At 70.9% G+C, this 115,343-nt stretch carries 102 protein-coding genes and 2 riboswitches (2 of these 104 only partly in view); of the genes, 67 read left to right on the forward strand and 35 right to left on the reverse strand.

Going from position 1 to position 115,343, the window contains the following annotated elements; translation table 11 throughout:
• From pspAA to OG522_RS26900, 4 genes are all read left to right on the forward strand, one after another.
• Window positions 1-78, forward strand: partial view of a PspA-associated protein PspAA gene (gene pspAA, locus OG522_RS26885; protein ID WP_329465572.1) — the 3' end only. 201 nt of this gene lie to the left of the window's left edge; only the last 78 of its 279 coding nucleotides appear in the window; its start codon lies off the left edge, out of view; the stop codon is at window positions 76-78.
• 104 nt (window positions 79-182) lie between these two features.
• Window positions 183-1,400, forward strand: a complete 1,218-nt coding sequence (locus tag OG522_RS26890) for a sensor histidine kinase (protein WP_329465573.1) — start codon at window positions 183-185, stop codon at window positions 1,398-1,400.
• On the forward strand, window positions 1,397-2,086 hold the full coding sequence (locus OG522_RS26895) for a response regulator transcription factor (protein ID WP_329465574.1): 690 nt from the start codon (window positions 1,397-1,399) through the stop codon (window positions 2,084-2,086). Before OG522_RS26890 ends, OG522_RS26895 begins: the two co-directional genes overlap by 4 nt.
• 204 nt (window positions 2,087-2,290) lie before the next feature.
• Window positions 2,291-5,407, forward strand: a complete 3,117-nt coding sequence (locus OG522_RS26900; RefSeq protein WP_329465575.1) for an efflux RND transporter permease subunit — start codon at window positions 2,291-2,293, stop codon at window positions 5,405-5,407.
• Between the two features lie 99 nt (window positions 5,408-5,506).
• Here the strand turns inward: OG522_RS26900 and nadA are convergent, their stop codons facing one another.
• Window positions 5,507-6,724: a quinolinate synthase NadA gene (gene nadA, locus OG522_RS26905; RefSeq protein WP_329465576.1), complete on the reverse strand. Its 1,218-nt coding sequence runs from the start codon at window positions 6,722-6,724 to the stop codon at window positions 5,507-5,509.
• A gap of 344 nt (window positions 6,725-7,068) precedes the next feature.
• Between nadA and OG522_RS26910 the strand changes: the two genes are divergently transcribed.
• Window positions 7,069-7,425, forward strand: a complete 357-nt coding sequence (locus tag OG522_RS26910; protein ID WP_030933606.1) for a HesB/IscA family protein — start codon at window positions 7,069-7,071, stop codon at window positions 7,423-7,425.
• A 138-nt stretch (window positions 7,426-7,563) separates the two neighbouring features.
• Here the strand turns inward: OG522_RS26910 and OG522_RS26915 are convergent, their stop codons facing one another.
• Window positions 7,564-9,003 carry a hypothetical protein gene (locus OG522_RS26915; RefSeq protein ID WP_329465577.1) on the reverse strand — a complete coding sequence of 480 codons (1,440 nt, stop codon included), beginning with the start codon at window positions 9,001-9,003 and terminating at the stop codon, window positions 7,564-7,566.
• 114 nt (window positions 9,004-9,117) lie between these two features.
• Window positions 9,118-9,324, reverse strand: a complete 207-nt coding sequence (locus OG522_RS26920) for a hypothetical protein (RefSeq protein ID WP_329465578.1) — start codon at window positions 9,322-9,324, stop codon at window positions 9,118-9,120.
• A 131-nt stretch (window positions 9,325-9,455) separates the two neighbouring features.
• On the opposite strand from OG522_RS26920, the gene OG522_RS26925 reads away from it, so the two are divergent.
• Window positions 9,456-10,430, forward strand: a complete 975-nt coding sequence (locus OG522_RS26925) for a carbohydrate kinase family protein (RefSeq protein WP_329465579.1) — start codon at window positions 9,456-9,458, stop codon at window positions 10,428-10,430.
• Between the two features lie 3 nt (window positions 10,431-10,433).
• On the opposite strand, the gene OG522_RS26930 is transcribed toward OG522_RS26925, so the two are convergent.
• Window positions 10,434-11,813, reverse strand: a complete 1,380-nt coding sequence (locus OG522_RS26930) for a cysteine desulfurase/sulfurtransferase TusA family protein (protein WP_329465580.1) — start codon at window positions 11,811-11,813, stop codon at window positions 10,434-10,436.
• A gap of 273 nt (window positions 11,814-12,086) precedes the next feature.
• On the opposite strand from OG522_RS26930, the gene ctaC reads away from it, so the two are divergent.
• The 4 genes from ctaC (at window position 12,087) to OG522_RS26950 (ending at window position 16,556) form a co-directional block, all read left to right on the forward strand.
• Entirely contained in the window at window positions 12,087-13,052 is a 966-nt protein-coding gene (gene ctaC, locus OG522_RS26935) for an aa3-type cytochrome oxidase subunit II (protein WP_329465581.1), read from the forward strand.
• Window positions 13,049-14,791, forward strand: a complete 1,743-nt coding sequence (gene ctaD, locus OG522_RS26940) for an aa3-type cytochrome oxidase subunit I (RefSeq protein ID WP_329465582.1) — start codon at window positions 13,049-13,051, stop codon at window positions 14,789-14,791. Before ctaC ends, ctaD begins: the two co-directional genes overlap by 4 nt.
• On the forward strand, window positions 14,788-15,186 hold the full coding sequence (locus OG522_RS26945; RefSeq protein WP_329465583.1) for a cytochrome c oxidase subunit 4: 399 nt from the start codon (window positions 14,788-14,790) through the stop codon (window positions 15,184-15,186). Before ctaD ends, OG522_RS26945 begins: the two co-directional genes overlap by 4 nt.
• Window positions 15,187-15,302: 116 nt before the next feature.
• Window positions 15,303-16,556 carry a L,D-transpeptidase gene (locus tag OG522_RS26950; RefSeq protein ID WP_329465584.1) on the forward strand — a complete coding sequence of 418 codons (1,254 nt, stop codon included), beginning with the start codon at window positions 15,303-15,305 and terminating at the stop codon, window positions 16,554-16,556.
• A gap of 2 nt (window positions 16,557-16,558) precedes the next feature.
• Here the strand turns inward: OG522_RS26950 and OG522_RS26955 are convergent, their stop codons facing one another.
• Window positions 16,559-16,960 (reverse strand): hypothetical protein, encoded by a 402-nt coding sequence (locus OG522_RS26955; RefSeq protein ID WP_329465585.1) that lies wholly within the window; start codon window positions 16,958-16,960, stop codon window positions 16,559-16,561.
• Between the two features lie 187 nt (window positions 16,961-17,147).
• On the opposite strand from OG522_RS26955, the gene ctaE reads away from it, so the two are divergent.
• From ctaE to OG522_RS26985, 6 genes are all read left to right on the forward strand, one after another.
• Window positions 17,148-17,768, forward strand: a complete 621-nt coding sequence (gene ctaE / locus OG522_RS26960; RefSeq protein ID WP_329465586.1) for an aa3-type cytochrome oxidase subunit III — start codon at window positions 17,148-17,150, stop codon at window positions 17,766-17,768.
• A gap of 65 nt (window positions 17,769-17,833) precedes the next feature.
• Window positions 17,834-18,643: a cytochrome bc1 complex diheme cytochrome c subunit gene (gene qcrC, locus OG522_RS26965; protein WP_329465587.1), complete on the forward strand. Its 810-nt coding sequence runs from the start codon at window positions 17,834-17,836 to the stop codon at window positions 18,641-18,643.
• Entirely contained in the window at window positions 18,640-19,689 is a 1,050-nt protein-coding gene (qcrA, locus tag OG522_RS26970; RefSeq protein ID WP_329465588.1) for a cytochrome bc1 complex Rieske iron-sulfur subunit, read from the forward strand. Before qcrC ends, qcrA begins: the two co-directional genes overlap by 4 nt.
• Window positions 19,686-21,311 carry a cytochrome bc1 complex cytochrome b subunit gene (gene qcrB, locus OG522_RS26975; RefSeq protein ID WP_329465589.1) on the forward strand — a complete coding sequence of 542 codons (1,626 nt, stop codon included), beginning with the start codon at window positions 19,686-19,688 and terminating at the stop codon, window positions 21,309-21,311. Before qcrA ends, qcrB begins: the two co-directional genes overlap by 4 nt.
• A 170-nt stretch (window positions 21,312-21,481) precedes the next feature.
• Window positions 21,482-22,546, forward strand: coding sequence for an anthranilate phosphoribosyltransferase (gene trpD / locus OG522_RS26980; RefSeq protein ID WP_329465590.1), 1,065 nt, complete (start codon window positions 21,482-21,484; stop codon window positions 22,544-22,546).
• An 85-nt stretch (window positions 22,547-22,631) separates the two neighbouring features.
• A riboswitch (SAM riboswitch) is annotated at window positions 22,632-22,749 on the forward strand.
• A gap of 248 nt (window positions 22,750-22,997) precedes the next feature.
• Entirely contained in the window at window positions 22,998-24,434 is a 1,437-nt protein-coding gene (locus tag OG522_RS26985; RefSeq protein WP_329465591.1) for an aminotransferase class V-fold PLP-dependent enzyme, read from the forward strand.
• Window positions 24,435-24,707: 273 nt separating this feature from the next.
• Here OG522_RS26985 and OG522_RS26990 read toward each other — a convergent pair whose 3' ends face one another.
• Complete coding sequence (locus OG522_RS26990; RefSeq protein ID WP_329465592.1) at window positions 24,708-24,989, reverse strand: Lrp/AsnC family transcriptional regulator; 282 nt, start codon at window positions 24,987-24,989, stop codon at window positions 24,708-24,710.
• Entirely contained in the window at window positions 24,986-25,735 is a 750-nt protein-coding gene (locus OG522_RS26995) for a rhomboid family intramembrane serine protease (protein ID WP_329465593.1), read from the reverse strand. Before OG522_RS26995 ends, OG522_RS26990 begins: the two co-directional genes overlap by 4 nt.
• A gap of 153 nt (window positions 25,736-25,888) precedes the next feature.
• Between OG522_RS26995 and OG522_RS27000 the strand changes: the two genes are divergently transcribed.
• The 5 genes from OG522_RS27000 (at window position 25,889) to OG522_RS27020 (ending at window position 31,387) form a co-directional block, all read left to right on the forward strand.
• Window positions 25,889-26,143 carry a hypothetical protein gene (locus tag OG522_RS27000; protein ID WP_329465594.1) on the forward strand — a complete coding sequence of 85 codons (255 nt, stop codon included), beginning with the start codon at window positions 25,889-25,891 and terminating at the stop codon, window positions 26,141-26,143.
• Window positions 26,144-26,188: 45 nt separating this feature from the next.
• Window positions 26,189-27,550 (forward strand): NYN domain-containing protein, encoded by a 1,362-nt coding sequence (locus tag OG522_RS27005; RefSeq protein WP_385522167.1) that lies wholly within the window; start codon window positions 26,189-26,191, stop codon window positions 27,548-27,550.
• A 294-nt stretch (window positions 27,551-27,844) separates the two neighbouring features.
• On the forward strand, window positions 27,845-28,870 hold the full coding sequence (locus OG522_RS27010) for a C40 family peptidase (RefSeq protein ID WP_329465595.1): 1,026 nt from the start codon (window positions 27,845-27,847) through the stop codon (window positions 28,868-28,870).
• A 239-nt stretch (window positions 28,871-29,109) separates the two neighbouring features.
• The gene (locus OG522_RS27015) at window positions 29,110-30,138 is read left to right on the forward strand and encodes a C40 family peptidase (RefSeq protein ID WP_329465596.1); all 1,029 of its coding nucleotides are present in this window, start codon (window positions 29,110-29,112) and stop codon (window positions 30,136-30,138) included.
• Between the two features lie 16 nt (window positions 30,139-30,154).
• Window positions 30,155-31,387 carry a hypothetical protein gene (locus OG522_RS27020; protein WP_329465597.1) on the forward strand — a complete coding sequence of 411 codons (1,233 nt, stop codon included), beginning with the start codon at window positions 30,155-30,157 and terminating at the stop codon, window positions 31,385-31,387.
• A 174-nt stretch (window positions 31,388-31,561) separates the two neighbouring features.
• Here the strand turns inward: OG522_RS27020 and OG522_RS27025 are convergent, their stop codons facing one another.
• Entirely contained in the window at window positions 31,562-32,788 is a 1,227-nt protein-coding gene (locus OG522_RS27025) for a glycosyltransferase family 87 protein (RefSeq protein WP_329465598.1), read from the reverse strand.
• 205 nt (window positions 32,789-32,993) lie between these two features.
• Between OG522_RS27025 and OG522_RS27030 the strand changes: the two genes are divergently transcribed.
• Window positions 32,994-34,136, forward strand: a complete 1,143-nt coding sequence (locus OG522_RS27030) for a glycosyltransferase family 4 protein (protein WP_329465599.1) — start codon at window positions 32,994-32,996, stop codon at window positions 34,134-34,136.
• A 437-nt stretch (window positions 34,137-34,573) separates the two neighbouring features.
• Here OG522_RS27030 and OG522_RS27035 read toward each other — a convergent pair whose 3' ends face one another.
• Window positions 34,574-36,370: an AMP-dependent synthetase/ligase gene (locus OG522_RS27035; RefSeq protein ID WP_329465600.1), complete on the reverse strand. Its 1,797-nt coding sequence runs from the start codon at window positions 36,368-36,370 to the stop codon at window positions 34,574-34,576.
• A gap of 275 nt (window positions 36,371-36,645) precedes the next feature.
• Here OG522_RS27035 and OG522_RS27040 point away from each other — a divergent pair, with 275 nt between their 5' ends.
• The 6 genes from OG522_RS27040 (at window position 36,646) to OG522_RS27065 (ending at window position 41,502) form a co-directional block, all read left to right on the forward strand.
• Window positions 36,646-37,407, forward strand: coding sequence for a metallophosphoesterase family protein (locus OG522_RS27040; RefSeq protein ID WP_329465601.1), 762 nt, complete (start codon window positions 36,646-36,648; stop codon window positions 37,405-37,407).
• 122 nt (window positions 37,408-37,529) lie between these two features.
• Window positions 37,530-37,982, forward strand: coding sequence for an SRPBCC family protein (locus OG522_RS27045; protein ID WP_329465602.1), 453 nt, complete (start codon window positions 37,530-37,532; stop codon window positions 37,980-37,982).
• Window positions 37,982-39,106 (forward strand): ArsA family ATPase, encoded by a 1,125-nt coding sequence (locus OG522_RS27050; RefSeq protein WP_329465603.1) that lies wholly within the window; start codon window positions 37,982-37,984, stop codon window positions 39,104-39,106. The genes OG522_RS27045 and OG522_RS27050 overlap by 1 nt, the downstream gene beginning before the upstream one ends.
• Window positions 39,107-39,176: 70 nt before the next feature.
• Entirely contained in the window at window positions 39,177-39,608 is a 432-nt protein-coding gene (locus tag OG522_RS27055; protein ID WP_329465604.1) for a DUF5304 domain-containing protein, read from the forward strand.
• Window positions 39,609-39,728: 120 nt separating this feature from the next.
• The gene (locus OG522_RS27060) at window positions 39,729-40,682 is read left to right on the forward strand and encodes an ROK family glucokinase (RefSeq protein WP_329465605.1); all 954 of its coding nucleotides are present in this window, start codon (window positions 39,729-39,731) and stop codon (window positions 40,680-40,682) included.
• A gap of 70 nt (window positions 40,683-40,752) precedes the next feature.
• On the forward strand, window positions 40,753-41,502 hold the full coding sequence (locus tag OG522_RS27065; RefSeq protein WP_329465606.1) for an endonuclease/exonuclease/phosphatase family protein: 750 nt from the start codon (window positions 40,753-40,755) through the stop codon (window positions 41,500-41,502).
• Window positions 41,503-41,580: 78 nt separating this feature from the next.
• Here OG522_RS27065 and OG522_RS27070 read toward each other — a convergent pair whose 3' ends face one another.
• Both OG522_RS27070 and OG522_RS27075 read right to left on the reverse strand, forming a co-directional pair.
• A complete protein-coding gene (locus OG522_RS27070; RefSeq protein WP_329465607.1) occupies window positions 41,581-42,159 on the reverse strand; it encodes a hypothetical protein in 579 nt (192 codons plus the stop codon).
• Window positions 42,152-42,931, reverse strand: coding sequence for an alpha/beta hydrolase (locus OG522_RS27075; RefSeq protein ID WP_329465608.1), 780 nt, complete (start codon window positions 42,929-42,931; stop codon window positions 42,152-42,154). Before OG522_RS27075 ends, OG522_RS27070 begins: the two co-directional genes overlap by 8 nt.
• Window positions 42,932-43,087: 156 nt before the next feature.
• Between OG522_RS27075 and OG522_RS27080 the strand changes: the two genes are divergently transcribed.
• The 4 genes from OG522_RS27080 to OG522_RS27095 all read left to right on the forward strand — a co-directional run bounded on the left by OG522_RS27080 (window position 43,088) and on the right by OG522_RS27095 (window position 46,978).
• A complete protein-coding gene (locus OG522_RS27080; protein ID WP_329465609.1) occupies window positions 43,088-43,867 on the forward strand; it encodes a lysophospholipid acyltransferase family protein in 780 nt (259 codons plus the stop codon).
• Window positions 43,868-43,895: 28 nt separating this feature from the next.
• Window positions 43,896-45,110 carry a MacS family sensor histidine kinase gene (macS, locus tag OG522_RS27085; protein WP_329465610.1) on the forward strand — a complete coding sequence of 405 codons (1,215 nt, stop codon included), beginning with the start codon at window positions 43,896-43,898 and terminating at the stop codon, window positions 45,108-45,110.
• Complete coding sequence (locus OG522_RS27090; protein ID WP_329465611.1) at window positions 45,107-45,805, forward strand: response regulator transcription factor; 699 nt, start codon at window positions 45,107-45,109, stop codon at window positions 45,803-45,805. Before macS ends, OG522_RS27090 begins: the two co-directional genes overlap by 4 nt.
• Window positions 45,806-45,949: 144 nt before the next feature.
• Window positions 45,950-46,978: a 6-phosphofructokinase gene (locus OG522_RS27095; RefSeq protein WP_329465612.1), complete on the forward strand. Its 1,029-nt coding sequence runs from the start codon at window positions 45,950-45,952 to the stop codon at window positions 46,976-46,978.
• A 158-nt stretch (window positions 46,979-47,136) separates the two neighbouring features.
• Here the strand turns inward: OG522_RS27095 and OG522_RS27100 are convergent, their stop codons facing one another.
• The 3 genes from OG522_RS27100 to OG522_RS27105 all read right to left on the reverse strand — a co-directional run bounded on the left by OG522_RS27100 (window position 47,137) and on the right by OG522_RS27105 (window position 51,983).
• Complete coding sequence (locus tag OG522_RS27100; RefSeq protein WP_329465613.1) at window positions 47,137-48,984, reverse strand: anthranilate synthase family protein; 1,848 nt, start codon at window positions 48,982-48,984, stop codon at window positions 47,137-47,139.
• Window positions 48,985-49,082: 98 nt separating this feature from the next.
• Entirely contained in the window at window positions 49,083-49,139 is a 57-nt protein-coding gene (locus tag OG522_RS41265; protein ID WP_078516689.1) for a trp operon leader peptide, read from the reverse strand.
• 54 nt (window positions 49,140-49,193) lie between these two features.
• Window positions 49,194-51,983, reverse strand: coding sequence for an N-acetylmuramoyl-L-alanine amidase (locus OG522_RS27105; protein WP_329465614.1), 2,790 nt, complete (start codon window positions 51,981-51,983; stop codon window positions 49,194-49,196).
• Between the two features lie 175 nt (window positions 51,984-52,158).
• On the opposite strand from OG522_RS27105, the gene OG522_RS27110 reads away from it, so the two are divergent.
• Window positions 52,159-53,499, forward strand: coding sequence for a class II 3-deoxy-7-phosphoheptulonate synthase (locus OG522_RS27110; RefSeq protein WP_382808934.1), 1,341 nt, complete (start codon window positions 52,159-52,161; stop codon window positions 53,497-53,499).
• A 163-nt stretch (window positions 53,500-53,662) separates the two neighbouring features.
• Window positions 53,663-53,920, forward strand: a complete 258-nt coding sequence (locus OG522_RS27115) for a (2Fe-2S)-binding protein (RefSeq protein ID WP_329465616.1) — start codon at window positions 53,663-53,665, stop codon at window positions 53,918-53,920.
• A gap of 14 nt (window positions 53,921-53,934) precedes the next feature.
• On the opposite strand, the gene bfr is transcribed toward OG522_RS27115, so the two are convergent.
• On the reverse strand, window positions 53,935-54,414 hold the full coding sequence (gene bfr, locus OG522_RS27120) for a bacterioferritin (protein ID WP_120724184.1): 480 nt from the start codon (window positions 54,412-54,414) through the stop codon (window positions 53,935-53,937).
• A 153-nt stretch (window positions 54,415-54,567) separates the two neighbouring features.
• Between bfr and OG522_RS27125 the strand changes: the two genes are divergently transcribed.
• Window positions 54,568-55,200, forward strand: a complete 633-nt coding sequence (locus OG522_RS27125) for a sulfite oxidase-like oxidoreductase (RefSeq protein WP_329465617.1) — start codon at window positions 54,568-54,570, stop codon at window positions 55,198-55,200.
• A gap of 26 nt (window positions 55,201-55,226) precedes the next feature.
• Here the strand turns inward: OG522_RS27125 and OG522_RS27130 are convergent, their stop codons facing one another.
• From OG522_RS27130 to thiO, 5 genes are all read right to left on the reverse strand, one after another.
• Entirely contained in the window at window positions 55,227-56,078 is an 852-nt protein-coding gene (locus tag OG522_RS27130) for a deoxyribonuclease IV (RefSeq protein WP_329465618.1), read from the reverse strand.
• Window positions 56,079-56,089: 11 nt separating this feature from the next.
• Window positions 56,090-58,066 carry a Stk1 family PASTA domain-containing Ser/Thr kinase gene (gene pknB, locus OG522_RS27135; RefSeq protein WP_329465619.1) on the reverse strand — a complete coding sequence of 659 codons (1,977 nt, stop codon included), beginning with the start codon at window positions 58,064-58,066 and terminating at the stop codon, window positions 56,090-56,092.
• An 88-nt stretch (window positions 58,067-58,154) separates the two neighbouring features.
• Window positions 58,155-58,949, reverse strand: coding sequence for a thiazole synthase (locus OG522_RS27140; RefSeq protein ID WP_329465620.1), 795 nt, complete (start codon window positions 58,947-58,949; stop codon window positions 58,155-58,157).
• A 3-nt stretch (window positions 58,950-58,952) separates the two neighbouring features.
• Window positions 58,953-59,153 (reverse strand): sulfur carrier protein ThiS, encoded by a 201-nt coding sequence (gene thiS, locus OG522_RS27145; protein WP_329465621.1) that lies wholly within the window; start codon window positions 59,151-59,153, stop codon window positions 58,953-58,955.
• The gene (gene thiO / locus OG522_RS27150) at window positions 59,150-60,331 is read right to left on the reverse strand and encodes a glycine oxidase ThiO (protein WP_329465622.1); all 1,182 of its coding nucleotides are present in this window, start codon (window positions 60,329-60,331) and stop codon (window positions 59,150-59,152) included. The genes thiS and thiO overlap by 4 nt, the downstream gene beginning before the upstream one ends.
• A riboswitch (TPP riboswitch) is annotated at window positions 60,329-60,441 on the reverse strand. Its footprint overlaps the gene before it by 3 nt.
• 176 nt (window positions 60,442-60,617) lie before the next feature.
• Here thiO and OG522_RS27155 point away from each other — a divergent pair.
• The 5 genes from OG522_RS27155 (at window position 60,618) to OG522_RS27175 (ending at window position 65,041) form a co-directional block, all read left to right on the forward strand.
• Window positions 60,618-61,784 (forward strand): NAD(P)/FAD-dependent oxidoreductase, encoded by a 1,167-nt coding sequence (locus tag OG522_RS27155; protein ID WP_329467754.1) that lies wholly within the window; start codon window positions 60,618-60,620, stop codon window positions 61,782-61,784.
• Window positions 61,785-61,910: 126 nt separating this feature from the next.
• Window positions 61,911-62,276 carry an Rv2175c family DNA-binding protein gene (locus OG522_RS27160; protein ID WP_329465623.1) on the forward strand — a complete coding sequence of 122 codons (366 nt, stop codon included), beginning with the start codon at window positions 61,911-61,913 and terminating at the stop codon, window positions 62,274-62,276.
• 108 nt (window positions 62,277-62,384) lie between these two features.
• A complete protein-coding gene (gene thiE / locus OG522_RS27165) occupies window positions 62,385-63,035 on the forward strand; it encodes a thiamine phosphate synthase (RefSeq protein ID WP_329465624.1) in 651 nt (216 codons plus the stop codon).
• A 137-nt stretch (window positions 63,036-63,172) separates the two neighbouring features.
• Entirely contained in the window at window positions 63,173-64,090 is a 918-nt protein-coding gene (metF, locus tag OG522_RS27170) for a methylenetetrahydrofolate reductase [NAD(P)H] (protein WP_329465625.1), read from the forward strand.
• Window positions 64,091-64,150: 60 nt separating this feature from the next.
• Complete coding sequence (locus OG522_RS27175) at window positions 64,151-65,041, forward strand: hypothetical protein (RefSeq protein WP_329465626.1); 891 nt, start codon at window positions 64,151-64,153, stop codon at window positions 65,039-65,041.
• 45 nt (window positions 65,042-65,086) lie between these two features.
• On the opposite strand, the gene OG522_RS27180 is transcribed toward OG522_RS27175, so the two are convergent.
• From OG522_RS27180 to OG522_RS27200, 5 genes are all read right to left on the reverse strand, one after another.
• On the reverse strand, window positions 65,087-66,595 hold the full coding sequence (locus OG522_RS27180) for a phytoene desaturase family protein (protein WP_329465627.1): 1,509 nt from the start codon (window positions 66,593-66,595) through the stop codon (window positions 65,087-65,089).
• 31 nt (window positions 66,596-66,626) lie between these two features.
• On the reverse strand, window positions 66,627-67,274 hold the full coding sequence (locus tag OG522_RS27185) for a DUF4126 domain-containing protein (protein ID WP_329465628.1): 648 nt from the start codon (window positions 67,272-67,274) through the stop codon (window positions 66,627-66,629).
• A gap of 369 nt (window positions 67,275-67,643) precedes the next feature.
• Window positions 67,644-68,252 carry a TetR/AcrR family transcriptional regulator gene (locus tag OG522_RS27190; RefSeq protein WP_329465629.1) on the reverse strand — a complete coding sequence of 203 codons (609 nt, stop codon included), beginning with the start codon at window positions 68,250-68,252 and terminating at the stop codon, window positions 67,644-67,646.
• 11 nt (window positions 68,253-68,263) lie between these two features.
• Window positions 68,264-70,348: a YhgE/Pip domain-containing protein gene (locus OG522_RS27195; RefSeq protein ID WP_329465630.1), complete on the reverse strand. Its 2,085-nt coding sequence runs from the start codon at window positions 70,346-70,348 to the stop codon at window positions 68,264-68,266.
• The gene (locus tag OG522_RS27200; RefSeq protein WP_329465631.1) at window positions 70,320-71,099 is read right to left on the reverse strand and encodes an ATP-binding cassette domain-containing protein; all 780 of its coding nucleotides are present in this window, start codon (window positions 71,097-71,099) and stop codon (window positions 70,320-70,322) included. The genes OG522_RS27195 and OG522_RS27200 overlap by 29 nt, the downstream gene beginning before the upstream one ends.
• A gap of 202 nt (window positions 71,100-71,301) precedes the next feature.
• Between OG522_RS27200 and OG522_RS27205 the strand changes: the two genes are divergently transcribed.
• The 3 genes from OG522_RS27205 (at window position 71,302) to OG522_RS27215 (ending at window position 73,414) form a co-directional block, all read left to right on the forward strand.
• Window positions 71,302-71,853 carry an SAV_6107 family HEPN domain-containing protein gene (locus OG522_RS27205; RefSeq protein ID WP_329465632.1) on the forward strand — a complete coding sequence of 184 codons (552 nt, stop codon included), beginning with the start codon at window positions 71,302-71,304 and terminating at the stop codon, window positions 71,851-71,853.
• 136 nt (window positions 71,854-71,989) lie between these two features.
• Window positions 71,990-72,748: a class I SAM-dependent methyltransferase gene (locus tag OG522_RS27210; RefSeq protein ID WP_329465633.1), complete on the forward strand. Its 759-nt coding sequence runs from the start codon at window positions 71,990-71,992 to the stop codon at window positions 72,746-72,748.
• Window positions 72,749-73,024: 276 nt separating this feature from the next.
• Window positions 73,025-73,414, forward strand: coding sequence for a DUF3040 domain-containing protein (locus tag OG522_RS27215; protein WP_329465634.1), 390 nt, complete (start codon window positions 73,025-73,027; stop codon window positions 73,412-73,414).
• Between the two features lie 210 nt (window positions 73,415-73,624).
• Here OG522_RS27215 and OG522_RS27220 read toward each other — a convergent pair whose 3' ends face one another.
• The 4 genes from OG522_RS27220 to OG522_RS27235 all read right to left on the reverse strand — a co-directional run bounded on the left by OG522_RS27220 (window position 73,625) and on the right by OG522_RS27235 (window position 79,193).
• The gene (locus OG522_RS27220) at window positions 73,625-76,066 is read right to left on the reverse strand and encodes a transglutaminase TgpA family protein (RefSeq protein ID WP_329465635.1); all 2,442 of its coding nucleotides are present in this window, start codon (window positions 76,064-76,066) and stop codon (window positions 73,625-73,627) included.
• A complete protein-coding gene (locus OG522_RS27225) occupies window positions 76,063-77,415 on the reverse strand; it encodes a DUF58 domain-containing protein (RefSeq protein WP_329465636.1) in 1,353 nt (450 codons plus the stop codon). The genes OG522_RS27220 and OG522_RS27225 overlap by 4 nt, the downstream gene beginning before the upstream one ends.
• Window positions 77,415-78,425, reverse strand: coding sequence for an AAA family ATPase (locus tag OG522_RS27230; RefSeq protein WP_329465638.1), 1,011 nt, complete (start codon window positions 78,423-78,425; stop codon window positions 77,415-77,417). The genes OG522_RS27225 and OG522_RS27230 overlap by 1 nt, the downstream gene beginning before the upstream one ends.
• A gap of 201 nt (window positions 78,426-78,626) precedes the next feature.
• On the reverse strand, window positions 78,627-79,193 hold the full coding sequence (locus tag OG522_RS27235; protein WP_329465639.1) for a beta-class carbonic anhydrase: 567 nt from the start codon (window positions 79,191-79,193) through the stop codon (window positions 78,627-78,629).
• 425 nt (window positions 79,194-79,618) lie between these two features.
• On the opposite strand from OG522_RS27235, the gene rsmH reads away from it, so the two are divergent.
• The 16 genes from rsmH to OG522_RS27315 all read left to right on the forward strand — a co-directional run bounded on the left by rsmH (window position 79,619) and on the right by OG522_RS27315 (window position 97,267).
• Complete coding sequence (gene rsmH, locus OG522_RS27240) at window positions 79,619-80,569, forward strand: 16S rRNA (cytosine(1402)-N(4))-methyltransferase RsmH (RefSeq protein WP_329465640.1); 951 nt, start codon at window positions 79,619-79,621, stop codon at window positions 80,567-80,569.
• Entirely contained in the window at window positions 80,566-81,081 is a 516-nt protein-coding gene (locus tag OG522_RS27245) for a hypothetical protein (RefSeq protein WP_329465641.1), read from the forward strand. Before rsmH ends, OG522_RS27245 begins: the two co-directional genes overlap by 4 nt.
• Window positions 81,082-81,085: 4 nt before the next feature.
• Complete coding sequence (locus tag OG522_RS27250) at window positions 81,086-83,005, forward strand: peptidoglycan D,D-transpeptidase FtsI family protein (RefSeq protein WP_329465642.1); 1,920 nt, start codon at window positions 81,086-81,088, stop codon at window positions 83,003-83,005.
• 14 nt (window positions 83,006-83,019) lie between these two features.
• The gene (locus OG522_RS27255; protein ID WP_382808991.1) at window positions 83,020-84,696 is read left to right on the forward strand and encodes a UDP-N-acetylmuramoyl-L-alanyl-D-glutamate--2,6-diaminopimelate ligase; all 1,677 of its coding nucleotides are present in this window, start codon (window positions 83,020-83,022) and stop codon (window positions 84,694-84,696) included.
• Window positions 84,693-86,099: a UDP-N-acetylmuramoyl-tripeptide--D-alanyl-D-alanine ligase gene (locus tag OG522_RS27260; protein ID WP_329465643.1), complete on the forward strand. Its 1,407-nt coding sequence runs from the start codon at window positions 84,693-84,695 to the stop codon at window positions 86,097-86,099. Before OG522_RS27255 ends, OG522_RS27260 begins: the two co-directional genes overlap by 4 nt.
• Window positions 86,096-87,166, forward strand: coding sequence for a phospho-N-acetylmuramoyl-pentapeptide-transferase (gene mraY / locus OG522_RS27265; RefSeq protein WP_100574590.1), 1,071 nt, complete (start codon window positions 86,096-86,098; stop codon window positions 87,164-87,166). The genes OG522_RS27260 and mraY overlap by 4 nt, the downstream gene beginning before the upstream one ends.
• Window positions 87,148-88,587: a UDP-N-acetylmuramoyl-L-alanine--D-glutamate ligase gene (gene murD, locus OG522_RS27270; RefSeq protein ID WP_329465644.1), complete on the forward strand. Its 1,440-nt coding sequence runs from the start codon at window positions 87,148-87,150 to the stop codon at window positions 88,585-88,587. Before mraY ends, murD begins: the two co-directional genes overlap by 19 nt.
• A 58-nt stretch (window positions 88,588-88,645) precedes the next feature.
• The gene (gene ftsW, locus OG522_RS27275; protein WP_329465645.1) at window positions 88,646-90,022 is read left to right on the forward strand and encodes a putative lipid II flippase FtsW; all 1,377 of its coding nucleotides are present in this window, start codon (window positions 88,646-88,648) and stop codon (window positions 90,020-90,022) included.
• A 6-nt stretch (window positions 90,023-90,028) separates the two neighbouring features.
• Entirely contained in the window at window positions 90,029-91,114 is a 1,086-nt protein-coding gene (gene murG / locus OG522_RS27280; RefSeq protein WP_329465646.1) for an undecaprenyldiphospho-muramoylpentapeptide beta-N-acetylglucosaminyltransferase, read from the forward strand.
• Window positions 91,115-91,137: 23 nt separating this feature from the next.
• A complete protein-coding gene (locus OG522_RS27285; protein ID WP_329465647.1) occupies window positions 91,138-91,944 on the forward strand; it encodes a cell division protein FtsQ/DivIB in 807 nt (268 codons plus the stop codon).
• A 277-nt stretch (window positions 91,945-92,221) separates the two neighbouring features.
• Entirely contained in the window at window positions 92,222-93,424 is a 1,203-nt protein-coding gene (gene ftsZ, locus OG522_RS27290; protein WP_329465648.1) for a cell division protein FtsZ, read from the forward strand.
• 57 nt (window positions 93,425-93,481) lie between these two features.
• Window positions 93,482-94,210 (forward strand): peptidoglycan editing factor PgeF, encoded by a 729-nt coding sequence (pgeF, locus tag OG522_RS27295; protein WP_329465649.1) that lies wholly within the window; start codon window positions 93,482-93,484, stop codon window positions 94,208-94,210.
• Between the two features lie 3 nt (window positions 94,211-94,213).
• Entirely contained in the window at window positions 94,214-94,933 is a 720-nt protein-coding gene (locus OG522_RS27300; protein ID WP_329465650.1) for a YggS family pyridoxal phosphate-dependent enzyme, read from the forward strand.
• 140 nt (window positions 94,934-95,073) lie between these two features.
• A complete protein-coding gene (locus OG522_RS27305) occupies window positions 95,074-95,691 on the forward strand; it encodes a cell division protein SepF (RefSeq protein WP_329465651.1) in 618 nt (205 codons plus the stop codon).
• Between the two features lie 72 nt (window positions 95,692-95,763).
• Entirely contained in the window at window positions 95,764-96,048 is a 285-nt protein-coding gene (locus OG522_RS27310) for a YggT family protein (protein WP_329465652.1), read from the forward strand.
• Window positions 96,049-96,097: 49 nt separating this feature from the next.
• Complete coding sequence (locus OG522_RS27315) at window positions 96,098-97,267, forward strand: DivIVA domain-containing protein (protein ID WP_329465653.1); 1,170 nt, start codon at window positions 96,098-96,100, stop codon at window positions 97,265-97,267.
• Window positions 97,268-97,571: 304 nt separating this feature from the next.
• Here OG522_RS27315 and ileS read toward each other — a convergent pair whose 3' ends face one another.
• Window positions 97,572-100,712 carry an isoleucine--tRNA ligase gene (gene ileS, locus OG522_RS27320; RefSeq protein WP_329465654.1) on the reverse strand — a complete coding sequence of 1,047 codons (3,141 nt, stop codon included), beginning with the start codon at window positions 100,710-100,712 and terminating at the stop codon, window positions 97,572-97,574.
• Between the two features lie 566 nt (window positions 100,713-101,278).
• Here ileS and OG522_RS27325 point away from each other — a divergent pair.
• From OG522_RS27325 to OG522_RS27345, 5 genes are all read left to right on the forward strand, one after another.
• The gene (locus OG522_RS27325; RefSeq protein ID WP_329465655.1) at window positions 101,279-102,271 is read left to right on the forward strand and encodes a TraR/DksA family transcriptional regulator; all 993 of its coding nucleotides are present in this window, start codon (window positions 101,279-101,281) and stop codon (window positions 102,269-102,271) included.
• Window positions 102,272-102,332: 61 nt separating this feature from the next.
• Entirely contained in the window at window positions 102,333-102,899 is a 567-nt protein-coding gene (gene lspA / locus OG522_RS27330; protein ID WP_329465656.1) for a signal peptidase II, read from the forward strand.
• A gap of 70 nt (window positions 102,900-102,969) precedes the next feature.
• Window positions 102,970-103,911, forward strand: a complete 942-nt coding sequence (locus tag OG522_RS27335; protein WP_329465657.1) for an RluA family pseudouridine synthase — start codon at window positions 102,970-102,972, stop codon at window positions 103,909-103,911.
• On the forward strand, window positions 103,908-104,366 hold the full coding sequence (locus OG522_RS27340) for a GNAT family N-acetyltransferase (protein WP_329465658.1): 459 nt from the start codon (window positions 103,908-103,910) through the stop codon (window positions 104,364-104,366). Before OG522_RS27335 ends, OG522_RS27340 begins: the two co-directional genes overlap by 4 nt.
• 116 nt (window positions 104,367-104,482) lie before the next feature.
• Complete coding sequence (locus OG522_RS27345; RefSeq protein ID WP_329465659.1) at window positions 104,483-106,069, forward strand: Na+/H+ antiporter; 1,587 nt, start codon at window positions 104,483-104,485, stop codon at window positions 106,067-106,069.
• Window positions 106,070-106,199: 130 nt separating this feature from the next.
• Here OG522_RS27345 and OG522_RS27350 read toward each other — a convergent pair whose 3' ends face one another.
• On the reverse strand, window positions 106,200-107,291 hold the full coding sequence (locus OG522_RS27350; protein WP_329465660.1) for a mechanosensitive ion channel family protein: 1,092 nt from the start codon (window positions 107,289-107,291) through the stop codon (window positions 106,200-106,202).
• Between the two features lie 30 nt (window positions 107,292-107,321).
• Between OG522_RS27350 and OG522_RS27355 the strand changes: the two genes are divergently transcribed.
• Window positions 107,322-107,906, forward strand: a complete 585-nt coding sequence (locus tag OG522_RS27355) for a dienelactone hydrolase family protein (protein WP_329465661.1) — start codon at window positions 107,322-107,324, stop codon at window positions 107,904-107,906.
• 67 nt (window positions 107,907-107,973) lie between these two features.
• Here the strand turns inward: OG522_RS27355 and OG522_RS27360 are convergent, their stop codons facing one another.
• The 3 genes from OG522_RS27360 to OG522_RS27370 all read right to left on the reverse strand — a co-directional run bounded on the left by OG522_RS27360 (window position 107,974) and on the right by OG522_RS27370 (window position 110,916).
• The gene (locus tag OG522_RS27360; RefSeq protein WP_329465662.1) at window positions 107,974-108,786 is read right to left on the reverse strand and encodes a thioredoxin domain-containing protein; all 813 of its coding nucleotides are present in this window, start codon (window positions 108,784-108,786) and stop codon (window positions 107,974-107,976) included.
• A gap of 60 nt (window positions 108,787-108,846) precedes the next feature.
• Window positions 108,847-109,521, reverse strand: a complete 675-nt coding sequence (locus tag OG522_RS27365; protein WP_329467756.1) for a hypothetical protein — start codon at window positions 109,519-109,521, stop codon at window positions 108,847-108,849.
• A 66-nt stretch (window positions 109,522-109,587) separates the two neighbouring features.
• Window positions 109,588-110,916, reverse strand: coding sequence for a DUF2252 domain-containing protein (locus OG522_RS27370; protein ID WP_329465663.1), 1,329 nt, complete (start codon window positions 110,914-110,916; stop codon window positions 109,588-109,590).
• Between the two features lie 170 nt (window positions 110,917-111,086).
• Here OG522_RS27370 and dnaE point away from each other — a divergent pair, with 170 nt between their 5' ends.
• Entirely contained in the window at window positions 111,087-114,635 is a 3,549-nt protein-coding gene (gene dnaE, locus OG522_RS27375; protein ID WP_329465664.1) for a DNA polymerase III subunit alpha, read from the forward strand.
• Between the two features lie 114 nt (window positions 114,636-114,749).
• Here dnaE and OG522_RS27380 read toward each other — a convergent pair whose 3' ends face one another.
• Window positions 114,750-114,929 carry a hypothetical protein gene (locus tag OG522_RS27380; protein ID WP_329465665.1) on the reverse strand — a complete coding sequence of 60 codons (180 nt, stop codon included), beginning with the start codon at window positions 114,927-114,929 and terminating at the stop codon, window positions 114,750-114,752.
• Window positions 114,930-115,185: 256 nt separating this feature from the next.
• Here OG522_RS27380 and OG522_RS27385 point away from each other — a divergent pair, with 256 nt between their 5' ends.
• Window positions 115,186-115,343, forward strand: partial view of an NYN domain-containing protein gene (locus tag OG522_RS27385; RefSeq protein ID WP_329465666.1) — the 5' portion only. 1,099 nt of this gene lie beyond the right edge of the window; the window shows 158 of its 1,257 coding nt (coding positions 1-158); its start codon is at window positions 115,186-115,188; the stop codon falls past the right edge of the window.

Below are 115,343 nucleotides of genomic sequence, written 5' to 3' on the forward strand. Positions count from 1 at the left end.
CTGATCCTGCCCGCCGCGGACGCCACCCTGGACGAGGTCAAGGACATGCTTGGCGACGACGGCTTGATCCCGGGCTGATCCGGGCCTGAGACGGGCCCGTTCCGGGGTGATCCGGGGCCCAGCCGGGCCCGTTCGCGGGCTGGGCGGGCCGCGGGCTTCGGCGCGTTCTACGGTAGGTGACCGTGACCCTCGTCGACCGTGCCCGTCCCTGGCTCAAGGCGCACCCCCTGGCCCTCGATGCCGCACTCGCCTTCGGCGTACTGCTCTGCATGGTCGTCAGCTCCTTCGCCGACCCGCACGGGCCGAACGGGCCCACCTTCGGCACCCGTACGCCGGGGCTCCGCTCACTCGTCCTGATGACACTGGCCGCGGCCGCCCTCGTCCTGCGGCGGCGCCGGCCCATGCCGGTGCTCGCCTGCACCGGGGCGCTCGCCACGGTCGAGCTGTGCCTGGGCGCGCCGCCCGCGCCCGTCGCGATGAGCGCCGTCGTCGCGCTCTACACGGTCGCCGCCCACACCGACCGCCCCACCACCTACCGGGTCGGCGTGCTCACCATCGTCGTCCTCACCGGTACGGCGATGCTCTTCGGCGCCCCGCCCTGGTACTCCCAGGAGCACCTGGGGGTCTTCGCCTGGACCGGCCTCGCCGCGGCCGTCGGCGACGCGGTGCGCAGCCGGCGCGCCTTCATCGACGCCATCCGCGAGCGCGCCGAGCGCGCCGAACACGGCCGCGAGGAGGAGGCCCGCCGCCGGGTCGCCGAGGAACGGCTGCGGATCGCCCGCGACCTCCACGACGTCGTGGCCCACCACATCGCCCTCGTCAACGTGCAGGCCGGCGTCGCCGCCCACGTCATGGACAAGCGGCCCGACCAGGCCAAGGAGGCCCTCGCCCACGTCCGCGAGGCGAGCCGCTCCGCATTGGGTGAACTCCGCGCCACCGTCGGCCTGTTGCGCCAGTCCGGCGACCCTGCAGCGCCCACCGAACCGGCCCCGGGCCTTGCGGTCCTCGACGACCTGCTCCGCGGCTTCCGGCGCGCGGGGCTGCCCGTCGAGCTGGCCCGTACCGACCACTCCCCGCTGCCCGCGTCCGTCGACCTCGCCGCGTACCGGGTGATCCAGGAGGCCCTCACCAATGTGCGCAAGCACGCGGGGCCCGGAGCCAGGGCCGAGGTGAGCGTCGTGCGGGTCGGCCCCAACGCCGAGATCACCGTCATCGACAACGGCGCCGGCGGCGCCGAGAGCGACGGCGGCGGCCACGGTCTGCTCGGCATGCGCGAGCGCGTCACCGCGCTCGGCGGCAGGTGCACCGCGGGGCCCCGCTACGGCGGCGGCTTCCGCGTGCAGGCGATACTTCCGGTCGAGGCCGCGGGGAGCGAGGCCCAGGGGGAAGGCAGTTCATGACGATCAAGGTGGTACTCGCCGACGACCAGGCACTGCTGCGTTCGGCGTTCCGCGTCCTGGTGGACTCCGAACCCGACATGAAGGTCGTGGGGGAGGCGGCCGACGGCGCGGAGGTCGTGGACGTGGTCCACGCGACGATGCCGGACGTCGTCCTGATGGACATCCGGATGCCCGGGACCGACGGCCTTGCCGCGACCCGGGCCATCACCGCCGACCCCGCGCTCGCCGCCGTCCACGTGGTCATGCTGACGACCTTCGAGGTTGACGAGTACGTCGTGCAGTCGCTGCGCGCCGGCGCCTCGGGCTTCCTCGGCAAGGGCGCCGAGCCCGAGGAGCTGCTCGGCGCGATCCGGATCGCGGCGGCCGGCGAGGCGCTCCTTTCGCCGGCCGCGACCAAGGGCCTCATCACCACTTTCCTTGCGCAGGGCGGCAGTTGGGACGGCAGCGGCCAGGACCCGCGGCGACACGGCGAACGGCTTGCCGCGCTCACGGTCCGCGAGCGGGAGGTACTCGTCCAGGTCGCGGGCGGCCACTCCAACGACGAGATCGCCGAACGCCTCGCCGTCAGCCCGCTCACCGTCAAGACCCACGTCAACCGCGCGATGGCCAAACTGGGCGCCCGCGACCGTGCCCAGTTGGTGGTCATCGCCTACGAATCGGGACTGGTCCGCCCACGGGTGGACTGAGGGGTGGAGCGCGGCGTACTGCGGCTGCGGTATGCGCGGCATAAGGAAAGGCACCTGGGAGCGACGAACCGGGGCCGTCCTATGGCCGAGGGTGGTAAGCGGGGGCCGGGACTTCCCGGGTGATGTGCCGCCGGGCACGGTCCGGCCCGTCTGCCCTCCTGCTGGGTATCGCCGCTCGCACGCCACAGAAGAGAGACCCCACCCATGTCCTGGCTGTCCAGATTCAGCCTCGCGCAACGGGCCCTGATAGGCCTGACGTCGATCGTCGCGATCGTCTTCGGGGCGATCGCCATTCCGCAGCTGAAGCAGCAATTGCTGCCCACCATCGAACTGCCGATGGTGTCGGTGCTCGCCCCCTACCAGGGCGCGTCCCCCGACGTGGTCGAGAAGCAGGTCGTCGAGCCGCTCGAAAAGAACATCAAGGCCGTCAGCGGAGTCAAGGGCATCACGTCCACGGCGTCCGAGGGCAACGCCGTGATCATGGCGACCTTCGAGTACGGCACCGGTACCAAGCAGCTCGTCGCCGACATCCAGCAGGCCGTCAACCGGTCCCGCAACCAGCTGCCGTCGGAGGTCGACCCGCAGGTCGTGGCCGGCTCCACCGACGACATGCCGGCCGTCGTGCTGGCGGTGACCTCCGACAAGGACCAGCAGGCGCTCGCCGACCAGCTCGACCGCACGGTCGTCCCGGTCCTCGAAGACATCCAGGGCGTCGGCCGGGTCAGCGTCAACGGCGTCCAGGACCTCCAGGTCAACGTCACGCCCGACGCCAAGAAGCTCGCCGCGGCCGGCCTCGACACCATGGCGCTCGCCGACGCCCTGAAGGCGGGCGGCGCGACCGTCCCCGGCGGCTCGTTCGCCGAGGACGGCAAGAGCCGTACGGTCCAGGTGGGCAGCCCGTACACCTCCGTGAAGCAGATCCAGGACCTGCGGATCAAGCCGCACCAGGGTGGTGCGGTTCGCCTCGGCGACATCGCCACCGTCCAGCAGGAGCCCTCCAAGCGGGTCTCCATCACGCGGACCAACGGCAGGCCCAGCCTCGCGGTGATGGCCACCATGGACCACGACGGCAGCGCCGTCGCCATCTCCCAGGCCGTCAAGGACAAGCTGCCCGGCCTGAAGAAGGACCTTGGCTCGGGGGCGGAGCTCACCGTCGTCTCGGACCAGGGCCCGCAGGTCTCCAAGGCCATCTCCGGCCTGACCACCGAGGGCGCGCTCGGCCTGCTCTTCGCGGTGATCGTGATCCTGCTCTTCCTGGCCTCGGTCCGCTCCACCCTGGTCACCGCGGTCTCCATCCCGCTGTCCGTGGTCCTCGCGCTGGTCGTGCTGTGGATCGGGGACTACTCGCTCAACATGCTCACCCTGGGCGCGCTGACGATCGCGATCGGCCGGGTCGTCGACGACTCGATCGTGGTCCTGGAGAACATCAAGCGGCACCTCGGCTACGGCGAGGAGCGCCACTCGGCGATCCTCGCCGCGGTCAAGGAGGTCGCCGGGGCGGTCACGTCCTCCACCCTGACCACGGTCGCGGTGTTCCTGCCGATCGGTCTGGTCGGCGGCATGGTCGGTGAGCTCTTCGGGTCCTTCAGTGTGACGGTCACCGCGGCCCTGCTCGCCTCGCTGCTCGTCTCGTTGACCGTGGTCCCGGTCCTGTCGTACTGGTTCCTGCGCGCGCCGAAGGCGATCGCGGGCATCGACCCGGGCGAGGCGCGCCGCACGGCGGAGGAGAAGGAGACCAGGTCCCGCCTTCAGCGGACGTACGTCCCGGTGCTCCGCTTCGCGACCCGCCGCCGCCTCACCAGCGTGCTGCTGGCGGCCGTCGTCCTGATCGGTACGTTCGCGATGGCCGGCCTGCTGAAGACCAACTTCTTCGACCAGGGCAAGCAGGACACCCTCTCGATCAAGCAGGAGCTGGCCCCCGGTACCAGCCTGGACGCGGCGGACGCGGCGTCCAAGAAGGTCGAGCAGATCCTCGCCGCCGACCCGGCGGTCAAGAGCTACCAGGTCACCGTCGGTTCCTCCGGCTTCATGGCGGCCTTCGGCGGCGGCACCGGCGCCAACCAGGCCTCGTACACCGTGACGCTCAAGAACGCGGACGACTACGACAAGGCGCACGACCGTCTCGAAGCGGCCCTCAAGGGCCAGCCGGGCGACCCGGCCATCTCGACCGGCGGCGGCTTCGGCAGCCAGGACCTGAGCGTCGTCGTCAAGGCGGCCGACGCGGACGTCCTGAAGAACGCCTCGGAGCAGGTCCGCCAAGCGGTCGCGAGCCTCAAGGACGTCAGCGACGTCCAGAGCGACCTGGCGCAGAGCGTGCCCCGGGTCTCGGTGCAGCCCAACGACAAGGCGACCGACGCGGGCTTCAACCAGGCCACGCTCGGCGCGGCCGTCGCCCAGCAGGTGCGCGGCACGCAGGTCGCCAAGGCGGTCATGGGCGACTCCGAGCGGGACGTCTACATCACCTCGGCCAACCCGGCCACCACCGTCGACCAGCTCAAGAACCTTGTCCTCGGCCCGGTCAAGCTCGGTGACATCGCCGACGTGAAGCTGGTTCCGGGGCCGGTCTCGATGACCCGGATCGACGGCGCCCGCTCCGCGACCATCACCGCCAAGCCGGTCGGCGACAACACCGGCAAGGTCAGCGCCGACCTCCAGGCCAAGATCAAGGATCTGAAGCTGCCGGCCGGCGCCACCGCCTCCATCGGCGGGGTCTCCTCCGACCAGTCGGACGCGTTCAAGAACCTGGGCCTGGCGATGCTGGCGGCGATCGCGATCGTCTTCATGCTCCTGGTCGCGACGTTCAAGTCGCTGATCCAGCCGCTGATCCTGCTGGTCTCCATCCCGTTCGCGGCGACCGGCGCGATCGGTCTGCTGATAGCCACCGGCACCCCGATGGGCGTCCCGGCGATGATCGGGATGCTGATGCTGATCGGCATCGTGGTGACCAACGCGATCGTCCTGATCGACCTGATCAACCAGTACCGCGGGCAGGGCCTCGGGGTGGTCGAGGCGGTCGTCGAGGGCGGCCGCCACCGCCTGCGCCCGATCCTGATGACGGCGCTCGCGACCATCTTCGCGCTGCTCCCGATGGCGCTCGGCATCACCGGCGAGGGCGGCTTCATCGCCCAGCCGCTCGCGGTCGTGGTGATCGGCGGTCTGGTGACGTCGACGCTGCTCACCCTGCTCCTGGTCCCGACCCTCTACGCGATGGTCGAGCTCCGCAAGGAGCGCAAGGCCACGAAGAAGGCCGCCAAGCGCGCCAGGAAGTCCGGGGGTTCGGCCCCCGCCGACTCCGACCACCTGGAGCCGGCCAACGCCTGACCGGCGCCCGTACGACGAAGGCCGCCCCCACCGGTGGGGGCGGCCTTCCGTCGTTCTGTGGGCCAGAGCCAGGGCCAGGGCCAAAGCCAGGGCCAGAGGCTACGGCAGCGCCAGCATCCGCTCCAGGGCCAGCTTCGCGAAGCTCTCGGTCTCCTTGTCGACCTGGATCTGGTTGATCAGCTTGCCCTCGGCGAGCGACTCCAGCGTCCACACCAGGTGGGGGAGGTCGATGCGGTTCATGGTCGAGCAGAAGCAGACCGTCTTGTCGAGGAAGACGATCTCCTTGTCCTCGGCGGCGAAGCGGTTGGCCAGGCGCCGCACCAGGTTCAGCTCGGTGCCGATCGCCCACTTCGAGCCGCGCGGCGCGGCCTCCAGCGCCTTGATGATGTACTCGGTGGAGCCAACGTAGTCCGCGGCGGCCACCACCTCGTGCTTGCACTCGGGGTGCACCAGGACGTTCACGCCCGGGATCCGCTCGCGCACGTCGTTCACCGAGTCCAGCGAGAAGCGGCCGTGCACCGAGCAGTGCCCGCGCCACAGGATCATCTTGGCGCCCCGCAGCTCCTCGACGGTGAGCCCGCCGTTCGGCTTGTGCGGGTTGTAGAGCACGCAGTCCTCCAGCGACATGCCGAGGTCGCGCACCGCGGTGTTGCGGCCCAGGTGCTGGTCCGGCAGGAACAGCACCTTCGCCGAATCGGGCTCTCCCTGCTCGAAGGCCCAGTTCAGGGCGCGCTCGGCGTTGGAGGAGGTGCAGATCGTGCCGCCGTGCTTGCCGGTGAACGCCTTGATGTCGGCCGAGGAGTTCATGTAGGAGACGGGCACGACCTGATCGGCTATGCCGGCCTCGGTCAGTACGTCCCAGCACTCGGCGACCTGCTCGGCGGTGGCCATGTCGGCCATCGAGCAGCCCGCCGCGAGGTCGGGAAGGACGACCTTCTGGTCGTCACCGGTCAGGATGTCCGCCGACTCGGCCATGAAGTGCACACCGCAGAACACGATGTACTCGGCCTCGGGCTTGGCGGCCGCGTCCTTGGCCAGCTTGAACGAATCGCCGGTCACGTCGGCGAACTCGATGACCTCGTCGCGCTGGTAGTGGTGGCCGAGGATGAAGACCTTGTCCCCGAGCTTCGCCTTCGCGGCGCGGGCGCGCTCCACGAGGTCCGGGTCGGAGGGGGAGGGAAGGTCGCCGGGACACTCCACCCCGCGCTCGCTCTTGGGGTCGGCCTCGCGGCCGAGCAGCAGCAGGGCGAGCGGCGTCGGCTGGACATCCAGTTCGACGCGGTCCTGACGGGGCTGGGCGGTGGTCACGTCACGCACCCTTTCTTTTCTGCAGCGAGCCGGGGACAGGTCTTTTCGTCTAAATGACGCTATCTATCATAACCGCTTCACGTCACTTTGACGATGGCCATAGTGTCGATGTGACGCATCCGCTCCGTGTTCGCTCCGGCCCCGCCTCCCGGCCGCTTCTCCGCCCACTCCCGGCGTGAGCCGGCCAACAGGTTGTCCACAGCCCTTTCCCTGCCTGCCTCCCGGTGTGCGAGCATGAAAGGGAAGAGCACGAAGACGGAACGGAAAGACAAGCGCCGCCCCGGAATGAATCCGGGGCCCCTGCGGTTGCAACCGTCGGCAAGCAGTCTCCGTACAACCCGGGAGAGAAGCAGATGTCCGTATCGGACGAGACCACCACCGTGAGCGACGGCATCCTCCTGTCCGACGCCGCCGCCGCCAAGGTCAAGGGCCTCCTTGAGCAGGAAGGCCGGGACGACCTGGCGCTGCGTGTCGCCGTTCAGCCCGGCGGCTGCTCCGGCCTGCGCTACCAGCTGTTCTTCGACGAGCGTTCGCTCGACGGCGATGTCGTCAAGGACTTCGACGGCGTCAAGGTCGTCACCGACCGCATGAGCGCTCCCTACCTGGGCGGTGCGTCGATCGACTTCGTGGACACCATCGAGAAGCAGGGCTTCACGATCGACAACCCGAACGCGACGGGCTCCTGCGCCTGCGGCGACTCCTTCAGCTAGACCTCGCGCGGCCGGCCGCCATGCGGCCCGGCGGCAGACGCAAGGCGGGCGCTCCCGGTCAAGGGGGCGCCCGCCTTCGTCATGCCCGGCGCCGCTTCGCGGGCAGCGCCCGCCTTCGCCGGACCGAGGTGTTCCGCGCTACTTCTTGGGCAGTTCCTTGCCGGTGTCCGCGTCCACCACCTGGCGTGCCCCGAGCGGCTGGTTCAGCTCGACCGTGACCGTCTGCTGCTTGGCAAGGGCGACGCACATCTTCTTCGGGTCGCGGACCTTGCCGGTCACCGTGACCCGCACCCCGCCGCCGCTCTCGTCGGCGCTCGCCCGGTACGCACTGCACACCCCGCCCCAGAACGTCACGGTCAGGGTGTGTCCGTCCGGGGTGACCGCGTACGACTCCAGGGCCGGGGCGTGACCGCCCAAGGTCGAGCCCGACGGCGACGGCACGGGAGCCCCGGGCGGCGCCGGGGGCTTGACCAGGTACTGCGGGGCCACCGCCGGGGCGGTGATCGTGAACACCTGCCCACCGTCCGCCGGCTTCACCTGGAACAGCCACGACGGCACGAGTGTCTGGGTGCCGTCCACGAACTGGGCGGCGAGACCGAAGGTGGCCCCCTCGATGGTCACCGTCGAGGGCGTGGGCCGCTTGCACGGCTGCCCGGCGCCCTGGTCCGCGGTCAGCGGCACCGGACCGGTGCAGTCCTTGCTCCCCGGCTGCTCACCCGGGTGGCTGTTCAGCTGCTTCAGTGTCTCGTCCGCACTGATCACCGGGTACGTGGCGCCCTTCTCCGGCGCCTTCAACTGCCCGCTGCCGCCGATCACTTGACTGTCCGGGCCGACCCGGATCCCGGTCGTCCAGCCGTAGGTGGGAAGGCCGTCGATGACCGGATCGGCGTTCACCACCCGGGCCGAGACCAGGACTTGCCCGGCATCCAGCTTGGCGTCGTCCTGGCCCAGTGCCTTGAGGACCGGAGCCGCCGCCGCCTTCGCCTCCTGCTCGCTCACCGGGGCGGGGGTGCCGGGATCCGCTCCCGTGCTGTGCATCGGACACATCTTGCCCTTGGGGCAGTTGTCCGAGCCGCCGCTGCCGTAGCGTGCGAACGTCCAGGCGCCCGGCGCATTCTGATTGACCGTCAGAGAGGGCCCCGAGCTGTCCTTGGTCACTCCGGCCTTCCAGGTGGTGCCTTCGAGCCGCACCGCGCCGTCGATCCCGAGCGCCCGCGCCAGCCGGGTCACCTCCGCCTCGCCGACCGTGCCGCGCGGCCGGTAGACGGCTGCCTTGCCGGGGCCCGAGGGCAGCGGGCCCGAGGCCTTGTAGACCACGCCGTTCGGGTCGGGCTCTCCCGGCGCGATCCCCCTCGGCCCGCCGGTGCCCCCGCCGCCGGGCGCACTGTCCAGGGCGAGCGGCGGCGGCGCGCCGTCCGCTCCGGGCGACGTGCTGCCACCGCCGGAGGACGCCGTCGATGCCCAGTACGCCCCGCCGCCGCCCGCGGCCAGTACGGCCACGGCGACCCCGGCGAGGATCAAGGGAGACCGCCGCGAACGCCGCTGTCGGGGTTCGTCCTGCGTGTGCTCGCTGCTCACCAGATCGCTCCTGTCCAGTCGTATCCCGCATCCCCTTTACGAGGGACGCCACTTGGACGGAGTGGGGGAGCGCACGGTTCCCTCCGTGCGCCGCACCCGTGAGATCAGGCCGTTTCAGTCCCCGTATTCGGACATGTCCGCGATCAGGCGTACCGACGAGGACGGAACCGTCACACCGTGGATCAGAGACGGCCTCACGGGCGCCGGAGCGGCCTTCGTCGGAACGACCCAGTGCGGAGCCATCCGCGCGCAGTCGCCGCGCAGCTCCTCCAGACCCGGATCGGCCGTCCCGACAGCTCCACTGTTCATCGTGGTTTCCATGCTTCGCACCGTACGCACCGGAAGCATGCGCAGAAAGACCTACTATTGGGTAGTTTCTTCCCGTCGGCCGCGCATTCCCGACCCGGTAGCGTGAACTGTCAACGCCGTCCCTTCCCAGGAGCGCCCCCGCCGTGCGTATCGCAGTCACCGGCTCCATCGCCACCGACCACCTCATGACCTTCCCCGGCCGATTCACCGACCAGCTGGTCGCCGATCAGCTGCACACGGTCTCCCTCTCCTTCCTGGTCGACAACCTCGACGTGCGCCGTGGCGGTGTCGGTCCCAACATCTGCTTCGGCATGGGCCAGCTCGGCGGCAACCCGATCCTGGTCGGCGCGGCAGGTTCCGACTTCGACGAGTACCGCGCCTGGCTCGACCGCCACGGCGTCGACACCGGGTCGGTGCGGATCTCCGAGGTCCTGCACACCGCCCGCTTCGTGTGCACCACCGACGCCGACCACAACCAGATCGGCTCCTTCTACACGGGCGCGATGAGCGAGGCCCGCCAGATCGAACTGAAAGCGGTCGCCGACCGCGTGGGCGGCCTCGACCTCGTGCTGATCAGCGCGGACGACCCCGAGGCGATGCTCCGCCACACCGAGGAGTGCAAGGCGCGGAGCATCCCCTTCGCGGCCGACTTCTCGCAGCAGATCGTCCGCATGTCCGGCGACGACATCCGCACCCTGCTCGAAGGCGCGACGTACCTCTTCTCCAACGAGTACGAGAAGGGGCTCATCGAGAACAAGACCGGGTGGAGCGACGAGGAGATCCTCGCCAAGGTCGGCCACCGGGTCACCACCCTCGGCTCGCGCGGGGTGCGCATCGAGAAGGCCGGCGCCGAGCCGATCGTCGTGGGCGTCCCCGAGGAGGAGGCCAAGGTCGACCCGACGGGCGTGGGCGACGGGTTCCGCGCCGGGTTCCTCACGGGTCTGTCCTGGGGCGTCGGACACGAGCGCGCCGCCCAGCTCGGCTGCATGGTGGCCACCCTGGTCATCGAGACGCTGGGCACCCAGGAGTACACGCTGCGCCGCGCCCACTTCATGGACCGGTTCACCAAGGCGTACGGCGAGGAGGCCGCCGCCGAGGTGCGGGCCCACCTCCAGTAGTACTCAGCTCGTACGGCGCACCCGGTAGGCGGTTCCACCCGCCACCGGGTGCTCCCCGGCGTACTCCTGCCCCCGCATCTCGCACCACGCCGGGATGTCGAGCCGGGCCGCCTCGTCGTCGGCGAGGACCGTCACGACGCCGCCCACCGGTACGTTCCCGATCGCCTTCGCGAGCTCGATCACCGGGATCGGGCAGAGCTTGCCGAGCGAGTCCACCACGAACTCCTGCGCGTCGGCGGCCCCGGCGGACGCGACCGGTGCGCCCAGTCTGGTCCGCACGGACGCGACCACCTCCGGCAGCACCCCCAGAAAACGGTCGACCTCCTGCTCCGGCGTGCCGGTGGGAAGCGACACCCGGACGTTTCCCTCGCTCAGCACCCCCATCGCGCGCAGCACATGGCTGGGCGTCAGGGTGCTGCTGGTGCAGGACGAACCGGATGAAACGGAGAATTCAGCCCGGTCGAGCTCGTGCAGCAGGGTCTCTCCGTCGACATAGAGACAGGAGAAGGTGACCAGATGCGGCAGCCGCCGCAGCGGATCGCCGACCACCTCCACATCCGGCACCAGCTCCGCGACCCGGGCGCGGATCCGGTCCACCAGCCCCCGCAGCCGCTCCGCCTCGGCCGCGGCCCCGGCCCGTACGGCGCGCAGCGAAGCGGCCGCCGCCACGATCGCCGGAATGTTCTCGAAGCCGGCCGCGCGCCCCGACTCCCGCTCGTCCGCGGGCCCTTGAGGGGAGAACCGGACGCCTTTGCGCACCGCGAGAAGCCCGACTCCGGCCGGTCCGCCCCATTTGTGCGCGCTCGCCACGAGCATCGACCAGGTGCCCTCGACCCGCCCCCAGGCCAGCGACTGCGCCGCGTCCACGAGCAGCGGCACCCCGGCCGCCCGGCACGCCTCGGCCACTTCGGCCACCGGCTGGAGCGTGCCCACCTCGTGGTTGGCGGACTGGAGGCAGGCGAGCGCGGTGTCGGGGCGCAGGGCCGCGGCATACGTCTCGGGGGAGACCCGGCCGGTACGGTCCACCGGCACCTCGGTCACCGAACCACCGGCCGCCTCATGGGCGGCCGCGGCATGCAGGACCGAGGAGTGCTCGACCGCCGACACCGCCAGATGCCGCCCGACACGCCGACGCCCGGACAAGGATCCGTAAATTCCGGTGTGCACCGCGCTGGTCCCCGAACTGGTGAAGCTGAGCTCGTCCGGACGGCAGCCGACGGCGTCCGCGGCGGCCTCCCGCGCCGCGTCGAGCAGCAGCCTGGCCCGCCGTCCCTCCCGGTAGAGCCGGGCCGGATCGGCCCAGCCCTCGTCCAGGGAGGCTTGCAGGGCCTGGCGGGCGACGGGGTGCAGGGGTGCGGAGGAGGCCGCGTCGAAGTAGGGCACCGGGCCACGCTAACCCCGGCCGGCCGGGCACGGCCCGAGGGCCGGGGCGAGGGGTCGTCAGATGGCGCCCGGAGGCCGGGATTCCACCGGCACCCCACCCCTTCGGGGACTCGGACGGCGCGTTGGGCACCCTCCCCGCGCGACCCCAAATAGCGTCCAGTAGGGTTTGGTCCGCATAAACATCCAAACCCCTGCCCGCGTGCCAGGGCGGCGACCGACCAGCGAGACGGCCGTAGCCGACCAGCGCGGGCGAGACTCTCGGGAAGGCGCTACGTGAGTCCCAACGGCTCCGACCGCTCGTCGCGGCGCCCGATGCGGCGGAAGCTGCCGCAGGTGCTGACTGCGGGCCTGGTCCTGGCGACAGCATCCGGTTGCTCGTACAACTGGAAAGACTTCCCTCGACTTGGTATGCCCACTCCGGTGACGGAAGAGGGTCCCAGGATTCTGTCCCTCTGGCAGGGCTCGTGGGCGGCAGCGCTCGCCACGGGCGTGCTGGTCTGGGGCCTGATCCTGTGGAGCGTCATCTTCCACCGGCGCAGCCGCACCAAGGTCGAGGTACCCCCGCAGACCCGGTACAACATGCCCATCGAGGCGCTGTACACCGTGGTACCGCTCATCATCGTTTCGGTGCTCTTCTACTTCACCGCACGCGACGAGTCGAAGCTCCTTGAGCTCACCCCGAAGCCCCCCCACACCATCAACGTGGTCGGCTATCAGTGGAGCTGGGGCTTCAACTACATCGAGGACGTGCCCGGTGTTAAGGGTGACGCCAAGACGGACAAGAACCTGGCCGGGATCGCGGATCGCTTCAAGACGGCTTTCCCGGCGAACGCGGGCGGTGTCTACGACGTCGGTATCCCCGGCATGCGTAACCCGCAGACCAACAACCCGGGCCCGACCCTGTGGCTGCCGATCGGCGAGAAGGTCCGCTTCGTGCTGACCTCGCGCGACGTCATCCACGACTTCTGGGTGGTGCCGTTCCTCATGAAGATGGACGTCATCCCGGGGCACACCAACTCCTTCGAGGTCACGCCGAACCAGGAAGGCACCTTCCTGGGCAAGTGCGCCGAGCTCTGCGGCGTCGACCACTCGCGCATGCTCTTCAACGTGAAGGTCGTCTCCCCCGAGCGCTACCAGCAGCACCTCAAGGAGCTGGCGGCGAAGGGCCAGACCGGCTACGTGCCGGCGGGCATCGCTCAGACCGACCCCGCCAAGAACGCGGAGACGAACAAACTGTGAGCATCCTCAACGAATCTCAGGGTGCCGCGGCAGCAGACGACTCGTACGAGAACGAGCTGCCGGTCCGGCGCAAGCAGCCGGGAAACGTCGTCATCAAGTGGTTGACCACCACTGATCACAAGACGATCGGCACGATGTACCTGGTCACGTCGTTCGCGTTCTTCTGCATCGGCGGCATCATGGCGCTCTTCATGCGCGCCGAACTCGCCCGTCCCGGCACGCAGATCATGTCGAACGAGCAGTTCAACCAGGCGTTCACGATGCACGGCACGATCATGCTGCTGATGTTCGCGACGCCGCTGTTCGCCGGATTCGCGAACTGGATCATGCCGCTGCAGATCGGCGCGCCCGACGTGGCGTTCCCGCGGCTGAACATGTTCGCCTACTGGCTCTACCTGTTCGGCTCGACCATCGCGGTCGGTGGCTTCCTCACCCCGCAGGGCGCGGCGGACTTCGGCTGGTTCGCCTACAGCCCGCTGTCGGACGCGGTCCGCTCGCCGGGTATCGGCGCCGATATGTGGATCATGGGTCTGGCCTTCTCCGGCTTCGGCACGATCCTCGGCTCGGTCAACTTCATCACCACGATCATCTGCATGCGCGCCCCTGGCATGACGATGTTCCGGATGCCGATCTTCGTGTGGAACGTCCTGCTGACCGGTGTGCTGGTCCTGCTGGCCTTCCCGGTCCTGGCGGCCGCGCTGTTCGCCCTGGAGGCGGACCGCAAGTTCGGTGCGCATGTCTTTGACTCCAGTAACGGCGGCGCGCTCCTGTGGCAACACCTCTTCTGGTTCTTCGGCCATCCAGAGGTGTACATCATCGCGTTGCCATTCTTCGGAATCATTTCCGAAGTGATCCCAGTGTTCTCGAGAAAGCCGATGTTCGGCTACTCGGGCCTGATCGGCGCGACCATCGCGATCGCGGGTCTGTCCGTGACCGTGTGGGCGCACCACATGTACGTCACCGGTGGCGTGCTCCTGCCGTTCTTCTCCTTCATGACGTTCCTCATCGCCGTGCCAACGGGTGTGAAGTTCTTCAACTGGATCGGCACGATGTGGAAGGGCTCACTGTCCTTCGAGACGCCCATGCTGTGGGCCGTCGGCTTCCTGATCACCTTCACCTTCGGTGGTCTGACCGGCGTCATCCTGGCCTCGCCGCCGATGGACTTCCACGTCTCCGACTCGTACTTCGTCGTCGCGCACTTCCACTACGTCATCTTCGGCACCGTGGTCTTCGCGATGTTCTCCGGATTCCACTTCTGGTGGCCGAAGTTCACCGGAAAGATGCTGGACGAGCGACTCGGCAAGATCACCTTCTGGACGCTGTTCGTGGGCTTCCACGGCACGTTCCTGGTGCAGCACTGGCTGGGTGTCGAGGGCATGCCGCGTCGTTACGCCGACTACCTGGCGGCGGACGGCTTCACCGCCCTGAACACCATCTCGACGATCTCCTCGTTCCTGCTCGGTCTGTCGATCCTGCCGTTCTTCTACAACGTCTGGAAGACCGCCAAGTACGGCAAGAAGATCGAGGTCGACGACCCGTGGGGCTACGGCCGTTCGCTGGAGTGGGCGACCTCCTGCCCGCCGCCGCGGCACAACTTCCTCACGATGCCGCGCATTCGCTCCGAATCGCCGGCCTTCGACCTGCACCACCCGGAGATCGCGGCTCTCGACCAGCTCGAGAACCACGGCGACGTCCACGGTGACAAGATGCTCGCCGGTGGCAAGGAGGCCGGGAAGTGAAGATCCAGGGCAAGATGTTCCTGTGGCTGTCCGCCTTCATCCTGATCATGGCCGTCGTGTACGGCGTGTGGTCGAAGGAAGCGGCCGGAACCACCGCGCTCGTCATGGCCTTCGGCCTGAGCGTCATGATCGGCTTCTACCTGGCCTTCACGGCCCGGCGGGTCGACGTGGGTGCCCAGGACGACAAGGAGGCCGACGTCGCGGACGACGCCGGTGAGGTCGGCTTCTTCTCGCCGCACTCCTGGCAGCCGCTCTCGCTCGCCATCGGCGGCGCCCTGGCCTTCCTCGCGATCGCGATGGGCTGGTGGCTGCTGTACTTCTCGGCACCGCTGATCCTGATCGGTCTCTACGGCTGGGTGTTCGAGTACTACCGCGGCGAGAACCAGAACCAGTAGGTTTCGCCCGCCGCACCGCGCCAAGAGGGGCCCGCCATCTCACGTACGAGATGGCGGGCCCCTCTTTTGCAGTCACCCCGCGCGCCGGAACTGACGAATCTTCATACCGTGTGGTCATGAGCCACGCACCGCGTATCCGCACCGTACTGAGCTGCACCCTGCTGGTCCTGTCCCTCGGTGTGGGGGCGACGGGGTGCGGCGGGCCAACCACCAACCCGCTCTCCGCCAAGCCTTACGACGCGGCCGGGCAGGTTGCCTACAACGGCCCCGCGGGCAGTCAGAAGGCGGATCCGGGCAAGCCGTTGGAGGTCACTGCCACGGGCAAGGACAGCCGCCTGACCGACGTCACGGCCGTCGACGGCAACGGACGCTTCCTGGCGGGCGAACTGGCCGCCGACGGCAGCCGCTGGCACTCCACCGCCCCGCTGGTCGCCGGCGCGCACTACACGGTCAAGGTCTCCACGGAAAACGAGGACGGCTCTCCTGGGCTGCGCACCCTGACGTTCGACACAGCGGCGGTCAAGGACGCCGTGGAGGTCGAATTCGGCCCGGACGCGGGCCAGTACGGCGTCGGTCAGCCCATCACCGCGGAACTCAGCAAGCCGGTCAAGGACAAGAAGGCCCGCGCGATCGTCGAACACGCCCTGATCGTCGAGTCCACGCCCAAGGTGGAGGGCCAGTGGTACTGGGTGGGCGACAAGGTCCTGCACTACCGCCCCAAGGAGTACTGGCCCACCCACGCCACCATCAACGTCCACTCCAACCTGGAGGGCGTGAAGATCGCCGACAAGCTGTACGGCGGCCCCGGCAAGCCCCTGAAGATCACCACCGGCGACCGCGTCGAAGCCATCACGGATGCGGCCGGTCACTACATGACGGTCAAGCGCAACGGAGAAGTGATCAACACCATTCCGGTCACCACCGGAAAGCCCGGATACTCCACCCGCAACGGCGTCAAGGTCGTCCTGGGCAAGCAGTACTTCGTACGTATGCGCGGGGAGACCGTGGGCATCTCGTCGAGCAGCTCGGACGGCTATGACCTGCCCGTCTACTACGCGACGCGGGTCACCTGGAGCGGCGAGTACGTGCACGCCGCGCCCTGGTCGGTCGGCTCGCAGGGCTCGGCGAACGTCAGCCACGGCTGTACGGGCATGAGCACGGGCAACGCGGCGTGGTTCTTCGAGAACATCAACGAGGGCGACATCGTCAAGGTCGTCAACAGCATCGGCGAGGACATGACGCCCTTCGACAACGGCTTCGGCGACTGGAACCTGTCGTGGGACGAGTGGCGCGAGGGCAGCGTCCTGCAGGACGACATCAAGGCCGGGCAGAAGCGAGTGAACTCCGCCCGGCTGCGGCCCGGAGTGTGAGCTCAGGCACCCACGGCAAGCCGCTTGCGCAGCAGGGAGGTCAGCGTCTCGGCGAATTCGACGGGTTCGACCGGAAGTGTCACCGCGGCGTCCGCGCGGCTCCAGGTGGCCAGCCAGGCGTCCTGCGGGCGGCCCATGAGGAGCAGCACCGGAGGACACTGGAAGATCTCGTCCTTGAGCTGCCGGCACACCCCCATGCCGCCCGCCGGCACCGCCTCGCCGTCCAGGACGCAGACGTCGATGCCGCCGCGGTCCAGCTCCTTGAGGACCGCCGGCAGCGTCGCGCACTCCAGGAACTCGACCGGCGGCACGTCCGAGGCGGGCCTGCGCCCGGCCGCGAGCCGCACCTGGGCCCGGGTGTTCGCGTCGTCGCTGTAGACCAGAACGGTGGCGCTCGACTGCATGGATCCTCCGAAGGTCCGGCGGGTCGGCCGGCGTTGGGTCATGAACCGATGCGCGGATGCTACTCCGTCCGACTGCCCGTCAACACCGGTTCGGACAGCCCTTCGATGGGCCGTTCGGGCCCTGCATACGCGGCTGACACACCGAACGGCACCCCCCGGAGTGAGGGCGGGATAAGCGACCGACATAATGTCGGTCGTGGCGACAGCAACGACAGTAGAAACCGGGCACGCGCACCCGTCGGTCAATCGGCCGAACCTCACCAGCGTCGGAACCATCATCTGGTTGAGTTCCGAGCTGATGTTCTTCGCGGCCCTCTTCGCGATGTACTTCACTCTGCGATCGGTAACGGGTGCCGCGCATTGGTCAGAGATGGCCTCGTCCCTGAACCTTCCGTTCTCGGCGACCAACACCACGATCCTGGTGCTCTCCTCCCTCACCTGCCAGCTCGGCGTCTTCGCCGCAGAGCGGGGCGATGTGAAGAAGCTCCGCACCTGGTTCATCATCACGTTCGTGATGGGCGCGATCTTCATCGGCGGCCAGGTCTTCGAGTACACCGAGCTGGTCAAGAAGGACGGCCTCTCGCTGTCCTCCGATCCGTACGGCTCGGTGTTCTATCTGACGACCGGCTTCCACGGCATGCATGTGACGGGCGGTCTGATCGCCTTCCTGCTGGTTCTCGGCAGGACGTACGCGGCCAAGAGGTTCACCCATGAGCAGGCGACAGCCGCCATCGTCGTGTCCTATTACTGGCACTTCGTCGATGTCGTCTGGATCGGCCTCTTCGCCACGATCTACCTGATCCAGTAACCCGGGCCCGTAGGTCCGCACCACATCCAGCATCGACGCAGAAGATCCTGACACCGGGGTAATCCGTGAAAAAGCTCTCCGCACGACGACGCCATCCGCTGGCGGCGGTCGTCGTCCTACTCCTCGCGCTGGCGGCCACCGGGGGGCTGTACGCCGCGTTCGCGCCCGCGGGCAAGGCACAGGCTGACGAAACCGCCCAGTCCCTCGCCATCGACGAGGGCAAGAAGCTCTACTCCGTCGGCTGCGCCAGCTGCCACGGAACCGGCGGCCAGGGCACCTCTGACGGCCCGTCCCTCGTCGGCGTCGGCTCGGCCGCCGTGGACTTCCAGGTCGGCACCGGCCGCATGCCGGCGCAGCAGCCCGGCGCGCAGGTGCCGAAGAAGAAGGTCATCTACTCGCAGAGCGAGATCGACCAGCTCTCGGCGTACGTCGCCTCGCTCGGCGCCGGCCCCATCGCGCCGACCAAGGAGCAGTACAACCCGAACGGAGCGGACATCGCCAAGGGTGGCGAGCTGTTCCGCACCAACTGCTCCCAGTGCCACAACGTCACGGGTGAGGGCGGTGCCCTGACCAACGGCAAGTTCGCCCCCAGCCTGGCGGACGTGGACCCCAAGCACATCTACGAGGCCATGCAGACCGGCCCGCAGAACATGCCGTCCTTCCCGGACACGACGATGCCGCAGAAGCAGAAGCAGGACATCATCGCCTACCTGCACGCGGTCAACAGCGACGAGACCCCGAGCCCGGGTGGGCTCAAGCTGGGCGGGCTCGGCCCGGTCAGTGAGGGTCTGTTCGGCTGGATCTTCGGTCTGGGTGCCCTCATCGCAGTAGCCATCTGGGTCGCGGCCCACACCGCTAAGGCCAAGAAGTCATGAGTAGCCAAGAGAATTCCGAGAACCTGCCCGAAGCGCAGGCATCCGCGCACGGCGCGGTAGAGACGGCGCAGGACCCGTTCGCCGACCCGGGACTGCCGGCCCACAAGCCGCGCATCCAGGACATCGACGAGCGGGCGGCCAAGCGTTCCGAGCGCGCGGTCGCGTTCATGTTCCTCCTGTCGATGCTCGCGACGGTCGCCTTCATCGCCTCGTACGTGACGTTCCCGTCCGACAAGATCATCTACGTCTTCCCGATCGGGCACGTCAGCGCGCTGAACTTCTCCCTGGGTCTGACCCTGGGCGTCGCGCTGTTCTGCATCGGCGCGGGCGCGGTCCACTGGGCCCGCACCCTGATGTCGGACGTCGAGATGCCGGCCGAGCGTCACGAGATCGCGGCCCCGCCGGAGGTCAAGGCGCAGGTCCTGGCCGACTTCCGACAGGGCGCGGCCGAGTCCGGTTTCGGACGGCGCAAGCTGATCCGCAACACCATGTTCGGTGCGCTGGCCATGGTTCCGCTCTCCGGTGTGATGCTGCTGCGCGACCTGGGCACGCTGCCCGAGGACAAGCTGCGGCACACCATGTGGACCAAGGGCAAGGCCCTGATCAACATGAACACCAACGAGCCGCTGCGTCCTGAGGACCTGACGATCGGTTCGCTCACCTTCGCCAAGCCCGAGGGCCTGGAGGAGAGCGCGCACGACTTCCAGACGCAGATCGCCAAGGCCGCCCTGATGCTCGTCCGGATCAAGCCGGAGGACATCAAGGACAAGCGCGAGCTCGAATGGTCGCACCAGGGCATCGTCGCGTACTCGAAGATCTGCACCCACGTCGGTTGCCCGATCTCCCTATACGAGCAGCAGACGCACCACGTGCTCTGCCCGTGCCACCAGTCCACCTTCGACCTCTCCGACGGCGCCCGCGTCATCTTCGGCCCGGCCGGTCACGCCCTTCCGCAGCTGCGGATCGGTGTGAATGACGAGGGTTACCTCGAAGCGCTCGGCGACTTCGAAGAGCCCGTCGGTCCTGCCTTCTGGGAGCGCGGATGAGCACCACGACAGACGCACGGCGCGAAGCGCCCGCCGGTGAGCGGATCGCGGACTGGGCGGACGGCCGGCTCGGGATCTACTCCCTGGCCAAGGCCAACATGCGCAAGATCTTCCCGGACCACTGGTCCTTCATGCTCGGCGAGATCTGCATGTACAGCTTCATCATCATCATCCTCACGGGTGTGTATCTGACGCTGTTCTTCCACCCGAGCATGAACGAGGTCGTCTACGACGGCTCGTACGTACCGCTCCAGGGCATGAGCATGTCCGAGGCGTTCAACTCGACCATGCACATCAGCTTCGATGTGCGCGGTGGTCTGCTGATCCGGCAGATCCACCACTGGGCGGCGCTGATCTTCCTCGCCGGCATGTTCGTGCACATGATGCGCGTGTTCTTCACGGGTGCTTTCCGCAAGCCGCGTGAGGTCAACTGGCTGTTCGGCTTCCTGCTGTTCGTCCTGGGCATGTTCACCGGCTTCACCGGTTACTCGCTCCCGGACGACCTGCTCTCCGGCACCGGTGTCCGGTTCATGGAGGGCGCGATCCTCTCCATGCCGGTCGTCGGCACGTACATCTCGTTCTTCCTGTTCGGTGGCGAGTTCCCCGGCGGGGACTTCGTGGCCCGGTTCTACTCGATCCACATCCTGCTGCTGCCGGGCATCATGCTCGGCCTGATGGTGGCTCACCTGATCCTGGTCTTCTACCACAAGCACACCCAGTTCGCGGGCCCGGGACGTACGAACAAGAACGTCGTCGGCATGCCGCTGCTCCCGGTGTACATGGCCAAGGCCGGAGGCTTCTTCTTCCTGGTCTTCGGTGTCATCGCGGCCGTCGCGGCGATCGCCACGATCAACCCGATCTGGGCGATCGGCCCCTACCGTCCGGACCAGGTGTCCACCGGTGCACAGCCCGACTGGTACATGGGCTTCTCCGAAGGCCTGATCCGTGTCATGCCGGGCTGGGAGATCAACGTGTGGGGCCACACGCTGGTCCTGGGTGTGTTCATCCCGCTGATGATCTTCCCGCTGGTCCTGGCGACCATCGCGGTCTACCCGTTCATCGAGTCCTGGATCACCGGGGACAAGCGCGAGCACCACATCGCGGACCGGCCGCGCAACGCTCCGACGCGTACCGCGTTCGGCGTCGCGTGGATCACCTGGTACATGGTGCTGCTCGTGGGTGGTGGAAACGACCTCTGGGCGACCCACTTCCACCTGTCGATCAACGTCATCACCTGGTTCGTCCGGATCTCGTTCTTCGTCGCACCGGTCCTCGCGTTCATCGCCACCAAGCGGATCTGCCTGGGTCTGCAGCGGCGCGACGCGGAGAAGGTGCTGCACGGACGCGAGTCCGGCATCATCAAGCGGCTGCCGCACGGTGAGTTCATCGAGGTCCACGAGCCGCTGGACGCCGGTGCGCGCTACAAGCTCACCGCGCACGAGCAGTACAAGCCGGCCGAGATCGGTCCTGCGGTCGACGAGAACGGTGTCGCCCGCAAGATCTCGCGGACGCAGAAGCTGCGCGCCAAGCTCAGCAAGGGCTACTACGGCGAGGGGAACCAGATCCCCAAGCCGACGGCCCAGGAGTACGAAGAGATCACGAGCGGCCACGGCCACCACTGATCCCTGCTTGACCTGACGGTCGCCACAACCGAGGCTCCGGCCCGGCCCCTTCGCGGGGGCCGGGCCGGAGTCTTTTCCGTGTCCGCACTGCGGGCACGGGCACGGACCGCCGCACGCCTGTCGATAGGCTGGCGGACGGTATCCCGTCCTTTTGACCACCAGGAGCGAGCATGAGCGCTGTTACCCCCACCGGAGGCGACACCGTGGCGGCCTACTCCTGGCCGGGTGTCCTGGACTCGCTGCTGAGCGGCGCCGACCAGAGCGAGGACGCGACGGCCTGGGCGATGGACCAGATCATGGCCGGCGAGGCGACGAACGCCCAGATCGCGGGTTTCATGGTCGCGCTGCGCGCCAAGGGCGAGACGGTCGCCGAGATCACCGGTCTGGTCCGCACCATGTACGCGCACGCCCATCTGATCGAGGTGCCGGGCCCCACCGTCGACATCGTCGGCACGGGCGGCGACGGCGCCAAGACCGTCAACATCTCCACCATGTCGGCGATCGTGGTCGCCGGGACCGGCGCCAAGGTCGTCAAGCACGGCAACCGCGCCGCCTCCTCCTCCAGCGGCGCCTCCGACGTCCTGGAGAAGCTCGGGGTCAATCTGCGGCTCTCGCCGAAGCGGGTGGCCCAGGTGGCCGAGGAGGCTGGGATCACCATGTGCTTCGCGGTGACCTTCCACCCCGCGCTGCGGTACGTGGCCGCCGCCCGCAAGGAGTTGGGCATCCGCACCACCTTCAACGTGCTGGGCCCGCTCACCAATCCGGCGAAGGTACGCGCCCAGGCGACCGGGGTCGCCGACCCGAGGATGGCACCCGTCGTGGCGGGCGTGCTCGCCGAGCGCGGTTCGTCCGCGCTGGTCTTCCGCGGCGACGACGGTCTGGACGAGCTCACCACCACCGCCACCTCCCGGGTGTGGGTGGTGCGCGACGGCGCCGTCCGCGAGGAGCGGTTCGACCCGCGCGACGTCGGCATCGAGATCACGTCCATCGAAGCGCTGCGCGGCGGGGACCCCTCGCACAACGCGGAGATCGTCCGCCGGCTCCTCGCCGGTGAGCAGGGGCCGGTGCGGGACTCGGTGCTGCTGAACTCGGCGGCCGCGCTGGTCGCCCTGGAACCGGGCGAGGGCCCACTCGCCGGACAGCTCGGCGCCGCGATGACGAGGGCCGCCGAGTCCATCGACTCCGGGGCGGCCCGCCTCGCGCTGGAGCGGTGGGTCGCGGCCAGCAACGCGTGAACCGCGGGCGACGTGACACAGGGCGCAGTCCGGATCGCGGACTGCGCCTTGCGCACGTCGGCAGGTGTGGCAGGATGCTCTTCAAGGTCATGAGTGACAGCGATTTAGGCCCCGGCTCGCTGTCCGGCAACCCTCCGTCCGTGGCGGGGTGCCCCGGGTGAAGACCAGGTCGTAGGCAGCAAGGCCTACGGCAAGCGCGGACCCCTGGACATCATCGGATGTCACAGCCCTGGGGTCCTGGTCCTCAAGGGAGCAGTCTCGTGAGCAAGCGAATGCGATAGGGCGTACCGCCCCTTCTTCACAGCCTCCGTGCCGCCCTTCTTCGGGTTGCGCGTTCGAGGCCAACACCCGTACACGGCAAGGCAGTTGAGCCCTCTCACCCGATGCAGGGCCATGCCGCCGTGCCCGGGGTCCGAAGTCAACTCGCCTTGTCCTGCCGGGAGATACCGCCATGTCCGCACGCCCCGCCGCTTCCGCCACCACCCTCGCCACCGCCGTCGACGAGTCCGCCGACCCCTGCTGTGCCGCGCCGCTGCCGGTGCTCGGCCGCGATGTCACCGTGCCGCTGGTCACCGGCGGCGAGGTGACCTACGCCGCCCTCGACTACGCGGCGAGCGCGCCCGCCCTCCAGCGGGTCTGGGACGACGTCGCCGCGTACGCCCCTTACTACGGCAGTGTGCACCGCGGGGCCGGCTACCTCTCGCAGCTCTCCACCGACCTGTTCGAGAACAGCCGCGCGACGGTCGCGGAGTTCCTCGACTGCCGCCCCGGCGACCAGGTGGTCTTCACCCGCTCCACCACGGACTCGCTCAATCTGCTCGCCCAGGCGCTCCCGGCCGACTGCCAGGTCTTCGTCTTCGAGACCGAGCACCACGCCTCGCTGCTGCCCTGGCGGGACGCCCGGGTCACCTATCTCGACGCGCCGCGCACCCCGCGGCAGGCGGTCGAGACGCTGGAGCGCGCGCTGGCCGACCGCGACTCTTCCCCGAGCTCTCAACTTCGTTCGGGTGGGGATGGCTCCAACAGTCCCGCACTGGTCTGCGTGACCGGTGCATCCAACGTCACCGGTGAGCTGTGGCCGGTGAAGGAACTCGCCGCCGCGGCCCACGCGCACGGCGCCCGCATCGTCCTGGACGCCGCCCAGCTGGCGCCCCACCACCCCGTATCCGTAAGGGAGTTGGACGTCGACTGGATCGCCTTCTCCGGGCACAAGCTGTACGCGCCGTTCGGCTCGGGCGTGCTCGCGGGCCGCGCCGACTGGCTCCAGGACGCCGAGCCGTACCTCGCGGGCGGCGGCGCCTCGAAGAAGGTCGCGCGGCGCGCCGACGGCGGCGTGGACGTCGAGTGGCACACGACGGCGGCCCGCCACGAGGCCGGGTCGCCCAACGTCATCGGCGTCTACGCCATCGCCTCCGCCTGCAAGGCGCTGACCGAGGCGGGCTTCGACGCGCTTGTCGAGCGGGAGCGGCACCTGATCGCGACGGTGCGCGAGGGCCTCGCGGCGGTGCCGGAGGTCAAGGTCCTCTCGCTGTTCGGCGACGACGCGCCCCGGGTCGGCGTCATCTCGTTCGTCGTCAAGGGCTGGAACAGCTCGCACTTCGCGGCGGCGCTCTCGGCGGAGTACGGGATCGGGGTGCGCGACGGCCTCTTCTGCGCCCACCCGCTGGTGCGCACGCTGCTCGGTAGCGACCCGCAGGAGCCGGGCGAGTGCGGTGCGCCGGAGGCCGAGCCGGGCGAGCGGTCGCTGAACGCGATCCGGGTGAGCTTCGGGGCGGGGACGCCGGACGAGCACGTGGCCCGCTTCGTGGGGGCGGTGCGGGAGCTGGTTACGCAGGGAGCGAAGTGGGAGTACCGCACCGAGGATGGCCGCTGCGTCCCGGCAGTGTGACCCCGCCGGGCCACGCTTCCCGGGGGCTCCCCGCCCCCGGCCCCGCTCGTGGCTTCGCCCCGGGCCCCGCTTTCGGGTGGGTGCGGGTTGTGTGGGGCTGGTCGCGCAGTTCCCCGCGCCCCTTGGTGGGGGCTTCGGCCCCCCAGTCAAGATGCGTGGGGGCGGGCGGTTTGGGCGCGTGCTGTCAGGGGCGCGGGGAACTGCGCGGGCGGCCGACCGTGGTCCGCGGCCGAAAGGCGCGGGGGGCGGGGGCGGAGCCCCCGAGGGGGTGGGTCAGGAGTCCAGGCCGATGGCGAACGCGGCTTCCAGGTCGTGCTGGGAGTACGTGCGGAACGCGACATGCGTATCCGTGCCCTCGACCCCGGGAATCTTGCTGATGCTGCCGGGGATGATGTCCGCCAGGTCGTCGTGGCGGGCCACCCGGACCAGCGCGATCAGGTCGTAGGTACCCGTCACCGAGTACACCTCGCTGACGCTTTCGAGCGCCGCGATCGATTCCGCGATCTCGGGAATCCGGTCCACGCTGGTCTTGATGAGCACGATCGCGGTGATCACGGCTGGCTTTCTCCCTCGGTGGCGGCCGCACCCGCGGGTCCCACGGGCCTTCGGCGTTTCACTCTATCCGTCCGGCGGAATCGGGCCCATGCGTAGAGGAAGCCGAGGCCGAAGCCGACGAGGTGGGCGAGGTAGGCCACGCCGGGCCCGGCCGCCTGACTGCGGATCGCCAGCCACTGCAGGGCGAACCAGAAGACGAGGACGACCCAGGCGGGCAGGCGCAGCGGCAGGAACAGCAGGAACGGGAAGATGCTCGTCACCCGGGCCCGGGGGAAGAGGCAGAGGAAGGCGCCCAGGACGGCCGAGATGGCCCCGGACGCTCCCACCAGGGTCTGCTGCGAGCCCGCGTGCGCCGCCGCGTACGCGAAGAGGGCCAGATAGCCGCTTGCCAGGTAGAACAGTGCGAACTCCACCCGGCCCATGCGTTCCTCGGTCATCACGCCGAAGACGTAAAGGAACAGCATGTTGCCGAGCAGGTGCAGCCAGCTGCCGTGCACGAACAGGGCGGTCAGCGGGGTGAGCAGGGCGGGTGGCCGGCCCGCGAGGAGTTCGCTGGGGATCACGCCCCAGCGGGCGAAGTAGTCGCTCTGGGAGCTGAGGATCGCGTCGCCGGTTCCGTATGCCGGGTTGAGGCCGGACGCCGGGCTGACGACGAAGAGCAGACAGCAGGCGGCGATCAGCGCGTACGTCACCGCCGGACCCCGCACCGCACCCTTGAGGATCGCCGCCCCCCGCCACTTGACCATGGGGAGAGAATGGCCCAAAAGGGGCTATCGGTACAGACTGCCTCGCCGTGTCCCCGGGTGGCGGGTAGGCCGTAGGGTTACGGGCAGACTCCCGCAGTTCGACGGCGCACCGCGAGATCCCGGACCATGGAAGTGGAAAGAGGACGGCACTATATGACCACCGTTCCCCAGCCGACCGCCGACACCCGGTGGCGCTGCACGCTCTGCGGAAACCTCACCCGTTTCGATGTCACCCGCTCGTCGAAAGTGGTCGAGTACGTCCATCTGGACCTCGCTGGAGAGCCCAAGGTGGAGGAACGCGAGGTGGTCAGTGAGACCATCGAGTCGGTTCGCTGCCGGTGGTGCAACGCGGTGGATCAGATCGAGCTGGTGGACCGGCCGGGTACCGACTCGGCGAGCGCCTCCTGAGGGGTGCTCCGTACGCGGCACGGATGACAGTTGGGGTGACGGATTGTGGAGCGTGCAAGCGGTGCTGAACCGGCCGCTTCGGCCGGCGACGGCCCCGTCGAGGTGCTCGACCGCCCGCTGCCCGAAGGAGTGCGGCGCCGGGTCGTCGCCTTCGTCTCGGAGGCGTTCGGCGGCCTGACCGTCGCCGAACTGCCCGGACAATTGCGGCAGTACGCCCGTTTCACCCCGACTCGGCGCGCCAAGTTCGCCGGCAACGCGATGGCCGCCGCCCTGGAGAGCGACCCGGTGTTCCGCCAGCGGATCGGCGAGCGGCTCAAGGAGTCCCAGCCCGAGCTCGCGGGAGCCGTCCAGGCGGGTTCGCCGCCCGCGGCCGCCGACCCCGTGGACGTGGCGGCCGCCGCCTATGTGTTGCGCCCCACCGGCTGGGTGAAGCTGGTGGCCGCGGCCGGCGAGGAGGCCCAGCGCGCGGACGCCGAGCGGGCCGACGAGGAGGGCCGGCGTGAACTGGAGCGGCTGCGCGAGGAACTCGCCGAGGCGCGCGCCCAGATCAAGTCCGAGAACGAACAGTTGCGGACGGAACTGCTCGCGGCGCGCAAGGAAGCCGAAACGCTCCAGCGCAAGCTGCGCAGCGCCCTGAGCGATGTGAAGCGCGGCGAGGCCGCCCTGCGCAAGACCACCTCGGAGATCGACGGCATCCGGGCCGAGGCCGCCGCCCAGGTGGCGGCCGCCGAGAGCGAGGCCCGGCGGCTCAAGACCCGTCTCGGCGAGGCCGAGTCGGGCCTGGAGGCGAGTCGGCGCGCGGTGCGCGAGGGGCGCTCCGTCGAGGACATGCGGCTGCGGCTGCTGCTCGACACCGTCCTGGAGGGCGCCCAGGGCCTGCGCCGCGAACTCGCCCTGCCGCCCGCCTCGGTGCGCCCCGCCGACACCGTGGACGCGGTCGCGCCGGGCACCATGACGCCCAAGGACATCGCGGCGCGTGCGCTCTCCGAGACCGACCCGGCGCTGCTCGACCAGCTCCTCGCGCTGCCCCAGGTGCACCTGGTGGTGGACGGCTACAACGTCACCAAGACCGGCTATCCCACGATGCCGCTGGAGAAGCAGCGGCTGCGGCTGCTCGGCGGGCTCTCGGTGCTCGCCGCGCAGACCGGCGCCGAGGTCACCTGTGTCTTCGACGGCGCGGAACTGGCGGCTCCGGTGCTGCTCGCACCGCCCAGGGGCGTCCGGGTGCTGTTCTCCAAGCCCGGGGTGACCGCGGACGAGCTGATCCGCCAGCTGGTGCGGGCCGAGCCCTCGGGGCGGCCCGTGGTGGTCGTGTCGACGGACCGGGAAGTCGCCGACGGCGTCGCGAAGGCGGGCGCGCGACCGGTCGCCTCCCTGTTGCTCCTGAAGCGCCTGTCGCGCGTCTGACGCATTCGTGCCCTGCCGACCGTTCTGGCCGGTCTGCCAACTCATGTGCCTGATGCCCGAATTCGGGTGATCGCTGCGGAGCACTCCGTCAAGCGCCCGCTACTACGCGTGGGATGACGGTAAAGAATGCTCTGGGTGACTGTATTTTTTCCGATCAGGATTTGAACTGATCACAGGAGGGTCACTAGGGTCTGGCCTCGTACCTTCACGTGGTTGATCACTCGCCCGGGGTGTCCGTGAAGGTCCCGCCGAGTCAGCAGAGTTCGGCGGCTGAGGAAGAAGGAGCTCGCCTTCGTGGCGTCCCACCGTCGACCCAAGCCCGCGAGCCGCACCCGCGTGACCGTTCTCACCGCGACCGCCGCCGCCGCCGTTGCCCTCACCTCGCAGGCCGCCCACGCGGACCCGAAACCGTCCAAGGACGAGGTCAAGAGCAAGGTCGACAAGCTCTACGACGAGGCCGAGAAGGCGACCGAGGCGTACGACGGCGCCAAGGAGAAGCAGAGCCAGCTGGAGCAGCAGGTCAGCCAGATCCAGGACAAGGTCGCGCGCGGACAGCAGGAGCTCAACACCCTGCGCGACGGCCTCGGTTCGATGGCCGCGGCGCAGTACCGCTCCGGCGGCATCGACCCCTCGCTCGCGCTCTTCCTCTCCTCCAACCCGGACGACTTCCTCGACAAGGCCAGCTCCCTCGACCAGTTGAGCGCCACTCAGGCCGAGGCGCTCCAGAAGATCCAGGGTCAGCAGCGCTCCCTCGCACAGGAGCGCCAGGAGGCCCAGAACAAGCTGAAGGACCTCGCCGACACCCGCAAGGTGCTCGGCGACAAGAAGCAGGAAGTCCAGGGCAAGCTCAGCGACGCGCAGAACCTGCTCAACTCGCTGACCGCACAGGAGAAGGCCTCGCTCGCCGCCGACGACGCGCGCGCCAACCGCTCCAACCAGCGCGCGGACCTCGGCAACGAGGCGCCCGCCTCCCAGCGCGGCGCCGCCGCCCTCGCCGCGGCCCAGACCATGATCGGCAGGCCGTACGTGTACGGCGCCACCGGCACCGCCTCCTTCGACTGCTCGGGCCTGACCTCCTGGGCCTACCGCCAGGCCGGCATAGACATCCCGAGGACCTCGGAGGAGCAGGCGAACGCCGGCACCCAGATCGGCCGCAGTCAGCTCAAGCCCGGCGACCTGGTGTTGTTCTTCGGAGACCTGCACCACGTCGCCCTGTACGCGGGCAACAACATGGTCCTGCACGCGCCCAAGCCGGGCGCGGTGGTGCGCTACGAGTCGATGGACGACATGCCGTTCCAGTTCGGCGTCCGCGTCAGCTGAACCGCCTTTCCTTCCGTCAGCCTCCGACACCGCCCGAACGGGCGAATTTCGACAGCTCGGGCTGACGCCACGCCCCGCCGGTGACCTGTGATCTCCGGCGGGGCGTCACTTTGTGTGGCCGCCGGGGTCGTTGGCCCGCGGGTATGCCCCCGGTTACTGTCCGGCGTGCGGTTCCCCGGTGGCTCGCCGCCCACCCGGGCGGCAGGGGGCCGCACGCAGTGCAAGGGAGTGCGGCATCCGTGGCGTCCCATCGCCGGTCCTCGCAGTCCGGCCTCACCCAGAGCGCCCGCGTCACCGTTCTTTCGGCCGCGGCCGCGGCGGCGGCGGCAGCCCTCGCGGCACCCTCGGCGAGCGCCGACCCGCACCCGTCGGGCGCCTCGGGCCAGGCCAAGGTCGACCAGCTCTTCCAGGAGGCCGAGCAGGCCACCGAGCAGTACGACAAGGCCGATGAGCGGGCCGACCGGCTGCGCGACGAGGTGAAGCACGCCGAGGACGCCGTCGCGCGTGGCCAGGAGCGGATCAACCGCATGCGGGGCGCGCTCGGCGCGATCGCCGGCGCGCAGTACCGCTCCGGCGGCATCGACCCCTCGCTCGCGCTGCTCCTCTCCGCCGACCCGGCCTCCTATCTCGACAAGGCCGCGGCCCTCGACCGGCTGAGCGAGCACCAGAGCGGCGCGCTCCAGGACCTTCAGCGGGAGCAGCGCCGCCTGGCGCAGCAGCGGGCCGACGCGCGCCGCAAACTGGCCGAGCTCGAGCGCAGCCGCAGCGAGGTCGCCCGGCACAAGCGGACCGTGGAGTCGAAGCTGGCGCAGGCGCGCCGCATGCTGAACGCGCTGCCGACCGCCGACCGGGCCGCCTTCGACCGGGCCTCCCGCTCGGGCCGCACCGAACTGCCTGAGCTGTCCGACGCCCAGCCCGCCTCCGATCGGGCCGCGGCGGCCGTCATGGCGGCCCGCTCGGCGATCGGCAGACCGTACATCTGGGGTTCCAACGGGCCCTCGGGGTTCGACTGCTCGGGCCTGATGCAGTGGTCGTACGCCCAGGCCGGCATCGGTCTGCCGCGCACCTCGCAGGAGCAGCGGTACGCGGGCCACCAGGTGCCGCTCTCCGAGGCGAAGCCGGGCGACCTGGTGGCCTACCGCCACGACGCCAGCCACATCGCGATGTACATGGGAAACGGCCAGGTGGTGCACGCCCCGTACCCGGGCGCGCCGGTGCGCTACGACCCGGTGGGGATGATGCCGGTCTCCTCGGTCACCCGCGTCTGACCGTACGATCGGGCGCGTGGCAGGTCAGGGTCGTGGACGACGGGTGTGGCGCGGGCGCGCGGCGGGCTGCGCCCTCGCCGCGCTGCTGCTCGCCGCGGGCTGCTCGGCGCCCGGGTCGGCGCCGGACGCGACCAGGGGCCAGGTGCAGCGGGTACTGGACCGGCGGGCGGCCGCGGTCCTGGGGCACGACGAGGGCGGCTATCTGGCGGCGGTCGACCCCGCGGCGACCGGGCTGCGCGCGGCGCAGCGCGCCGAGTTCGACAACCTCGCGCAGGTGCCACTGGCGTCCTGGACATACACGGTCGACTCGGTGGCCCGGCAGGGCGGGACGGTCACCGCGAAGGTGGACCTGCGCTACCGGATCGAGGGGTACGACAGCGCCCCCGTGAGCGCGGCCCGCTCCCTCACCCTCGATCAGCGCGACGGCCACTGGTACGTCGCGGGCGACCAGCCCGCCAAGGGCGCCGCCCAGATGCTGTGGCAGCAGGGCCCGGTCACCGCGGTACGCGGCGGGCACAGCCTGGTGCTCGGGGTGGGCCAGGACGCGGCGCGGCTGCACCAGATCGCGGACACCGCGGACGCGGCCGTGCCCCAGGTGTCGGCGGCCTGGCCCGGAAAGTGGGCGGGCCGCGTGGTCGTCCTCGTACCCGCCTCGCTGGACGGGATGGCCGCGCTGCTCGGGGCGCCCGCCGCCTCCTACCGGGGGATAGCGGCGGTGACCACCGGCGAGGCGGGCGGCTCGACGGCGGCTCCGGCGGACCGGGTGATCGTCAACCCGGAGGCGTACTCGGTCCTCGGCGACCTGGGCCGCCGGGTCGTCCTCACCCACGAGACCACCCATGTCGCCACCCGTGCGCACACCTCGCCCGCCACCCCGATGTGGCTCTCGGAGGGGTACGCGGACTGGGTCGGCTACCGCGGCACCGGCCGCACCGCGGCGCAGGCCGCCCCCGAACTCCAGCAGGCGGTCCGCGCCGGCGACCTCCCCGCCGCCCTGCCGGACGACGCGGACTTCGGCTTCGACGGCGGCGCGGACCGCCTCGCCCGCGCGTACGAGGGCGGCTGGCTGGCCTGCCGCCTGATCGCGTCCCACTGGAGCGAGGCGACGCTGGCCCGCTTCTACACCAAGGTGGGCGACCAGCCCCACCGCGAGGGCGCGGTGGAAAAGGCGATGTCCGATGAACTCGGCCTGTCCCCAGGGGAGTTCACCACGATGTGGCGAGAGTACGTACGCGACCAACTGGCCTGAGCACCCCGCCGCCAGCCGCCCGATCGCCTCGGCGAGCCACCTCTTCTCCTCGACCGCCGTCGCCCGCGCGATCCGCAGCATCCCCTCCCGAAACCGGGGGGTCTGCCTGGGGATGGCGGTGGCCGCGGGCGGTCAGTGTGTCGCCGTCGCGGGGTTTTGGCGGGGTGTGGGGGGTCAGCGGCTGCTGGACGACTCGGTCGTGCGGGTCGGCTGAACGGGCAGGGTTAGCGGGTTGCGGGTGGGGGACGCCGACTGCCACAGGCGGTGGCAGGACACGAGGGACGCGGTGAGCAGGAGGGCGTTGCGGACGGCGAGGAGCAGGATGCCGAGCCGGTCGCCGGCCACCACGTGGGAGAACCAGATCGGGAACTCCAGGAGCGTCACGCCGGTCGCGGCCAGGACCAGTTGGCCGGGGAGGACCATGGGGCTGCGGCGGAAGACGAGGCACACTGCGCCCAGACCGACCAGCCACAGCAGGTACTGCGGGCTGATGACGCGGCTGGTGGTGGTGAAGAGCAGCACCGCGGTGAAGGCCGCGTCCGCCAGGGTGCTCGGCCGCACCGGGCCACGGGCCCTGATCCGCCACAGCAGCAGCCACCCGAGGGCGAGCGCGCTCAGCGCCAGCGCCAGCGTGGATACCAGTGGGACGTACGGGCCGAGGAACTCCACCGAGCCGTAGTTCAGCTGCACCCGCCCCGGCCAGCCGGAGTGCCGGGCCACCTGGAAGACCAGCGCCCCCAGCGACTCCACCTCGGTACCCCGCTCCCGCTGGAAGGTGAGGAAGGCGAACGCCCCCGGCGCCGCCGCCGCGCACGCCAGCGACAGCCCGGCCGCCGTGACGGCGGCGGTCGTCCAGGCCCGGCGCGGGGCGCGCACGAGCAGCAGGACCGGCCACACCTTGAGCAGCGCCCCGAAAGCCGCCAGCGCACCGAGGACCCGGGGGTGGCGGGCGCCCGCGAGCAGCGCCGTGACGGCGACCGCGGTCACCATCAGGTCGTAGCGGGCGTACGCGGTCGGGCCGAGCAGCGGCACCCCCAGCGCCCACATCCAGGCGCCGCCGCGGGACTTGCCGGGCCGCCCGGCCGCGTACATCAGCAGGCCGAAGACCAGCGCGTCGGCGAGGAAGGCGAGCACGAAGAAGGCCGAGGCGTAGTCCAGGAAGGGGAGCGCCGCGGGGGAGAGGATCGCGAGCGCGGCAGCCGGCGGGTACTGCCAGGTCACGTCGTCCAGCGGGTACGTGCCGGTCTGGAGGACCTGCGACCAGCCCTGGTAGATGACGTGGACATCGCTGGTGACGTCCGGACCCGGCAGCACCAGAACCCTGAAGACGCAGAGCAGCAGCAGACAGCGGGTCGCGGCCCAGGTGGCCGTCACGGCGAGGGTGCGCCGGGGAACGCTCATGATGACGGTGCCCGTCTCATCCTGGTTTCGGGGGGTCGGAGTCAGCCATCATGCCGGGTGCGGCCGCGCGCCGACCAAGAGGCGGGGCCGCATGCCGCGGCCTCGCGAGATTCCGGCTCGCCCCTGGCCGGGGGCGTCCGGATCCGCGGCCGCGCCACGGGCCGGCTTTCGGTTCCGTGCGCCGTCTTCGGTACTGTCGGCGGCGATGCACAAGACCCTGATCGTGACCAATGACTTCCCGCCGCGCCCCGGCGGGATCCAGGCGTTCCTGCACAACATGGCGCTGCGCCTGGACCCCGAGCAGATCGTCGTCTACGCCTCGACCTGGAAGCGGAGCCGGGAGGGCATCGAGGCGACCGCCGCGTTCGATGCCGAGCAGCCGTTCACCGTCGTACGCGACCGCACCACGATGCTGCTGCCGACGCCCCGGGCCACCCGGCGCGCCGTCTCCCTGCTGCGTGAACACGGCTGCTCCTCCGTGTGGTTCGGGGCGGCGGCGCCGCTCGGCCTCATGGGGCCCGCGCTGCGCAGGGCCGGCGCCGAACGCCTGGTGGCGACCACCCATGGGCACGAGGCGGGGTGGGCCCAGTTGCCCGCCGCGCGGCAGTTGCTCCGGCGGATCGGCGAGGGTACGGACACGATCACCTATCTGGGTGAGTACACCCGGTCCCGGATCGCGGACGCGCTGACCCAGCAGGCCGCGGCCCGCATGGTCCAACTCCCGCCCGGCGTCGACGAGAAGACCTTCCACCCCGGCTCCGGCGGCGACGTCGTACGCGAACGCCTCGGGCTCGCCGACCGGCCCGTCGTGGTCTGCGTGTCACGGCTCGTGTCGCGCAAGGGGCAGGACACGCTGATCCTGGCCATGCCCGCGATCCTGGCGCAGGTGCCGGAGACGGTCCTGCTCATCGTCGGCGGCGGGCCGTACGAGGCCGGCCTGCGCAAACTGGCGCTGGACACCGGGGTCTCGGCCGCCGTCCGCTTCACCGGCGCGGTGCCCTGGGAGGAACTGCCGGCGCACTACGGGGCGGGCGACGTGTTCGCGATGCCGTGCCGCACCCGGCGCGGCGGCCTGGACGTCGAGGGGCTCGGCATCGTGTACCTGGAGGCGTCGGCGACCGGCCTGCCCGTGGTCGCGGGCGACTCCGGCGGTGCGCCCGACGCGGTTCTCGACGGCGAGACGGGCTGGGTGGTGCGCGGCGGCGCCCCCGAGGACTCGGCGGACCGCATCGTCACGCTCCTCCAGGACGCGGAACTGCGGCGCAGCATGGGGGAGCGGGGGCGGGAGTGGGTGGAGGAGAAGTGGCGCTGGGACCTCTTGGCGGAGAAGCTCAAGGGCCTGCTTTAGCCACACGGCTCCGCTCCACGGGGGCGGGCATGTGGCTCGGCGGGCCGTGCGTGGCTGGTTGCGTGGTTGCGTGGTTGCCCCGCGCCCCTGAACTCGCCTTCGGCCGCGGGCCGTGCGTGGCTGGTCGCGCAGTTCCCCGCGCCCCTAGCAGGGTTGGTCCGAAGTCCGTCCGGTCTGTTGGGCCGGGTTGGTCCCAAGCCTGTCCGGCCTCTTGGGCGCCGCCCACGCAGGCATCCCCAGCCTGTCCGGCGATTGAGGACGAGCGCCCTTCAGGCGCGAAACGGCCCGGGGCCGCCCGGCCGCGCACCATGGCCGGAGAAGGGGCCCGGGGCCGCCCGGCCGCGCGCAATGGGCCGCAGCAGTGGCCCGGCCGCGCGCCGGGGGCCAAAGGAGGGGGTCGGGGGCGGCAGCCCCCGAGACCCTGGGCCCGCTGCGGCTCAGCGGGTGTAGATCGCCTCGATCTCGTCCGCGAAGTCCTTCGCCACGACGTTCCGCTTGAGCTTCAGCGAAGGCGTGATGTGCCCCGCCTCCTCGGTGAACTGGGCCCCGAGGACCCGGAACTTGCGTACCGACTCCGCCTTGGAGACCGCCGCGTTGCCGTCGTCCACCGCCCGCTGCACCTCGGCGAGCAGATCCGCGTCGTCGCGCAACGTGGCCGCGGTCACCCCCGCGGGCTTGCCGTGCTCCTCGGCCCAGCGGCCAAGGAACTCCTCGTCGAGCGTGACGAGCGCGCCGACGAACGGCCGCCCGTCGCCGACCACCATGCACTCCGCGACCAGCGCGTGCGCGCGGATGCGGTCCTCGATCACCGCGGGGGCGACGTTCTTGCCGCCCGCTGTGACGATGATCTCCTTCTTGCGGCCGGTGATCGCGAGGTAGCCGTCCTCGTCGAGGGTGCCGATGTCACCGGTGTGGAACCAGCCGTCGGCCAGCGCCTCGGCGGTCGCGGCGGCGTTGTTCCAGTAGCCCTGGAACAGGTGCTCGCCGTGCAGCAGCACCTCGCCGTCGTCCGCGATCCGTACGACCGAACCCGGCAGCGGCTGCCCGACCGTGCCGATCTTCGGGCGGTCCCAGGGGTTGAACGCGGTCGCGGCACAGGACTCGGTCAGGCCGTAGCCCTCCAGGACCGTGAAGCCGATGCCGCGGAAGAAGTGGCCGAGCCGCTCGCCGAGCGGCGCGCCGCCGGAGATCGCGTACTCGCCGCGCCCGCCGAGCACCGCCCGCAGCTTGCTGTAGACGAGCTTGTCGAAGACCTTGTGCTTGATCTTCAGACCGACCGAAGGCCCCGCCGGGGTGCTGAGCGCCTTGCTGTACGCGATCGCCGTGTGCGCGGCCTTGTCGAAGACCGCGCCCTTGCCGTCGGCCTGCGCCTTGGCGCGCGCCGAGTTGTAGACCTTCTCGAAGACGCGCGGCACGCCGAGGATCAACGTCGGCCGGAACGAGGCGAGTTCATCGGTCAGGTTCTTGATGTCCGGTACGCAGCCGAGCTTGATCGGCGCCATCACCGAGGCCACCTCGACGAGCCGCCCGAAGACGTGCGCCGCGGGCAGGAACAGGAGAACCGAGCACTCGCCGGTACGGAACAGGGGCTTGAGGCGCTCGACCACGTTGCCGCACTCGGCGAAGAAGGCGCGGTGGGTCAGCACACAGCCCTTGGGGCGGCCGGTGGTGCCCGAGGTGTAGACGATGGTGGCGGGGTCGTCGGCGTGCGCCGAGGACATCCGCTGGTCGAGCAGTTCCTCGGAGACGTCCGCGCCGAGGGCGGTGAGCCGGCCCACCGCGTCCTTGTCGATCTGCCAGATGCCCTTGAGGGCGGGCAGACCGCCCTGGACCGCGGCCACGGACGCCTGGTGCGCCTCGGACTCGACGATGGCGACCGTCGCGCCGGAGTCGCCCAGGATCCACTGGATCTGCTCGGGCGAACTGGTCTCGTACACCGGGACGGTGACCGCGCCCGCGCTCCAGATCGCGAAGTCGAGCAGCACCCACTCGTATCGCGTCCGCGAGAGCAGGGCCACCCGGTCGCCGGCGTCGACGCCGGCGGCGATCAGGCCCTTGGCGACGGCGCGCACCTCGGCGAGGAACTGGCGGGCGGTGACATCGGCCCAAGCGCCCGCGATCTTGCGGCCCATGACCGCGACATCGGGGTGCTGAGCGGCATTGCGGCGGATCAGATCCGTCAGGTTGCCGTCCGAAGGGACCTCGTACAGGGCCGGAAGGCTGAACTCGCGCAAGACTGCTGCTCCTCATCGGGCGCCGGTGCCACGGCTCTGTGTGACGCACCGGCTGCGGTCCAAGATCGGGCAGGTGCCCGGAGGTTTCCGTGGGGGGCGGAACTCCGAGCACGACTGGACTGCCCGGACGTTACCCATGGGTAGTGGGTTCCCGATAGGGGGTTCTGGCCAGATGTTCTGTGCGTCACACATGTTTGACACTGCTTCGCGCACAGTAGTCCACACCTTTTGGGACTCGGAAGTAACCGCAGGTCCGACGGCCTAGGGTTGCCCCCATGCGAGTTCATGTGGTCAGTGACGTGCACGGGAACGCCGAGGGCCTCGCCAAGGCGGGCGACGGGGCGGACGCGCTCATCTGCCTGGGTGACCTGGTCCTCTTCCTCGACTACGCCGACCACTCGCGCGGCATCTTCCCCGACCTCTTCGGCGTCGACAACGCAGACAAGATCGTCGCCCTGCGCACCGCCCGGCGCTTCGACGAGGCCCGTGAGCTGGGGCGTTCGCTGTGGGCCGGACTCGACCGGGAGGCCGCGATCGAGGCCGCGGTCCGGCGCCAGTACGCCGAGCTGTTCGCCGCCTTCCCCGACCCGACGTACGCCACCTACGGCAACGTCGACATGCCGGACCTCTGGCCGCAGTACGCGGGGCCGGGCACCACCGTCCTGGACGGCCAGCGGATCGAGATAGCCGGCCGCGTCTTCGGCTTCGTGGGCGGCGGCCTGCGGACCTCGATGCGAACGCCCTATGAAATCTCCGACGAGGAGTACGCCGCGAAGGTCGAGGCGCTCGGCGAGGTCGACGTGCTCTGCTCGCACATCCCGCCCGAGGTCCCCGAGCTCGTGTACGACACCGTGGCGCGCCGCTTCGAGCGCGGCTCGCGCGCCCTGCTCGCCGCGATCCACAGGACCCGGCCCCGCTACTCCCTGTTCGGCCACGTCCACCAGCCGTTGGTCCGGCGGATGCGCGTCGGCGGCACCGAGTGCATCAACGTCGGCCACTTCGCGGCCACCTCCCGGCCGTTCGCCCTGGAGTGGTGATCCGGCCACTGGACCGGCGTCCGGCCCGTACGCGATAGCCTGCACACACCTCCCCGCGCTCCCGGCCAAGGCCGAGCCGGGGACTCCGACCCACCGGACCGCGCACTGGAGGAGCCACGACGATGGCGGAACACACCAGCTCGTCTATCACCATCGAGGCGGCCCCCGCCGACGTCATGCAAGTGATCGCGGACTTCGCCCGCTATCCCGAGTGGACCGGCGAGGTGAAGGAGGCCGAGGTGCTCTCCACCGACGCCGCCGGTCACGCCGAGAAGGTGCGGCTGCTGCTCGACGCGGGCGCCATCAAGGACGACCACACCCTCGCCTACTCCTGGAACGGCAACCAGGTCAGCTGGACCCTGGTCAAGTCCCAGATGCTGCGTTCCCTCGACGGCTCCTACACCCTGGCCGACGCCCCCGGCGGCGCGACCGAGGTCACCTACCAGCTGACCGTCGACGTCAAGATCCCGATGCTCGGCATGATCAAGCGCAAGGCGGAGAAGGTCATCATCGACCGCGCGCTCGCCGGTCTGAAGAAGCGCGTCGAGAGCGGCCCCGCGGACTCCGCGGCCTGATGCGTACGGTCCTCGTCACCGGCCCCGGCGGCGCGGGCCGCACCACCGTCGCGGCGGCGACCGCACTCGCCGCCGCCCGCCGGGGCACCCGAGTCACGCTGCTGACCCCGGACCGCGTGCCCGGCGAACTCGGCGGCGTCACCGTCCGCCGGATCGACTCGGCCGCGCACTTCCGCGCCGAACTCCTCGCCTTCCAGGACCGCGCGGGCGTCGCCCTCGACCTGCTCGGCGCCTCCCGCCTGGATGCCGAGGAACTCACCGAACTCCCCGGCGCCGAACAGCTCGCCCTGCTCAGCGCCCTGCGCGAGGCCGCGGCCGGAGAGCCCGACCTGCTGGTCGTCGACCTTCCGCCGACCGACCGCGCGCTGGCCGCCCTCGCCCTGCCCGAGCAGCTGCGCCGCTACCTGCGCCGGCTCCTGCCGCCCGAGCGCCAGGCCGCCCGCTCGCTGCGCCCGGTCCTCGCCCAGCTCGCCGGGGTGCCCATGCCCGCGCAGTGGCTGTACGAGACCGCGGCCCGCTGGGACCTCGAACTGGCCGCCGTCCAAGCCGTGATCGAGGACCCGGGCACGACGGTGCGGCTCGTCGTGGAACCCGGGCCCGCCGCGGCCGACGCCCTGCGCACCGCCCGGCTCGGCATCGCCCTGCACCGGCTCGCCCTCGACGTGGTGGTCGCCAACCGGCTGCTGCCCGCCGAGACCCCCGACCCCTGGCTCGCCGGGCTCGTCGCCCAGCAGCGCAAGCACCTGGACGAGCTGACCGGCGAGTTCACCGCCGTGCACGAGGTGGCGCACCTCGGGCGCGACCCGCGCGGTGACGACGACCTGGAGCTGCTCGGGTGCCGGGCGCCCGCGGAGGCGGCCGGCGCCCCGGCGTGGACCATCGAGGACCGCATCGCCGAGGACGACGTCCTGGTGTGGCGCCTCGCGCTGCCCGGCGCCGTCAAGGACGGGCTGGCCCTGGTGCGGCGCGGCGACGAACTCCTGCTCACCGTCGGCCCGTTCCGCCGCATCGTCCCGCTGCCCTCCGCGCTGCGCCGCTGCACCGTCACCGGCGCCGGGCTGAACGACGGCGTCCTGGACATCCGGTTCACACCCGATCCCGAGCTGTGGCCGCGCGGCCGCTGAACGGTATACCCCCGTTCGGGTAACGTCGAAGGAAACAGATCCGTAGGAAAACCAGTCGCTGGAGTCCGCCATGAGCGAAGCCACTGAGCACCCCGCCCCCGACGCGGATGCCTGGGCCGACGCCTGCGCCGAGGACCTCGCCGCCGAGAAGGCGCGCCGCCGCGCCGAGTACGGCACCCCGCCGGGATCCGCCGCCGAGGAACTGCGCAAGCTGCTCGACGCGGTCTCCGACAAGGTCGCCGGCGTCCTGGGGGTCCAGCCCTCGCTGCCCGGCATGGCCGCGTCGAGCGCCGTGCAACAGCTGATCAGCCAGGCGAAGTCCGCCGTCGAGCCCGTCATCGAGCGCAACCCCGAGGTCTTCGACCACCTCGCCGCCGCCGGCAACGAACTGCTCGCCGCCTACCGCTCCGCGGTCGAGGGCCACGAACGCCGATGGACGTCCGCGGACGACGCGAAGCGCGACGAGGGACCCGGCAGCACCGAGCACATCGATCTCGACTGAGTCCGCGGCCGGGGCCGGGACCTGCGCTCACCGCCGGGTGAACGCGGACTCGGCACGCTGAGCGCCACCCCGGCTCGGGTACGGTTGGCCGTAGCGGGGCTCGACCGAACTGAGGGATTCATGGGACTCACCATCGGTGTCGATATCGGCGGCACGAAGATCGCGGCGGGCGTGGTCGACGAGGACGGCAACATCCTCTCCACCCACAAGGTGCCGACTCCCGGCACGCCCGATGCCATCGTGGACGCGATCGCCTCGGCCGTCGACGGCGCACGCGCCGGACACGAGATCGTGGGCGTGGGCATCGGGGCCGCCGGTTACGTCAACCGCCAGCGCTCCACCGTCTACTTCGCGCCCAATATCGACTGGCGCCAGGAACCGCTGAAGGAGAAGGTCGAGCACCGCGTCGGCCTCCCGGTGGTCGTGGAGAACGATGCCAACGCGGCCGCCTGGGGCGAGTACCGCTTCGGGGCGGGCAAGGGTCACCGCAACGTCATCTGCATCACGCTCGGCACGGGCCTGGGCGGCGGCATCATCATCGGCAACAAGCTGCGCCGCGGCCACTTCGGCGTGGCCGCCGAGTTCGGCCACATCCGGATGGTGCCGGACGGCCTGCTGTGCGGCTGCGGCAGCCAGGGCTGCTGGGAGCAGTACGCCTCCGGCCGCGCCCTGGTCCGCTACGCCAAGCAGCGCGCCAACGCCACCCCCGAGCGGGCCGAGATCCTGCTCGCGCTGGGCAACGGCACCCCCGACGGCATCGAGGGCAAGCACATCTCGATGGCCGCGCGCCAGGGCGACCCGGTGGCGGTCGACTCGTACCGCGAACTGGCCCGCTGGGCCGGTGCGGGCCTCGCCGACCTGGCCTCGCTGTTCGACCCGTCCGCGTTCATCGTGGGCGGCGGACTCTCGGACGAGGGCGAGCTGGTGCTCGACCCGATCCGCAAGTCCTACAAGCGCTGGCTGGTCGGCGGGAACTGGCGGCCGGTCGCCGATGTGATCGCGGCCCAACTGGGCAACAAGGCCGGTCTGGTCGGCGCGGCCGACCTCGCCAGGCAGCCCGACCCCATCATGTGACACCCCTGCCAAGGCAGCGCCCGCCCGGTCCGGTCCCGGACCCGGCGGGCGCTGTCATACGTTGTGGGCCATGACCACACCTGCCGACGGCCTGCCCGCGTCCGCGACGGAGAACGGCTCGGCCGTGATCCGCGTGCTCAGCTACAACATCCGCTCGATGCGCGACGACAACGCGGCCCTCGCCCGGGTGATCCGCGCCTGCGCACCCGACCTCGTACTCATCCAGGAAGCGCCCCGCTTCTTCCGCTGGCGCAAGGCCGCGGCACGCCTCGCCGCGGCGAGCGATCTGGTGGTCCTCAGCGGCGGCGCCACCGCCGCGGGCCCGATGCTGCTCTGCTCGCTGCGCGCCACCGTGGAACGCACCGAGGACGTGCTGCTCCCGCTCACCCCCGGCCTGCACCGGCGCGGTTTCGCGACCGCGGTGGTACGCGTCGGCGGGGCCAGGATCGGCGTCCTGAGCGCCCACCTCAGCCTTCAGGAGGCCGAGCGGTACGAGCAGACGGGGGCGCTCCTCGACCGGCTGGCCGGGATGGGGGTGGAGCACGCGATCGCCGGCGGCGATCTGAACGAACGGCCCGGGGGGCGCGGCTTCGCCCGGCTGGCCGGGGCGCTCCAGGACTGCTGGGAAGTGGCGCCCTGGGGTGGGGAGTTCACGTCCACACCGGATGATCCGCATCAGCGGATCGACGCGGTGTTCGCCACCCGGGGAGTCGAAGTGCTGGGGTGCGGCGTGCCGTTGGGGCTGGTTTCGCGGGACGACCTGACCGCCGCCACGGATCACCTTCCGGTGCTGGCGGCGCTGCGGGTACCGACGGGGTGACCGGGGGCTCCGCCCCCAGACCCCGCTGCTTGACCGCCGGAGGACTTGAGGTGGCGGAGCCCGATCGTGGTTCGAGGTTCAGACCACCGCGCCGCGGCCCGGATCGTCGTCGTCCTCGTCGTGTTGCATACGGGCGAACAGGGTGGCGATGCCGCCCAGGAAGCCGCCCACGCCCAGGAAGGTGAGCCACCACGTCATGTCCCAGCCGAAGACCGCCGCGAGCAGGAGCAGCAGCGGGCCGCCCAGCACGCCCAGCCAGGCGAACTTCGCCGTGACGTCGGCCTCCGGCAGCGGCGGTGGCTCCGGCGGTACGAAGTGGCCCTCGTCCGAGGCGTCCGCATCGTCGTCGGACGCCTCGGACGCCTCGGACGGCTCGGACGGCTCGAAGTCGCGGGGGCCGCCCACGCCGGGTGCGAACACCACCGAGCTGCCGAGCGCCGGTCTCTCCTGGTCCTTGTCGGCACCGGCGTCCGGCTTCGGCTCCGGGCTCTCGGCGACCTCGGGCTCGTCCTCGATCAGGGCGAGGTCCTCCACCGATCTGAACGGTCTGGCGCCCGGCGGGTCGGCCGGTTCCTCGCCGTACCCCGCCACGATCGCCGCCCAGGCAGCCTCTTCGTCGATCGGCTGCGGTTCGCGGTCCGCGTCGTGCTCAGCCACCGGTCGTGCTCCCCTTCTTCGCGACGTCAGGAGCGAGGCGGCCGATGAACGAGTAGCTCTCCTCGAAGATCCGCTCCGCATCGTGGTCCAACGTCGCCACGTGGTAGCTCTGTTCCAGCAGGATCTCCTGGACGTCCGTGGAGGACACCCGGCTGAGGACCCGAGCCGAGTCGGCCGGCGGCACCACATGGTCCTGCGGGCTGTGCAGAACCACCAACGGCTGGGTCACCTGCGGCAGTTCACCGTCCACGATCTTGAAGAAGTTGCGCAGCGAGTGCGCCGCGTGCAGCGGCACCCGGTCGTAGCCGATCTCCTCGGAGCCTTCGAGGGCGATGTCGCTGGCGATGCCCTTGGTCGAGCGGACGAAGTGGCGGACCACCGGCAGCGCGTGGGCGGCCGCGCCGTGCACCTTGTTGCCCGGGTTGACGAGGACCAGGCCGCTGATCTCGTCGCCGTGCTTCGCGGCGAGCCGCAGCGCCAGCGCGCCGCCCATCGAGAGGCCGAAGACGAAGACCCGCGTGCAGCGCTCACGGAGCTCGCGCAGGGCGCGGTCCACCTCCGCGTACCAGTCCTGCCAGCCGGTGAGCTGCATGTCCTGCCAGCGGGTGCCGTGTCCGGGCAGCAGGGGGAGCGAGACCGTGAGGCCGCGCTCCGCCAGATATTCGGCCCAGGGGCGCAGCGACTGCGGGGAACCGGTGAAACCGTGACAGAGGAGGACGCCGACCTCTCCGCCCTCGTGGCGGAACGGCTCGGCTCCAGGGAGGACCGGCACCAGGGGTCTCCTGTTCATGAGCAGGGGCGGGGGTTGTGCGGGGGAGTCGTACTTCACGGTACGCGACCGGACTGACACCGACCAGAGCCGTCACGCGGGAGGGCCGGGCCCGGCACGGGTTAAGGTCTGTTCGACAAGCACAGGAAGGCATCCGAGTTGATCTACGGCGCAATGAAGTTCTCCATCGGCGGGTCGCTGAAGCTCGCCTTCAGGCCGTGGGTGGAGGGCCTGGAGAACATTCCCGCCGAGGGTCCGGCGATCCTCGCGAGCAACCACCTCTCCTTCTCGGACTCCTTCTTCCTGCCGGCCGTGCTGGACCGCAAGGTCACCTTCATCGCCAAGGCCGAGTACTTCACCTCCCCCGGGGTCAAGGGAAAGCTGACGGCGGCCTTCTTCAAGGGCGTCGGCCAGCTCCCGGTGGACCGCTCGGGCGCCCGCGGCGCCGGTGAGGCGGCGATCAACGCGGGTATCGACGTCATCAAGAACGGCGGCCTGTTCGGCATCTATCCGGAAGGCACGCGCTCGCCCGACGGCCGCCTCTACCGCGGCAAGCCCGGCGGTCTCGCCCGGGTGGCGCTGGCCACCGGCGCGCCCGTCATCCCGGTCGCGATGATCGACACCGAGAAGATCCAGCCCCCGGGGAAGGTCGTCCCCAAGCTGATGCGTCCCGGCATCCGGATCGGCAAGCCGCTCGACTTCAGCCGGTACCAGGGCATGGAGGGCGACCGCTTCATCCTGCGCTCGGTGACCGACGAGGTCATGTACGAGATCATGAAGCTCTCCGGCCAGGAGTACGTCGACATCTACGCGACCGCCGCCAAGCGCCAGATCGCCGATGAGGCCAAGCGCGTCGCCGACGAGCACAAGGCCGTCGAGAAGGCGGAGCGGGTCCGCGAGGCGGAGCAGGCCAAGCAGGCGGAACGCCCCGGCGACTAGCCGGTCGTCCGTCCGGGGTGGGGGGAAGATGGCGAAGCGCGAACGGGTCGTGGGGATGTCGGTGGAGCTGCCGCTGTGGCGGGCGCTGACCGGCTACCGGGTCCTCACCACGCTCTACGCGGTGGTGATCTTCGCCACGGGATACGGGAAGTTCGAGCGGCCCTGGGTCGGCATCGGCTACCTCTCGGTGCTCACCGGGTGGAACTTCGCCACGCTGCCCAGGGTGGCCAACGCGGCCGCCTGCACCAAGCGGTTCCTCTCCCTCGACCTCGCCGTGGTGCTCGTCGGCATCCTGCTGACGCCGGTCGCCGACGTCAACGCCCAGCAGGTCGACGGTCCGACGCTGCCGACCATCGCGGCGGCCGGATCGGTCCTCGCCTTCGCCATCAAGGGCGGCTGGCGCTGGGCCGGATTCGCCTCCTCACTGGTGGCCGTCGCCAACATCGTGGAACGCGGCACCCCCACCCGGGACACCTTCCACAACGTCATCCTGGTGTGGATCGCCTCGATCGCGGTCGGCTACATAGTCGAGGTGGCCCGCGCCAGTGAGGCGACCCTCGCGCGCGCCCTGGAGATCGAGGCGGCCACCCGCGAACGCGAGCGCCTCGCCCGCGGCATCCACGACAGCGTGCTCCAGGTGCTCGCCATGGTGCAGCGCCGGGGCAGCGCCCTGGGCGGCGAGGCCGCCGAGCTCGGCCGGATGGCCGGCGAGCAGGAAGTGGCCCTGCGCACCCTGGTCTCCAGCGGACTGGTGCCGCCCAGGCGGGCCTCCGAGGACGCCGCGAACGGCGCCGTGGTCCGCGCCGTGGAGGTCGACGACGAACCCGACGACGTCGCCGGGACCGATCTGCGCCTGCTGCTGGCCCCGCACGCCGGATCGCGGGTCTCCTTCGCGGAACCGGGCGCTGCGGTGCTGCTCCCGGCCCCGGCGGCCGGGGAGCTGGCGGCCGCTGTCAGTGCCGCGTTGGACAATGTCCGCAGACACGCGGGGGAGTCGGCCCAGGCCTGGATCCTGGTCGAGGACTGGGGGGACGAGGTGGTCGTGACGGTGCGGGACGACGGCCCCGGCATCCCGGCGGGCCGGCTGGAGGCGGCCGAGGGGGAGGGGCGCATGGGCGTCGCCCTCTCGATCCGGGGCCGGCTGCGGGACCTCGGCGGTACGGCGGAGCTGATCTCCGTGCCGGGCCAGGGCACGGAAGTTGAACTGAAGGTCCCACGGGGGAAGGCAGGACGGCACGGATGACGGAGCAGTACACGGTGCGGGCGGACGCGACGGTGCGGGTGATGGTGGTCGACGACCACCCGATGTGGCGTGACGCGGTGGCCCGCGACCTCGCGGCCGCCGGCTTCGACGTCGTCGCCACGGCCGGCGACGGGCCGCAGGCGGTGCGCAGGGCCCAGGCCGTCGAGCCCGACGTCCTGGTCCTCGATCTCAATCTGCCGGGCATGCCCGGAGCCCAGGTCTGCAAGGAACTGGTCGCCGCCGACCCGGCGTTGAGGGTGCTGGTCCTGTCCGCGTCGGGCGAGCACGCCGACGTCCTGGAAGCGGTGAAGTCCGGCGCGCTCGGCTACCTCCTCAAGTCCGCCAGCACCGAGGAGCTGACCGACGCCGTCCGTCGCACGGCCGTCGGCGACCCGGTGTTCACCCCGGGCCTGGCCGGCCTCGTCCTCGGCGAGTACCGCAGGCTCGCCCGGGACCCGGCGCCCGCCACCGCCGACGAGCCCAAGGCCCCACAGCTCACCGAGCGCGAGACCGAGGTGCTGCGCCTGGTCGCCAAGGGCCTGAGCTACAAGCAGATCGCCGAGCGTCTGGTCATCTCGCACCGCACGGTGCAGAACCACGTGCAGAACACTCTGGGCAAGCTCCAGCTCCACAACAGGGTGGAGCTCGTGCGGTACGCGATAGAGCGCGGCCTCGACAGCGTGGACGGCGCTTGACCGGGGCGTCCCCCGTGCGGGTGAACGACGGTCCGTCAACTCCCTTGTGGATCAAGCGAATTGACCTTTCGCCCCATCCCGCAGTGACGTACGTCACCACTAGCGTGGACCGCGTACGTCACTCCCAGGCGAAGGGACCATTCCATGCGGGTCGGAGTACTGACCGGAGGCGGTGACTGCCCCGGACTCAACGCGGTCATCCGGGGCGTCGTCCGTAAGGGTGTGCAGGAGTACGGATACGAGTTCACCGGGTTCAAGGACGGCTGGCGCGGCCCGCTGGAGGGCGCCACCGTCCAGCTGGACATCCCGGCGGTGCGCGGCATCCTGCCGCGCGGCGGCACCATCCTCGGCTCCTCGCGCACCAACCCCCTGAAGGCCGAGGACGGCGTCCGCCGCATCAAGGAGAACCTCGCCAAGTACGAGATCGACGCCGTGATCGCGATCGGCGGCGAGGACACCCTGGGGGTGGCGGCCCGGCTGAGCGACGAGTACGGCATCAAGTGCGTCGGGGTGCCCAAGACGATCGACAACGACCTGTCGGCCACCGACTACACCTTCGGCTTCGACACCGCCGTCGGCATCGCGACCGAGGCCATCGACCGCCTGCACACCACGGCCGAGTCGCACATGCGGGTGCTCGTCGTGGAGGTCATGGGCCGGCACGCGGGCTGGATCGCCCTGCACTCCGGTCTGGCCGGCGGTGCCAACGTCATCCTCATCCCCGAGCAGCGCTTCGACGTCGACCAGGTCTGCGGCTGGATCACCTCCCGCTTCAAGGCCTCGTACGCGCCGATCGTCGTCATCGCCGAAGGCGCCATGCCGAAGGACGGCGAACTGGTGCTCAAGGACGGCACCCTCGACTCCTTCGGGCACGTCCGGCTCTCCGGCGTCGGCGAGTGGCTGGCCAAGGAGATCGAGAAGCGCACCGGCAAGGAGGCCAGGACCACCGTCCTCGGCCACGTCCAGCGCGGCGGCACTCCGAGCGCCTTCGACCGGTGGCTCGCCACCCGCTTCGGACTGCACGCCATCGAGGCGGTGCGCGACGGCGACTTCGGCAAGATGGTCGCGCTGCGCGGCACCGACATCGTGCGGGTGCCGATCGCCGAGGCGACCTCGAAGCTGAAGACCGTGGACCCCGCGCTCTACGCCGAGGTGGGCGTCTTCTTCGGCTGATTTGGCCGGGGTCGGCGAAGTGGCCGGGGGCTCTGCCCCGGAGGCCCCGGCCTTCAAACACCGGACGGGCTGGAGGCCGGGCTTGAGGGGGGGGCCGGGGGAGGCCGGGCTTGAGGGGGGCCGGGGGCCCGCGGCCCCCGTGCCCCCGCTCAGCCGGATCAGCCCACCGTCACCCCCGCCAGCAGGTCCCGGATCAGTTCCGGGCCGCGCAGGGTCAGTACCGACTCGGGGTGGAACTGGATGCCCGCGTAACCCGGCCCGCGCAGTGCGTGGACCTCGCCCGTCGACGCGTCCCGGGCCACCTCCACACCCGGTACGTCCCCTTCGCACCGCGCCACGAAGCTGTTGTAGAAGCCCACCGTCTCCGGCCGGCCGAACAGGTCGATCCGCACCTGAGCCCCCTGATGCGGCACCTGCTTGCGCACGATCTCAAGCCCCAGCTCCGCCGCGATCAGCTCATGCCCGAGGCACACCCCGAGCAGCCCGTGCCGGTGCGAGCGCAGGAGTTCCGCCGCCAGCGGGCGCAGCAGCCGCATCTTCGGGTCGGCCGTCTTCGAGGGGTCGCCTGGACCGGGCCCGAGGATCACCGGCCCCTCGTGGCCGAGCGCCCGCTCGCGCAGCTGTGGGGCGTCGTAGCGGAGCACCGAGACCGAGAGCCCCGCTGAGCGCAGCACATGCGCCAGCATCGCCGTGAAGGTGTCCTCGCCGTCGATGACCAGCGCCGAGCCGGCCGGTTCGGCGGGCCGGTCCTGCATCCGCAGCCAGAACGGCGCGAGGTCGGCCCGCCGGGCGTCCAGCGCGGCCCGCACCCGGGGATCCTCCGCGAGCCGGGGCCGTACGGCATCGGTGTGCGGGCGTGCGGGCCGCACCCCGAGCGCCGCCAGGACGCCCGCCGCCTTGGCATGGGTCTCGGCGACCTCGCCCGCCGGGTCCGAGTGGCGTACCAGCGTGGCCCCGACCGGCACCTTGAGCCGCCCGTCCGGGGAGATGTCCGCCGTGCGGATCAGGATGGGGGAGTCCAGCGTCTGGGCGCCGCCCGCGTCCCGGCCGAGCAGGGCGAGCGCGCCCGCGTAATAGCCGCGCCCACCGGGCTCGTACCGCTCGATGACCCGGCACGCGTTCTGCACCGGCGACCCGGTGACCGTCGCCGCGAACATCGTCTCGCGCAGCACGTCGCGCACATCGAGCGACGAGCGGCCCCTCAACTCGTACTCGGTGTGCGCGAGATGGGCCATCTCCTTCAGGCGGGGGCCGATCACGACCCCGCCCATGTCGCCGACCGTGCACATCATCTTGAGCTCCTCGTCGACCACCATCGACAGCTCGTCGGTCTCCTTGCGGTCGGCGAGGAAGGCCAGCAGGCCCTCGGGGGTGGGACCGCCCGCCGGGTAGCGGTAGGTCCCGCTGATCGGGTTCATGACGACCGTGCCGCCGGACATCCGCACATGCACCTCGGGACTCGCCCCGACCAGCGTGCGGTCCGGGGTGTGCACCACGAACGTCCAGTACGCGCCCCGCTCGCCGGTCAGCAGGCGCCGGAACAGGGCCAGGGCGTCGGACCGGCCGAAGCCGGGGATCTCGCCGGTGAAGGTGCGCCGGATGACGAAGTTCGCGCCCTCGCCGCGGCCGATCTCGTCGTCGATCACCCGCCGGACGATCTCGGCGTACGCGTCGTCGCTGACGTCGAACCCGCCGCCCTCGACCCGCACGTCGTGCGCGGGCAGCTCGGCGAGCACGTCCGCGAGCGGCAGTTCGTAGGTCTCGTCCGCGACGAGCACCGAGAGCGGGGTGTTGTCGTCGCGGACGTCGAAGCCGCGCTCCCTGATCTGCCGGAACGGCACCAGGGCGAGGGCGGGCCGGTTGCCGACGGGGAGGTCGGCGAGGTGCTCGGCCTCGTGGACCGCGCCGATCAACAGCTCCACGGTGTCGTGGTCGCGGCCCGGGGTGCGCCTGCGCAGCAGGGCGAACGGCGGGCAGGAGTCGTCCAACAGCCTCTGGATGAGCATGAGTTGGTTCCTTCCGGTGGTGAGCGGGAGGAACAGCCCGGAAAACACTGAAGGCCGCCCCTCGGGGCGGCCTTCGCGAGTCTGTGTACGCGCAGAGATCAGCGGGCCGCCGGATGAGCGGTCCACCACCAGTTCTGGGTCGAGTGCGCGAACATGCCGGGGACTCTACCCGATGGCCCCGCGCGCCGGCAGGGCCATCGGGGCCGGGATCAGAGCAGCGTGTTGTAGATGTTCCAGCCGCTGCCGATCTGGCGGCGGTCGCCGAACGGCTGCACCGTGCCGCCGTTGCCCGGGTAGAACCAGAGCTGGCCATCGGCGTCGCGGCCGGTCAGGTCCGGCTTGCCGTCGCCGTTCAGATCGCCCGAGCTGACGATCGCGTTGTAGATGTTCCAGCCCGAGCCGATCTGGTGGCGGTCGCCGAACGGCTGGATGGAGCTGCCGGTGCCCGGGTAGAACCACAGCTTCCCGGACGGCTCGCGCGCGATGAAGTCGCCCTTGCCGTCGCCGTCGAGATCGCCGGTGCTCAGGATCGCGTCGTAGATCTGCCAGCTGCTGCCGATCTGCGTGCGCTGACCGAAGGCGGGGCCGCCCGTGCCCGGGTAGAACCAGAGCTTGCCGTCGCCGTCCCGGGCGATCAGGTCGGCCTGGCCGTCGCCGGTCAGATCGCCCGCGCCCACCAGCGCGTTGAACACGCCCCAGCCCGCGCCGAGCTTGACCCGGTCGCCGAACGGGGCGGCCGGGTTGCCGCTGCCCTTGTAGTACCAGGCCACACCGGAGGTGTCCCGGGCGATCAGGTCGCCGCGGCCATCGGCACGGAAGTCCGACAGGTCGGTCATGGCGTTGTAGACGCCCCAGCCGCTACCGATCTTGAACCGGGTCAGAAAGGGCTGTGTGATGTCGCCCGAACCCTGGTACTGCCACAGGCCACCGTTGGCGTCCCGCGCCAGCAGGTCGTAGCGGTTGTCCGCGCGGATCGGGCCGGCCGGGGTGACCTGCTGGACGTCGGCCGTGCGCACCCAGGCGATCCGGTGGTTGTAGCGGATCGGGTAGAAGGTCTGGGTGCCCTTCACCAGGGTGCCGAGCGTGGTGCCGCCGTAGTAGTAGTCACCCGCGACCGGCGCACCGGCGGCGACGTAGGCCTGGTCGGCCGGGATGGTGTACTTCGTCAGCGAGGCCGAGTTGCTGCCCTGCACCGGGACGCCGGTGCCCGCGTACGCCGCGTCCTCGGGGTAGGAGCGCCCGTAGACCGCGACCGCGGCCGTGCCCTTCGCCTTCAGGACGACCGGGCCCGAGGGATCGACCACCGCCGTGTACTGGCCGCCCGGGTTGTAGAACCAGGCCTTCTGCCCGCCGTACCAGATCGCCGTCCAGTCGCCCTGCCAGTCCGCGACGACGTAGGAGCCGCCGGCGACGACCTTGTTGGCCCAGTTGGGGCCCTCCGTGGCGACCTGCGTACCCAGGTACGGGTCGGTCAGCGGGTCGCCCGTGGTCGACGGGGTCGTGTACAGGAAGCCGAAGTTGACCGGCTCGTTGAACGTGGAGCGGACCTTGGTGACGGGGTCGAGGTACGTCGTGGTCTGGGCGCTGAACGGCGGCACGACCTTGACGACCTGGCCGGCCGCGAGCGGCTGGCCCGCGCCGCCGTCGCCGGTCGGGGCGCCGAGCAGGGACATGTAGTGGTTCCAGTCCCAGAACGGGCCCGGGTCCCAGTGCTGCCCGGCGACGTACCCGTCCAGCGGACCCGGCACCTCGTCGTGGCCGATGATGTGCTCGCGGTCCAGCGGGATGTTGAAGCGCTCGGCCAGGTACTTCACCAGCGTGGCGGAGGAGTCGTACAGCGGCTCGCCGTACCAGCTGCCCGCCTTCATCGCGAAGCCCACGTGCTCCACGCCGAGGGCGTGCATGTTCATGGTCTTGTTGCCCGCGTGGTACGACTCGTCCTTCGTCGCCACCAGTTGCGTGACGAGGCTGCCGTCGTCCTTGACGATGTAGTGCGCGCTGGCGCTGCTCGTCGGGTTCTGGAACGTGTTGACGGCGGTCTGGTAGTCGGTCTCCGTGTCGTGGATCACGATCTGCCGGATGTCGAAGCCGTTGTCCGGCCGCGTCGCCACGTTGTAGTTGTTCGGGTCGGCCGGCTTGAAGTCGCAGGCCAGGCCCACCGGGCACTCGGGCACCACCGCGTCCGCCGCCGCCTTCGAGGACGTGGCCGCCAGCGGCGCCTTCGAGGCCGTGACGGTCTTGACCGGCTTGACGGTGCTGTCCGCGGGCAGCGTCAGGCGCTGGCCGTCGGTGGTCACGCGACTCTCGCCGGAACGCACCGAGTCGAAGACGCGCCGCGCGAAGAGGTCGGCGCCCTTGGCGTCGGAGGCCTCGCTGTAGCGGGCCACCGCCGGGTACCAGGCGCCCGCCTCGCCCGGCAGCGAGCCGGTGGCCGCGCGCTGGTACTGGGCGAGCAGCGCGGCGCCCGCCCGGATGCTCTGCCCGGCGTCGTCGCGTACCGCGGCCACCGGCTTGCCGATCAGCGCCGCGGCGGTGTCCAGCGTGTGCAGCCGGGGGTCGTTGGTGTCGACGGCGGGCGCGGCGGTGGCCAGTGCCTTCTTGGGGTCGAACTTCTTCATGACCGACGGGTCGCCGCTCATGTCCAGGTGGGCGAGCCGCTCCTGGTCGCTGGGCCGCTCCAGGTCGGCGGGCGTGACCCGGGTCAGCCCCATGACGTTGTACGCGCCCGACGTGCTGGGCCTGCCGTCGTGGTCCTCCCAGAGCGTCTGGCGGTAGGAGACCGCCATCAGGACGCTCTGCGGAACCTTGAACTCCTTGGCCGCGTCCGCGAATTGGGACTGCAGGCTCCCCCCGGCACCCGGGCCCCGGCCGTCCGCCGGTGACGCCACTGCGCCCGGCGCCGCCACGGCCACCGTGCCGAGCGCGGTCGCGACGACCGCCCCGGCCACCCCATAGGCGAAAAGTCTCTTCTTCGCGTCTCGCTGCTGCCGTCTGCTCACGCTTCGGCTCACACCCACCCCTGGTCGCTTTGCCCGCTATTCAACAAGTGGCGTGAGATTAACAGGGGGCGCGGGCGCGAGAGGGACGGCCCTGGCGCGCGGCCCGTCCGCGTGCGGGTGGCCGCCGTCTCATTTAGTGGTCGCCGGGCGTGGACGGCCAGGCCGACCCCGTAATGTGGGTCCGGTGACCGTGAACGTAAACACCTGGCGTGACCTTCCCGCGGCGCAGCAGCCCGAGTACCCCGATGCCGAGGCTCTGCGCGATGTGATCGCGGACCTCGAGTCGTATCCGCCGCTCGTCTTCGCGGGCGAGTGCGACCAGCTGCGCGCCCGTCTGGGAGCCGTCGCCAAGGGCGAGGCGTTCCTGCTCCAGGGCGGCGACTGTGCCGAGGCCTTCGACGGGGTGTCGGCAGACCACATCCGGGCCAAGCTCAAGACCCTCCTCCAGATGAGCGCCGTCCTCACCTACGCGGCCTCCGTGCCCGTGGTGAAGGTCGGCCGCATCGCCGGCCAGTACTCCAAGCCCCGCTCCAAGGGCACCGAGACCCGCGACGGCGTGACCCTGCCGACCTACCGCGGTGACTCCGTGAACGGCTTCGCCTTCACGGAGAAGGACCGCGTCCCGGACCCCGAGCGCCTGAAGCGGATGTACAACGCGTCCGCCTCCACGCTCAACCTGGTGCGCGCCTTCACCACCGGCGGTTACGCGGACCTGCGCCAGGTGCACGCCTGGAACCAGGACTTCGTGAAGTCGTCCCCCTCCGGCCAGCGCTACGAGCAGCTCGCCCGCGAGATCGACAACGCGCTGAACTTCATGAAGGCCTGCGGCACCGACCCGGCCGAGTTCAAGGCCGTCGAGTTCTACGCCTCGCACGAGGCGCTGCTGCTCGACTACGAGTCGGCGCTGACCCGCGTGGACTCCCGCACCGGCAGCCTGTACGACACCTCGGGCCACATGGTGTGGATCGGTGAGCGCACCCGGCAGCTGGACGGCGCGCACATCGAGTTCGCCTCCAAGATCCGCAACCCGATCGGGATCAAGCTGGGCCCGACGACGACGGTGGACGAGGCGCTCACCTACGTCGACCGCCTGGACCCCGACCGCGAGCCCGGCCGGCTGACCTTCGTGGTCCGCATGGGCGCCGACAAGGTCCGCGACAAGCTCCCCGAGCTGGTCGAGAAGGTCACCGCCTCCGGGGCGGTCGTCGCCTGGGTCACCGACCCGATGCACGGCAACACCTTCGAGGCGGCCTCCGGCCACAAGACCCGCCGCTTCGACGACGTCCTGGACGAGGTCAAGGGCTTCTTCGAGGTCCACAAGGCGCTGGGCACCCACCCGGGCGGCATCCACGTCGAGCTCACCGGTGACGACGTCACCGAGTGCGTGGGCGGCGGCGACGAGATCTTCGTCGACGATCTGCACCAGCGCTACGAGACGGCCTGCGACCCGCGGCTCAACCGCAGCCAGTCCCTGGACCTGGCGTTCCTGGTCGCCGAGATGTACCGCGACCAGTAGGTCTCGGCCGTACGCACGAGTGGGGCGCGGATCGATGTGATCCGCGCCCCACTGGCGTATCAGGGGCTGTCGCCCGCCGGGAGCGCCAGGTAAGGTTAGGTTAGCCTCACCGATCAATCGGGATGGCCGTGACCTGTCGATCCCGCTCTGATCGCTCCGGGAGGTGAACCGCGTGTACGTATGCAACTGCTTCGGCGTCACCGAGGAGCAGGTCAAGAAGCACGCGGAGGGCGGTGCCTGCACCCCCCGCCAGATCGCTTCCGCCTGCAAGGCCGGCACCGACTGCGGTTCGTGCGTCCGCCGGATACAGTCGCTGCTCGGCCGCGGCGCCTGCCCCCGGCGGGAGCTGGTGGAGCAGGGCGAGCCCGCGCTCACCGCGATGGCCCCGGAGCTCGCCCCCGCCCTCGACGAGGCGGCCTAGGCTCCCGTCCGGCCCTAGCTCTCCGGCTGCTCGATGAGCTGTGCGATGTAGAGCGGCTCGCCGAGCTTCTCGACCAGCTCCAGCTGAGTGTCGAGGTAGTCGATGTGGTGCTCCTCGTCGGCCAGGATCGACTCGAAGATGTTCGCGGACGTGATGTCGCCCTTGGCGCGCATCACCTCGATGCCCCGCTTGAGACGATCGATCGCCTCGACCTCGATCTGCCGGTCTGCCTGGAACATCTCGGTGACCGTCTGCCCGATCCGCACGTGGAAGAGGCGCTGGAAGTTCGGCAGGCCGTCCAGGAAGAGGATCCGGTCGGTCAGCACCTCCGCGTGCTTCATCTCGTCGATCGACTCGTGACGCGTGTACTTGGCCAGCTTCGTCCAGCCGAAGTTGGCCTGCATCGCGCTGTGCAGCCAGTACTGGTTGATCGCCGTCAGCTCGGCACTCAGCTGCTCGTTGAGGAATTCGATGACCTCGGGGTCGCCCTGCATCGCAGAGGCTCCTTCCAAGCGGTAACTGGGCAGGTTCCGCGCATCCTCGCACCGTGATCAGAGACCGTCCAGTAAGTGCATGCTTAGTACGAGTTGCCCGAATAGAGACGGCCCTGGTCATCACCACCCCTCCAGGTCTGTCACCATGGAGTCATGGGTCAGCCGGAGAGCCGGGAACGGCGGGAAGAAGCGGAATCGGAGCTTCCTCCGGGGCAGCGGCTTCAGCGCGGCTGGCCGGTCACCCACTACGGACCGGTGCCCAAGTTCAAGCCGGAGCGCTGGGAGTTCCGGGTCTTCGGGGCCACCGCCGACGGCGACAAGCACTGCTGGAACCACGAGGACTTCTCGGCGCTTCCGTTCGCGACCGTGGTCGCCGACCTGCACTGCGTCACCAAGTTCTCGATGCTGGGTGCCGAATGGGGCGGGGTGATGGCCCGCACGATCGCCGAACTCGCGCCGCCCGCACCCGAGGTCACCCATGTGATGGTCTGGGCCGAGTACGGCTTCAGCTCCAACCTGCGCCTGGCGGACTTCCTCTCCGACCGCACCGTCTTCGCCACCCACAACGGCGGCGAGCTGCTCACCGCCGAACACGGCTTCCCGCTGCGCCTGGTCGTACCGCACCTCTACGCCTGGAAGGGCCCCAAGTGGGTCCGCGGCATCGAGTACATGACCGCGGACCGCCGGGGCTTCTGGGAGGAGCGGGGCTACCACAACATCGGCGACCCCTGGCGCGAACAGCGCTACTCCTACCAGGAGGAGCCCGGGGACGGCCCCGAGCTCTGAGAGCCGGCCCCCCCCGCCAGCCGGATCTACGCGCGGAGCGACTTCAGCCGCGCCACGTCCGCCGCATGTCCTTCCTGGCCGCCCGGCGTCTCGATGATCAGCGGTACGCCGGCGGTCGCCGGGTGGGCGAGCAGCTCGCGGAACGGTTCGGCGCCGATGTGCCCGGAGCCGATGTTCTCGTGCCGGTCCTTGTGCGCGCCGACCACGTCCTTGGAGTCATTGGCGTGGATCAGCTTCAGGCGGCCCGCGCCGACCGTGTCCACCAGCAGGTCCAGGGTCTGCTTCATCCCGCCGGGTCCGGCGAGGTCGTGCCCGGCCGCGTAGATGTGGCAGGTGTCCAGGCAGACGCCCAGCTTGGGGTGGGCGTCCAGGGCCTCGAAGTAGGGACCGAAGTCCCAGGTGCGCGAGCACAGGGAGAAGCCCTGTCCGGCGGTCGACTCCAGGAGCAGGAACGGGTCGTCGTCATGGGTCAGTTCGTCGAGCAGCGGCAGCAGACGCGTCCGGACCTGCGCCAGAGCCTCGGCGCGCGGGCGTCCGCCGGTCGCCGAGCCGGTGTGCACGACCACGCCGAGCGCGCCGATCTCGCGGCCCCTGCGCAGCGAGTGCCGCAGCGACTCCACCGACTTCTCGGCCGTCGCCTCGGTGTGCGAGCCGAAGTTGATCAGGTAGGGGGCGTGGACGTACGCCGGGATCGAGGCCTCGGCGCACTCGGCCCGGAACCGCTCGTCCTGGGCCGGGTTCCCGCTGGGGGTGGCCCAGCCGCGCGGGTTGGCGGCGAAGACCTGCACGGTCTCGGCGCCGATGTCGCGCGCGTAGGCGAGGCCGGTCGTGGCTAGGCCGCCGGCCACGGGGACGTGGCCGCCGATGGGGTTGCGCATGGGGTGGCTACCTACAGTCCCTTGGTGGTGATGGTGATCGTGGAGCCCTCCGGGGCCTGGGCGCCGCCGTTGACGGACTGGCCGGAGACCTCGTCGCTGAGGAACGGGAAGCTGCGGTCGACCTTCACCTTGAATCCGGCGCCCTCCAGTGCCTTCTGGGCGTCGGCGGCCTTCTCGCCGGTCACCGTGGGCACGGTGATCATCCGGGGGCCCTTGGAGACGGTCAGGGTCACCGTGTCGCCCTGCGCGAGCTGGGCGTGCTCGGCGGCGGACTGCGCGGCCACCTTGCCCGCGTCCTGCGGCGAGTTGACCTGATCGGGCGCGACGACGACCTTGAGCCCGGCGCCCTGGAGCGCGGAGGTCGCCGCGTCCACGGTGTCGCCGACCACGCTCGGCACGTCGATGGGCGCGCCCTTGCTGACGACCAGCGCGACGGCGGTGTCCGTGTGGCGCTTGACGCCGGCCGCCGGGCTGGTGCGGATCACCGAGCCCTGGGCGACCGAAGCGTTGAACTCGGCGCTGGTGTCGCCCGGTGCGAAGCCCGCCTTGTGCAGCTCGCTCTTCGCCTGGTCGAGCGGCATCCCGTCCAGCTTGGGCACCTGCGCCGTCTCCGGGCCGCGCGAGACCACCAGCGTCACCGAGCCGTTGCCGCGGATGCGGGCGCCGGTGGCCGGGTCGGTCCCGATGACCTGGCCGCGCTCGACGGTGTCGCTGAACTGCCCCTCGACCTTCTTCACGCCGAGCCCGGCGTTCGACAGCTTCTTCTTCGCCGCGTCCTCGCTCTGGCCGATGAGGGCCGGAACGTGGGTGAACTGGCCGGAGTTGATGTACCAGACGCCCGCGCCGACACCCAGGATCATGACGAGCGCGGCCACCACGGCGATCAGAGCGCGCCGGTTGGCGCCCCGCCGCCGGGGAGCGCGCGGCGCGGGCTCCGGCTCCTCCTCGATGCGCTGCGGCATGATCAGCCGGCTGGTGCGGTTGAGGGGCGCCTCGTGCGCGTGCTCGGGCGGCAGCGGGGTGGCCGCCGGACCGGTCGGCGTCGCCACCGCCCGCGGGATCACACTCGTACGGTCCTCCGAGCCGGGCCCCGAGGTCGCGGGGGCGGTGCGCGCGCCCGGCGGCACCGCGTCCAGCTGCTCGTCGGCGAGGGCCGCGCGGGCCGTACGGGTCTGCGCGAGCAGGGCCACCGCGTCGTGCGGGCGGACCTCGGGGTTGCGGGCGGTCGCCGAGGCGACCAGCTCGTCCAGCTCCAGCGCGAGGCCGGGCACGGCCGCGGAGGGGGCGGGAACCCCCTCGTGGAGGTGGGCGTAGAGGATCTGGGCGGGGGTGTCCCCGCTGTGCGGCTTGGTGCCGGTGAGCATCTCGTACAGGACGACACCGCACGCGTACACGTCGGCGCGGGTGTCGCAGGTGCCGTGCTCGATCTGCTCGGGGGCCAGGTAGGAGACCGTGCCGAGTACCGAGCCGGTCGTGCTGGTCACCGAATCGACGGCCCTGACCAGGCCGAAGTCGGCGACCTTGACCCGGCCGTCGTCGCCGATCAGGACGTTCTCGGGCTTCATGTCCCGGTGGACGAATCCGGCCCGGTGCGCGGCGCCGAGGGCCGCGAGCACGGGCTCCAGGATGTCGAGGGCCGCGCGCGGCTGGAGCGCGCCGCGCTCGCGCAGCACGTCGCGCAGGGTGCAGCCCGCGACGTACTCCATCGCGAGGTAGACGTACTGGCCCTGCGCGCCCTGGTCGAAGACGCCGACCACATTGGGGTGCGCGAGCCGGGCCACCGACTTGGCCTCGCGGATGAAGCGCTCCACGAAGGAGACGTCGGCGGCGAGGCTCGGGTGCATCACCTTGAGGGCGAGCACCCGGTCGAGGCGGGTGTCGACGGCCCGGTAGACCGTGGCCATACCGCCGACGGCGATGCGCGCGTCGACGCGGTAGCGGCCGTCGAGCACCTGCCCGACGAGGGGGTCATGAAGGGTCGTATCCACGGGGGAGAGTTTACGAGCGGCTCGCGACCCCGTTCACGCCGCGTGCCCCGTGGGGCCCGTACTGAAGCCGACCTGTGACGCGGACCGGCTAGAACGCGGGCCGCTCCGGGTCCAGCGCCGCCCGGCCCGCCATCGTGGAGGACGCCTCGGCGAAGTGGCGGCGCGGGATTCGGCCCGCTCGGTGGGCGAGCCGGCCCGCCACCACCGCATGCCGCATCGCCTCCGCCATGAGCACCGGCTCCTGCGCCCGGGTCACCGCCGAGGCCAGCATCACCGCCGAGCAGCCGAGCTCCATCGCGAGCGCGGCGTCGGAGGCGGTGCCCGCGCCCGCGTCGAGGATCACCGGGACGCCCGCCCGGTCCACGATCAGCTCGAAGTTGTGCGGGTTGCGGATGCCGAGGCCGGAACCGATGGGGGAGCCCAGCGGCATGATCGCCGCGCAGCCCACGTCCTCCAGCTTCCGTGCGAGCACCGGGTCGTCGTTGGTGTAGGGCAGCACGGTGAACCCGTCGTCGACCAACACCTCGGCGGCGTCGAGCAGTTCGACCGGATCGGGCAGCAGGGTGCGTTCGTCGGCGACGACCTCCAGCTTCACCCAGTGCGTGCCGAGCGCCTCGCGGGCCAGGCGCGCGGTGAGCACGGCCTCACCCGCGGTGAAGCAGCCCGCGGTGTTGGGCAGCACCGTGATGCCCAGCCTGTTCAGTACGGACAGGACCGAGCCCTGCACGGTGGGATCGAGGCGGCGCATCGCGACCGTGGTCAGTTCGGTGCCGGACGCGACGAGCGCGCGTTCCAGGGTGTCGAGGCTGGGCGCCCCGCCCGTACCCATGATCAGGCGCGAGTCGAAGGCGGTGTCGGCGATGGTCAGCACGTCGTCGGCCATGGCTCAGCCTCCCTGCACGGCGGTGAGGACCTCGACGCGGTCGCCGTCGCCGAGTGTGGTCATGGGCCAGGCGCTGCGCGGCACGACCGCCTCGTTGACGGCGGCGGCGACCCCGGAGCGGCTCGGGGTGAGGGTGGCGACGAGGGCGTCGAGGGTGGTCCCGGAGGCGAGCGCGCGGGGCTCGCCGTTGACGGAGATGGTCATGCGGTCGTCAGCTCCCAAGGTGCGCGGGTGAAGCGTCGGGGGGTGAACGGGCGTGCCTCGTCGGGCAGTTCACCGGAGGTCAGGACGTGCGCCATGACGTCGCCGGTGACCGCGGTGAGCAGCACGCCGTTGCGGTAGTGCCCGGTGGCCAGGTGCAGACCGGGCAGCGCGGTGGGACCGAGCAGGGGCGCGTTGTCGGGGGAGGCGGGACGGAGCCCCGCCCGGGTCTCGGTGAGCGGCAGCTCGGTGATCCCCGGCACCAGCTCGTGCGCGTCGCGCAGCAGCTCGTAGACCCCGCCGGCGGTGACCGTGGTGTCCCAGCCCAGCTCCTCGCTGGTGGCGCCGACCACGAGCTCGCCGTTCTCGCGCGGTACGAGGTAGACGTCGCCGCCCCGCACCACCGCCCGCACGGTCCGGGACAGGAAGGGCGCGTACGCGGGCGGCACGGTCAGCCGCAGGACCTGGCCCTTCACGGGACGTACCGGCGGAAGCAGTTCCTCCGGTACGCCCTTGAGCCTGCCGCTGAGGCTGCCCGCGGCGAGCACGACCTGATCGGCGGCGAGATGGGTGCCGTCCGCCAGGACGACGCCGGCGGCCCGCTCCCGTACGACGCGAAGCCGCTCGGCCCAGCCGTGGACGAACCGCACGCCGGCCCGCGTACAGGCGGCGACCAGCGCCTTGGCCAGCCGCCGCGGGTCGATCTGGTGGTCACCGTCGACCCGGAGCCCGCCGCGCACCCCGGGGGCCAGCATGGGTTCCAGACGGCGGCAGTCGCGCCCGGACAGCCACTCGGACTCCAGGCCGCTGCGGACCTGGAGCGCGTGCAGGTCGCGCAGGTGGGCGCGGTCGTCGGAGTTGAGCGCCACGGCGAGCGTGCCGCAGGCGCGGTAGCCGGTGTCCAGGCCCGTGACCTCGCTCAGCTCGGCCGCGAAGGCCGGGTAGCGGCGGGCGGACTCGACGTTGAGGGCGAGCAGGGTCTGCTCGCCGTAGTGCAGCTCGGTGACGGCGGCGAGCATTCCGGCCGCGACCTGGGCGGCCCCGCCACCCGGTTCGGGGTCGGCGAGCACGACGGTGAGGCCGCGCTGGGCGGCCCGCCAAGCGGTGGCGAGCCCGATGATGCCGCCCCCGACCACGAGGACGTCGGACCCGTTCCCGGGCCCGTTTCGTGAAGAACGCATGGGCGTCCAGCCCCTCCCTTCGCCGGCATGACCCGGATCAGGTTCGTACGGTCGGAGGCCGCCCAGCCTCCCTCTCAGCCCGGTGCGTCCGGGCTCCCGCGAGTGCTTTACGCCTGCCACCATAGCCCGAGCGGCCAACCCGCAGTAAGGGAGCGTGCGGGTGCCCCGGGAGCGCGCGGCAGGCCGCGGCCCCTTACCTGACTAATCGTCAGATGTTTATGGTGATCGGGTGAGCGAACAGCAGAGGCATTTGGAAGCGCGGCACGTGGTCGTCGTCGGCGCGGGCATGGCCGGCGTGCAGACCGCGGTGGCCCTGCGCGAACAGGGCTTCCCCGGAGCCATCACCCTCATCGGCGCCGAACCCCACCAGCCCTACGACCGGCCCCCGCTCTCCAAGGCGGTGCTGCTCGGCAAGGCCGAGGGCTCGGCCTTCGAGGTGGACTTCGAGGCGCTCGACGTGGAGTTGCGGCTCGGGCTCGAAGTCACCGGGGTGCGCCCCGCCGAGCACCGCGTGGTGACGGAGGCGGGCGAGGTCGCCTACGACACCCTGGTCATCGCCACCGGCGCCGAACCCCTGACCCTGCCCGGCAGCGGAGGCGTCCCCGGCGTCCACCTGCTGCGCACGCTGGACGACGCGCGCCGGTTGCGCCCGGTCCTCGATCAGCGGCACCGGATCGTCGTCGTGGGCGCCGGGTGGATCGGTGCGGAGTTCGCGACCGCCGCGCGTGAGGCGGGCTGCGCGGTCACCGTCGTGGAGGCCGCCGACCGCCCCCTGGCCGGGGTGCTCCCCGCCGAGGTCGCCGCGCCCATGGCCGTCTGGTACACCGACGCCGGGGCCGAACTCCTGACCGGCGCCCGGGTCCGGGCGGTCATGCCGGGCGAGGTCCTGCTCGCCGACGGCCGCAGGCTGCCGGCCGACGCGGTGGTCATCGGCATCGGCGCCCGCCCCGCGACCGGCTGGCTGGCCGGCTCGGACATCGCGCTCGGCCCCGAGGGCGCGATCACCGCGGACGCCCGGCTGCGCACCTCGCTGCCCGATGTGTACGCGGTGGGCGACTGCGCCTCGTTCCCCTCGGCCCGCTTCGGCGAGCGGCTGCTCGTCCACCACTGGGACAACGCGTTGCAGGGCCCGCGCACGGTCGCCGCCGACATCGTGGGCGAGGCGCCCGCCGACTACGACCCGGTCCCGTACTTCTGGTCCGAGCAGTTCGGCCGCTTCGTCCAGTACGCGGGCCACCACACCGACACCGACGACCTGGTCTGGCGCGGTGACCCGGCAACGGCCCCGTGGTCGGTCTGCTGGCTCCGGGACGGGGCCCTGGTGGCCGTCCTGGCGGTGGGCCGCCCGAGGGACCTGGCCCAGGGCCGCAAGTTGATCGAGTCGGCGGAGCCGCTGGACCGGACGAAGGTGTCGGACCCGTCGGTGCCGTTGAAATCGGCGACCCGGGGGTAGCGGGGGCCCGGGGGCGGCGCGCCCCCGCAGGCAAAGGGCGGACGGGAGTCACCCGGAGGGACCGGGCACGGCCCCCGAGGGACCACCCCGGTACCGACTGTCAGTGGGAGGTGGCACGCTTGGACCGTGACCGAGATTGACGCAAAGATTGATGCTCTCGTCCCCGCCTGGCTCCACCTCCCCGACATCGCGGAGATGCTGGACGTGGAGGTGACGCGTGTACGGCAGCTGGTCAAGGAGGGCCAGCTCATCGCCGTACGCCGCGGTGAGAACCGCACGCTCCAGGTGCCGGCCGCCTTCATCGACACCGACAAGGTGGTCAAGGGCCTCACCGGCACCCTGACCCTCCTGCGGGACGACGGCTTCTCCGACGAAGAAATGCTGGAGTGGCTCTTCACCCCCGACCCGACCCTGCCCGGCACCCCCGCGCAGGCGCTCAGTGAGAATCGCGGCACGGAGGTGAAGCGCCGCGCCCAGGCGCTCGCCCTCTGATCCGAACGAGCCCACCGAACAGCCTCGACGAGCCGCGGTGTACGGTCCGGTTCCGAACCGGGCCGTCACCGCACCGCGGCCGAACACGAACACAACGGGGGACCTTCCATGCCCACGGCCCGTGAGCAGCTCGCCGACGCCCGGCTCTACCTGTGCGTGGACGCGCGCAAGCGCCAGGGTGACCTGCCCGAGTTCCTGGACGCCGTCCTCGCCTCCGGCGTGGACATCGTGCAGCTGCGGGACAAGGGCATGGAGGCCGCCGAGGAGCTGGACCATCTGGCCGTCTTCGCGGAGGCCTGCCGACGGCACGGCAAGCTGCTCGCCGTGAACGACCGGGCCGACGTGGCGCACGCCGTCGGCGCGGACGTGCTGCACCTGGGCCAGGGCGATCTGCCGGTGCCCGCCGCGCGGGCGATCCTGGGCGAGCAGGTGCTGATCGGCCGCTCCACGCACGCCGAGTCGGAGGCCGCCGCGGCCGCCGCCGAGCCCGGCGTGGACTACTTCTGCACGGGCCCCTGCTGGCCCACCCCCACCAAGCCGGGCCGCCACGCGCCGGGTCTCGACCTGGTGCGTCACACCGCGTCGCTCGGCACCGACCGGCCCTGGTTCGCGATCGGCGGGATCGACGCGGGCAACCTGGAGGAGGTCCTGGACGCGGGCGCCGACCGGGTCGTCGTCGTCCGGGCGATCACCGAGGCCGCCGACCCCGCCGCGGCCGCCGCCGACCTCGCCAAGCGCGTCAGGGAGCGGCTCGCCTAGGCAGCTCCGGGCTCGACCGGGGGACCCGCCACGCGGATGTATCCGGAAGATGTCCGAGGGATGGACAAGAATCCGACAATACGGACTTTTTCCTCGGTTTGGTTGGGGGACCGGACACCCCTGGCTAACCTGCGAGTATGGCCCTTGGCACAGCTTCCACCAGGACGGATCGCGCACGCACCGTGCGCGACATGCTCGCGACCGGCGAGACCACGTACTCCTTCGAGTTCTACGCGCCCAAGACGGAGAAGGGTGAGCGGAACCTCTGGAACGCGTTGCGCCGGGTGGAAGCGGTCGCCCCCGACTTCGTCTCCGTGACCTACGGCGCCGGCGGATCCACCCGCACCGGCACCGTGGAGGCCACCCAGCAGATCACCGAGGACACCACCCTCACCCCGGTCGCCCACCTCACCGCCGTCGGGCACTCGGTGGCCGAACTGCGCCACACCGTCGGCCAGTACGCCGACGCCGGAATCCGCAACATCCTCGCGGTGCGCGGCGACCCCAAGGGCGACCCGATGGGCGAGTGGGTCAAACACCCCCAGGGCGTGACGTACGCGGCCGAACTCGTCGCGCTCATCAGGGAGTCCGGCGACTTCTGCGTCGGCGTCGCGGCCTTTCCCGAGATGCATCCGCGGTCACAGGACTGGGATTCCGACATCCGGCACTTCGTGGACAAGTGCCGTGCGGGCGCGGACTATGCCATCACGCAGATGTTCTTCGAGCCCGAGAACTATTCGCGGCTGCGCGACCGGGTCTCGGCGGCCGGCTGCGAGACCCCGATCATCCCCGAAGTCATGCCCGTGACCAGCGTGAAGCAACTGGAACGACTGCCCCAACTCAGCACCGCGGCCTTCCCCGAGACGCTGCGGGACCGGATGCTGGCAGTCAAGGACGATCCGGCCGCTGTACGCTCCATTGGAATCGAGTTCGCCACGGAGTTCTGTTCGCGGCTGCTCGCCGATGGCGTTCCCGGGTTGCACTTCATTACCCTCAACAACTCCACGGCGACGCTCGAAATCTACGAGAATCTCGGTCTGCACCAGCGGGCGTAGTCGGCAAGCGGTACCCGGCCAGGGGACAGCCGCAACCGGGTCAGGGGAAGAGGGACGTACATGGGCTGGACGGTCCTCTACATCGCGTTCGGAATCGTCGCGCTGTGGCTGCTCGGTGAGGTGCTGCTCCAGTACAAGGCGCGGCTGCGCTGGCGGGTACTGGCCTTCACCGGATTCCTCGGCGTGGTGATCGGCGTGCTCATCCCGTCGATCGTCGTGATCATCCTGGGTGCGATCGCCTTCGCCGTGGGGCAGGTGTACGTCACCCTCTCCTTCCGGCGCGGCTTCTCCACCGGCTGGGCACTGGGCGGCAGGCCGGGCGCGAGCCGCCGCCGCAGGTCGGGCCGGAAGTCGGCACCCGCCCCGGAGCCGGTCCTCGAAGTCTCGGGCCTCCAGTACGAGGACGCCGCCGCGGCCGGTACCCCGGACCCGAACGGCGAGACCCTGCACGGCGCCCCCCTGGATCACGGCGACCACGCCGCCTACGGCGACTCCGTGTACGAGCCGCAGCCGCTGCCCGACGACACCGGCCAGTACGGCGTCTACAGCCCCACGGCGCAGGCAGAGGCACAGCCCCAGTACGCCGCGTACGACCCGCATCAGCCGTACGCCGACCCCTACGCCCCGCAGTACGACACGGGCGCCGGGCAGCAGCAGTACGCCGCCTACTCCGACCCGTACATCGGCAACAGCGGCCAGGTGTACGGCACGTACAACTCCTACGACAGCTTCGGCGGCCAGCAGTCCTACCCGGACCCGCTCACCGCGCAGTACGGGACGGACACCCCGCCCGGCGGGGTGTGGGTGCCCCAGCAGCGCGACGGGGCGCAGCTGTACTCCCCGTACGAGCAGCAACAGCAGGTCCAGCAGCCGTACGACCCGAACCAGCCGAACCACCCGAACCACACCGACCTGCCCAACTACCCCGAGCAACAGCCCTACCGCTACTGACCGCCGCGCGGGTCCGGCAGCCGGGCCCGGTGTCGGCCCGGGGGCTCACTGCGAGCCCCGGAAGTCCTCTCCCTCCACGATCAGCCCGGCCACCAGCGCGCCCGACATCCCGCAATGCGCGAGCCCGCCGCCGGGGTGCGCCCAGCCGCCCGCCAGATGGAGACCCGGCAGGCCCGTGGTGTTGGACGGGTGCAGGAACCGGGCCCCGGCTCCGGCCAGCGAGGGCGCGGGCACCGAGCCGCCCTGGGCGCCGGTCGCCCGCGCGAGGTGCGCCGGGGTGCGCGCCTCGCGCCACAGCAGCCGCTCCCGCAGGTCCGGTACGGCCCGTGCGGCGGCCGTGATCAGATCCTCCGTGTACCGCCTGACCAGAGTCTCCTGGCTCCAGTCGACCGGCCCGTGCGGTGCGACCGTCGCGGTCAGCGTCACCGCCTCGTGATCGTCGTCGGGCCGCACCGCCGGATCGTCGGGACGCAGCACCGTGACCGTGGGGGTTCCGGTGTGCGATCCGGCGAACGCGGCGTGCGCCCCCGCGGCATCCGGGGAGTGGACCACCGTGCGGTGCACGGCGTCCGCCGGGCGGTGGCCGCGCAGCGCGAGCAGCACCGTGAACCGGCTCGGCGCGCCCCCGGCAGAGGGCCGCACCCGCTCCGCGCCCCACAACTCCCGGCCGGGCAGCATCGGTTCGAGGGCACGCGGGTCCACCCCGCACACCACGTGGTCGGCCGCCACGACGGTGCCGTCGGCGAGCTCAAGACCCGCGGCCCGGCCGTCCTTCTCCCGTACGCCCGTCACCTCGGCGTCGAAGACGAACTCGACCCTGCGGGCCACACAGCGCTCGTACATCGCGCGCGCCAGCTCGCGCATGCCACCGCTGACGTACCAACTGCCGAAGGTCTGCTCCATGTAGGGCAGCACGGCCGCGGAGGCCGGGGCCGTGCGCGGATCCAGGCCGTACTCCAGCGCGTAGCTCTCCAGGAGCGTGCCGAGCCGGCCCCCTCCCAGCTCCCACGCGGCGACCTCGCCGAGCGTGTCCGCCCGGCGGGGCGCACGCAGCAACCTGCGGTGTTTCAGCGCCGGATAGGGATCGCGGGCGAGTACCTGCCAGTCGGGCCACAGCGGCTCCTCCAGGAGGGGCCGGCGGGTGCGGTCCCAGGCCTCTCTGGCCCGGCCGAGGAACTCGCCCCACCGCTCGCCCGCCCCCGCCCCCAGGGCCGCGTCCAGCGCGGAAACCACGCCCGCGCGCGAGGCGTTGGGAAGGGACACGTCCGTACCGTCGGCGAAGAGGTGGCGCGAGGCCGGGTCCACCGGGGCGAGCCGCACACAGCTCTCCAGCGGCTCCTTGCCGGTCTTCACGAACAGGTCGCGGTAGACCGCGGGCAGCCGCAGCAGACCGGGGCCGGTGTCGAAGACGAACCCGTCCCGCTCATACCGCCCCAGCGCGCCGCCGTAGGTCGACGAGCGCTCGTACACCACCACCCGGTGGCCTGCCACGGCCAGCCGGGCAGCAGCCGCCATGGCGCCCGCACCGGCGCCGATCACCGCAATCCGTGCCATGTCCGCGACTGTATCCGCCGCCACTGACAACTCAGTCCGGCGGCCGGGACACCCCCGTCGCGGCCGGCCGCCTCTCCTCCAGCCGCCTCTCCTCCAGCCGCTTGTCCTCCCGGCGCTGCGCCCTGCGGCGCCGGAAGCGGCGGATCTTCCGCCACAGGACGACCAGCGTCAGGATGCCGACGGCCAGCAGCGTGCCCGCGATCACGGCTGCCGCCAGCGGGTGGAAGATGGCGAAACTCATGATCCCGGCGACGCCCAGGTCCTCCGCCACGCTCAGCGCGATGTTGCTGAACGGCTCGGGCGAGGTGTTCACCGCCATCCGCGTCCCGGCCTTCACGAGATGGCTCATCAGCGCGGTCGAGCCGCCCAGCGCCCCGGCCGCCAGGTGCGGCAGCGAACCGTTCTGCCCGGCGAGCAGGGCCCCGACCACCGCGCCCGCGAGCGGCCGGATCACCGTGTGGACCGAGTCCCAGACCGAGTCGACGTACGGGATCTTGTCCGCGACGGCCTCGCAGAGGAACAGGACGCCGGCGACGATCAGGACATCGGGCCGCTGGAGCGCCGTGGGCACGTCGTCGGTGAGACCGGTGGCGCCGAAGAGGCCGAGCAGCAGGACCACCGCGTACGCGTTGATCCCGCTCGCCCAGCCGCTGGTGAACACGAGGGGGAGTACGGACACGGACGCGATCGTAACCAGCCCGGACCGGTTCCGGCTGAGGTTGAGCGCGGGCGTCTGAGTATCCGTACCTAGCAGGCGAGATGAGTAGGTACGCGGATGGGTCGCGGCCTGCGCGGAGGCGAGAGTGGAGGCCGCGGAAGGGGCGCGGTGCCGGCACCGCCGACACGGGGCGGCGGAACCGGTGCGGCTCCCCCGACGTGAGGAGTACGGGGGGAGCGCCGGGGCGGTGCGACTCTGGGGGATCGAGCCGCACCGCCCCGGCGTGCTGCGTGCACCGTTGCTGAGCTGTTGAAGGGGCGCGGGGGTGTGCCGTTGGGCGGCTCCGCCGCGATGGCCCGCGGTCGGCGAACGCCCCTGTCCGCCGGGCGCTCAGCGCCCGCTGACCCGGCCGTGCAACAGCCTTGACAGCGCCGCGTGGACGTCGTCAAGAGAGCGCTCGCTCTGGAAGGCCTGCCAGTCCAGCGCGGCCACCAGGACCATCCCGACCAGCGCCGCCGCCGTCAGCGGAATGTCGATCTCCTCGCTGAGTTCACCCGCCGCCACCGCGTCCCGCAACACCGTCTCGACCACGGCCACCGCCTCCCGGCGCACCACCAGAAGGGTCGACTGCCAGGCGCGGTTGGTGCGCCACAGCTCGGCGACGTACAGCTGGGTGAAGGCCGGGTAGCGGTGGATGAAGCCCAGGCCCGCCCGGATCATCGCGTCGAGGGCCTCGACCTTGGTGCCACCCCGCTCGGCGGTTTCGTCCGCGGCCGCCTGCAAAGAGGCGGTCAGCAGGCCCACGCCGTGCCGCAGCAGCTCCTCGAAGAGCTCGGTCTTGCTCTTGAAGTTGTAGTAGACCGTGCCCTTCGCGACGCCGGCGCGCTCCGCGATCTCGTCCACCGTGGTGGCCGAGAACCCCTGCTCGGCGATGAGCGTCACGGCCGCTTCGTAGAGCTTCTGCCGGGTCGCCTGCCGTCTGGTGCTGCTGCTGTCCATGGCGTCGATTCTCACAGGCTCAGCTCGGGGTGCAGCCGGTCCAGGGACCACACCTGCTTCTGCCGGGCGGACAGCGCGGTGAGCGCGAGGGCGCCCACGGTGAAGGCCGCCAGGACGGCGCACCCCTGCCAGACCACGCCCAGGTCGCCGCCGGTGATCAGCCTGCGCAGCCCGTCGACGACGTAACTCATCGGCAGGTAGGGGTGGATGGCGTTGAAGAACGCCGGGCTCGTCTGGACCGGGTAGGTGCCGCCCGCCGACGTCAGCTGGAGCATCAGTGCGGCGAGCACCAGGATGCGTCCGGCCGCTCCGAACTTGGCGTTCAGCCACTGCACGATCGCCGCGAAGCAGCAGGAGGTCAGGGCCAGATAGCCGAGCGTCCCCGCGGTCCGCTGCATTTCGAGCCCGAGCCCGAAGTGCAGGACCGACATCAGCGCCGCGATCTGGAGCACCCCGACGGCCGCCACCGGCAGCCAGCCCGCGAAGGCGATGCGCCAGGCGGACGCGCCGGCGGCCAGTGCCCGACGGTTGAGCGGCTGGATCAGCATGTACGCGACCATCGCGCCCACCCACAGGGAGAGCGGGATGAAGTACGGGGCGAAACCGGTGCCGTAGTTGGGCGCCTTGTGGACCGCCTGCGAGGCCAGCTTGACCGGGTCGGACATGACGTCGGTGCGCTGGTCGCGGGCCCGCTTGTCGTAGTCGGGGATCTGCCCGACGCCGTCGTGCAGGCCGGTCGCGAGCTGGACGGAGCCGTCGGACAGCTTGAGGATCCCGCCGTCCAGGGCGCCCGCGCCCTTCTTCAGCTTGCCGACACCCTTGTCGAGGTCGGTGGAACCCGTGCTGGCGGTACCCAGGCCCGCGTGGATGTCGGCCGCGCCCTTGGCGACGTCGTGCGCGCCCTTGTTGAGCTTGTTGATGTCGGCGATCTTCTTCTCCAGGTCGCCGGAGAGGGACGGCGCCTTCGCGGCCAGGTCCCGGGCCTGGGTCTGGAGGTCTCCGAGGCTCTTGTTGAGCTTCTTGAAATCACCACCCTGGTCCTTGACGAGGTTGTTGACGTCCTCGGTAAGGGTCGCGCCGGTGGCCATCGCCTTCTTGGCCTCGTTCAGCTTCGGGCAGACCGCCCCCGGAGTGAGCGTGTCCACGCAGAGCTGCTGGTAGAGGGCGTCCAGGTCCTTCGAGGCCTGGCGTGTACCGGCCGTGGCGGCCGGGGCCAGCCTGATGATCTCGGCGAGGTTGTCGCGCACCGGCTGGATCGAGTCGGCGAGGAGCTTCGCCGAGTCCGCGACGGTCTTGCCGTTGTCCTTCAGGTACGGACGCGCCTTGCCGGCCACTCCGTTGGCCTCGTCCGCGATCTGCTGGGTGCCGTCGGCGACCTGCTGGGCGCCGCTCGCCAGGGTGCCCGCACCGGTGTCGAGCGCCGAGATGCCGCCGGCCAGCTTGCCGCTGCCGTCCTTGGCGTCCTTGAGCCCGTCGGCCAGGCTCTTGGAGCCGTCCTTGGCCTTGCCAAGGCCGTCCTTCAGGTCGCCCGCGCCCTTGGCGGCCTTCTCGGTCGCGTCGTGGAGGTCGGCGAACGAGATGAAGATCTTGTCGAGGAACGACCGCGACGCCTTGGTGGAGGCGGCGGCGCGCACCTCGGAGAACACCGTCCGCGAGATCGAACCCACGATGTAGTTGTTCGCGTCGTTGGTCCGCACCTGGAGCGCGCCCGTCTCGGGGGAGTCACCGGAGCTGGACGCGATCCTCTTGCTGAAGTCGGCGGGCATCGTCAACGACAGGTAGTACTTGCCGTCCTCAAGGCCCTTGCCCGCCTCGGCGGCACCGACCTCGTGCCACTCGAAGGTCTTGCTGTCGAGCAGCTTCTTGCTGATCTCGTCGCCCGCGTGGAGCTGCTGCCCGGCGGCGCTCGCCCCCTTGTCCTCGTTGACCAGCGCCACCGGGATCCGGTCCAGGCGGCTGTACGGGTCCCAGAACGAGCACAGGTAGAGCGCTCCGTACAGCAGCGGCAGCAGGAGCAGCGCGACGAGTGCGGCCCGCGGCAGCTTCCCCCTGCCGAACCGCTTCAGCTCAAGCGCTGCCAGTCGTGGCGAACGCATCCGCCGCCCCCTCCTCGTTCGTGGCCCCGTCCCCGGTGGCCGCCTCTGTCGTCCGTACGGTGATGTCGGCCTTGGCGGGCGCCTCGCTGCACACCGCGAGGACGGTGGTGCCCGCGTTGGCGACCGAGCGCAGCAGCGCCCAGGCCGCGACGCGTTCGGCGTCCGACAGCTTCAGGTCGGCGTCGTCGACCGCCAGCAGCCGGGGCTGCCCGATGAGGGCCAGCGCCACCGAGAGCCGCAGCGCCTCAAGGCGTTCCAGATCGCGTACCGAGGTGTGCTCGCGCTTGGGCAGCGAGGCGAGGTCGAGCCCCGCCGAGGCCAGCGCGTCGGCGATACGGGACCTGCTCTCGGCCCGGCGCTCGGCGGGCGAACGCAGCAGCGCCCGCACCGAACCGTCGTAGCGACGCAGCAGCATCACCCGCTCGCGCAGGTGCTCGGCGACGGTGAACGCCGGGTCGAGCTCGCTGACGCCGGGCACGTGGCCGAGCGCGCTGACGCGCCGCACGGCCGCCATCTTCCGGGGCAGCGGGAAACCGGCGACCTCGGCGAGCCCCTCGGCCGGCTTCATCCGGCCGGTGAGCGCGAGCAGCAGGGAGGTCCGGCCGGAGCCGGACGGTCCCGCGACCGCGACGAGCGAGCCGGGTGCCGCGTCGATGGCGACCCCCCGGAACGCCCAGCCGCGCGGCCCCTTGAGTCCGAAGCCGTCCGTGCGTATCGCCGCGCCGGTCGCGTCCGCGTGCGGGCTGTCCACATTCCCCCCTGCTCTGCGCGTCCCCCGGGGCCGGAACTCGGCCCCACTTTATTGAACTGACTGGTCAGTACAAAAGATAACCCGAACCTGAATGCGAGGCAAAGGAGCAGGTCAGGGGGCAATCCGGATCGATTGTCAGTGGTGGCCCTCACGATGGACACATACGGCCACAGTGCCGTCACACGACGACAGGAGGTTCGTCATGGCCAGCTCCCACGCAGCAGCCGCATCCCGGCGCCGCGCCAGCAGCCCTGCCCCCTCACTGAACGGTCCGGCGGGCGGTCCCGCGAACGACGTCCATCCCGTGCTGCGCCGTGCGGGCGCACCGCCGGCGGCCCTCGATCTGCTCGCCCAGGCCCGCGGCGGGCTGGACGAGGCGGCCGTCCTCGACACCCCCAACGAGCGCTACGCGACGGCCCACCTGGCCGCCCTGCGCACCGCGGCCGCCGTCCTCGCCGCGCGCGGCCGCCCCGAAACCAGTCCGCGCCGCCGCCAGCGCATCCGCAGCGCCTGGGAAGTGCTGCCGGAAATAGCCCCCGAGCTGACCGAGTGGAGCGCCCTGTTCGCCTCGGGGGCGCACCGGCGGGCCCGCGCCGAGGCCGGCATCCAGGGCGCGGCCACCACCCGGGACGCCGACGACCTGCTCCGTGACGCGGCGATGTTCCTGCGCCTGGTCGAGCGGATGCTGGTCCTCCAGCCGGTGCTGCCCCAGCCCAGGCCCCGCGAGCCGGAGGCGGAACGGGGGACCGGCTGACGGCGGCGGCCCGGCCGGGGTGGCCCGCGGCTGATCGGCAGCGGCCCGGGGAGGCAATAGGGTGGACGGGTCTTCACCCTTTCCACGCCTTCCACGCCGCCGTCCGCGGCGGCACCGCGCCGAGGAGTCAACTGCCGTGTCGGACCCCATGCGCCCCCGCGCCTCCCTCCGTACCGCCGTGGTCTGGGAGGTCCTCAAGGAAGCGCTCGACCGTCAGGTCAAGGCGACCGGGCGGGAGGCCCTGGACGTCCTGGACACCGGCGGCGGCTCCGGCAACTTCGCGGTGCCGCTGGCCGCCCTCGGACACCGGGTCACGGTGGTCGACCCCAGCCCCAACGCGCTCTTCGCACTGGAGCGCAGGGCCGCAGAGGCGGGCGCCGCCGAGCGGGTGCAGGGCGTTCAGGGCGACATCCTCGGCCTCTTCGACGTGGTCGAGCGCGGCGGCTACGACGCGGTGCTGTGCCATGGCGTCCTTGAGTACGTCGAGGACCCGGCCGAGGGCGTGCGCAACGCGGTCGACGCGCTGCGGCCCGAGGGTGCGCTCAGCCTGCTCGCCGCCGGGATCGGCGGCGCGGTGCTCTCCCGGGCGCTGGCCGGGCACTTCACCGAGGCGCGCCACGCGCTCCGCGACCCGGCCGGCCGCTGGGGAGCCGGCGACCCGGTGCCGCACCGGTTCACCGCCGAGCAGCTCATCGAGCTCGTCGGCGCGGCCGGGGCCACGGCCGGGGCGGTGCACGGAGTGCGGGTCTTCGCCGACCTGGTTCCCGGCGTCCTGGTGGACACCGAGCCCGGCGCCTTGGACGCGCTCCTCAAGCTGGAGGCGGCGGCCGCCGAACTGCCCGCCTTCCATGCGGTGGCCACCCAGCTGCACGTGCTGGGCGAGAAGCGCGGCTGACCCCCTTCACACGGCCGTGGGCGGGCTGATCAGCGACGCTGTGCCGCATGGAGTACGCCACAGGCCCCCCGATCGGCGGCTTCGCCCCGTATGATCGGTGGACACCGTCCGGCATGACGGCTCGGCCCATGGGGAATTGAATCTCCACAACCGAACCGCCGTGGCGGCCCGGCTGGTGAATTGGCGTAGAGGGCGGGTTTCACGGGGGCGATTCCCTGCCTATCCTGAAGGGGCCGCATCCGGTCGCCCCCCGCGACCGACGAGTAGGAGGACTCCGTGCCGCTCTCGGAGCACGAGCAGCGCATGCTCGAGCAGATGGAGCGAGCGCTGTACGCCGAAGATCCCAAGTTCGCGACAGCGCTTGAGGGAAGCGGGCTGCGTACGTACACCCGGCGACGGGTCTACCAGGCGGTCGCGGGCTTTCTGGTGGGTATCGCGCTCCTCATGGCAGGAATGGTCGCCCAGCAGATCTGGATCAGCGTGGTGGGGTTCCTCGTCATGCTCGGATGTGCGGTGCTCGCGGTCACCGGTTGGCGCAAGGCGCCGCGTCCCGGTGAACAGGCGCGTGCGGGTGGTTCCGCCGGGCCACAGCAGGCCCGGCAGCGGCGCTCGGTGATGGACCGGATCGAGCAGCGCTGGCAGCGGCGCCGCGATGAGGGGCGCTAGCCCCGCCCTCTTTGACCTGAACCGAGGGGCGGTCACCTTGATGAGGTGACCGCCCCTCAGGCATGTCCGGACCCGGGTCGGCTTGTCCGGTGCCGGGCCGGGGGCCCTGCCCCGGGTGGCAGTCAGTGGCCCAGGGCCGCCGGCTCCCACCCCGACCCGGGTGCGTCGGTGGCGCGGGATCACGGGAGCTCCGCCCCCGGACCCCGCTCCTCAAACGCCGGAGGGGCTGGACTTGGCTCGGTCGGGGCTCGCCTTTCGGCGGGGGCGCAGGCGCTCTCCCCACACTCGGGCCCGTTCCGATCCGCGGATCTTCAGGGACTCCCAGCGGAGCGAAAGGGCCCAGATCACTCGGACAGCTGAGCGCGGGGCGAGAATCGCGCGCAGGCTGGTCCAGCGGCCCGCCTGGGTGCGCAGGCCCTCTGCCACGCGGGCCACGTCCTCCGCGAGGCCCGCCGTCGGCTCGGGGTGTGGCGCGTACAGCACCTGCTCCACCGCCCCCGCCACACGGTGAACGGATGTGGCCGCCGCGCCGTCGAGGCGGCCAAGACGCACCACGCGCGCCGCCGCCTTGCGGGGCGTCTGCGACTCGTCCGGCGGGATGCCGTGGTCCCAGGCCGTGTCGGTGATCTCCTGCCAGGCGGCGAGCGTACGGGCCACCGCGTCGGCCGGGGTCCGGCCGCCGGAGCCGAGACGTCGGGCCCTGACCCGCCTGCGCCACAGCAACGGCAGCAGCGGCAGCACCAACAGCGCCGCCACGGCGAGGACCGTACCGATCAGGGTCGATGCCGAGGGCCCGCTGTCCGTCGGGCCCGCCGGGGTGGCCGCCGCCGTGGGGCCGCAGTCCCCGAGGCGGCGTGCGCCGGGCGGGCAGGAGTCCGCGGCGGACGGCGCGGCCGACGGCTGGGCGGAGGCGCTGTGGGTCGGCTGGGCCGGGCTGCTCGGGTTGCCCGCCGGGGCCTGCTGCCGGGTGTAGTCGGGGATGCTGCCGCGCGTAGGCGTCGGCTCGAAGCGGGTCCAGCCCACTCCCTGGAAGTACAGCTCGGGCCAGGCGTGCGCGTCGCGCAGGCCCACCGACATCGTGCCGTCCGCGAGCGGGGCGCCCGGCGTGAAGCCGACGGCGACCCGCGCCGGGATGCCCAGCGTCCGAGCCATCGCGGCCATCGAGAAGGAGAAGTGGACGCAGAAGCCCTCCTTCTCCTTCAGGAAGTTGGCGATGGCCTCGGTGCCGCTGCCCGACTGGACCTGGGTGTTGTACGTGAAGCCGCCGCTGGTGGAGAACCAGTCCTGGAGCTTGACGGCCTTCTCGTAGTTGTTCGGGGCGCCGTGGGTGACCTGCCGAGCGGTCGTGCCCACCACGGAGGGCAGCGAATCCGGGACCTGGGTGTACTCCTTCAGCAGGTCCGCCGGCGGCGCCGGGGCGTTCGCCAGCTGGGCCGCCGTCGGCTGCACCAGCAGGCTGGCGACCGTGTACTGCGCACCCTGGGTCGTCTGCTTGCGGTCGCCGACCAGAGTCCGCCCGACCGGCTCGAACCGCCAGTCACCCTTGATCTTGACCTGGGTCGCGGGGAACGGCATCGGCAGCCAGCTCTGCGCGTACCAGCCCGCCGCCGAGATGCTCGTCTGCACCTCGGTGGTGTTCACGGACGGGCTCAGCCCGTCCGGCCTCGGCAGCGGATCGGGCACGTCCTTGATGCGGCGCTCCGAGGACTTCCAGGACGCCCCGTCGAACTCGTCGAGCGCGACGATCCGCAGGTACATCCCCTTGGTGTCCTGGGCGTTGGTGTTGTAGCGCAGCACCTCGCGGTCCTGGGGCTGGTTCAGGCTGTTCTGCAGTGAGACCAGCGGATTGACCGCGGAGATGGTGCCGCCGGTCCCGTCGCCGTTCCCGGTGCCGCCGCCGGGGCCCAGCAGCCCGCCGTCCAGCGCGGGCAGCATCGCCGGGATCACCAGCGCGATCCCGAGCGCCAGCACCCCGATGCGCCGCCCGGTACGGACCGGGGCCAGCGGTGTCGCACTCTCGAACACGCCCTGCGGGGGCCGACCGGGCGCCCGCGCGGTGCCGCCGAAGACGCGGCCCCACTGCGAGAGCCGGTCGCGGCTCTCGGCCAGCAGGAGCAGCAGATAGCCCGCGGCCGCGAGCAAGAACCAGAGCCAGCTCGCGCCGCCCTGCGACAACCCCGCGGCCACCGAGTACAGCGCGAGCAGCGGCAGACCCGCCGGGGCCGCGCTGCGGAACGTCACCGCGAGCGCGTCCACCGCGAGGCCGATGACCAGCACCCCGCCCACCAGCATCAGCCGGATGCCCGAGGTGGCCGGCGCCGGGATCGCGTAGTTCCCGACGTCCGAAGCGCCCTGCTGGAGCAGCGCGTTGAGGTGCTCGAAGACCTCGGGCCCCGGCAGCACCCCGCCGATCGCCTGCTCGCGCGCGAACACCACCGTCAGCGTGAGCAGACCCACCACGGCCTGGGCGAGTACGGTCAATGGGCGCGCGAGCGGCACCCGCCGGGCCAGCGCGCCGGCCCCGCTCAGGAGCGCGAGCAGGATCGCGGCCTGGAGGATCCAGGGCGCCGGGCTGACCAGCGGCAGCATCGAGCACGCCGCCATCATCGTGGCCGCGTAGGCGCACAGCGCCAGCCGTCCGCGCCCGCTCATGACCATCCCCCTGCCGTGCCGGAAGCGTCGGCCGCTCCCGCGTTCGTACGTTCGTGGCCCGCGAGGCGCCACAGCTCGGGCAGGGCGGCGCCCGGCTCCACCGCGAGCGCCGTCCAGCCGCCCTCGCGCAGCAGCCGCAGCCGTTCCTCGACGGGGCCGTGCTCGGCGGCGCCGTGCGTCCACCGCCCGCTGTCGAGCACGAAGGCGACCGCGGCCCCGCTGCGCCGGCGCATCTTCGCCGCGACCGCGGCCTGTTCCTCGTCGAGGTCGCCGAAGAACCCGATGAGCAGCCCTTCGTTGCCGCCGCGCAGCACGTCGTACGCGCGGGAGAGACCACCGCCGTCGGAGTGGTCCACGACGGCGAGGGTGTCCATCATCAGCCCGGCCGAGTCGGAGGAGTCCTGGGTGGAACCCGCGAACCCGCCGGCCCCGTCCCCCGGCACCGAGCTGCCGGTGTCCGTCAACAGCCGTACGGAGAAGCCGCGTTCCAGCATGTGCGCCAGGGCTGAGGCCGCGCCCGAGACCGCCCATTCGAAGGCCGAGTCGGGACCCGCTCCCGCGTAGGCGCTCTCCCGGGTGTCGAGCAGGACCGTGCAGCGGGCCCGCTGCGGCTGCTCCTCGCGGCGCACCATCAGCTCGCCGTAGCGTGCGGTGGAGCGCCAGTGCACCCGGCGCAGGTCGTCGCCGTGCCGGTAGCCGCGCGGAATGACGTCGTCCTCCCCGGCGAGCGCAAGCGAGCGGTGCCGTCCGTCGCCGTACCCGGCGGCCTCGCCGGACAGCCGCACCGCCGGCAGCGGTTCGGTGCGGGGGATGACGGTCAGCGTGTCGTACGCACTGAACGCGCGGGTCAGCTCGCACATCCCGAAGGGGTCGGTGAGCCGCAACTGCAGGGGCCCGAGCGGATAGCGCCCGCGCAGGTCCGAGCGCACCCGGTAGGACACCTCGCGCTTGCCGCCCGCCTCGACCCGGTCGAGCACGAAGCGCGGGCGCGGACCGAGCACGTACGGCACCCGGTCCTGGAGCATCAGCAGACCGGTGGGCAGCCGGGAGACGTTGTCGACCCGTAGCTGGACCCGGGCCTCGGCCCCCGCCGTGACCCGGCCGGGGGCCAGTCGGCGGCTGCCCGCCACGCGGTAGCGGGTCCGGTAGAGCACCACCGTGCACACCAGCGGGAGCACCGTGAGCAGCAGACCGACCCGGAACAGGTCTTCTTGGCCAAGGACGAAGGCGCAGACCGCGGCGGCGACGCCGGCCGCGAGGAACGAGCGGCCGCGGGTGGTCAGACCGGACAGGGCGGCCCATGGACCGCCCCCGGCCTGCTCCTCGTCGCCGAGGCCGCCGGCCGCCATCACAGCCGCCGGGCGCCGGGCGGCTGCTGGCCGTACAGCGGGTTCCCGGCCTGCGGAACGGGCGTGTGCTGGAGGATCTCCAGGACGACCTGCTCGGCGGTGCGGCGGTTGAGCTGGGCCTGCGCGGTGGGCAGCAACCGGTGGGCGAGGACCGCGACGGCCAGCGCCTGGACGTCGTCGGGCAGCGCGTACTCGCGGCCGCTCAGGGCGGCGGACGCCTTCGCCGCGCGCAGCAGGTGGAGCGTGGCGCGCGGCGAGGCTCCGAGTCTGAGATCCGGGTGGTTGCGGGTCGCGCCGACCAGCTGCACCGCGTACCGCCGCACCGCGTCGGCGACGTGCACGCCGCGGACCGCGTCGACCAGCTTGACGATGTCATGGGCGTGCGCCACCGGTTGCAGGTCGTCGAGCGGGGAGACGCCGCCGTGCACATCGAGCATCTGGAGCTCGGCCTCGGGCGTCGGGTAGCCCATCGACACGCGGGCCATGAAGCGGTCGCGCTGCGCCTCGGGGAGGGGGTAGGTGCCCTCCATCTCCACCGGGTTCTGGGTGGCGACGACCATGAAGGGGCTGGGCAGTTCGTAGGTCTGCCCGTCGATGGTGACCTGCCGCTCCTCCATGGACTCCAGGAGTGCGGACTGCGTCTTGGGCGAGGCCCGGTTGATCTCGTCGCCGATCACGATCTGCGCGAAGATCGCGCCCGGCTTGAACTCGAAGTCCCGCCGCTGCTGGTCGTAGATCGACACGCCGGTGATGTCCGACGGCAGCAGGTCCGGCGTGAACTGGATGCGCCGGACCGAGCAGTCCACCGATCGGGCCAGCGCCTTGGCCAGCATGGTCTTGCCCACGCCGGGCACGTCCTCGATGAGGAGGTGCCCTTCCGCCAGCAGTACGGTCAGCGAAAGCCGTACGACCTCGGGCTTGCCCTCGATCACACTCTCCACCGACCTGCGGACTCGCTCCGCTGTGGCGGTCAGATCAGTGAGGCTCGCTCGATCGTCATAGGTCGTCACCCGGCCCTCCTCGGCCCTTGCATACGGGCCGGTGCGCCTCGAACGGCCCGGCCCACCCCGAAATACGGACAGCACGGCCGAACGGTTCGGACCGGTGTCACATCCGCATTCTTGTTGGCGTTGCCGCGTCGTGTCACTCGGCTGTGGACAACTGAGGGGGATTCGCCCTCAGTTGCCCCCGCTTTTCCGTTCCGACGGTTGTCAGTTCACCGGATCGATTTCCCGCAGCAGTCCCGTCGTCACGTCGAAGACGAACCCGCGGACATCATCGGTGTGCGGCACGAACGGCGACGTCCGCACCCGCTGCATGGACTGGCGTACGTCCTGGTCGGCGTCGCGGAACGACTCCACGGCCCAGGCCGGCCGCTGGCCCACCTCGTTCTCCAGCTCGTGCCGGAAGTCCTCGGTGAGGGACTCCATGCCGCAGCCGGTGTGGTGCACCAGCATGACGCTGGTGGTGCCGAGGGCGCGCTGGCTGATGGTGAGGGACCGGATCACATCGTCGGTGACCACGCCGCCCGCGTTGCGGATCGTGTGGCAGTCACCGAGTTCCAGACCGAGGGCGGCGTGCAGATCGAGGCGGGCGTCCATGCAGGCCACGACGGCCACCCGGAGCACCGGGCGGGCATCCATGCCCGGATCTTTGAACGCCTTGGCGTACGTGCGATTGGCCTCGACCAGCCGGTCGGTCACCGTACCTCCGTCGCGGACGGTCAGGTGCGGACGCGGCGCAGGAGGCTCCGCGGGTATGTGCGCAGGAGTCGACATGTCTATGACGGTAGTCGCCGCTGATCGTTCGGTCGCGCCATGGGGGCGGAAAAAGACTGTCAACTCGGGCGCTTGTGAGCTAACCCACAGCCCTCATCATGCCTCACCCGTACGAGTGAAAAATGTGCTGGGCGGCGCGCTGGAGGGTTGATTGACCCCAAGGACGAGTGGACTAAAGTGACGCGAAGTGGGAGGCGTGACACACGATCTCCCGCTTTGCGCAACCCCAAACCTCCGGGCAGCCCAACAGTCCGGACCACAACTTTTACCCGCGTGCCCGGCGCACGTACGGCTCGGCCTCCTCCCGCTCTCCGGTCGGCTGACGCCCCTTCCCCGGCGCCAGCCGTCCTCCCCCTCCCGCGCGTGGGGGAGCGGGAATCCGGCACGTATGCGCGGCGGTGCGCCGGATCCTTGAGAGGGCGGCTTTGAGCCAGCGACACGTCCCGGTGATGCTCCAGCGATGCTTGGACATGTTGGCCCCGGCCCTGACCGAGCCGGGGGCGGTCGTCGTCGACTGCACCCTCGGCCTCGGCGGCCACAGCGAGGCCCTGCTCACCCGGTTCCCCGAGGTGCGCCTGATCGCCCTCGACCGCGACAAGGAGGCCCTGCGCCTGTCCGGCGAGCGCCTCGCCCCCTTCGGCGAGCGGGCCACCTTGGTGCACGCCGTCTACGACGAGCTGCCCGACGTGCTGGAACGCCTGGGCACCCCCCGCGTCCAGGGCGTCCTGTTCGACCTCGGCGTCTCCTCCATGCAGCTCGACGAGGCCGACCGCGGCTTCGCCTACGCCCAGGACGCGCCGCTGGACATGCGCATGGACCAGTCGACCGGGATGAGCGCCGCCGAGGTCCTCAACACCTACCCGGCCGGTGAACTGGTGCGGATCCTGCGCGCGTACGGCGAGGAGAAGCAGGCCAAGCGGATCGTCTCGGCCATTGTCCGCGAGCGCGAGAAGGAGCCGTTCAGCAACAGCGCCCGGCTCGTCGAGCTGATCCGCGACTCGCTGCCGCAGGCCGCCAAGCGCACCGGCGGCAACCCCTCCAAGCGCACCTTCCAGGCGCTGCGCATCGAGGTCAACGGCGAACTCGCCAGCGTGGAGCGGGCGATCCCCGCCGCGGTCGCCGCGATCACGGTGGGCGGCCGGGTCGCGGTGCTCTCCTACCAGTCCCTGGAGGACCGCATCGTCAAGCAGGTGTTCGCGGCCGGCGCCGCCAACACCGCGCCGCCCGGCCTGCCGGTGGTGCCCGAGCGCTACCAGCCGCGGCTCAAGCTCCTCACCCGCGGCGCCGAACTCCCCACGGAGGAGGAGATCGCCGAGAACCGGCGGGCGGCCCCCGCCAGACTCCGCGGGGTCCAGCGGATCAGGGAGGACGTGTGAGCAAACCGGCCAGGCAGCTGCGCGGCACCGCCGCGCGGCTCGGCAGGCTGATGCCTTCGCAGGGACCGAACGGCGCCGCCCGCACGCCGTTCGTCCTCCTTGTCGTGACGCTCCTCGGCGGCGGCCTCATCGCGCTGCTGCTGCTGAACTCGGCGCTCAACGCGGGCTCGTTCCAACTCAGCGAATACCGCCGGCAGACCACCGAACGCACCGACGAACAACAGGCTCTCCAGCGGGACGTGGACGATCTCTCCGCGCCCGACGCGCTGGCCCGCCGGGCCGGTGACCTCGGCATGGTCCCCGGTGGGCCCCCCGTCTTCCTCAACCCCGACGGCACCGTCAAGGGCGTCCCCTTCACCGCCGGCGACCCCTCGCCCGCCGAGGCCGCCGAACCGGCCCCGCTGCCCGCCTCGGCGCAGAACCCGGGCGCCCCCGCACCGCACCCCAAGCACCACACCCCGGCCCCCCGGCCCCGGCAGCCCGCGAAGACCTCCCCGACCCCCGGCAGGTGACGCAGTGAGCCCCAAGGAACCCGTCCGCCGCCGGGTGCCTGCGCCCGCGCGGCCCAGGCCCCCCGCCCGACGCCCCGCGGCCGCCAAGAAGATCAAGCTCGGCAGCCACCGGCCCCGGCTGCGCCTGGTCAGCCTCGGGCTCACCCTGGTCATGCTGGCCTTCGTCGCACGGCTCCTCCAGGTGCAGGCCGTGGACGCCAGCGCCTACGCCGCCAAGGCCGAGAAGAACCGCTACGCCAGTTATGCGCTGCCCGCCGAGCGGGGCCGGATCACCGACCGGGCCGGCATCGCGCTCGCCACCAGCGTCGACGCGTACGACATCACCGCCGACCCCACGCTGTTCACCCCCGAGGCCACCAAGATCCCGGACGCCGCCGAGCAGGCGGCCGCGCTGCTCGCTCCGCTGATCGGCAAGGGCCAGGCGGACCTCACCAAGAAGCTCAAGACCCCCAGGACCCGCTATGTGGTGCTCGCCCGCCGGCAGACCCCGCAGGTCTGGAACCAGATCAAGGACCTGAAGAAGGTCTTCGCCGAGAAGGCCGCCGCCGACCGCGCCAAGGGCGGCCCCGGCGCCAACGTGCTGGCTGGGGTGCTGAACGAGACCAGCACCAAGCGGGTGTACCCGAACGGCGACCTCGCCGCCGGGATACTGGGTTACGTCAACGCCGAGGGCAAGGGCGGCGGCGGCCTGGAGTCGTCCCTGAACAAGGAACTGGCCGGCACCGACGGCAAGATCAGCTACGCCCAGTCCGGCGGCCGCCGGGTGCCCACCGCGGGCACCCACGAGACCCCGGCCGTACCTGGCTCCGACGTCGAGCTGACCATCGACCGGGACATCCAGTGGATGGCCCAGAAGGCGATCTCGGACCAGGTCACCGCGTCCGGCGCCGACCGCGGCTACGTCATAGTGCAGAGGTCCGACACCGGCGAAGTCCTGGCCATGGCGAACGCGCCCGGCTTCGACCCGAACAACATCGCGCAGGCCAACTCCGCCGCCATGGGCAACGCGGCCCTCCAGGACGCCTTCGAACCCGGCTCCACCGCCAAGGTCATGTCCATGGCCGCGGTCCTGGAGGAGGGCGTGGCAACCCCCGAGACCCATGTGGTCGTGCCCAACCGGCTCCAGCGCGGTGACCGCCTCTTCAAGGACGACATCGACCACGCCACCTGGAACCTGACCCTCAACGGCGTGCTCGCCAAGTCCAGCAACATCGGCACGATCCTGGCCGTGGAGCAGCTGGGCAAGACCGACGCCCAGGCCGACGGCGTCCTGTACTCGTATCTGCGGAAGTTCGGCATCGGCTCGCCGAGCGGACTGGGCTTTCCCGGTGAGACCCCGGGCATCCTCGCCCCCGCGAGCAAGTGGTCCACCTCGCAGCAGTACACCGTCCGGTTCGGCCAGGGCCTCTCGCTCAACGCCATGCAGGCGGCCTCGGTCTATTCGACCATCGCCAACGGCGGCGTACGCGTCGAGCCGACCATGGTGCGCGGCACCAGGGGCCCCGACGGGCGCTTCACCCCCGCGCCCGCGCCGAAGCGGACGCGGGTGGTCAGCGAGAAGACCGCCAAGAGCGTCGCCGAGATGCTCGAATCGGTCGTCGGCGACGCCGAGGGCACCGGAACCAAGGCCGCCATCCCCGGCTACCGGGTCGCGGGCAAGACCGGAACCGCCAACCGCATCGACCCCAAGACCGGCACCTACAAGGGCTACACCGCGTCCTTCGCGGGCTTCGCCCCCGCCGACAACCCCAAGATCACCGTTTACTGCGCCATCCAGAACCCCACCAAGGGCAGCTACTTCGGCGGCCAGATCTGCGGACCCATCTACAAGCAGGTCATGGAGTTCGCGCTCAAGACCCTGCAGATCCCCCCGACCGGAGCCCAGCCTCCCAACCTGCCCGTCTCCTTCGGCGGCAACGACTGAATCCGGAACCCTCAGTGACAACCATCACCCAGGGCCCTGGGAACCAGGACGGGACCCAGGACGCCGTGCCCCCCTCTTTTGGCGACCCGGCGGGTGCGCCCGGTACGCTCACCGCCGTGCCACACGCTGATCAGTACCGAACCGCCCCGAAGGACGTCCCCGCGAAACAGCCGGGAGCGCCCCGACCGGAACAGGCCCGACCGACCTCGCTCAGCGAGCTGGCCGAGCGACTGGGAACGAGCGACCCAGGGCCGGGAGAGGTCACCGGCATCACACACGACTCCCGGGCGGTACGCCCCGGAGACCTGTACGCCGCCCTCCCCGGTGCCCGGATGCACGGCGCGGACTTCGCGGCGCAGGCCGCGAGCCTGGGTGCCGTCGCCGTCCTCACCGACCCGGCCGGCCGGGAGCGCGCCGCCGCGACCGGACTGCCAGTCCTGGTCGCGGGCGACCCGCGCGGCCGGATGGGGGAGCTCGCCACCGAGATCTACGGACACCCCGGCGAGCAGCTGCTCCAGATCGGCATCACCGGAACCTCCGGCAAGACCACGACCGCCTACCTGGTCGAGGGCGGGCTGCGCGGCGCCGGACACGCCACCGGTCTGATCGGCACGGTCGAGATGCGGATCGGCGACGAGCGCATCAAGTCCGAGCGCACCACCCCCGAAGCAACCGACCTCCAGGCGCTGTTCGCGGTCATGCGCGAGCGCGGTGTCGACGCGGTCGCCATGGAGGTCTCCAGCCACGCCCTGGTGCTCGGCCGGGTCGACGGCTGCGTCTTCGACGTCGCCGTCTTCAACAACCTCAGCCCGGAGCACATGGAGTTCCACTCCGGCATGGAGGACTACTTCCGGGCCAAGGCGCAGCTGTTCACCCCGCAGCGCGCCCGGCGCGGCGTCGTCAACTACGACGACGAGTACGGCCGCAGGCTCGTGAAGGAGGCGGGCATCGACATCACCACGTTCTCCGCCGAGGGCCACCCCGACGCCGACTGGCGGGCCGAGGACGTCCAGGTGCGCCAGGACAGCAGCACCTTCACCGTCGTCGGCCCCAAGGGCGAGCGGATCTCGGCCACCGCCCCGCTGCCGGGCCCGTTCAACGTGGCGAACACCCTCGCCGCCGTCGTCACCCTCGCCGTCGCCGGGCTCGACCCGCAGACCGCCGCCGACGGAGTGGCCGCCGTACCCGGCGTGCCCGGCCGCCTGGAGCGGGTGGACGCGGGCCAGCCCTACCTCGCCGTGGTCGACTACGCCCACAAGACGGACGCCGTCGAATCGGTGCTCCGCTCGCTGCGCAAGGTCACCGGGGGCAAGCTGCACATCGTGCTCGGCTGCGGCGGCGACCGCGACCAGACCAAGCGGGGCCCGATGGGCGCGGCCGCGGCCCGGCTCGCCGACACCGCCGTACTGACCTCCGACAACCCCCGCTCCGAGGACCCCCTCGCGATCCTCGCCGCGATGCTGGCGGGCGCCGCCGAGGTGCCCGCGCACGAGCGGGGTGAGGTCCAGGTCTTCGAGGACCGGGCCGCCGCCATCGCGTCGGCCGTCGCCCGCGCCGAACCCGGCGACACCGTCCTCGTCGCGGGCAAGGGCCATGAACAGGGCCAGGACGTCAACGGAGTGGTCCGCCCCTTCGACGACCGCCTGGTGCTCCGCGCCGCCATCGAAGAAAAGTCAGGGATGAAGCAGTGATCGCCCTCTCCCTCGCCGAGATCGCCGAAATCGTCGGCGGGCAGCCGCACGACATACCGGATCCGTCCGTCCGTGTCACCGGGCCTGTTGTCATCGACTCCCGCCAGGTGGCGGCCGGTTCGCTGTTCGTGGCCTTCGCCGGTGAACGCGTCGACGGCCACGACTACGCGCAGCGCGCCATCGAGGCGGGTGCGGTGGCGGTACTGGCGGCCCGCCCGCTCGGCGTGCCCGCGATCGTCGTCGACGACGTACAGGCCGCGCTCGGTGCGCTGGCCCGCGACGTCGTGCGCCGGCTCGGCACCGAAGTCGTCGCCCTGACCGGCTCGTCCGGCAAGACCTCCACCAAGGACCTGATCGCGCAGGTGCTCCAGCGCCACGCGCCGACGGTGTTCACGCCGGGCTCCCTCAACAACGAGATCGGTCTGCCGCTGACCGCGCTCACCGCCACCGAGGAGACCAGGCACCTGGTCCTGGAGATGGGCGCGCGCGGCGTCGGCCACATCCGCTACCTCACCGGTCTGACCCCGCCAAGCATCGGCCTCGTACTGAACGTCGGGACCGCCCACATCGGCGAGTTCGGCGGCCGGGAGCAGATCGCCCTGGCCAAGGGCGAGTTGGTGGAGTCGCTGCCCGAAAACGGCTGCGCCGTCCTGAACGCGGACGACCCCCTCGTCCGGGCCATGGCTCCCCGAACCCAGGCGCGCGTGCTGCTCTTCGGGGAAGCGGACGACGCCGACGTACGTGCCGAAAACGTTCGGCTCACAGCGGCCGGACAGCCCTCCTTCAGGCTTCACACACCCTCCGGGTGCAGCGATGTGACGTTGCGCCTGTACGGTGAGCACCACGTGTCGAACGCGCTCGCCGCGGCCGCCGTCGCCCATGAGCTGGGCATGTCCGCAGACGAGATCGCCCGCGCGCTCTCCGAGGCGGGCACCCTCTCCCGTTGGCGTATGGAGGTCACCGAGCGTCCGGACGGTGTGACGGTCGTCAATGACGCCTACAACGCGAACCCCGAGTCCATGCGAGCCGCTCTGCGCGCGCTCGCGGCCATGGGCAACGGGCGCAGAACGTGGGCGGTGCTCGGTCCGATGGCCGAGCTGGGCGACGAGTCGCTCGCCGAGCACGACGCGGTCGGACGGCTCGCCGTCCGGCTCAACGTCAGCAAGCTCGTGGCAGTCGGGGGCCGGGAGGCGTCCTGGCTGCAACTGGGCGCATATAACGAGGGTTCGTGGGGTGAGGAGTCGGTGCACGTGTCCGACGCACAGGCGGCCGTCGACCTGCTGCGCAGTGAGCTGCGCCCGGGAGACGTCGTGCTGGTGAAGGCGTCCAGGTCGATCGGCCTGGAGCGGGTGGCACTGGCGCTGCTCGAAGGCGCCGCCGAGGGTGAGGTCGCCGCCCGATGAGGCAGATCCTCTTCGCGGGAGCCATTGGTCTGTTCCTGACCCTGGTCGGTACCCCGCTGCTGATCAAGCTGCTCGCCCGCAAGGGCTACGGCCAGTTCATCCGCGACGACGGCCCGCGCGGCCACGCCGGGAAGAAGGGCACACCCACCATGGGTGGCATCGCCTTCATCCTGGCCACGCTGATCGCGTACGCGCTGACCAAGGTGATCACCAGCGAGGACCCGACCTTCTCGGGTCTGCTCGTGCTCTTCCTGACCGCCGGCATGGGCATGGTCGGGTTCCTCGACGACTACATCAAGATCGTCAAGCAGCGTTCGCTGGGCCTGCGGGCCAAGGCGAAGATGGCCGGACAGCTGATCGTCGGCATCGCCTTCGCGGTGCTCGCCCTCCAGTTCGCCGACGCCCGCGGCAACACCCCGGCCTCCACCAAGCTGTCGTTCATCAACGACTTCGGCTGGTCGGTCGGACCGGTCATCTTCGTGGTGTGGGCGCTGTTCATGATCCTCGCGATGTCGAACGGCGTGAACCTGACGGACGGTCTGGACGGCCTGGCCACCGGCGCGTCCGTGATGGTCTTCGGTGCGTACACCTTCATCGGCCTGTGGCAGTTCCAGGAGTCGTGCGCCAACGCGCAGACCCTGACCAACCCCAACGCCTGCTTCGAGGTGCGCGATCCGCTCGACCTCGCGGTCGTCGCCTCCGCCCTGATGGGCTCCTGCTTCGGCTTCCTGTGGTGGAACACCTCGCCCGCCAAGATCTTCATGGGCGACACCGGCTCCCTGGCGCTCGGCGGCGCGCTCGCCGGCCTGGCGATCTGCTCCCGTACGGAGTTCCTGATCGCCCTGCTCGGCGGCCTGTTCGTGCTGATCACCATGTCCGTGGTCATCCAGGTCGGCTCGTTCAAGATGACCGGCAAGCGGGTCTTTCGGATGGCACCGCTCCAGCACCACTTCGAACTCAAGGGGTGGTCCGAAGTCCTTGTGGTGGTCCGCTTCTGGATCATCCAGGGCATGTGCGTGATCGTGGGCCTCGGTCTCTTCTACGCGGGATGGGCAGCGGACAAGTGAGCACCACCTGGCAGGGCAAGCGCGTGACGGTGGCCGGTCTCGGGGTCTCGGGGATGCCGGTGGCCCGGGTCCTCAAGGACCTCGGCGCCGTCGTCACGGCCGTCAACGAGGGCGCCGACGAGCGCTCGCGCGTGCAGGCCGCCGAGCTTGAGGCGCAGGGCATCACCGTGCGCCTCGGCGACGGGGACACCCTGCCCGAGGGCACCGAGCTGGTCGTCACCACGCCCGGCTGGCGGCCCGACAAGCCGCTGTTCACGGCGGCCGCCGAGGCGGGCGTGCCGGTCTGGGGCGATGTCGAACTGGCCTGGCGGCTGCGGGACCTGGACGGACGCACACCCGCGCCCTGGCTCGCGATCACCGGCACCAACGGCAAGACCACCACCACCCGGATGCTCGCCTCGATCCTGGAGGCGGCCGGGCTGCGCACCGCCGCCGTCGGCAACATCGGCGTCTCGCTGCTCGACGTCGTCCTCGGCGAGGAGCAGTACGACGTGCTCGCGGTCGAGCTGTCCAGCTACCAGTTGCACTGGGCGCCCTCGCTGCGCGCCCACTCCGCCGCCGTGCTCAACCTGGCCCCGGACCACCTCGACTGGCACGGCTCCATGGAGGCGTACGTCGCCGACAAGGGCCGGATCTACGAGGGCAACACCATCGCCTGCGTGTACAACGCGGAGGACAAGGCGACCGAGGACCTGGTGCGCGAGGCCGACGTGGAGGAGGGCTGCCGCGCGATCGGCTTCACCCTCGCCACCCCCGGCCCCTCCCAACTCGGTGTGGTCGACGGCATCCTGGTCGACCGGGCCTTCGTGCAGAACCGGCAGAAGAACGCGCAGGAGCTCGCCGAGGTCGCCGACGTCAACCCGCCGGCCCCGCACAACATCGCCAACGCGCTCGCCGCCGCCGCCCTGGCCCGCGCCTTCGGCGTCGAGCCCAAGGCGGTACGGGACGGCCTGCGGGCGTTCCGTCCGGACGCGCACCGCATCGAGCACGTCGCGGACGTGGCCGGCGTCGCCTACGTCGACGACTCCAAGGCCACCAACACCCATGCCGCCGAGGCCTCCTTGGCGGCGTACGACCCGATCGTCTGGATCGCCGGGGGACTGGCCAAGGGCGCCTCCTTCGACGAGTTGGTGCAGCGCTCCGCGAAGCGGCTGCGCGGGGTCGTGCTGATCGGTGCCGAACGCCACCTGATCGCCGAAGCCCTGGCGCGACACGCCCCCGAGGTCCCGGTGGTGGACCTCGACCGGACGGACACTGGGGCGATGTCCGCGGCGGTCCGCGAGGCGGCAGGGCTCGCCGAGCCGGGGGACACCGTACTGATGGCCCCGGCCTGCGCCTCGATGGACATGTTCGCGAACTACAACAAGCGCGGCGAGGCCTTCGCGGAGGCGGTCCGCGAACTCGCCGCCGGGCACGCCTAGCCGGACCACCCGTTCCACGGACCGGCGGCGCCGGGCACGACTGGAGGGGACAGCACACATGGCGGCCGATGCTCTTGACGGCTGGGGGGACGCGGTGCGTGGGCTCCTCGGACGCGCCGGTCTCGTCCTGCGCAGCCGTACCGCCTCGTCCGTGCGCGGTCCGGCGGTGCGCCGCGGCGGCGCCACGGGGACGCCCGGACCGCGCGGCCCCCGGCGCCTTCTCGAACAGGCCAGGAGGGCCTGGGACCGGCCGCTGACGGCGTACTACCTGATCCTCGGCAGCTCGATGCTCATCACCGTGCTCGGCCTGGTGATGGTGTACTCCGCCTCGATGATCAAGGCCCTGGAACTGTCGCTGCCCGGCTCGTACTTCTTCCGCAAGCAGTTCCTCGCCGCCCTCATCGGGTCGGGGCTGATGATCGCCGCGGCCAAGATGCCCGCCAAACTGCACCGGGCACTGGCCTACCCGATACTGGCCGGCACGGTCTTCCTGCTGATCCTCGTGCAGGTGCCCGGGATAGGGAAATCCGTCAACGGCAACCAGAACTGGATCTATCTGGGCGGCCCCTTCCAGCTCCAGCCCAGTGAGTTCGCCAAGCTGGCGCTGCTGTTGTGGGGCGCCGACCTGCTGGCCCGCAAGCAGGACAGGCGGCTGCTCACCGAGTGGAAGCACATGCTGGTGCCGCTGGTGCCGGTCGCCTTCCTGCTGCTCGGGCTCATCATGCTCGGCGGTGACATGGGCACCACGATCATCCTGACGGCGATCCTGTTCGGCCTGCTCTGGCTGGCCGGTGCCCCCACCCGGCTCTTCGCGGGCGTGCTGTCCGTCGCGGGCACGCTCGCCGCCCTCTTCATCAAGATCAGCCCGCACCGGATGGGCCGCCTGAACTGCATCGGGGCCACCGACCCGGGGCCGCAGGACCAGTGCTGGCAGGCGGTGCACGGAATCTACGCGCTGGCGTCGGGCGGATGGTTCGGATCCGGACTCGGGGCAAGTGTGGAGAAATGGGGTCAACTCCCGGAGCCCCACACCGACTTCATCTTCGCCATCACCGGCGAGGAACTGGGTCTGGCGGGGACGCTGTCGGTCGTCGCCCTCTTCGCGGCTCTAGGCTATGCGGGTATCCGCGTGGCCGGACGCACGGAGGACCCCTTCGTGAGGTACGCCGCGGGAGGTGTGACCACCTGGATCGTGGCCCAGGCCGTGATCAACATCGGTGCGGTGCTCGGCCTGTTGCCGATCGCCGGTGTCCCGCTCCCGCTGTTCTCCTACGGTGGGTCCGCCCTGCTGCCGACCATGTTCGCCGTGGGGCTCCTCGTCGCGTTCGCGCGGGACGACCCCGCGGCGCGGGCGGCGCTTGCCATGCGGCAGCCTCGGGTGAGTTGGAAGTCGATGAGACGGCGCGTCAAGAAGCGTCCGTCCGGAGAGCGGTGAATTTCGGTGCATGTCGTACTCGCCGGTGGGGGGACCGCCGGCCACATCGAGCCCGCGCTCGCCCTCGCGGACGCCCTGCGCAGGCAGGACCCCGCCGTGGGGATCACGGCACTCGGTACGGAGAAGGGCCTGGAGACCCGGCTCGTCCCCGAGCGCGGCTATGAGCTCGCGCTCATCCCGGCCGTCCCCCTGCCGCGCAGGCCCACCCCCGAACTGATCACCGTCCCCGGGCGGCTGCGCGGCACGATCAAGGCCGCCGAGCAGATCCTGGAGCGCACGAAGGCGGACTGCGTGGTCGGCTTCGGCGGCTATGTGGCGCTGCCCGGCTACCTCGCGGCCAAGCGGCTCGGGGTGCCGATCGTGGTCCACGAGGCCAACGCGCGGCCGGGCCTGGCCAACAAGATCGGCTCGCGATACGCGGCGGGAGTGGCCGTCGCCACCCCCGACAGCAAACTGCGCAACTCGCGCTACATCGGCATCCCGCTGCGGTACTCGATCGCGACCCTGGACCGCGCCCGGGTACGGCCCGAGGCGCGGGCCGCGTTCGGGCTCGACCCCAACCTGCCGACGCTGCTCGTCTCCGGCGGCTCGCAGGGCGCCCGCCGCCTCAACGAGGTGATCCAGCAGATCGCCCCGGTGCTCCAGCGCTCCGGCATCCAGATCCTGCACGCGGTCGGCCCGAAGAACGAACTGCCGCGTGTCGAGCACATGCCCGGTATGCCGCCCTATGTCCCGGTACCGTACGTGGACCGGATGGATCTCGCGTACGCCGCGGCCGACATGATGCTCTGCCGTGCGGGCGCGATGACCGTCGCCGAACTCTCCGCCGTCGGACTGCCGGCCGCCTACGTACCGCTGCCGATCGGCAACGGCGAACAGCGGCTGAACGCCCAGCCGGTGGTCAAGGCCGGCGGCGGACTGCTGGTCGACGACGCCGAACTCACTCCCGAGTGGGTGCAGGGCAACGTCCTTCCGGTACTGGCCGATCCGCACCGGCTGTACGAGATGTCGCGCTCCGCCGCCGAGTTCGGGCGGCGCGACGCCGACCAACTCCTCGTACAGATGGTGTACGAGGCCGTCGCAGCACGCTGATCAACTGACGGAAGGCAGGGACCGTGGCCGGACAGGCGACCGCCCAGCGCGGTGGCGGACGGACTGGGAAATCCGCGAAGTCCGGCCGGTCCGGCCCTCCTCCCCGGCGCGGCGGCCGGCTCCGGCTGCCCCGCCGCCGGGGTCCGCTGCTCGCCCTCGTCGGTGCCGTCCTGCTCGGCGCGGGCGTCATCTGGGTGCTTTACGGCTCCACATGGCTGCGCGTCGAGCACGTGAAGACCACCGGGACACGGGTTCTGACGCCCGGCGAGGTCGAGGCGGTCGCCGCGGTGCCGATCGGATCACCTCTGATTTCCGTCGACACGGGGGCGATTGAGGCCCGTTTGCGACAGAAACTTCCGCGGATCGACTCCGTCGAGGTCACCCGTTCATGGCCGCACGTGATCGGTCTGAAAGTGACCGAACGCAAGCCCGCGCTGCTCATGAAGAAGGGCGCGAAGTTCGACGAAGTGGACGCGAAGGGTGTGCGTTTCGCCACGGTCCAACAGCCCGTGCAGGGCGTCCCGCTGCTCGAATTGACGGTGTCGCAGTCGCCGAGCGCACGCCGCTTCGGCACCGACCGGCTGGTCCTGGAAGCGGTGCGGGTGGCGGCCGAACTCCCGCCCGTCATCGCCAAGGAGACCGGCTCGGTCAGGATTTCCTCGTACGACTCGGTCACGCTGGAGTTGACCGGCGGACGCAGCGTGCTGTGGGGAAGCGAGGAGGAGGGGGAGCTGAAGGGACGTACCCTCAGTGCACTGATGAAAGCCCGGCCGAAGTCGGTCCGCTTCGATGTGAGCGCCCCCACCGCCCCTGCGGTATCGGGTAGTTGACGGACATTTGCGCTGGCCAGCACCCTGGTTGGTCAGCGACACGGGTGATCACATAGGGTGAAAAGAAAAACGGGAGGTTCGGCGTGTTCGTTGAACGTGCGCCACTTGTCGACTTAGTGTCCTGTTCGGAAGAGTCCAGCGAACAGACACACTGGTAACCCTAAACTTCAACGTTAGGGTTCGGGTCGGCGATACGGACCGTCCCAATCGGCATTCGTCGTCACCTTGCGGCAACCGCGAAGTGACGACCCGTAACTCGAGGCGAGAGGCCTTCGACGTGGCAGCACCGCAGAACTACCTCGCAGTCATCAAGGTCATCGGTGTCGGCGGCGGTGGTGTCAATGCCATCAACCGAATGATCGAGGTCGGTCTCAAGGGCGTCGAGTTCATCGCGATCAACACTGACGCACAAGCACTGTTGATGAGCGACGCCGACGTCAAGCTCGACGTCGGCCGTGAACTCACCCGCGGCCTCGGGGCCGGAGCCAACCCGGCAGTCGGCCGCAAGGCGGCAGAGGACCACCGCGAGGAGATCGAGGAGGTCCTCAAGGGGGCCGACATGGTCTTCGTCACCGCCGGCGAAGGCGGCGGCACCGGCACCGGCGGCGCCCCCGTCGTCGCCAACATCGCACGTTCGCTCGGCGCCCTGACGATCGGTGTGGTCACCCGCCCGTTCACCTTCGAGGGCCGGCGCCGCGCCAACCAGGCGGAGGACGGCATCGCCGAGCTCCGCGAAGAGGTCGACACCCTCATCGTCATTCCCAACGACCGGCTGCTGTCCATCTCGGACCGCCAGGTCAGCGTGCTCGACGCGTTCAAGTCGGCCGACCAGGTGCTGCTCAGCGGTGTCCAGGGCATCACGGACCTGATCACCACGCCCGGTCTCATCAACCTCGACTTCGCCGACGTCAAGTCGGTCATGTCGGAAGCGGGTTCGGCGCTCATGGGCATCGGCTCGGCCCGCGGCGACGACCGCGCGGTCGCCGCCGCCGAGATGGCGATCTCCTCGCCGCTCCTGGAAGCCTCCATCGACGGCGCGCGCGGCGTCCTCCTCTCCATCTCCGGCGGCTCCGACCTCGGTCTCTTCGAGATCAACGAGGCGGCCCAGCTGGTCAGCGAGGCTGCCCACCCCGAGGCCAACATCATCTTCGGCGCGGTCATCGACGACGCCCTCGGCGACGAGGTGCGCGTCACGGTCATCGCGGCCGGCTTCGACGGCGGACAGCCGCCGGCCCGCCGCGACACCGTGCTCGGCGCCAACTCCAACAAGCGCGAGGAGCCCACCCCCTCGCGCCCGGTCGAGACCTCCCGCCCGCTCGGCGGACTCGGCACGGTGGGGACGCGCGAGGAGCCCCCGGCCCCGGCCCCGGTCGAGGTCGCCCCGGTCAACGAGGCCCCCGCCCCCTCGGCCATCCCGACGGCCCGTCCCTACCCGGACAGCCAGGCCGAAGAGCTGGACGTCCCGGACTTCCTCAAGTGACCCGACCGACATCGCGAAGCGGTCTCTTGAACCGACGTCTCGAAGCGGTCTCTTGAAGTGATACGAGAGCAGGACACAGTGAGCGGCGCGCACTTCGCTTTCACCGACCGGTGGGGTGGGGTGAGCGCCGTTCCGTACGAGGAGCTCAACCTCGGCGGTGCGGTCGGCGACGATCCCGCTTCGGTACTGACCAACCGGGAACTCGCCGCCAAGTCGCTCGGGATCGACCAGGCCCGGGTGGTCTGGATGAACCAGGTGCACGGACGTGAGGTCGCCGTGGTCGACGGGCCCTGGGGCCCCGACGGCGCGCCCGCCGTGGACGCGGTGGTGACGGCGCGCCGGGGAACCCCGCTCGCCGTGCTCACCGCGGACTGCACTCCGGTCCTGCTCGCCGACCCCGTGGCGGGGGTCGCGGCCGCCGCCCACGCGGGGCGGCCCGGAATGGTCGCGGGCGTGGTGCCCGCCGCGGTCGCCGCGATGGTCTCGCTCGGCGCCGACCCGGCCAGGATCCTCGCCCGTACCGGGCCCGCGGTCTGCGGGCGCTGCTACGAAGTGCCCGAGCGGATGCGGGCCGAGGTCGCCGAAGCCGAGCCCGCCGCCTGGTCCGAGACCAGTTGGGGCACGCCCGCGGTGGACGTCACCGCCGGCGTGCACGCGCAGCTCACCGCGCTCGGTGTCACGGACCTGGTGGCCTCGCCGGTCTGCACGCTCGAATCGGGTGACCACTTCTCGTACCGCCGCGACCGCACCACGGGGCGGCTCGCCGGATATGTCTGGCTGGACTGACTCATGACGGATCGCAAGACGGAACTCGCCGCGAATCTGGCCCAGGTGGAGGAACGTATCGCCACGGCCTGTGCCGCGGCCGGTCGCAAGCGGGCGGATGTGACCCTCATCGTGGTCACCAAGACCTACCCGGCGAGCGATGTGCGGCTGCTGCACGAACTGGGCGTACGCCATGTCGCGGAGAACCGGGACCAGGACGCGGCCCCCAAGGCGGCGGCCTGTGCGGATCTCGATCTGACCTGGCACTTCGTGGGTCAGTTGCAGACGAACAAGGTTCGTTCTGTTGCCAGTTATGCCGATATGGTGCAGTCGATCGACCGTGCCAAGCTCGTCGCGTCGCTCTCGGCCGCGGCGGTCGGCGCCGACCGGGAGCTGGGTTGTCTCATCCAGGTCGCGCTGGACGCCGAGTCCGGCGCCCGAGGTGAGCGCGGCGGCGTGGCGCCGGACGGAATCGGTGAGTTGGCGGCTCTGGTCGCCGAGGCACCCGGGCTTCGGCTCGATGGTCTGATGACCGTCGCGCCGCTGGCGGGCCGGTACGCGGGGCGCCAACGGGCCGCCTTCGAGCGGCTGCTGGAATTCTCATCCCGCCTGCGCGCGGACCATCCGGCTGCGAACATGGTGTCAGCAGGGATGAGTGCGGACCTCGAAGAGGCCGTGGCGGCCGGAGCGACACATGTACGCATCGGAACGGCGGTACTCGGAGTCCGACCCCGGCTCGGGTAACGTCGCGAAGCAAGTCGGACCACAGCAGAAAATATGGTCATTCCCACTCTTCGGTGGGTGGACCGCGTGGATCGTGGGCCCTTGGTGACGCTGCCAGTTGGCGACCGGAGCGATCCACCACAGAGCGGAGGAATCTGAGCATGGCCGGCGCGATGCGCAAGATGGCGGTCTACCTCGGCCTCGTGGAGGACGATGGGTACGACGGCCGGGGGTTCGACCCCGACGACGATTTCGAACCCGAGCCCGAACCGGAGCGCGACCGTCGGCGGCACCAGCCTCCGCACCAGTCCACGCTCCAGGATGAACGGGACGAACCGGTACGAGTGCCTCAGCCCGCGGCCCCGAGAGAACCGGTTCAGCTACCGGCAGAAAGCGGACGTCCGGCACGAATCGCCCCCGTGGCGTCCATCACACCTGAACGTCCGAACCTGGAGAAGAACGCACCGGTGATCATGCCCAAGGTCGTGTCCGAGCGGGAGCCCTACCGCATCACCACGCTGCACCCGCGGACCTACAACGAGGCCCGTACCATCGGGGAACACTTCCGCGAGGGCACCCCGGTGATCATGAATCTCACGGAGATGGACGACACGGACGCGAAGCGACTTGTCGACTTTGCCGCCGGACTCGTCTTCGGGCTGCATGGCAGCATTGAGCGGGTGACGCAGAAGGTGTTCCTGCTGTCTCCTGCTAACGTCGATGTCACGGCGGAGGACAAGGCCCGCATCGCAGAGGGCGGTTTCTTCAACCAGAGCTGAGACACGACACCGGGAACAATCCGGCCGATACCAGGCCGGTGGCTTTGAGGCAAGGGGAGAGGGAAGCGCGAGATGGGCGTCGCACAACAGGTGGTCTACATCGCGCTGATGTGCTTCCTCATCGTGCTGATCTTCCGGCTCGTCATGGACTACGTCTTCCAGTTCGCCCGTTCATGGGAACCCGGTAAGGCGATGGTGGTCGTTCTTGAGGCCACCTACACTGTCACCGATCCACCGCTCAAGCTTCTGCGGCGGTTCATTCCGCCGCTGCGTCTCGGGGGCGTGGCACTCGACCTGTCCTTCTTCGTTCTGATGATTATCGTTTCCGTTCTGATCAGCATCGTGGTCAGGCTGTGAACGATACGGTCCTGCCGACTGCCGACGACTACGTAGAGGTGAAGAAGAGATGCCGCTGACCCCCGAGGACGTGCGGAACAAGCAGTTCACGACCGTCCGCCTCCGAGAAGGCTATGACGAGGACGAGGTCGATGCCTTCCTCGACGAGGTCGAGTCCGAGCTGACGCGACTGCTCCGCGAGAACGAGGATCTGCGCGCCAAGCTGGCCGCCGCCACCCGCGCCGCCGCGCAGAACCAGCAGCAGCAGGGCATGCGCAAGCCGGAGCCGCAGGACGGCCGAGGCCCGGGTGCTCCCGTGCCCGCCGCCATATCCGGTCCGCCGCAGGTCCAGCAGCAGCCGCAGATGGGTCCGCCCCAGCTGCCCAGCGGTGCGCCGCAGCTGCCCGCAGGACCTGGCGGTCACGGCCCGCAGGGCCAGCACGGCCAGGGTCCGATGGGCCAGGGTCCGATGGGGCAGGGCCCCATGGGTCAGGGTCCGATGGGCCAGAACCAGCTGGGCCAGGGTCCGATGGGCCAGAACCAGCTCGGCCAGGGCCCCATGGGCCAGATGGGCGGCCCCATGGGCGGCCACGGCCCGCAGATGGGACAGCCGGCCCAGGCTCCCGGTGGCGACAGCGCCGCCCGGGTGCTCTCCCTCGCCCAGCAGACCGCCGACCAGGCGATCGCGGAGGCCCGTTCCGAGGCCAACAAGATCGTCGGCGAGGCCCGGTCGCGCGCCGAGGGCCTGGAGCGGGACGCCCGTGCCAAGGCGGACGCCCTGGAGCGGGACGCGCAGGAGAAGCACCGCGTCGCGATGGGCTCCCTGGAGTCCGCCCGCGCCACGCTGGAGCGCAAGGTCGAGGACCTGCGCGGCTTCGAGCGCGAGTACCGCACGCGGCTGAAGTCCTACCTGGAGTCGCAGCTGCGTCAGCTGGAGACCCAGGCCGACGACTCGCTCGCGCCGCCGCGCACCCCGGCGACCGCGTCGCTGCCGCCGGCTCCGCAGATGAGCGGTTCCATGGCGTCGGCCGGTGCCGGTGCCATGGGGCACACGATGGGTGGCCAGCCGTCCATGGGTGGCCAGCAGTCCATGTCGAGCGCGCCGTCCTACGGTGGCCAGCAGCAGATGTCGCCGGCCATGACCCAGCCGATGGCGCCGGTGCGGCCGCAGGGGCCCTCGCCCATGCAGCAGGCTCCGTCGCCGATGCGGGGCTTCCTGATCGACGAGGACGACAACTGACGGGCTCTGCGCGCGTGACACGCGCGTAGCCGTCGGCAGGCTGCAAGGGCCGGGCCCCTGGATTCCCAGGGGCCCGGCCCTTTTGCGCTGCGCGGTCCTGAGCACAACCGGTGCGGCGTTGCGAGCCCGCGCTTGAGGACGAGCGTCCTCAAGGATCGAACGGTGTCTGGGGCCAAGCTGGGGGCCGCGCCCGCACCTCACCCCCGGAGGTCTCGGCAAGGGGCGGGGGAAACCGCGACGGCCCGCCCCCGAAATTCCGGGAGCGGGCCGTCGACGGGCGGGGCTTCTACGCCTTGCGGGGTCGTTACGCCTTGCGGAGGTGGAACGTCAGCGACAGCGGCTCGTCCGTGAAGGCGGGGCCGTACGTCCCGTCGGGCTCGCCCGGCGCGTAGTCCGTCGCCAGGACCTCGTCCGCGATCAGGTCCGCGTGGGCCGTCAGCGCCGAGGAGACCTCCGCGTCCGCGGACCGCCACCGCACCGCGATCCGGTCCGCCACATCGAGGCCGCTGTTCTTGCGCGCCTCCTGGATCAGCCGGATCGCGTCGCGAGCCAGGCCCGCGAGCCGCAGTTCGGGCGTGATCTCCAGGTCAAGAGCGACCGTCGCGCCCGAGTCGGACGCCACCGACCAGCCCTCGCGCGGCGTCTCCGTGATGATCACCTCGTCGGGCGCCAGCGACACCCGCTCGCCGTTGACCTCCACCGAGGCCTCGCCCGTGTCCCGCAGGGACGCCGACAGTGCTGCCGCGTCGGCGGCGGCCACCGCCTTCGCCACGTCCTGGACGCCCTTGCCGAAGCGCTTGCCCAGCGCGCGGAAGTTGGCCTTGGCCGTGGTGTCGACCAGGGAGCCGCCCACCTCGGAGAGGGAGGCCAGGGACGAGACGTTCAGCTCCTCCGTGATCTGCGCGTGCAGCTCGGGGGAGAGGGTCTCGAAGCCCGCCACGGCGACCAGCGCCCGCGACAAAGGCTGCCGCGTCTTGACGCCCGACTCCGCACGCGTGGCACGGCCCAGCTCCACCAGGCGGCGCACCAGCGCCATCTGCCGCGACAGCGCCGGGTCGATCGACGCCTCGTCGGCCGTCGGCCAGGAGGAGAGGTGGACCGACTCGGGGGCGTCCGGCGTCACCGGGACCACCATGTCCTGCCAGACCCGCTCGGTGATGAACGGCGTCAGCGGGGCCATCAGCCGCGTGATCGTCTCGACCACGTCGTGCAGGGTGCGCAGCGCCGCCTTGTCGCCCTGCCAGAAGCGGCGGCGCGAGCGGCGTACGTACCAGTTGGAGAGGTCGTCGACGAAGGAGGAGAGCGCCTTGCCCGCCTTCTGGGTGTCGTACGACTCCAGGGCCGAAGTCACCTGTCCCACCAGCGAGTTGAGCTCGCCGAGCAGCCAGCGGTCCAGGACCGTGCGGTCGGCCGGGGCCGGGTCCGCCGCGCTGGGTGCCCAGTTGGAGGTGCGGGCGTACAGGGCCTGGAAGGCGACCGTGTTCCAGTAGGTGAGGAGGGTCTTGCGCACCACCTCCTGGATCGTGCCGTGGCCGACCCGGCGGGCCGCCCAGGGGGAGCCGCCGGCCGCCATGAACCAGCGCACCGCGTCCGCGCCGTGCTGGTCCATGAGCGCGATCGGCTCCAGGGTGTTGCCCAGGTGCTTGGACATCTTGCGGCCGTCCTCGGCGAGGATGTGGCCGAGGCACACCACGTTCTCGTACGACGACTTGTCGAAGACCAGGGTGCCGACCGCCATCAGCGTGTAGAACCAGCCGCGGGTCTGGTCGATGGCCTCGGAGATGAACTGCGCCGGGTAGCGGGACTCGAAGAGTTCCTTGTTCTGGTGCGGGTAGCCCCACTGCGCGAACGGCATCGAACCCGAGTCGTACCAGGCGTCGATGACCTCCGGGACGCGCACCGCTTCGAGCGAGCAGCCCTCGTGCGTGCAGGTGAACGTCACGGCGTCGATGTACGGGCGGTGCGGGTCCAGGGCGGACTGGTCCGTGCCGGTCAGCTCGCTCAGCTCCGCGCGCGAGCCGACGCAGGTGAGGTGGTTCTCCTCGCAGCGCCAGATCGGCAGCGGGGTGCCCCAGTAGCGGTTGCGGGACAGCGCCCAGTCGATGTTGTTGTTCAGCCAGTCGCCGAAGCGGCCCTGCTTGACCGACTCAGGGAACCAGTTGGTCTTCTCGTTCTCCCGCAGCATCGCGTCCTTGACGGCGGTGGTGCGGATGTACCAGGACGGCTGCGCGTAGTAGAGCAGCGCGGTGTGGCAGCGCCAGCAGTGCGGGTAGCTGTGCTCGTACGGGACGTGCCGGAACAGCAGCCCACGCTCCCGCAGGTCCTCGGTGAGCTTCTCGTCGGCCTTCTTGAAGAAGACGCCGCCGACCAGCGGGACGTCCTCCTCGAAGGTGCCGTCGGGACGGACCGGGTTCACCACCGGCAGTCCGTACGCCCGGCAGACCAGGAGGTCGTCGGCGCCGAAGGCGGGGGACTGGTGCACCAGACCCGTACCGTCCTCGGTCGTCACGTACTCCGCGTTCACCACGTAGTGGGCGGGCGCGGGGAACTCCACGAGCTCGAACGGGCGCTGATAGGTCCAGCGCTCCATCTCGGCGCCGGTGAACGACTGGCCGGTGGTCTCCCAGCCCTCGCCGAGGGCCTTCGCCAGCAGCGGCTCGGCGACGACCAGCTTCTCCTCGCCGTTCGTCGCGACGACGTAGCTGACCTCCGGGTGAGCCGCGACGGCCGTGTTGGACACCAGGGTCCACGGGGTCGTCGTCCACACCAGGAGAGCCGCCTCGCCCGCGAGCGGGCCGCCGGTCAGCGGGAAGCGGACGAAGACCGACGGGTCGACGACCGTCTCGTAGCCCTGCGCCAGCTCGTGGTCGGAGAGGCCGGTGCCGCAGCGCGGGCACCAGGGGGCGACGCGGTGGTCCTGGACCAGCAGGTCCTTGTTGAAGATCTCCTTCAGCGACCACCAGACGGACTCGACGTACGCCGGGTCCATGGTGCGGTAGGCGCCGTCGAGGTCGGTCCAGTAGCCCATGCGGGTCGTGAGAGCGGCGAAGGCGTCGGTGTGGCGGGTCACGGACTCGCGGCACTTGGCGTTGAACTCGGCGATGCCGTACGCCTCGATGTCCTTCTTGCCGTTGAAGCCGAGTTCCTTCTCGACCGCCAGCTCGACGGGCAGGCCGTGGCAGTCCCAGCCGGCCTTGCGGGCCACGTGGTAGCCGCGCATCGTGCGGAAGCGGGGGAAGACGTCCTTGAAGACGCGGGCCTCGATGTGGTGCGCGCCCGGCATGCCGTTGGCGGTGGGCGGGCCCTCGTAGAAGACCCACTCGGGGCGGCCCTCGGACTGTTCGAGGCTCTTGGCGAAGACCTTGGACTGCTCCCAGAAGTCGAGCACGGCGTGCTCAAGGGCGGGCAGGTCGACCTGGGCGGGCACCTGGCGGTACTGCGACATCCGTTCATCCTCCGGCGGATCGTCGTGCGGTTCCGTCGGAGGGACGAGAGGCCGCCCTCGTGGGGCGCTCCCGCGGTACCACCCTCCTTGGCGGTGTGGGAACACACCGCCCCCTCATTGGGGTCGCGAAGCCGGGTCTACTCGACCCCGCCGAACGCGGGGTCTTTCTTCCGGCGGCTCGGGGGTGATCTTCACCGCGCGCTCGCCTCCGGGCTCACACCGTCCCCGGATCGCTCTTGGCTGCGTACGCCGCTACTCGTCCCGTCCACGCCTCTCGCTGGGGCCAGTGTACGGGGCCCGGCGGAGGACGGCCGACCGGTTTTCGGCGGGCCGGGGCGGGGGTGCGTCCGTGACCCGAATGGCCATACGGGCTCCGGCCAAGTCCGCGGCCGCCCGTCCGGCGGATTCACCGGGGCGGGAGCTGGGCACAACCGATGCAGGTTCGTCTCGGCGCCGGTCGGGGCGGGCCGAACCGGCGGCGTGCCCCGTTGCCGCGGCCCTGGGGTCGATTTATCGTCCCAGCACGATTCGCGAGCAAGATCACAATATGTGAAGGGGCCGCGGCCATGGTGGCGAAGAAGACCGCCGTAGAGACCACAACGGCGTCCAAGAGAGCCAGTGCCACACGTGCTGCCGCAGGTGCCTCGACGGGCTCGGCGGCCGAGGAGACCGACGGGAAGAAGGACGCCACCAAGAAGACCGCCACCAAGAAGACGGCGACGCAGAAGACCGCCCCGGCGAGGAAGGCGACGGCCGAGAAGGCCACTCACGAGCAAGCCGCGGCCAAGAAGGCCGCCGCCGAGCACGCGGCGCCCGCCAAGAAGACGGCCGCGGGCGCGAAGAAGGCGGCGCCCGCGAAGAAGCCCGCGGCCAAGAAGACCGCGGCCAAGAAGGATGCGGCGAAGAAGACGGCGGCCGGAAAGGCAACCGGGACGGCGCGGGCCGCGTCCGACAGGGCGACCGACAAGACGGCTCCGGTGAAGTCGGCCGGGGCGGGCGCCAAGAAGGCCGCGACCGCGGCCCAGGGGGCGGCTGCGGCCGCGGAACAGACGGGAGCCAACAAGGTGGTTGCGAAGAAGACTGCGGGCGGGGCGGCGACGGCCAGGAAGTCCGGCGCCGCGGCGTCGGCGGTACCGGCGGCCCGTGTCGTCGCCACGGCCCCCGGGGAGCTCCCGGTCCGGCCCGGCGAGGACCCCTGGACCCCGGCCGAGGTCGCCGAGGCCCGCAACGAGCTGTCCAGCGAGGTGCTGCGGCTGCGCAGCGAGATCGAGGCCTCCGAGGCGGCGCTGAACGGGCTGATGCGCGACTCCGGTGACGGCGCGGGCGACGACGACGCCGACACCGGGACCAAGAACATCACCCGCGAGCACGAGATGGCGCTGGCCGCCAACGCCCGCGAGACCCTGGAGCAGACCGAACACGCGCTGGAACGCCTGGACGCCGGGACGTACGGTTACTGCGAGGTATGCGGGAAGCCGATCGGCAAGGCCCGGATGCAGGCCTTCCCGCGGGCCACCCTGTGTGTGGAGGACAAGCAGAAGCAGGAACGGCGGGGCTGACTCCGTACGGGTGTGCCGTACCCTCGTGCTCAGTCAGGCACCTAGTCGTTGAGGGACTCACGTGGCAGAGGCGGAGCGCATCATCGGTACGCCGGATGTGGAAGGGGCCGACGATTCGGCGGCCCCTGCCGAGCGGCCCAAGGGCAAGCGGAAGATCCCCGTGCTGTTCGCGGTGGCGGCCTTCGCCTACCTTCTCGACCTCGGCAGCAAGATGCTCGTGGTGGCCAGGCTGGAGCACCACGAGCCGATCAAGATCATCGGTGATCTGCTGCAGCTCAACGCGATCAGGAACGCGGGCGCCGCCTTCGGGATCGGCGAGGCGTTCACGGTGATCTTCACGATCATCGCGGCGACGGTCATCGTGGTGATCGCGCGCCTGGCGCGCAAGCTCTACAGCCTGCCGTGGGCGATCGCGCTGGGCCTGCTGCTCGGCGGCGCCCTCGGCAACCTCACCGACCGGATCTTCCGCTCGCCCGGCGTCTTCGAGGGCGCGGTGGTCGACTTCATCGCGCCCGCCCACTTCGCGGTCTTCAACCTGGCCGACTCCGCGATCGTCTGCGGCGGCTTCCTGATCGTGATCCTTTCCTTCCGCGGCCTCGACCCGGACGGCACCGTCCACAAGGACTGAGGCACCGGCGGCCCGGCCCCCCGCCCCTCGCGCGGCGGGGGATGCCGGTGGGGCAAGGCATACTCAACGGGTGAGTACGATTCCCGAGATCCGCACCCTGCCCGTTCCCGACGGCCTCGAAGGCGAGCGCGTCGACGCCGCCATCTCCCGCATGTTCGGGTTTTCCCGGACCAAGGCGGCCGAGCTTGCCGCGGCGGGGAAGGTGCAGGTCGACGGCGCCGTGGTCGGCAAGTCCGAGCGGGTGCACGGCGGGGCCTGGCTGGAGGTCGAGATGCCGCAGGCGGCAGCCCCCGTCCAGATCGTCGCCGAGCCCGTCGAGGGCATGGAGATCGTCCACGACGACGACGACATCGTCGTGATCATGAAGCCGGTGGGCGTCGCCGCCCACCCGAGCCCCGGCTGGACCGGCACCACCGTCATCGGCGGCCTGGCCGCCGCCGGATACCGGATCTCCACCTCCGGCGCCGCCGAGCGCCAGGGCATCGTGCACCGCCTCGACGTCGGCACCTCCGGCCTGATGGTGGTGGCGAAGTCGGAGCGCGCGTACACCCTGCTCAAGCAGCAGTTCCGCGAGCGCGTCGTGGACAAGCGCTACCACGCCCTGGTGCAGGGCCACCCGGACCCGATGAGCGGCACCATCGACGCCCCGATCGGCCGCCACCCCACCCACGACTACAAGTGGGCCGTGACCGCCGAGGGCAAGCCGTCGGTCACGCACTACGACCTGATCGAGGCCTTCCGCGCCGCCTCGCTGCTCGACATCAAGCTGGAGACGGGGCGCACGCACCAGATCCGCGTCCACATGTCGGCCCACCGCCACCCCTGCGTCGGCGACCTCACCTACGGCGCGGACCCCACGGTCGCCAAGCGCCTGGGGCTGACCCGCCAGTGGCTGCACGCGGTCAAGCTGGGCTTCGAGCACCCCTCCGACGGCCAGTGGGTCGAGTTCGAGAGCGGCTACCCGGCCGATCTGCAGCACGCCCTCGACACGATCCGGGCCGAGAGCGAATGACCGCCTTCCAGGTCCGCCCCGCTTCGGACGACGCGGACCGGGAGGCCTGCTTCGCCGTGCGCCGACAGGTGTTCGTGGCCGAGCAGAAGGTGCCCGAGGACCTGGAGTACGACGCGTACGACGCCATCGCCGTGCACGTCCTGGCCACGGGCGCCGAAGGCCCCCTGGGGACCGGACGCCTGCTGCACGGCCCCGGGGCGCTGGCCAAGACCGGTGCCCCGGAGGTGGGCTCGCTCGGCCGGCTCGCCGTCACCGCGGCGGCCCGCGGTCTCGGCGTCGGCGCGGCCCTGGTCCGCGCCATCGAGGACGCGGCCCGCGAGCTCGGTCTCACGGCGGTGGACCTGCACGCGCAGACCCAGGCGCTGGGCTTCTACGAGCGGCTCGGATACCAGGCGTACGGACCGGAGTTCCCGGACGCGGGGATCGCGCACCGGGCGATGCGCCGGGCTCTTTGAACCCGGCCGCCCCGTGCGGCTCTTGGCCCCGATGGGCGGTTCGGGCGGATTGCGTGGCAGGCTGGAGGCCTTGATCGTCAAGGCCGTCCCGGCCCGCACCGCTCCGGAGGGCATCCGTGGATCAGCTGGCCCTGCTGCTCGTGCTTCTCCTGGGCGCGGTGGTGATGGTGCCGTTGGGCAACCGTCTCGGTCTGCCCGCGCCGGTGCTCATGACGCTCGGCGGGATCGTCATGGCGCTGCTGCCATTCGTGCCGAACGTGTCCATCGCGCCGGAGTTCATCCTGCCGCTGGTGCTGCCGCCGCTGCTCTACGCCTCCGTGCAGCGCACTTCCTGGCGGCAGTTCACCGCCAATGTCCGGCCGATCTTCCTGCTCGCGGTGGCGCTCGTCTTCGTGACCACGGCCGCCGTCGCCGCCGTCGCGGGCTCCATCGTGCCGGGCCTTCCGATCGCCGCCGCCGTCGCGCTCGGCGCGCTCGTGGCACCGCCCGACCCGGTCGCCGCGACCGCCGTCGCGGGCTCGCTCGGGCTGCCGCGCCGGCTGGTGTCGATCCTGGAGGGCGAGGGCCTGTTCAACGACGTCACCGCGATCGTGCTCTACCACGTGGCGATCGCGGCGGCCGTGAGCGGCACCTTCTCCTGGGCTTCGGCCGCCGGTGAGCTGGTGCTCTCCGCCGTGGTCGCCGTCGTGGTCGGCCTCGTGCTCGGCTGGGCCGCCCATAAGCTGATGGGGTTGCTGGGGGACGCGACGCTCCAGATCGGCCTCACCCTCCTGGTGCCGTTCGTCAGCTACGTACTGGCCGAGGAGTTCGGCGGCTCGGGGGTGCTCGCGGTCCTCACCGTGGCACTGTTCCTCGCCGAGCACGCGGTGGACGCCGACGACGTGCAGGGCCGACTCGCCGGGGCCACGTTCTGGGAGGTCGTCGACACCCTGGTCACCGGCGTCGCCTTCGGCCTCATCGGTCTCGAACTCCATCACGTGTTCGGTACGGCGACCGGCCACGAGCTGCACATGTTCGGCTGGGCGGCGGCGGTGGTGGTGGTCGTCGTGGGCGTACGGCTGCTCTGGCTGCTGCCCGCGACCTGGCTCGCCAAGCGGCTGCACACCAAGCGCGACTACGACGAGGAGATCCCGGTGTCCTGGCGGGAGACGGTCGTGATGTGGTGGGCCGGGATGCGCGGGGTGGCCTCGGTGGCCCTCGCGCTCGCCATCCCGCTGAAGACGGACGACGGCTCGCCCTTCCCCGGCCGCGAGGAGATCGTCTTCATCGCCTTCGCGGTGATCATGACAACCCTGGTCTTCCAGGGGCTCACCCTGCCCTGGCTGGTCAGGAAGCTGGGCGTACGCCCCGACACGGACGCCGAACGCAGCCTGGAGCGGGACCTGGCGATCCGCGCCGCGAAGGCCGCGAAGCGACGCCTGAAGGAGATCGAGGACGTCGAGGAGCTGCCCGAGGACGTCATGGAGCAGCTGATGCGGCGGGCGTACGACGTGGGTGCGCGGATCAGCCCCGACATGGTCGACGAGGAGCGCCGCGCGTCGTACGCGAAGCGGGTCGAGCGGATCCGGGCGGTGCAGCGCATCCAGCGCGAAATGATGTCGGCGGCCCGCCACGAGGTCCTCGCCGCCCGCAGCGAGCCGGGCGCCGACCCGGAAGTCGTGGACCGGGTGCTGCGACACCTGGATGTACGGAGCCTGCGCTGAGTCAGGGCCGGGGTGCGCCGTCAGCCCGCTTTCGTCCGCGGACCGTGCCGACGGTTGTCCGGAATCCGGCCCGTCGTGGAACCTTGGCCCGTTGGGCCTTGGGGGAGTTGGAGGAGCGGAGCCGCAGTGGCTAACCCCGCCCGGTCCGGGGCGGCGGGTCCTGTCGGGGCAGCGGGACCGGAGCCAGCGGCGCCGAGGACGTGGGCACGCGCGGCAGGGCGTAGGGATGGTGCTCGTACAGCCACGCCACCATCTGCTCGCGCACCGCGCACCGCACCGTCCAGATGTCGTCCGCGTCCTTGGCGGTGACGACGGCCCGCACCTGGATCGTGGACGGTGTCGTGTCCGTCACCGCGAGCGAGAAGTCCCGCCCGTCCCAGGCGGAACACTCCTTGAGGACCACGGCGAGCCGCTCCCGCATCAGGGGCAGCGGCGCCGAGTGGTCCAGATGGAAGAAGACCGTGCCGGTCATCTGGACACCGCCGCGCGACCAGTTCTGGAAGGGCTTGCTGGTGAAGTACGAGACCGGCATGGTGATGCGCCGCTCGTCCCAGGTGCGTACCGCGAGGAAGGTGAGCGTGATCTCCTCGACGACGCCCCACTCCCCGTCGACCACCACCGTGTCGCCGATGCGCACCACGTCCCCGAAGGCGATCTGGAGTCCGGCGAAGATGTTGCTGAGGGTGGACTGCGCCGCGACGCCCGCGACGACGCCCAGGATGCCCGCCGAGGCGAGCAGTGAGGCCCCGGCCGCGCGCATCGGCGGGAACGTGATCAGCATCCCGGCCACCGCCACCACACCGACGATCGCCGAGACCACCCGCTGGATGAGCGTGACCTGGGTGCGCACCCGGCGCAGCCGCGCCGCATCGCGTGAGCTGCCCGCCGCGTAGCGGGCGTACGAGGACTCCACGACCGCCGCCGCGATCCGCACCACGAGCCAGGCGCTCGCGCCGATCAGGACCAGCGTGAGCAGCTGCCCGGTGGCCGACGCGTGTTCCTTCATGGGCCGCCAGACGATCTGGCCGTAGGTCCCTCTGAGGATGGCGGTGAGCAGGACGACGCGCAGGGGTATGCGGCAGCGGCGCAGCAGACCCCACAGCGGGGTCTCGTGATGCCGGGAGTCGGCTCGCAGGAGCAGCCGGTCGACCAGCCACCCCATCAGCAGCGTGAGCACGACCGAGCCGCCGATGACGATCAACGGGCGCAGTGCGTTCTCCATGCCCCCGACCGTAACTGGCACGATGGTCCCATGAACATCATGCTTTTCCATTCCGCCTACGGCCTGCGTCCCGCCGTGCACGAGGCGGCCGACCGGCTGCGCGCCGCCGGTCACGAGGTGCACGTGCCCGACCTGTACCAGGGCCGCACCACCGAGACCGTGGAGGAGGGCATGGAGATCAAGGACGAGATCGGCAAGGACGAACTCCTGAAGCGCGCCATCCTCGCCGCGGCGCCCTACTCGGAACGCGGCCTGGTCTACGCGGGATTCTCGCTCGGCGCCTCCGTCGCGCAGACCCTGGCGCTCGGCGACGCGAAGGCCCGCGGCCTGCTGCTGCTCCACGGCACCTCGGACATGGCCGAGGACACCGCCGTGGACGAACTGCCCGTCCAGCTCCACGTCGCCGACCCGGACCCCTTCGAGCCGGGCGACTGGCTCAACTCCTGGTACCTCCAGATGCAGCGGGCCGGCGCCGATGTCGAGGTCTACCGCTACCAGGGGGCCGGGCACATCTACACCGACCCGCAGCTCCCGGACTACGACGAGGCGGCCGCCGAACTGACCTGGCGCACCGCGCTCGGCTTCCTGGAGAGCCTCACGGCCGCGGGGGAGTAGAGACGCCGAACGGGCGGGCCGGACCACGGAGTCCGGCCCGCCCGTTCGCCAGCGGCAGCAGCCGGGATCAGCCCTTGAGGGCCTTGTCGATCGCCGTGGCGTACGTGGCCGGGTCCATCGGGGCGTTCTCAGAGGTGCCGTCGGTGATCTTCTTGCCGTCCATCTTGAGCGTCGGGGTGCCCGTGACGCCGCTCTTGTTGAACTTGTCCGACATGGTCAGCGCCCACTTGTCGTAGGTGCCGTCCTTCACGGCCTTGTCGAACGCCGCGTTGCCCTTGAGCGCGGGAACGGTGTCCGCGATCTCGATCAGGTGGTCGCGGCTCTTGAAGTCGTCCTTGGTCTCGTCCGGGTGGTACTTGGCCGAGTACAGCGCGGCCTTGTAGTCCATGAACGCCTGCGGGCTGACGTTCAGCGCCGCGCCCAGCGCGCTCAGCGCGGTCTTGGAGCCCACACCCGGGCTGCCGTTGTCGATGAACGTGGCGCCGATGAACTGGATCTTGTACTTGCCCGCGTCGACGTCCTTGCGGATCGTGGGGCCCACGGTCTGCTCGAACTGCGAGCAGATCGGGCACCGCGGGTCCTCGTACATCTCCAGGGTCTTCTTCGCGTCGGCCTTGCCGATGACGACGGTCGTGCCGTCGCTGCCCGTGGTGTTGGCGGGCTTCACCAGGGTCTTGTCCTTGGCGGCCTCCCACGCGCTGGGCTTCATGGCCTGCATGATCGCGTAGCCGGCGCCGCCCGCGACGGCGAGGACACCGACGACGGCCGCGGCCACGATGATCTGGCGGCGTGCCTTGTCCTTCTTGGCCTGGCGCTCGCGCTCCGCTCGCAGCCGCTCGCGGGCGGCAGCCTTGTTGGCCTGGCTGTTGCGGGTACTCATGATGTCTTCTCCGGATGGCAGGTGGGGAAAGTGACGGGGGACTGCTGTGCGCTGCTGTGCTCAGGCGAGGCCGAGCGACGGGCAGGGCGGTCCCCTCCGTGCCACGGAGTGCACCAGGAGGCGGGTGGGCGAGAGGCTCGGGCTCCGGTGCGCCGGGCGGGCGAGCGGGCGTGCGTCATCGAAAGCGGCGCCCACCACGGCGGCCGCGATCAGCAGCGGCCGGAAGGCGAAGGCGGCCACCGCGCGCAGCAGCCGGGCCAGCGCCGCCTCGCCCCGGCGCAGCCACAGCGCGGCCAGCAGTCCGACGGTCAGGTGGGCGGCGAGCAGCAGCCAGGGCACGGCCGGGCCCGGGTGGGTCAGCAGGGAGGCCGCGCTCTGCGGGGTGCCCATGGCCCCCAGCGTGCCGCCGCCGCACAGCACATCGACGCCGACCGCGCGCAGGGCGCCGGCGACGGGCCCGCCGGCCGGTCCGTAACAGACGTGCTGGCCGGTGGTGAAGACGGTGTCGGCGGCCAGTTCCAGCGGGACCAGCGCCCCGGCGATGGCCCAGAAGCCGCGCTCGCGCCCGGCGAGCGCGTACGCGATGACGAACACCGCGGCGGCCGCCGAGGCCACCAGCGTGAGCGGCAGCGCGACCCGGGAGAGAAGCACGTGGGACGCGGCGGAGAGCGTCACGACGAGCGCCGTGAAAAGCGCCGCGCGTGCCGCTCTGAGCTGCGTCCCGGATATGTCCATCGCGGAGGAGTGTCCCATGTCCCGCTGTATGCCGTGCCTAAGAATTCGCCTAAGAGTTCGGTGAGACTACAGTCCCGGGATCCGGCCGTTGCGGAACAGGTCGACGAAGATCTGGTGGTCGCCGCGGGCACGCGCCCCGTAGGAGTGCGCGAAGTCCACCAGGAGAGCGGCGAAGCCCTCCTCGTCGGCGGCGATGGCCGCGTCGATGGCGCGCTCGGTGGAGAACGGCACCAGCTCCGAGTGGCCGCTCTCGTCGTCGGCCGCCGCGTGCATGGTGGCGGTGGCCCGGCCGAGGTCGGCGACGACCGAGGCGATCTCGTCGGGATCGTCGATGTCCGACCAGTCCAGATCCACCGCGTACGGCGAGACCTCGGCGACCAGCTGGCCCGCGCCGTCCAGCTCGGTCCAGCCCAGCCACGGGTCGGCGGCCGCCTGGAGCGCCCGCTGCGAGATCACCGTGCGGTGCCCCTCGTGCTGGAAGTAGCCGCGCACCGCCGGGTCCGTGATGTGCCGGGACACCGCCGGGGTCTGCGCCTGCTTGATGTAGATGACCACATCGTTCTCCAGGGCGTCGCTGTGCCCCTCAAGGAGGATGTTGTACGAGGGCAGCCCGGCCGAGCCGATCCCGATGCCGCGCCGCCCCACGACGTCCTTCACGCGGTAGGAGTCCGGGCGCACCAGGCTCTCGTCGGGCAGCGTCTCCAGATAGCCGTCGAAGGCGGCGAGCACCTTGTAGCGGGTGGCCGCGTCCAGCTCGACCGAACCGTCTCCCTCGGTGAACCGGCGTTCGTGCTCGCGGATCTCGGTCATCGAGTCGAGCAGCGCGAACCTGGTCCGGGCGCGGGCGTCGCGCAGCGCGCCGAGCAGCGGGCCCTCGGCGGTGTCCAGGGTGAAGGGCGGCACCTCGTCCTCCTTGGCGCCGGTGGCCAGCGCGTGGATGCGCTCGCGGTAGGCGCCGGCGTAGGTGCGCACCAGGGCGGTGATCTGCTCGTCGCTGAACGCCTTGGTGTAGCCGATCAGCGCGAGCGAGGCGGCGAGCCGCTTCAGGTCCCAGGTGAAGGGGCCCACGTACGCCTCGTCGAAGTCGTTGACGTTGAAGATCAGGCGGCCGTTGGCGTCCATGTACGTGCCGAAGTTCTCGGCGTGCAGATCGCCGTGGATCCAGACCCGGCCGGTGCGCTCGTCCAGGTAGGGGCCGCCGCGCTCGTGCTCGTCCAGATCGGCGTAGAACAGGCAGGCCGTGCCCCGGTAGAAGGCGAACGCCGAGGCCGCCATCTTGCGGAACTTGACCCGGAAAGCGGCCGGATCGGCGGCCAGGAGCTCGCCGAAGGCGGTCTCGAAAACGGCGAGTATGTGCTCGCCGCGCTGCTCAGCGCTGGGCTGCGGGACCGACATCGCTGGTGCCTCCTGGTGCGTACTGCGTGCGTCGTGATCGGGGCCGTGCTGGTGCCCCTTCCAACGCGCGACCGTACCCCGGAGTGCCCCGCGGGTGTCAGCGGGGCGACGTAGACTCCGAGGCTGTCCCCCTCGCTCTGCGAACCCCCCTGCCGCTGGAGGCCACAGCCGTGACTGGCACGTCCAAGACACCGTTCACGCACCTTCACGTACACACCCAGTACTCGCTGCTGGACGGTGCCGCGCGGCTCAAGGACATGTTCGAGGCCTGCAACGAGATGGGCATGACGCACATCGCGATGTCCGACCACGGCAACCTGCACGGTGCCTACGACTTCTTCCATTCGGCGAAGAAGGCGGGCGTCACGCCGATCATCGGCATCGAGGCGTACGTCGCCCCCGAGTCGCGCCGCAACAAGCGCAAGATCCAGTGGGGTCAGCCCCACCAGAAGCGCGACGACGTGTCCGGTTCGGGTGGTTACACGCACAAGACGATCTGGGCGGCGAACCGGACGGGCCTGCACAACCTCTTCAAGCTCTCCTCGGACGCGTACGCCGAGGGCTGGTTGCAGAAGTGGCCCCGGATGGACAAGGAGACGATCTCCCAGTGGTCGGAGGGGCTCATCGCCTCCACCGGCTGCCCCTCCGGCGAGCTCCAGACCCGGCTGCGCCTGGGCCAGTTCGACGAGGCGCTCAAGTCGGCCTCCGAGTACCAGGACATCTTCGGCAAGGACCGGTACTTCCTGGAGCTGATGGACCACGGCATCGAGATCGAGCGCCGGGTCCGCGACGGGCTCCTGGAGATCGGCAAGAAGCTCGGCATCCCGCCCCTGGTCACCAACGACTCGCACTACACCTACGCCCACGAGGCGACCGCGCACGACGCGCTGCTGTGCATCCAGACCGGCAAGAACCTCTCCGACCCGGACCGCTTCCGCTTCGACGGCACCGGCTACTACCTGAAGTCCACCGACGAGATGTACGCCATCGACTCCTCGGACGCCTGGCAGGAGGGCTGCGCCAACACCCTCCTGGTGGCCCAGCAGATCGACACGGCCGGCATGTTCGAGGCGAAGAACCTCATGCCGAAGTTCGACATCCCCGAGGGCTTCACCGAGGTCACCTGGTTCCAGGAGGAGGTGCGCCGGGGCATGGAGCGCCGCTTCCCCGGCGGCGTCCCCGAGGACCGCCAGAAGCAGGCCGAGTACGAGATGGACGTCATCATCCAGATGGGGTTCCCGGGGTACTTCCTCGTCGTCGCCGACTTCATCATGTGGGCCAAGAAGCAGGGCATCGCGGTGGGACCGGGCCGTGGTTCCGCGGCCGGCTCGATCGTCGCGTACGCCATGGGCATCACCGACCTCGACCCGATCCCGCACGGCCTGATCTTCGAGCGGTTCCTCAACCCCGAGCGCGTCTCCATGCCCGATGTCGACATCGACTTCGACGAGCGCAGGCGCGTCGAAGTGATCCGGTACGTCACCGAGAAGTACGGCGCCGACAAGGTCGCCATGATCGGCACGTACGGCAAGATCAAGGCGAAGAACGCCATCAAGGACTCCGCGCGCGTCCTTGGCTACCCGTACGCGATGGGCGACCGGCTCACCAAGGCGATGCCCGCGGACGTGCTCGGCAAGGGCATCGACCTCAACGGCATCACCGACCCCTCGCACCCCCGCTACAGCGAGGCCGGCGAGATCCGCGGGATGTACGAGAACGAGCCGGACGTCAAGAAGGTCATCGACACCGCCAAGGGCGTCGAGGGACTGGTCCGGCAGATGGGCGTGCACGCGGCGGGCGTGATCATGTCCAGCGAGCCCATCGTCGACCACGCCCCGATCTGGGTGCGGCACACCGACGGCGTGACCATCACGCAGTGGGACTACCCGCAGTGCGAGTCGCTCGGCCTGCTGAAGATGGACTTCCTGGGCCTGCGCAACCTCACGATCATGGACGACGCCATCAAGATGGTGAAGGCCAACAAGGGCATCGACCTGGAGATGCTCGCCCTCCCGCTGGACGACCCGAAGACCTTCGAACTGCTCTGCCGCGGTGACACCCTCGGCGTCTTCCAGTTCGACGGCGGCCCGATGCGCTCGCTGCTCCGCCAGATGCAGCCCGACAACTTCGAGGACATCTCCGCCGTCTCGGCCCTCTACCGGCCGGGCCCGATGGGCATGAACTCGCACATCAACTACGCGGAGCGCAAGAACGGCCGCCAGGAGATCACGCCGATCCACAAGGAGCTCAAGGAGCCGCTCGAAGAGGTGCTGGCGGTCACCTATGGCCTGATCGTCTACCAGGAGCAGGTCCAGAAGGCCGCCCAGATCATCGCCGGGTACTCGCTCGGCGAGGCCGACATCCTGCGCCGCGTGATGGGCAAGAAGAAGCCCGACGAGCTGGCGAAGAACTTCGTCCTCTTCCAGGCGGGCGCCCGCAAGAACGGCTACAGCGACGAGGCGATCCAGGCCCTGTGGGACGTCCTGGTCCCCTTCGCCGGCTACGCCTTCAACAAGGCCCACTCCGCCGCGTACGGCCTGGTCTCGTACTGGACCGGCTACCTGAAGGCGAACTACCCGGCCGAGTACATGGCCGCGCTGCTCACCTCGGTCAAGGACGACAAGGACAAGTCGGCGACGTACCTCAACGAGTGCCGCCGCATGGGCATCAAGGTGCTCCCGCCGAACGTGAACGAGTCCGAGCAGAACTTCGCCGCCCAGGGCGACGACGTGATCCTCTTCGGCCTCTCCGCGGTCCGCAACGTCGGTACGAACGTGGTGGAATCGATCATCCGCAGTCGCAAGGCCAAGGGGAAGTACGCCTCGTTCCCCGACTACCTCGACAAGGTCGAGGCGGTCGCCTGCAACAAGCGCACGACGGAGTCGCTGATCAAGGCGGGCGCCTTCGACACGATGGGCCACACCCGCAAGGGCCTCACCGCCCAGTTCGAGCCCATGATCGACAACGTGGTGCAGGTCAAGCGCAAGGAGGCCGAGGGCCAGTTCGACCTCTTCGGCGGCATGGGCGAGGCGGACACCACCGAGCCGGGCTTCGGCCTCGACGTCGAGTTCGGCGACGTGGAGTGGGAGAAGTCCTACCTGCTGGCCCAGGAGCGGGAGATGCTCGGCCTGTACGTCTCCGACCACCCGCTGTTCGGCCTGGAGCACGTGCTGTCCGACAAGGCGGACGCGGGCATCGGCCAGCTCACCGGCGGCGACTACTCGGACGGCTCGATCGTCACCATCGGCGGCATCATCTCCGGCCTCCAGCGCAAGATGACCAAGCAGGGCAACGCCTGGGCGATCGCCACGGTCGAGGACCTGGCCGGCTCCATCGAGTGCATGTTCTTCCCCGCCACCTACCAGCTGGTGTCGACCCAGCTGGTCGAGGACGCCGTGGTGTTCGTCAAGGGCCGCCTCGACAAGCGCGAGGACATCCCGCGCCTGGTCGCCATGGAGTTGATGGTCCCCGACCTGTCGTCGGCCGGTACCAACGCGCCGGTGGTCCTGACCATCCCCACCGTCAAGGTGACCCCGCCGATGGTCAGCAGGCTGGGCGAGATCCTGGGGCACCACAAGGGCAACACCGAGGTGCGGATCAAGCTCCAGGGGCCGCGCTCGACGACCGTGCTGCGGCTCGACCGGCACCGGGTCCAGCCCGATCCGGCCCTTTTCGGCGACCTGAAGGTGCTGCTCGGCCCGGCCTGCCTGGCCGGCTGAGCCCTGGGCCGCCTTTCACACGTCTTTCGCACGTCTTTGGCGCGTCTTTCGCACGCGTCGCGCACGGGAAAGGGGCGCACCCCATGGGGTGCGCCCCTTTCCCGCTGTGTACGGCTAGTTGTGACCGAAGCGGCGCTGGTGCTTACGGGCAACATCTGCCGGGCTGCCCTGGGCCTGCGTCTGCGGCATTCCCTGGGACTCGTAGGCAGCGGACTTGGCCTGCTCCTGGCCGCGCTCGGCTGCGTTGGAGCGGTCCTGCTGACTGCCCGACTTGCGGTTCTTGTTCTTGGCCATGGTGATGCCTCCTGTGGGGGAACTCGGGGCCAGGGCCGCTGTCAGACTCACACACCTTGACAAAGAGCGCATTTCGGGCCACTACCGTGAGTGAGGGTGCGAAGTCTTCCCAATCCGCCACGCCGATGATCGAGTTCCGGACGTCAACCCTTGCGCGGTCGGGCAGACTCGAAGGAAACCCCGAAGTTCATTCGGTGATCTCCCGAACCCCAGCTCCTGATTCTTTTTTCTTTGGCTTTTCGGTTCCCGAAAGAGGGTGGAACGCATGGACCGCTGCGTCGTCCTGGTGGATGCCGGTTACCTGCTCGGCGCCGCCGCGAGTCTGCTCGCCGGAGAACCGGCCCGCTCGCGCATCACCGTCGACCATGCCGCCCTGATCCAGGGACTCCGCGAGCGCGCGGAAGCCGATACCGA

This window comes from Streptomyces sp. NBC_01431, assembly GCF_036231355.1.
In the GTDB taxonomy this organism is placed as follows: Bacteria; Actinomycetota; Actinomycetes; order Streptomycetales; family Streptomycetaceae; genus Streptomyces.

What these genes read in the sequence shown, in the direction of transcription:
- OG522_RS26895 (WP_329465574.1), top strand. Translation starts at nt 1,397, where the DNA reads ATGACGATCAAGGTGGTACTCGCCGACGACCAGGCACTGCTGCGTTCG.
- OG522_RS26900 (WP_329465575.1), top strand. Translation starts at nt 2,291, where the DNA reads ATGTCCTGGCTGTCCAGATTCAGCCTCGCGCAACGGGCCCTGATAGGC.
- OG522_RS26910 (WP_030933606.1), top strand. Translation starts at nt 7,069, where the DNA reads ATGTCCGTATCGGACGAGACCACCACCGTGAGCGACGGCATCCTCCTG.
- OG522_RS26920 (WP_329465578.1), bottom strand. Translation starts at nt 9,324, where the DNA reads ATGGAAACCACGATGAACAGTGGAGCTGTCGGGACGGCCGATCCGGGT.
- OG522_RS26950 (WP_329465584.1), top strand. Translation starts at nt 15,303, where the DNA reads ATGAGCCACGCACCGCGTATCCGCACCGTACTGAGCTGCACCCTGCTG.
- OG522_RS26955 (WP_329465585.1), bottom strand. Translation starts at nt 16,960, where the DNA reads ATGCAGTCGAGCGCCACCGTTCTGGTCTACAGCGACGACGCGAACACC.
- ctaE (WP_329465586.1), top strand. Translation starts at nt 17,148, where the DNA reads ATGTCGGTCGTGGCGACAGCAACGACAGTAGAAACCGGGCACGCGCAC.
- qcrA (WP_329465588.1), top strand. Translation starts at nt 18,640, where the DNA reads ATGAGTAGCCAAGAGAATTCCGAGAACCTGCCCGAAGCGCAGGCATCC.
- qcrB (WP_329465589.1), top strand. Translation starts at nt 19,686, where the DNA reads ATGAGCACCACGACAGACGCACGGCGCGAAGCGCCCGCCGGTGAGCGG.
- trpD (WP_329465590.1), top strand. Translation starts at nt 21,482, where the DNA reads ATGAGCGCTGTTACCCCCACCGGAGGCGACACCGTGGCGGCCTACTCC.
- OG522_RS26985 (WP_329465591.1), top strand. Translation starts at nt 22,998, where the DNA reads ATGTCCGCACGCCCCGCCGCTTCCGCCACCACCCTCGCCACCGCCGTC.
- OG522_RS26995 (WP_329465593.1), bottom strand. Translation starts at nt 25,735, where the DNA reads ATGGTCAAGTGGCGGGGGGCGGCGATCCTCAAGGGTGCGGTGCGGGGT.
- OG522_RS27000 (WP_329465594.1), top strand. Translation starts at nt 25,889, where the DNA reads ATGACCACCGTTCCCCAGCCGACCGCCGACACCCGGTGGCGCTGCACG.
- OG522_RS27025 (WP_329465598.1), bottom strand. Translation starts at nt 32,788, where the DNA reads ATGAGCGTTCCCCGGCGCACCCTCGCCGTGACGGCCACCTGGGCCGCG.
- OG522_RS27030 (WP_329465599.1), top strand. Translation starts at nt 32,994, where the DNA reads ATGCACAAGACCCTGATCGTGACCAATGACTTCCCGCCGCGCCCCGGC.
- OG522_RS27040 (WP_329465601.1), top strand. Translation starts at nt 36,646, where the DNA reads ATGCGAGTTCATGTGGTCAGTGACGTGCACGGGAACGCCGAGGGCCTC.
- OG522_RS27045 (WP_329465602.1), top strand. Translation starts at nt 37,530, where the DNA reads ATGGCGGAACACACCAGCTCGTCTATCACCATCGAGGCGGCCCCCGCC.
- OG522_RS27050 (WP_329465603.1), top strand. Translation starts at nt 37,982, where the DNA reads ATGCGTACGGTCCTCGTCACCGGCCCCGGCGGCGCGGGCCGCACCACC.
- OG522_RS27055 (WP_329465604.1), top strand. Translation starts at nt 39,177, where the DNA reads ATGAGCGAAGCCACTGAGCACCCCGCCCCCGACGCGGATGCCTGGGCC.
- OG522_RS27060 (WP_329465605.1), top strand. Translation starts at nt 39,729, where the DNA reads ATGGGACTCACCATCGGTGTCGATATCGGCGGCACGAAGATCGCGGCG.
- OG522_RS27065 (WP_329465606.1), top strand. Translation starts at nt 40,753, where the DNA reads ATGACCACACCTGCCGACGGCCTGCCCGCGTCCGCGACGGAGAACGGC.
- macS (WP_329465610.1), top strand. Translation starts at nt 43,896, where the DNA reads ATGGCGAAGCGCGAACGGGTCGTGGGGATGTCGGTGGAGCTGCCGCTG.
- OG522_RS27090 (WP_329465611.1), top strand. Translation starts at nt 45,107, where the DNA reads ATGACGGAGCAGTACACGGTGCGGGCGGACGCGACGGTGCGGGTGATG.
- OG522_RS27095 (WP_329465612.1), top strand. Translation starts at nt 45,950, where the DNA reads ATGCGGGTCGGAGTACTGACCGGAGGCGGTGACTGCCCCGGACTCAAC.
- OG522_RS27100 (WP_329465613.1), bottom strand. Translation starts at nt 48,984, where the DNA reads ATGCTCATCCAGAGGCTGTTGGACGACTCCTGCCCGCCGTTCGCCCTG.
- bfr (WP_120724184.1), bottom strand. Translation starts at nt 54,414, where the DNA reads ATGCAGGGCGACCCCGAGGTCATCGAATTCCTCAACGAGCAGCTGAGT.
- OG522_RS27125 (WP_329465617.1), top strand. Translation starts at nt 54,568, where the DNA reads ATGGGTCAGCCGGAGAGCCGGGAACGGCGGGAAGAAGCGGAATCGGAG.
- OG522_RS27130 (WP_329465618.1), bottom strand. Translation starts at nt 56,078, where the DNA reads ATGCGCAACCCCATCGGCGGCCACGTCCCCGTGGCCGGCGGCCTAGCC.
- OG522_RS27140 (WP_329465620.1), bottom strand. Translation starts at nt 58,949, where the DNA reads ATGGCCGACGACGTGCTGACCATCGCCGACACCGCCTTCGACTCGCGC.
- thiS (WP_329465621.1), bottom strand. Translation starts at nt 59,153, where the DNA reads ATGACCATCTCCGTCAACGGCGAGCCCCGCGCGCTCGCCTCCGGGACC.
- thiO (WP_329465622.1), bottom strand. Translation starts at nt 60,331, where the DNA reads ATGCGTTCTTCACGAAACGGGCCCGGGAACGGGTCCGACGTCCTCGTG.
- OG522_RS27155 (WP_329467754.1), top strand. Translation starts at nt 60,618, where the DNA reads ATGGCCGGCGTGCAGACCGCGGTGGCCCTGCGCGAACAGGGCTTCCCC.
- thiE (WP_329465624.1), top strand. Translation starts at nt 62,385, where the DNA reads ATGCCCACGGCCCGTGAGCAGCTCGCCGACGCCCGGCTCTACCTGTGC.
- metF (WP_329465625.1), top strand. Translation starts at nt 63,173, where the DNA reads ATGGCCCTTGGCACAGCTTCCACCAGGACGGATCGCGCACGCACCGTG.
- OG522_RS27175 (WP_329465626.1), top strand. Translation starts at nt 64,151, where the DNA reads ATGGGCTGGACGGTCCTCTACATCGCGTTCGGAATCGTCGCGCTGTGG.
- OG522_RS27180 (WP_329465627.1), bottom strand. Translation starts at nt 66,595, where the DNA reads ATGGCACGGATTGCGGTGATCGGCGCCGGTGCGGGCGCCATGGCGGCT.
- OG522_RS27190 (WP_329465629.1), bottom strand. Translation starts at nt 68,252, where the DNA reads ATGGACAGCAGCAGCACCAGACGGCAGGCGACCCGGCAGAAGCTCTAC.
- OG522_RS27195 (WP_329465630.1), bottom strand. Translation starts at nt 70,348, where the DNA reads ATGCGTTCGCCACGACTGGCAGCGCTTGAGCTGAAGCGGTTCGGCAGG.
- OG522_RS27205 (WP_329465632.1), top strand. Translation starts at nt 71,302, where the DNA reads ATGGCCAGCTCCCACGCAGCAGCCGCATCCCGGCGCCGCGCCAGCAGC.
- OG522_RS27220 (WP_329465635.1), bottom strand. Translation starts at nt 76,066, where the DNA reads ATGAGCGGGCGCGGACGGCTGGCGCTGTGCGCCTACGCGGCCACGATG.
- OG522_RS27225 (WP_329465636.1), bottom strand. Translation starts at nt 77,415, where the DNA reads ATGGCGGCCGGCGGCCTCGGCGACGAGGAGCAGGCCGGGGGCGGTCCA.
- OG522_RS27235 (WP_329465639.1), bottom strand. Translation starts at nt 79,193, where the DNA reads ATGTCGACTCCTGCGCACATACCCGCGGAGCCTCCTGCGCCGCGTCCG.
- mraY (WP_100574590.1), top strand. Translation starts at nt 86,096, where the DNA reads ATGAGGCAGATCCTCTTCGCGGGAGCCATTGGTCTGTTCCTGACCCTG.
- murD (WP_329465644.1), top strand. Translation starts at nt 87,148, where the DNA reads ATGGGCAGCGGACAAGTGAGCACCACCTGGCAGGGCAAGCGCGTGACG.
- ftsW (WP_329465645.1), top strand. Translation starts at nt 88,646, where the DNA reads ATGGCGGCCGATGCTCTTGACGGCTGGGGGGACGCGGTGCGTGGGCTC.
- OG522_RS27300 (WP_329465650.1), top strand. Translation starts at nt 94,214, where the DNA reads ATGACGGATCGCAAGACGGAACTCGCCGCGAATCTGGCCCAGGTGGAG.
- OG522_RS27305 (WP_329465651.1), top strand. Translation starts at nt 95,074, where the DNA reads ATGGCCGGCGCGATGCGCAAGATGGCGGTCTACCTCGGCCTCGTGGAG.
- OG522_RS27310 (WP_329465652.1), top strand. Translation starts at nt 95,764, where the DNA reads ATGGGCGTCGCACAACAGGTGGTCTACATCGCGCTGATGTGCTTCCTC.
- OG522_RS27315 (WP_329465653.1), top strand. Translation starts at nt 96,098, where the DNA reads ATGCCGCTGACCCCCGAGGACGTGCGGAACAAGCAGTTCACGACCGTC.
- ileS (WP_329465654.1), bottom strand. Translation starts at nt 100,712, where the DNA reads ATGTCGCAGTACCGCCAGGTGCCCGCCCAGGTCGACCTGCCCGCCCTT.
- OG522_RS27325 (WP_329465655.1), top strand. Translation starts at nt 101,279, where the DNA reads ATGGTGGCGAAGAAGACCGCCGTAGAGACCACAACGGCGTCCAAGAGA.
- OG522_RS27340 (WP_329465658.1), top strand. Translation starts at nt 103,908, where the DNA reads ATGACCGCCTTCCAGGTCCGCCCCGCTTCGGACGACGCGGACCGGGAG.
- OG522_RS27350 (WP_329465660.1), bottom strand. Translation starts at nt 107,291, where the DNA reads ATGGAGAACGCACTGCGCCCGTTGATCGTCATCGGCGGCTCGGTCGTG.
- OG522_RS27355 (WP_329465661.1), top strand. Translation starts at nt 107,322, where the DNA reads ATGAACATCATGCTTTTCCATTCCGCCTACGGCCTGCGTCCCGCCGTG.
- OG522_RS27360 (WP_329465662.1), bottom strand. Translation starts at nt 108,786, where the DNA reads ATGAGTACCCGCAACAGCCAGGCCAACAAGGCTGCCGCCCGCGAGCGG.
- OG522_RS27365 (WP_329467756.1), bottom strand. Translation starts at nt 109,521, where the DNA reads ATGGACATATCCGGGACGCAGCTCAGAGCGGCACGCGCGGCGCTTTTC.
- OG522_RS27370 (WP_329465663.1), bottom strand. Translation starts at nt 110,916, where the DNA reads ATGTCGGTCCCGCAGCCCAGCGCTGAGCAGCGCGGCGAGCACATACTC.
- OG522_RS27380 (WP_329465665.1), bottom strand. Translation starts at nt 114,929, where the DNA reads ATGGCCAAGAACAAGAACCGCAAGTCGGGCAGTCAGCAGGACCGCTCC.